Source organism: Actinokineospora sp. PR83 (assembly GCF_021056305.1).
Classification (GTDB): Bacteria; Actinomycetota; Actinomycetes; order Mycobacteriales; family Pseudonocardiaceae; genus Actinokineospora; species Actinokineospora spheciospongiae.
On record NZ_JAJCXD010000017.1, the window covers coordinates 1 to 82,201 of the forward strand.

Consider the following 82,201-nt stretch of genomic DNA (forward strand, 5'->3'; position numbering starts at 1 on the left):
GGACCTGCCGCGTCGCCCGACCCGGCCGCGCCGCGGCCACCTGCCGGGCCGACGCCGGTGCCCGCCACGCCGGGGAGCGGGCCCGGGCCCACCTGGCTGACCGGCGCCGGTGGGCGAGGTGGCAGCGGTTGCTGGTCGAGCCCGGGGCCGGTGTGCACCGGGCTCGGTGCGGTCGTGGCCGGGGTCGTGGTGCCCGCGGAGACCGGGGCGGGCGCGGGATCGGCTGTCACCGCGGGCGCCGCGCCCGGCGGCGGGGCCACGTGGGTCGAGGTTCGCGTGGTCGGGTGCGCGGGCGGGGCGCCCGCGTGGCCGGTCGAGCCGGGGGCGGCCGGGTCGCTGACGACGATGCCGGTGTTCTGGACCGTCGGCTCGCGCAGTGACAGCGGGGTGCCGTCGCCGCTGAGTTGGCCGAGCGCGGCCGGGATGGTGGCGCTGGTGTGCGCGGTGTTCGCCTCGTAGTTGCGCATGACCTGCACGTTGGTGTTGTTCGCCACCACGTGGTCGACGACCTTCTGGAAGTAGGGCTTCCCGTCCGCGGGCCAGATGTGGTCCAGTGGGTTGAGGGAGAACGCGGGGAGCGGGGGAACCTCGACCACCGCCCGCTTGGCCGCCTCGAACGCGCCCGCCTGCTGGGTGGCGACCCCGCGCAGCCCCTCCACGACGGGCACCCCGGCCTCGTGCCGCACCGACAGCGGCCCGGCCGCCCGGTGCGCTGCCCCGGCCGCCTCGCCGGTCCAGCAGCCCTCCATCTGAGCCACCAGGGCGATCAGGTGGTCGACGTTCACGTCGTACTGCCCGGCCACCTCCCGCAACCCGTCCGCCGAGCGGTGCAGCGAACCGGAGCCCGGTGCCTCGTGGAAGTTTCGGTAGATGTCGTCCCCGGTCATCCCCGCCACGGCTCAGCTCCCATCCCGCAGGCCGCTCGCGGCCGAGTCGTCGGTGTTCCGGTACCGGGGGGACATGGCGCGGAGGGCTTCCAGGTACCGGTTGGCGTACTCCCGCATCTCCATGTTGCCCACCAGCGCCGTGGTGATGGCTCCGTTCAGTCGGATCGCCACGTCACCGCTCACCGCGTCGGCCGCCATCGGGTGCTGGGCGTTCCGGGCGGCCTCGGCCAGCGCCGCGTCGTTGCGCTCGATGCCGGCCTGGAGCACTTCCCAGCCCTTGATCAGCGCCTCCAGCTCGGCCGGGTTGACGACGAACGCGCCGCCCTGGGCGTCGGAAGCGCCACCGGTCTCGCCGCGGGTGAACCGGTCGGCCTCGATGCGCACGTCCGCGCGGACCGCGTCCACGGCCTCCGGGGGGCTGGGCTGCTCGACGGACATGGCTGCTCCCGCTCGGTGCGGCGTACGGTCGGGAGAGTCTAACCACGCCCCGCGCTCGGGTGACCACTGTTCGTGCGAAGCCGGCCGGTTTGTGTCAGCCCTCGCCGCGAAGCGGGGTCGGACCGGAACGGGTCTCTTCCCCTGGAAGAGCTCCAAGGGAAGAGACCCGTTTCAGTGCGTGCCGGTTCAGGCCGAGAGCAGTTGCGCGCAGCGGATCAGGCCCAGGTGGGAGTACGCCTGCGGGTGGTTGCCCAGCGAGCGCTCCGCGACCGGGTCGTACTCCTCCGGCAGCAGGCCCGTGGGGCCCGCCGCGTCCACGATCTGGGCGAACAGGTCCTCGGCCTCGGTGCGGCGGCCGGTGAGCAGGTAGGCCTCGATCATCCACGCCGCGCACAGGTGGAAGCCGCCCTCGTCGCCGGGGAGGCCGTCGTCGCGGTGGTAGCGGTAGACGGTGGAGCCGGAGCGGAGTTCGGCCTCGGTGGCGGTGACCGTGGCGACGAAGCGCTCGTCGGTGGGGTCGATGAGGCCGACCATGCCGATGAGCAGGGTGGCCGCGTCCAGGTCGGTGCCGTCGTAGGCGGTGGTGAACGACTTGATCTCGTCGTTCCAGCCGTTGGTCAGGACGTCGTCGGCGATCTGGGCGCGCAGCGGCTCCCAGGTGGGGTCGACCTCGCGGCCGTGGGCCTGGGCCAGCTTGATGGCGCGGTCGATCGTCAGCCAGCACATGACCTTGGAGTACACGTGGTGGCGCGGGCGGTGCCGCTCCTCCCAGATGCCGTGGTCGGGCTCGTGCCAGCGGCGGGTGACGGCCTCGGCCATGGCGCAGACCATGGTCCAGTCGCCGTCGGTGAGTTCGCCGCGGGCCTCGGCCAGGTCGGCCACCAGGTCCACGACCGGGCCGAAGACGTCGAGCTGGACCTGCTGGTTGGCCAGGTTGCCGACCCGGACCGGGCGCGAACCCGCGTAGCCGGGCAGCGTGTCGATCACGGCCTCCGGGCCGAGCGTGGTGCCCGCGATCGTGTACAGCGGGTGCAGCCGCTCCGGCCCGGCCACGGTCTCCAGGACCCCGTGCACCCAGCCGAGGAACGCCTCCGCCTCCGCGGTCGACCCCAGCGACACCAGGGCCTTGGCGGTCATCGACGCGTCGCGCAGCCAGCAGTAGCGGTAGTCCCAGTTGCGGACGCCGCCGATCTCCTCCGGCAGCGACGTGGTGGCCGCGGCCATGATCGCGCCGGTCTCGCTGTGGCACAGGCCGCGCAGCACCAGCGCGGAGCGGGCCACGAGTTCCTTCTCCACCGGGGGCAGCACCAGCGTGTCCAGCCACGTCGACCAGTACTCGCCCGCGACGGCCTTGCGCTCGGGCTCGGTCTGCGCCTTGGGCGACAGGTCGTCGGTGCCGCAGCGCAGCTCGAACACCACCGGGGCGTCGGCGGTGGGCTGCACGACCGCGCGCGCGGCGTCCCACATGCCGTCGGAGGTGATCTCCCAGGTGACGCCGGGGGAGCGCAGGGCGATCGGGTCGGAGGTGCCGAGCACCCGCAGGCCGTCCTCGGTGGCCTCCAGGCGCACCTGCACCTGCCCGAACTCCGGTCGCGGGGCGAACTCCACCACGGCCGCGGAGGTGCCGGACAGGACCCGGGTCAGGTCGGTGCGGTACTCCTCGGCGCCGTGGTCGAGGTAGTCGGTGACCAGCAGGCCCGACCAGCGGGTCTCCACGGTCATGGTGCCGGGCAGGTAGCGCTGGCCCAGCGGCAGCCCGCCGCGCTCCGGGGAGACGGAGAAGTGGCCAGCGGTCGGCCCGCCGAGCAGGTCGGCGAAGATCGCCGCCGAGTCCGGCTCCGGGTGGCACAGCCAGGTCAGCCGGGCGTCCGGGGTCACCAGGGCGACCGAGCGCTCGTTGGCCAGCATCGACAGCCGCTCGATCGGCGGGGCCTGCTCGCCGTAGAGCCAGTTGCGCCGCTCCTCCAGCAGGAACGCCAGCATCTTGGCCACCGCCACCGGGTCGGCGATGCGGTAGCCCGCGAGGCTCTCGCCCTCGCCGACCTTGACGCCCAGGTCGGGGCCCGAGAGCCGGGCGAAGGCCTTCTCGTCGGTCACGTCGTCGCCGACGAAGATCGCCGCGGTGGCGCCGACCTGGTGGCGCAGCACGTCGAGGGCGTGGCCCTTGTCGGTCTGCACGACGGCCAGCTCGACCACCGCCTTGCCCTCGGTGACCTGCACACCGGCCCAGGTGCACGGCCCGGAGCGGACCAGCCCGAGCACCCGCTCGGCGGTCTCCGGGTCGGTGCGGCGCACGTGCACGGCGATGCTGGCGGGCTTGACCTCGAGCTGCACGCCGACCGCGCCGTCGACCAGCTTGTCCAGCTCGGCCTCCACGCGCTGGTGCAGCTCGCGGGCGGCGGCGTCGAGCGCGTGCACGAAGCCCACGTCGAACTCGGAGCCGTGGCTGCCGACCAGGTGCACCTCCGACGGCAGCCGCGACAGCGTCGCCAGGTCGCGCAGCGCGCGCCCGGAGATCACCGCGGTGGTGGTCTCGTGCAACCCGGCCAGCGAGCGCAGCGCACCGACCGACTCGGTGTGCGGGCGCGCTTTCTCCGGGTCCTCGACGATGGGCGCGAGAGTGCCGTCGTAGTCGCAGGCGACCAGCAGGCGCGGGGTGCGGGCCAGCTGCACGATCGCACGCCGGAGTTCGGCGGGGAGGGCCTCGGCGGTCAACGCCTTCTCCTTGGGGACATCGGTGTCAGGGGAACGACAGGGCGCTAGTGGCCGTGCTCTGGATCCAGTGCGTCGAGGAATGAGCGCGCCCACCGGTCGACGTCGTGGGTCAGCACTTGTCGCCGCAGCGCGCGCATCCTACGGCGGCCTTCTGCTGGATCGATCGTGAGGGCCGCGAGCATGGCGTTCTTGACACCGTCGAGGTCGTGCGGGTTCACCAGGAAACTGCTCGTCAGCTCCGCCGCGGCCCCGGCGAACTCCGACAGCACCAGCGCCCCGCCCAGGTCGTGGCGGCAGGCCACGTACTCCTTGCAGACGAGGTTCATGCCGTCGCGCACCGGGGTCACCAGCATGACGTCGGCGGCGGCGAAGAACGCGGCCAGCTCCGCCCGCCCCACCGACTGGTGCAGGTAGTGCACGACCGGGCGCCCGACCCGGCCGAACTCGCCGTTGATCCGGCTGACGATCTGCTCGATCTCCCCGCGCATCCGCTGGTAGTGCTCGACCCGCTCGCGGCTGGGGGTGGCGAGCTGGACCATGGCGACCTCGTCCGGGTCGACCTTGCCCTCCTGCAGCAGCTCGTGCAGGGCGTAGAGGCGGCGGTCGATGCCCTTGGTGTAGTCGAGCCGGTCCACCCCGAGGATGATCTTCTTCGGGTTCCCCAGGTCGGCCCGCACCTGCTGGGTGCGGGCGACGGTCTCCTTCTTGCGGGCCAGCGCGTCCAGCCCGGCCGAGTCGATGGAGATGGGGAACGCGCCCACCCGCACCGCCCGGTTGCCCAGCTGGATGACACCCGGCCGGGTGCGCACGCCGACCGCGCCGCGGGTCGGCTCCAGGCCGAGCAGCCGCCGGGCGAGCCAGAGGAAGTTCTGCGCGCCGCCGGGCCGGTGGAAGCCGACCAGGTCGGCGCCGAGCAGCCCGCGCACGATCTCCGCGCGCCAGGGGAGCTGCATGAACAGCTCGGTCGGCGGGAACGGGATGTGCAGGAAGAACCCGATCCGCAGGTCGGGCCGCAGGTCGCGGAGCATCGAGGGCACCAGTTGCAACTGGTAGTCCTGGATCCACACGGTCGCACCCGGGGCGGCCACCTTCGCGCACGCCTCGGCGAAGCGGTGGTTCACCTTGACGTAGGTGTCCCACCAGCCCCGGTCGAACACGGGGGTGGCGACGACGTCGTGGTAGAGCGGCCACAGGGTGCCGTTGGAGAAGCCCTCGTAGTAGTCGCGCACCTCGGTGGAGGTCAGCGACACCGGGTGCAGCCGCAGCCCGTCCTCGGTCAGCTCGTCGAGCTCCACGTCCGGCACGCCGGGCCAGCCCACCCAGGCGCCGCTGTGGCTGCGCAGGAACGGGGCCAGCGCGCTGACCAGGCCGCCGGGGCTGGACTTCCAGCGCTGGGTGCCGTCGGGCAACCGTTCCAGGTCGACCGGCAACCGGTTCGCCGCGACGATGAAGTCCGCGCCGTCGGACCCGGGAGCGTTTTCGCTGCTCACGCTGGAAGTGCCTCCTGTCGAACCGGGGAGCTCGCCTGGCCTGTTGAGGCTAGCCAACGCGGGCCGACCCCGCGTCCTGCGAGCGGGGCGCGAATTGGGTGCAATCTGTCACTCGACCGGTCACTCCAACCGGCGCCGGGTCGGCCGCAGCGGCCCGGACATGCGCGGCCCGGCCAACCGCCGCTCCAACCGCCCCAACCCCGACCGCACCGGCTGCGCCAGGTACTCGCCCAGGACAACCCCCGCCGCCAGCGCCAACGCGATCGCGGCAGCCAACATCAACGTCGGCAGCCCGCTGACGGTCCGCTCCACCGCGAGCTGGTAGAGCGCCCGGTAGGTGGTGATGCCCGGCAGCAACGGCACCATCCCCGACACGGCCACCACCAACGGCGGCATCCCCAACCGCCGCGAAACCACCCCACCCCCGAACCCGATGACCACGGCGGCCCCCGCGGAAGCGGCGATCGGCCCCGCCCCGGTCAGGGAGAGCGCCCCGAACCCCGCCGCCCCGATCCCCCCGGCCGCGGCCGAGACCAGGAGCGCCTTCGGCGTCGCGTAGCTGGCCAACCCGAAGCACCCCGAGGCCGCGGCCCCGGCCAGGGCCAGCACCGGCAGCCGCAGCGCACTGGGCGGCAGCGGATCGGCCAGGGGCGTGTACTGCATCCCGAGCGCGGTGGCGACGTTGAAGGCGAGCACGACACCCGCGATCAGCCCCGCGGTCATCAGCGAGACCTCCATGGTCCGCCCCGCCGCGGTCACGTTGTACCCGCTGATGGCGTCCTGCACGGTGGAGACCACGGACAGCCCGGACAGCAGAACGGTGATGGCAGCCGCCACCAACAGCGTCGGCCGAGCCGCGGGCACCCACCCGCTGACGAACAGCGCGAGCGCCCCACCGGTTGCCAACGCACCCCCGACAGCCTGCTGGAAGAAGAAGGGAAGCGCCCTCCTGTTCAGAACCCGCCCCACCCGATCCACCACCGCGGTGATCCCACCGGCGAACAACGCACTGAGCAGATCCCCACCGATCAGCACGGTGACCGCCACAGCCATCCCCGCCCACGCGGCAGTGGCCACCCACCGCGGATAGGGGTGCTCAGCGGCGGTGACCCGCTCCAACTCGACATGGGCGTCCTCCGCCGACACCTGCTGCCGGGTGATCCGCCGAACCAGGTTCTCCACCGCGGCCAACCGCGTGTAGTCCAGGGACCGCGACCGCACCACCCGCAACGAGGTGATCGGCGGCTCCTCCGTCCCCCGCCAGCACGCCACGGTGATCGACGTGAAGATCACGTCCACCTCGCAGTGCGGCAACCCGTAGGCAGCGGCCACGGCGATGATCGTCGCCGTCACGTCGGAGGCCCCGGCCCCCGACGTCATCTGCACCTCCCCGATCCGCAACGCCAGGTCCAGCACGAAGTGCACCTGCCGCTCCCCGAGCTGGGCAGGCCCCTCCACCGCCTCACCCGCCACCGGCGCCACCCCACCGCCCGCCGGTTCAGCGGCCCGGTTGCGCTGCCACCACAGCCCCGCCCGCCGACCACCGCGCCCGAAGCGCCCCACAACCGCCTCCCCACACCAGCGTCACTCTCCCGGGTGACCCCGGCCGTCCAGGCGACAGTCTCCGATCCCGGCCCACCCCGCAACCGCGCGGGCTCCGGCCTTAGGATGGCGTCGGCGCCCGAGGGCGCCGACGCCGGTATAGCTCAATTGGCAGAGCACTCGCCTTGTAAGCGAAAGGTTCCGGGTTCGAGTCCCGGTACCGGCTCCACCGCATGTCAGAGCCGGTATCGCTCAGGCCGACGGGTGCCGTTGACAGGCCGGAAGCAGGCGGTGTCATCAGCGGTGACGATCCGCTGCCGGCTACCGAGCGAAGATCGTTCGATCCCCTCGTGGTACGGCCCCCCAGCCAGATCCGGCTCCGGCGACGCGCCTACCTCCACGCGCCTACCTCCATATCGGGTCGCGGTTCGCTCTCCTGCGGCTCTGACTGCCGGTCACCGCGTCGAGCGCGGCCTGCACGGCGTCGGCGCGCTCGGGCAGATCGATGGCCCGCCACAGCTCGACCGCCGAGCCCAGGTGGCGCTGGGCCGCGGCAGCGTCACCGAGCTCGCTTTCGAGTTCGCCGAGCTGCTGCCAGCACGCGGCCTCGTTGCTGCGGTCACCGTTGAGGCGGAAGACGAGTGCCGCGCGCTGGAGGGCCGACTCCGCGCGGGAACGGTCACCGAGCTCCGCGTAGATCGTGCCGAGCCGTTGGTCGGTGTAGGCACCGCACCGCTCGTCGCTGATCTCATTGAAGATCGTCAACGCTTCGGTGAGGTCGCGCAGCGCGGCCGGGGTGTCGCCGATGCCCAGGTGGTACCGGCTGAGCGTGCGGAGGATCACCGCCTGCCGGTGGCGGTCGCCGAGGTGCCGGGCGATCCGCAGGCCGTCCTCGATCCACAGACCTGCGTCGTCGGAGCCCCGGTCGAAGCCGATGATGCCGATGGCGGTCCGGATCTGTGCTTCCGCCTGCCGGTGCCCGGCGGCGACCAAGTGGGCCAGCGCTTCCTTGTCGATGGCCAGCGCCGCATCGAGTTCGCCGCGGACGCGGTGCACGGTGCCCAGGCTCGCCAACGCGAGTCCTTCGCCGCGTCGATCGCCGGTGGCCCGGTACAGCTCCACGCACCGGCGCAGGTCCTGGCGGGCTTCGTCCACCTCGTCGAGGTAGATGTGCACCTGGCCCAGTCCTTGCAGCAAAGCCGCTTCGCCGTGGGTGTCACCTGCCGCTGTGGCCGCTGCCAACGCGAGCCGGTGGCTGTGGTTCCAGTCCTGGTAGAGGCTGCGGTGGTCGTAGTACGGCACCGCGGCGACCGCCAACTCCCACGCGAGCTCGGCGAAACCCCACTCGGTCGCGAGTTCGATCGCGCGCAGCAGCGTCCCGCGCTCGGCGTCGAACCAGGCGAGGGGATCGACGACCCGGTGATCCGGGCTCCAGCGCGGTGAACGGCCCGGCGTCGGCCGGAAGAGGCTGGGGTAGAGCAACTCCCGGGCCTGCTCTGCGAGGGCGAGCCAGGCCGAGATGACTCGCTCCACCGCCGCCCGGCGTTCCGCGACCGGGTAGTTGCCCGATGCGCCTTCTGTCGCGTAGGCGCGCAGCAGGTCGTGCAATCGATACCGCGGCTGGCCCGCGGAGTCGGTGGTCACCAGGCGTACGAGGTAGGCATCGACCAGGGCGTCCAGCACGTCGTGCCCCACCTGTCCACCGAGCAGCGGGCCGATCACCCAGGCGGGCAGTGTTTCCGCGCCCAGCAACCCCAGCAGCCGGAACGCCCGGACAGTTTCCTCGGGGAGCTGGCGGAGGCTGAGGTCGAAATTGGCTCGCACGTCGAGGTCGCCGACCCGCAACTCGCGCAGGCGCCGGGATTCGTCCGCCAAGCGGTCGCGCAGCACCCGCAGGGTCCACCCGCGCCTGCCCGCGAGCTTCGCGCCTGCGATCCGGATGGCCAGCGGGAGGTACCCGCACAGCTCGACGATCGCATCGGCCGCCCCCGGTTCCCGCTCGACGCGCTCCGCGCCTGCGATGCGGGCCAGCAGGTCACGGGCGTCCCGCGGGGACAACACGTCCAGCTCGACGTGCTCGGCACCGGCCAGGTCCGCCAGCCGGTGCCGGCTCGTGATCACCACCGCGCAACCGCCGGATGGCGGCAGCAGCGGCCGGACCTGCTGAGCGCAGGCCGCGTCGTCGAGCAACACCAGCAGGCGGCGGTCGGCCAGCCGCGACCGGTAGAGGGCGGCTCGTTCGTGCAGACCGGCGGGCATGACCGCGTCCGTGACGCCGAGGGCGCGCAGCAACTCGGCCAGCATCTGCGCCGGGTCCCGGGGCACCTCGGACGTGCCTGCGAGGTCGAGGTGGAGCTGGCCGTCCGGGTAGTCGTCCCGTACCTGGTGGAGCGCGCGCACCGCGAGCGTCGACTTCCCGGTCCCCGGCGCGCCGACGATCACCACCACCTGGCGCTCGACCAGCAGCTCCAGCAGCTCGCCCAGCGGCTCGACGTGCCCGGTGAAGTCCGGGATGTCCGCGGGCAACTGGGCGATCGGCCGCTGCTGCCCGGCCGTGGCGACCCAGTCCAGTGCGGGGTCCGCGCGCAAGATCTGCGCGTGCACACGCCGCAGCCCGGGCCCGGGGTCGGCGCCGAGCTCGTCGGCCAGCAGTCGCTGGACGTCGTGGAACACCGCGAGCGCATCGCCTTGGCGCCCACTGCGGTAGAGCGCGATCATGAGCAGCTCTCGCGCGCGTTCGCGGTACGGGTGCTCCTCGGCGAGCCGGGTCAGCTCGGGGACGGCCAGCGCGTGCTCGCCGCGCAGCAGGTCGAGCTCGGAGAGGTCCTCGAGCGCACCACACCGGTACTCGGCGAGCCGGGCGCGTTCGGTGGTGGCCGCGGGCGTGTCGATGCCGCTGAAGGCAGGCCCGCGCCACAACTTCACGGCCTCGGCGAGGTGTTGCCGGGCCGCGGTGAGATCACCGCCGCTCTTCGTTTCGCGCGCCCGGACGAGGCGGGAGGCGAACTGGTCGCTGTCCAGTTGGTCGGGGGCCACCCGCAACAGGTAGCCGGTGCCGATCGTCTGCAGTGAACCGCGATCGAGTTGCAGCGATCTGCGCACGTCACCGACGTACTTCTGGACGAGGTTCACCGCGCTCCTCGGCGGGTTCCCGTCCCAGGCGCCCTCGATGATCCGCTGGCGGTCCACTCGCTGATTGGCGTGCAGCAACAGCACCCCGAGCACGCGCAGGCACTTGTCGGAGCCGATCTCGACCGTGTCCACCCCACGCCAGACCACGACCGGGCCGAGCACGCCAAACCGAAGATCAGGCATGCGAACACCCCCCTCCCCGGCTCGATCGTACCTCTGACCAGTTACTTTCCGTAGGACTGCAGTGCGATTGCAGTGAACACTGCGAGCCTTTCGCCGTCAGCCGACACGTGGTGGCGAAAGGGGAGATCCATGATGGGAATCGGCGCGAAGGTACGCCGCTCAGGTGGCTGGAGGACAGGCGAGCCAGTCCGCCGGGCGAAGGCGTACGCCACCGTGACCGCGGTCGTGGCGGCGACCGTTCTGGCCGGGGCACCGGTCGCGACCGCGACACCCGCCACGACCACCGCGGACCCGTCCAGCTCGATCGATCCGATCCTCCGCTACGGCGCGACCTACGCCCTCGGCAAGCTGCGCTGGCACCAGCGGTCGGTCGACATCGACTACTCGTTCAAGGCGAGCAACTGCCGTCGGCTCTACGCCTGGGCTTACGACGTCAACGGCACCGAATGGCCGCCGAGGAGCACCAGTCTGCACTGCAACGACGTGTCCACCGCCACCATGAACGTGCCCGTCGACATCGCAGGCGGCCCGCGCTACGTCATCCTCTGCTTCAAGGACGAGAACGACACCTACGAACTCGCCTGCGAGGGCTACGCGCGTCCCTGACCGATCCCTGATGTGACCGGTGGCGGGTTCGCGCGGGCTGCGGTTCCCGCGCGCCCCGCCCACCGCTCCCGGCGCTTGATCCCGCAGATCACCGCGTGTGTCGAGGGCACCCCCAGTCCACGGGGGACGCACTCTTTCGATCACAGTGCGGTGCACCGCCCGCGGATTGGGGTACCCCAGGTAGTGGCGGTGTGCAACATTCTTGCGGGTGCGGGCGGTGTCGTCCGCGGGAGCGGGTGGAGGTCGGTGTGAGCGTTCCGGTCATTCGGGTGGGGGCCGCGACTGATGTGGGGTTGGTGCGCGCCGCCAACGAGGACAGCTTCTTGGCGGAGGGGCGGGTGTTCGCCGTCGCCGATGGGATGGGTGGGCACGCGGCGGGGGACGTGGCCAGCAGGATGGCGGTGGACGGGCTGCGCGAGTTGGACGTGGAGCGGGTGGTGCGGGGGGAGGACGTGCGGGCGCGGCTCGTGCGGGTGAACGCGGACATCGTGGCCGCCGCGGAGCGGCACCCGGAGCAGGCGGGGATGGGGACGACCGTCACCGGGGTGTGCCTCGCCGACGTGGACGGGGAGGCGCGGTGGGTGGTGTTCAACATCGGGGACTCGCGGGTCTACCGGTACGCCGACGGTGAGCTGGAGCAGTTGACCAGGGACCACTCCGAGGTCGCCGAGATGGTGGCTGCCGGGCGGTTGAGCCCGGAGGAGGCCGCGGTGCACTCGCGGCGCAACGTCGTCACCCGGGCGCTGGGGTCGGACGCGCCCCCGGAGCCCGACCTCTGGCCGCGCGTGCCCGTGCCCGGGGAGCGGTTCCTGATCTGTTCCGACGGGCTGACCGGGGAGGTCGCCGACCAGGACATCGCCGCCGTCCTCGGTGAGGTCGTCGACCCGCAGGAGGCCGCCGACACATTGGTGGACGCCGCTCTGGCCGCGGGTGGGCGGGACAACGTGACCGTGGTGCTGGTGGACCACGTGCGGTCGGAGTCCGATGAGGCGGCGGACGACTAGGAAGTGGCCCGCCCACCGGAACGGCGATGCCGCGGCTGCCGTTCCGGCGGGGGTGGGGGTCAGCGCAGGGAGATGACGACCTTGCCCTTGGCGTGGCCCACCTCGACCGCGGCCACCGCCTTCTCCGCCTCCTCGAACGGCACGACGTCCTCGACCTGGGGGTCCAGCTTCCCCTCGGCGACGTGGCCCGCGACGATCTCCAGCACCCGCGCGGTCCGGTCGCGCTCGACCATCGTGCCGCCGAACTCGGCCGCGGTGGCCGGGTCGCCCGCGGTGACGATCGGGCCGCCGTCGAGCAGGGGGGCAACCGCCCGCAGGCCGTCGCCGCCCGCCAGGTCGAAGATGGCGTCGACCTCCGGCAGCAGGTCGTGCACGCGCTCGACGACGCCGGGGCCGTACTCGACGAAGATCGCGCCCAGTGACTCGATCAGCTCCCGCTTGTCCGGGCCTGCCACGCCGACGACCGTGATCCCCTGGTCCCGGGCGAGCTGCGCGGTCGCGACCCCGACGCCGCCGCTGGCGCCGTTGACGAGCAGGGTCTGGCCCTCCCGCAGGTCCAGTTGGGCCAGTGCGTCGTACGCCGTGGCGGCGGCGACCGGGAGGGTGGCGGCGTCGGTGAAGGAGACGTGCGGGGGTTTGTGCGCGGTGGCGGTCGCCGTGGTCAGCGCGAACTCGGCGTAGGCGCCGGAGTTCGGGGCGGTGCTGCCGAAGACCTCGTCGCCCACCGCGAAGCCCTCGACGTCCTTGCCGACCGCGCGGACCACGCCCGAGACCTCGGTGCCGAGGACGGCGGGCAGTTCCAGGGGGCGCAGGTCCTTCATGTACCCGGCGCGGATCTTCCAGTCGATCGGGTTCACCCCGGCCGCGGCGACCTCGACCAGCAGCTCACCGGCCATCGGTTCCACCATGTCCAGGTCGAGGTACTCCTGGACCTCGGGGCCCCCGTACTCGCGGAATCCGTATGCCCTCATGACACTCCTCTGGGGTAGGCGACGCCCTGTGGCCTACCCGCCCGGGCCGCGCCTACACACCGCCCACCCGGGCGCGGAAACTTTTTCCGGCCGGGTGTCGATTCCGGGGGTGGCTCGTTCGACGCGTCAGTGTTCGAGCCGGACGATCGAGGAGAGCGACATGCCGCGTTTCATGATGATGCACAAGATGACCCCCGACATGGAGGCCGGTGTCCCGCCGACCCCCGAGCTGATGGAGCGGATGGGGGCCTTCATCCAGGAGGCCGTCGACGCCGGGGTGCTGCTGGCAGGCGAGGGCCTGCGGGAGACCAAGGAGGCCACCCGGATCGTGGTGAAGGACGGGGACGCCACGGTCACCGACGGGCCGTTCGCCGAGACCAAGGAGCTGATCGCCGGGTTCGCCATCGTGCAGGTGCCGGACCGGGCCGAGGCCGTGCAGTGGGCGCTGCGGTTCGCCGACGTGCTCGGGCACGACATCGAGATGGACGTGCGGCTGGTGGTCGAGGCCCCGTAGTCGGGCCGTAGCCTGGGCCGCGTGGCGAACGCGGTCGAGGCGGTGTGGCGGATGGAGTCCGCACGGCTCATCGCCGGGCTCGTGCGGCTCGTCCGCGACGTCGGGATGGCCGAGGAGTTGGCGCAGGACGCCCTGGTCGCGGCGCTGGAGCAGTGGCCGGAGACCGGGACCCCGCGCAACCCCGGCGCCTGGCTGATGGCCGTGGCCAAGCGCCGCGCCGTCGACCAGTTCCGCCGCCGGGAGACCCTCGACCGCAAGTACCTGGAGATCGCCCGCGACCTGGAGACCGAGGTCCCTGAGCCGACCGCGGGGGAGATCCGGGACGACCTGCTGCGGTTGATCTTCACCGCCTGCCACCCGGTGCTGTCCGCCGAGGCCAGGGTGGCGCTGACGCTGAAGCTGCTCGGCGGGCTCAAGACCGAGGAGATCGCCCGCGCCTTCCTCGTCGGCGAGTCCACTGTGGCGCAGCGGGTGGTGCGGGCGAAGAAGGCGCTGGCCAAGGCCGACGTCCGGTACGAGGTGCCGTCCGGCCCGGAGCTGGCCGGGCGGCTGGCCTCGGTCCTGGAGGTCATCTACCTGATCTTCAACGAGGGCTACTCGGCCACCGCGGGCGACGACCTCATGCGCCCGGAGCTGTGCGCGGACGCCCAGCGCCTCGGCCGCGTCCTCGCCCGGTTGATGCCGCGCGAACCGGAGGTGCACGGCCTGGTCGCGCTGATGGAGATCCAGGCTTCGCGGGCGGGCGCCCGGGTCGACGCGAACGGCGAGCCGGTGCTGCTGCTGGAGCAGGACCGCACCCGGTGGAACCGGCTGCTCATCGGTCGCGGCCTCGACGCCCTGGAGAAAGCGGAGCGGCTGGGGCCGCGCGGCCCGTACACCGCGCAGGCCGCGATCGCCGCCTGCCACGCCCGCGCCGCCCGCCCGGAGGACACCGACTGGGCGCGCATCGCCGACCTGTACGCCGACCTGGCCTCGGTGAACCCGTCGCCGGTCGTCGAGCTGAACCGGGCGGTGGCGCTGTCGATGGCGCACGGCCCGCAGGCCGGTCTGGACCTGGTGGACGCGCTGGTCGACGAGCCCGCGCTCAGCCGTTACCACCTGCTGCCGACCGTGCGCGGCGACCTGCTGGTGAAGCTGGGTCGCCCCGCCGAGGCCCGCGCCGAGTTCGAGCGCGCCGCCGGGCTGACTCGCAACACCCGCGAGCGCGCCCTGCTCCTGGACCGCGCCGCCGCCTGCGGCTGACGCCCGGGTTTTCCCCAGCCTGGGGATGGACCTGTGCACAACGATGACCCGGTGGGCGGCTTGACAGTACGTGTCAACGGGGGCAACGGGTTCACTGTCGCGCCGATCTTCAATTCATCTCACACTGCTCCCTTCTCCGGGCGTTCACCTGGGGTAGATTAGGCAAGCCTGACCTAAGAACGGTCGATGACGCCTTGGGAGAGCCGCGTGCACCGATACCACGAACTGAGGATTCCCGGCCGGTTCGAGCCCTTGGCGCTGGCCGGGCGCCTGGCCTCGTCCGGGGTGTTCGAGTCGCACGTCGTCTACGAGCGCGCGGGGGAGTTCTGGTTCGCCGGTGACCGCCTGGTCGAGGTCGTCCTCAACCGCGACTCGGTCCGCACCACGGTCGACGGCCGCACCACCGCCCAGCCGTGGACCGGGAACTCGCTGGCCCAGGTCAAGCAGGCCCTGGCGGACGCGGGGGTGTCCCGCTGGCGGGCCTTCGGCTGGGCGGGCTTCGAACTCGCCTACGCCGTCGCGGGCAGACCGGACCTGGTCGCCGACCAGCCCCTGCTGCACCTGGCGATCCCGCGCACCGAGATCCGCCTGGGCGCCGACGAGGTCGTGGTCCGCACCGTCGACGTGCCCCGCCTCGCCGAGATCGGCGACCTGCTCCGCGCCCCCGCCGACCCGGTCGAGGTCGAGGCCACCCCGGTCGGGATCACCGCCGACGACGGCCGGATCGCCTACCAGCACGCCGTGGCCGCCGCGGTCGCCGACATCCGCGCGGGCCAGCTCAACAAGGTCATCCTCTCCCGCGCGGTCGACGTCCCCTTCGAGGTGGACCTGGTGTCGACGTACGTGCTGGGCCGCACCCGCAACACCCCCGCCCGCTCGTTCCTGCTCGACCTCGGCGGCTGGCGGGCCGCCGGGTTCAGCCCGGAGACGGTCACCGAGGTCGCCGCCGACGGTGAGGTCAGCACCCAGCCGCTGGCGGGCACCCGCGCCCTGGGCGGCGACGAGACGACGAACCTCGACCGCAGGCTGGACCTGCTCTCGGACCCCAAGGAGGTCTACGAGCACGCGGCGTCGGTCAAGCTGGCCTGCGAGGAACTCGACGACCTGTGCGAGCCGGGTTCGGTGACGGTCAAGGAGTTCATGGCCGTCAAGGAGCGCGGCAGCGTGCAGCACCTGGGTTCCCGGGTCAACGGCAGGCTCGCCGCGGGCCAGGACGCCTTCTCCGCGCTGGCCGCCCTGTTCCCGGCGGTCACCGCCTCGGGCATCCCCAAGCTCCCCGCCTACGACCGCATCGCCCGGCTGGAGGACCGCCCCCGCGACCTCTACGCCGGTGCCGTCCTGATGACCGACTGCGACGGTGCCCTGGACGCGGCGCTGGTGCTGCGCGCCATCTACCAGAAGGACGGCCGCACCTGGCTGCGCGCGGGCGCGGGCATCGTCGCCGACTCCACCCCCGAGCGCGAGTACGAGGAGACCTGCGAGAAGTTGGGCAGCGTCGCCCCGCACGTGGTCCCCGCGGTCCGCGAACTGGTCGAGATTTCCGCCTGACGGCACCGAAAAGCCCCGACCCGGAGAACCGGGTCGGGGCTTTTCGGCACCTCACAGCCGGGCGGCCAGCTCCTTCTTGCTGACCTTGCCCACCGCCGTGTACGGGAACTCCGGCAGCACCTCCAGCCGGTCGGGCAGCTTGTAGTCCGCCACCCCGCGCTCGCGCAGGAACGCCGCGACCCCGGCCAGCGTCGGCGCTTCGCCGCGGGCCAGCACGAACGCGCAGGTGCGCTCGCCGAGCATTTCGTCCGGCACCCCGACCAGGGCCGCGTCGTGGACCAGCGGGTGGGCCAGCAGGTGGTTCTCCACCTCCTCGGCGGACACCTTCTCCCCACCGCGGTTGATCACGTCCTTGACCCGGCCGTCGACGACCAGGTGACCGCTGGGCAGCTCCCGCACCAGGTCGCCGGTCAGGTAGAAGCCGTCCGCGGTGAACGCGCGGGCGTTGTGCTCCTCGGCCCGGTAGTAGCCGCGCAGGGTGTACGGGCCGCGGGTCAGGAGCTGCCCCAGCTCACCGGGGGCGACCGCGTCACCGTCCTCGTCGACGACGCGGATCTCGTCGTCGACCGACAGCGGCCTGCCCTGGGAGGTGACCACCAGCTCCAGCGGGTCGTCGAGGCGGGTGAAGCAGAGCAGCCCCTCCGCCATGCCGAACACCTGCTGCAACGCGCACCCCAGCGCCGGGGTGACCCGCCGGGCCGCCTCCTCCTTGAGCTTGGCCCCGCCGACCTGCACCAGTGCCAGGCTCGACAGGTCGCGCCCGGCGAACTTCGCGGCCTCCATCCACAGCAGCGCCAGCGAGGGCACCAGCGCCGTCACCGTCACACGCTCCCGCTCGATCAGCGGGAACGCGTCCGGCGGCGACGGCGACGGCGCCAGCACGACCGTCCCGCCGACCGACAGCACCCCGAGCACCCCGGGGCAGGCCAGCGCGAAGTTGTGCGCCACCGGCAGCGCCGCCAGGTACACCGTCGAAGAGTCCAGCCCGGCGACCTCGGCGCTGGCCCGCAGGTTGTAGGCGTAGTCGTCGTGCGTGCGCGGGATCAGCTTCGGCAGCCCGGTCGTCCCGCCCGAGAGCAGGAACAGCGCCACCGAGGACGGCTCCGGCAGCGGCAGCTCGACCGGCTCCGAGTCCACAGAGGACAGGGCGGTGTAGTTCCCGGGGTCGCCGGAAACCAGCACCCGGGGCACCGCGGGCATGGACGCGGCCAGTTCCCGGTAGTCGAACCCCGCGTGCCGGTCCGGGATCACGTAGGCGACCGCCGAACTGTGCGCCAGCAGGTACTCGACCTCGCTGCGCCGGTGCGCGGGCAGCGCGTACACCGGCCGCGCGCCCAACCGGAACAGCGCGAACGACAGCACCACGAAGTCCACGCCGTTCGGCAGGTGCACGACCACGTTGTCCCCGGCCGAGATCCCCAGCGCGGCCAACCCGGCGGCGAGCCGCGACGCGCGCGCGTCCAGCTCGCCGTAGGTCACCCGCTCGGAGCCCGACACCAGGGCGACGTCGGAGGGCGCACCGCCGAGCAGCGTGCCCAGGCGGGCGCCCGTCCAGTGGCCGCGGTCCCGGTAGCGGGCCGCGAACGCGTCAGGAAACGACATCCGCGCGGGCCTTCTCGATGACCCCGGCCAGCTCGCGGACCACCGGCGCCAGCTTCTGGTACGACATCGGCGTCTCCGCGTGCCACAGGCCGAGCTGCTTGGCCTGCACCGCCGGGAGCTGCGCCCAGGTCGGGATCTTCGCCAGCTCGTCCTGCGACAGGGTGAACTGGCGGGCGTCGGTGAGGATCAGGTCGGCCGGGTAGGTGGAGGCGCGCTCCCAGCTCAGCTCGTCCCAGGTGGGCTGCGCGCCCGCGGTGGGGGCGACGATGTCCACACCCTGCTCGGTGAAGTACTTGAGGTCGCTGAAGAAGCTCGGCTTGCCCACCAGCAGCGCGTCCTGGGTGCCCTGCACGACCTCCACCTTGAGGCCCGGCTTCGCCGCGGCGGCGGCCTTGAGCGCGGCCCCCGCGTCCTCGAAGTCCTTCTTCGCCTTGGCCAGCTCGGCGGAGTTCAGGTCGGCCCCGAGGGACTCGGCGAGCTTGGCGAACTTGGCGATGCCCTCGGCCGCGGACACCCCGCCGAGCTGGATGGCGACCATCGGCGCCTTCTCCTCGATGGCGGCCTGCGACTCCTCCGGGATGTACCAGAGCGACTCGCCGTACATGATCGTCACCAGCAGCTCGGGGCGCTGCTCGGTGTACTTCTCCAGGTTGAACTCGCCGAACTCGGTGCCGACGCTGACCACGTTCGGGTCCACGTCCCCGGCCTGCGGGTCGGCCTTGCCGTCCTTGAGCTTCTGCGGGCCGAAGACCGCGGTCGGCTTGATGCCGAAGTCCACCAGGGTCGCGGCGGCGTTGACCTGCATGACGATCCTGGTCGGCCGCTGCGGCAGCGACACCGTCTTGCCCCGGTCGTCGGTGAAGGTCCACGGGCCCGAGGCGGCGGCGGTGCTGCTGCTGCCCGCCGAGGCGCCCGGACCGGAGTCGCCGCAGGCAGCGAGCAGGCCGAGGGCGAGCGCGCCCGCGGTCAGGCCGAGGAACCGGCGGCGGGTCGGCACGCGGGAGCGGCCGGAGGTGAAGGTCGTCATTGTTCTGCTCTCTCGGGGTTTTTCGGGGAGTGGTGGCTCTCGGGATCAGTGCGGGAGGTCTGCGGGGGTGGTGCGGTCCGCCGGGACGGCGCAGCGGTGCCTGCCGAAGGGGACGATGAGCGGGGTGCCCGACAGCGGGTCGGGGATGACCTCGCAGCGCAGGCCGAACACGTCCTCGACCAGCTCGGCGGTGACGACTCGGAGCGGGTCGCCCTCGGCCACCACCCGGCCGGACTTCATCGCCACCACGTGGTCGGCGTACCGGCAGGCCTGGTTGAGGTCGTGCAGGACCATGACCACGGTCCGGTCGCCCGCGTGGTTGAGGTCGGCGATCAGGTCGAGCACGTCGATCTGGTGCGCCAGGTCGAGGTAGGTGGTCGGTTCGTCGAGCAGCAGGTACGGGGTGTCCTGGGCCAGGGCCATGGCGATCCAGGCGCGCTGCCGCTGCCCGCCGGACAGCTCGTCCACCGGCCGCTCCGCCAGGTCGGCGAGGTCGGTGGCGGCCAGGGCCAGGTTCACCGCGTCGCCGTCCTCCGGGGACCACTGCCGCCACCAGGTCTGGTGCGGGCTGCGGCCCCTGGTGACCAGCTCGCGCACGGTCATGCCCTCCGGCGCGGTCGGCGACTGCGGGAGGATGCCCAGCTTGCGGGCCAGGTCGCGGGTGCGCATCCGGTGGATGGACTCCCCGTCGAGGTGCACCGCGCCGCCGTCGGGGGTCAGCAGCCGCGACATCCCGCGCAGCAGCGTCGACTTGCCGCACGCGTTCGCGCCGACGACCACGGTCACCTTGCCCGGCGGGATCACCAGGTCGACCCCGTCGATCACGGTCCGCTTCTCGTAGGCCAGCCGCAGCCCCTCGGCGCGCAGACCGGCCTTGACCGGCGCCCCGTTGTCCAGCGCTCCGTTGTCCAGCGCTGTGTCGCCCAGTCCGGTGTTGTCCGTCATGCCCCACTCCCCAGTCGCTTCGCCCGGCTCAGCAGCCAGAGCAGGTACGGCGCCCCGATCGCCCCGGTGACCACACCCACCGGCAGCCCGAACGGCCGCCCCAGCAGGTCGCCCGCCAGCACCACCAGCGCCCCGGTCAGCGCCGACACCACCAGCGGCGGCGTCGGCCTGCGCGTCAGCCGCAGCCCGATCTGCGGCGACACCAGCGACACGAACGCCACCGGCCCGGCCGCCGCCGTGGCGAACGCGACCAGCCCGACCCCGGCGAGCATCAGCGCCAGCCGCGCCTTCTGCACCGGCACCCCCAGCCCGCGCGCCGTGTCGTCGCCCAGCATCAGCCCCGACAGCCACCGCGACATCAGCAGCACGACCGGCACCAGCACCAGCACGGCCACCGCCAGCGGCCCGACGTGCTTCCACTCCCGCAGGTTCAGCGACCCGGTCAGCCACAGCACCGCGCGCTGCGCCTGGAACACGTCCGCCCGTTGCAGCAGGTACGAGGTGAGGCTGGTGAACAGCGCCGACACCCCGATGCCCACCAGCACGATCCGGTAGCCGGTCGTCCCGCGCCGCCAGGCCAGCAGGTAGATCGCCGTGGCACTGGCCAGCGCCCCGAGCAGCGCGGTGGTCGAGGTCCCCAGCGACGCCCCGAACCCGAACACGATCCCGGCGACGGCGGCGGTGTTGGCCCCCGCCGCCACCCCGATCACGTCCGGGCTCGCCAGCGCGTTGCGCGCCAGCGTCTGGAACACCGCCCCGGACAACCCGAACGCCAACCCCACCAGCAGCCCGACGAGCACCCGGGGCAGCCGCAGGTCGTAGACGATGTCCACCGCGGTCGGGTCGCCGTACCAGAACAGCGCCCGCATCGCGTCGAACACGGTCAGCGGGTAGTCGCCGAAGGTCAACCCGAGGCAGAAGCACAGGAAGACCAGCACCGCCAGCACCACCGCGACCCAGAACGGCCGGGCCCGCAGCACCCCGGAGGGTCCCCGGTCGCCGACCCGGAAGGTGGTCTGCCCGTCCACGCGCGCAAGGGTGATCATCACAGCTCCGGCAACTTGCGCCTGCGGACCAGGGCGATGAAGAACGGCGCCCCGAGGAACGCCACCACGATCCCGACGTGGATCTCGCGCTGCTCGGCGACAATCCGGCCGAGGATGTCCGCCCCCAGCAGCAGGACCGGCGCCAGCACGGCGGAGTAGGCGAGCACCCACCGCTGGTCCGGTCCGGTGATCGCCCGCGCGATGTGCGGCACCACCAACCCGATGAACGCGATCGGCCCGCACACCGCCGTCGCCCCACCGGCCAGCAGCGTGATCGCCACCGCCCCCCGGATGCGCACCCCGGTCACGTTCTGCCCGAGCGACTTCGCCACGTCGTCCCCCAGCGCCAGCATGTTCAACCCCGGCGCCGTCAGCAGCGCCAGCACCAACCCGAGCACCAGGAACGGCAGGACCTGCAGCAGCACGGAGGAGTCGGGCACGTTCAGCGACCCGACCGCCCAGAACCGGTACTGGTCCAGCGTGGAGGAGTCCAGCAGCAGCAACGAGCTGATGATCGACTGCAACAGCGCCGACACCGCCGCCCCGGCCAGCGCCAACCGCGCCGGGTGCGGCCCGCCCAGCAGGTACACCACGACCGTCGCGGCCAGCGCCCCGGCGAAGGCGAACCAGATGTAGCCGAACAGGGCGGTGACCCCGAACACGCTGGTCGTCAGCACCACGCCCAGCGCCGCCCCCGCGCCGACACCGAGCAGGCCGGGGTCGGCGAGCGGGTTGCGGGTGAGCCCCTGCATGAGCGCACCGGCGATCCCCAGCGACACCCCCACCGCCACCCCGAACAACGTCCGGGACAACCGCATCCCGTTGACGATCGCCGCGTCCTCACTGGTGGTCGGGTCGGCCCCCAGTAGCCGCAGCACCTCCGGCAGCGGGATGTACTTGCTGCCGACCATGATCGACAACACCGCGACCGCGACCAGTCCGGCGGCGGCCACGAGCAGCCAGCGGACCCGGTGGGCCGCGCGGCGGGGCGCCTGGACAGGCGGGCTTGGGGCGAGCACGGAGTGAGGATAGCCTAACGAAGGGCAGGCTTACTTCAATGTGGACAACGGTGGAGGAGGACCCATGCGGGTCGTCATGTTCGGCTTCCAAACTTGGGGACACCGCACCTTGCAAGCGCTCATCGAATCCGAGCACGAAGTGGTCACGGTTGTCACCCACCCACAGGGCGGCGGGGTCTACGAGCAGGTGTGGAGCGACTCCGTGGAAGAGCTGGCGAAGGACAACGGCATCCCCGTCATCCTCCGCGAACGCCCTGACGACCAGGAACTCCTCGACGAGCTGCGCGCACTCGACGCGGACGTGTTCGTCGCCGCCAACTGGCGCACCTGGATCTCCCCGGAGGTCTTCGAGCTGCCCAGGCTCGGCACCCTCAACATCCACGACTCCCTGCTCCCGGCGTACGCGGGCTTCTCGGCGATGATCTGGGCCCTGATCAACGACGAGAAGGAAGTCGGCGTCACCGCCCACCTGATGGACGCCACCCTGGACGCAGGCGACATCGTCCTGCAACGTGCCTTCCCCGTCGGCCCCCGCGACACCGCCGGTGACCTGGTCGCCAAGTCGATGGACATCTTCGGCCCCATCACCGTCGACGGCCTCGCCCTGATCGCCTCCGGCCGCAGGGACTTCCAGAAGCAGGACCGCACCAAGGCCAGCTTCTTCCACAAGCGCGCCGACGAAGACCTCCGCATCGACTGGACCTGGAGCGCGGAGGAGCTGGACCGGTTGGTGCGCGCCCAGTCGACCCCGTACCCCAGCGCCTTCTGCTACCACCGGGGCAAGCGCCTGGAAATCGTGACGGCCGAGGTCTCCCGCGAGGTCTACGGCGGAACCCCCGGCCGCATCTTCTACCGCGAGGGCGACGGGGTGGCGATTGTCGCGGGCGCGGAGGCACGGCGCGGCAAGAGCAAGGGCCTGCTGGTGAAGACGGTGCGCACGGCCGATGGTGAAGTGCAGAGCGCGGAGAAGTACTTCACGCACATGGGCGGATACCTCACGTCCCGCCCGTAGCAGCCTGCCCATCTCAATCCCCCCCGGAATCACTGTGAATCGGCCCGCCGGAATGCGGCGGGGAACTGGGCCCGGCACGCTCCCCGCGTGCCGGGCTCAGTCGTCGTCTTCGGGTTGTCGCCGCTCGGCCTCCTGGTAAGCGGCGGTGGCGGTGGCCACCAGCCTGCGGAGACCGGTGGTGGACATGGACAGTTCGATGGTGGCGCGGCTGCCGAAGCAGAGCTCCACCATGTCCGGGCGGACGACGTAGGTGATCGGGCAGTCGTCCGCCACCGTGGCCCAAGAACCGCCCTGTACTTCCATTTGCATGCGCTTCCTCCTCTGCTGTATCCAGATTCCCTGACGTTTCACTGCGGGACAACGTTGTGACGCGGTCGCAACAGGTGAAACGGATCGGAATGTCGGTCACGCAAAGGTGTTGCGGGCCGACAACAAGAGGAGGAAGCGATGGCCAAGGCGCCGAAGGCGGTGGTGCTGGGGCGAATCCTGCGCCGGGAGCGGGAAGAGCGGGGAATCGGGCTCCGGGAATTCGCGGGCCGGGTCGACCGCGACCCGGCCGCGCTCTCCCGGTGGGAAACGGGCGAGCGCATCCCCAAACCGGAGGACGTGGCGCGGATACTCACCGTGCTCGGCATCGGCGGGCAGCGCTACACCGAGGTGATGACACTGGTCCACGGTGCCGGGGAATCGCACTGGCTCGCGTTGTCGTCGACGGAACACCGGCAGCAGGTGGCAGCCTTCGGCGAATACGAGCGCAGCGCCAAGGTGATCCATACGGTTTCCCCGCTGCTGATCCCCGGCATCCTCCAGGTGACCGACTACATCTCCGCGATCATGTCCGAGGGCGGGCTCCCGCCTGAGCAGGCGGCGGCCAACGTCGCCCGCCGGGTGGCGCGGCGGGCGGTGCTCGGCGGGCCGGAACCGGCGCGGCTGGTCGCGCTGATCGGCCAGGCCGCACTGCACCAGGAGGTGGGCGGCCGGGCCACCATGGTCGCCCAGTTGCGCCACCTCGTCGACGTGGCCCGCCTGCCGAACGTGGAACTGCGGGTCGTGCCGTTCGGGCGGGGGTGGCACCCCGCCCTCGAAGGACCCTTCTGCCTGATGGAGTCGGATTCGCTGCCGCCGGGGGTGTTCCTGGAACTGCGCCGGACCGCCGTCTGGCTGCACAGCGCCGAGGACGTGGCCGTCTACCGCGCGGCCGTCGACGGCGTCACGCGTGCGGCGTTGAGCGAGCAGGGCTCGCTCCGGCTCATCGCCGACCTGCTCCGCCGAGCGGAAGCGGATCTGCCGGTGCCCGCCTGAGATCAGGCGTCGGCAGGTTCGGTGACCACGCTGGCCCGCCGCAGTTCCGGGTAGAGCGCCGCGACCAGCAGCACCACGAACACGCACGCCCCGCCACCGATCGCAATGGCCAGCCCTGGACCCAGCAACCCGGCCGCGAAGCCCGTCAGCACCCCGCCCAGCGACGGGCCGGTGATCGCCTGGGCCAGCCACACGCTGCCCACCCGGCCCTGCAACCGGTCCGGGGTGTTGCCCTGGAGCAACGCCCGCCGCAGGATTTCCGAGAACACGTCCGCCAGGCCGCCCACGCCCAGCAGGAACAGCACCAGCGACAGTTCCGTGCTCACCCCGACCCCCGTCGCCGCGACGCCCCAGAGGGCGGCGACGCCGATGAGGATCAGGCCGGAGCGGCGGGCGGTTGCCGTCCAGCCGGAGACGATCGAGCCGATGAAGGCGCCCGCCGCCGGGGCGGTGTAGAGCAGGCCGACCAGTTCGGGGCCGCCGCCCAGGCGCTCTGCGGCCAGTTGCGGGTACAGGGCCGACGGCATGGCGAACAGCATCGCGCCGAGGTCGACCAGCAGCACCGACGAGATCAGGCGGTTGCCCTTGATGAACCGGAACGCCTCGCGCAGCGAACCCTCCGAGCCGTCGGGGCCGTCCGGGTCCTCCGACTTCTCCGGGACCGGCAGCGGGCGGACCAGCAGCAACAGCCCTGTCGTGCCGAAGGCCATGACCGCCGCCGCGCCGTAGCAGGTCGCCAGGCCGGGGCCGCCGATCAGGAGACCCGACAGGGCGGGGCCCGCGATGCCGCCCAGTTGGGTCGTGACCGCGAGCAGCGCGCCCGCCGAGGTGAGCTGGTTCTCGCCGACCATGGACGGGACGACCGCCGTCAGCGCCGACTCGCCGATGCCGTCGATCAGGCCGTGGACGGCGGCGAAGACGAAGACCACCCACAGTTGCGGGGTGGGCACCAGGGCGTTCACGGCCAGGCCGACAAAACCGAGGGATGCTCCGAAACTGGCCAGCACCACCAGTTTCCTGCGGTCCACCCGGTCGGCCAGGACGCCGCCGACCAGGAAGCCGATCAGCAGGGTGGTGCCGAGCGTGAGGCTGACCAGGGCCACCGGGGCGCTGGAACCGGTGATGTCGAACACCTGGACGGCGACCGCGACCGAGGTCAGGCCGATGCCGAGCAGCCAGAGGGTTCTGCTGGTCAGCACCAACCGGAAGTCGCGGTTCCCGCGGACCGGGGTGGGGTCGAGTACGAGCTGTCCCAGACGCACGGGTCCTCCGACTCGCTACGGGTGAGCCCTGCCCCTTGATAGGTAAGGCTTTCCTAAATTAACATCCGGAGCCGGGCGCTGGACCACTGGTGTTCCGCCTGCCGAACGAGGAGGGGCTACCCCGGTGACCGACGACGCCCGCGCTCGCAAGCGCGCCCTGCTGCGGCAGCGGCTCGCCAAGTCCGGACTCACCGCCGCGCAGGTCGCACCGATCACCCGCCGCGCGCCCGGGGCGCAGGCACCGCTCTCCGACGCGCAGCGGCGGATGTGGCTGCTCCAGCGGCTCGACCCCGGGTCGACCGGGTATGTCCTGTGCGCGGCCATCCGGCTGTCGGGGGTGCTGGACACCGACGCGCTGCTCGCCGCGATCGCCGCGGCCTGCCGTCGGCACGAGGTGCTGAGCACCGTGTACCCGGACGCCGGGGAGCAGGTCGTGCGGCCGGGGTTGAGCCCGGTGCCGCTGCTGGTCGAGGGGGACGAGCGCACCGCCAGGGAGGTCGTCGCGGAGCTGGGGCGGACGCCGTTCGACCTCGCCGAGGAGTCGCCGCTGCGGGTGCGGGTGGTCAAGTCGGCACCTGACCAGCACGTCCTGGTGCTCGTCGCGCACCACATCGCCTGGGACGACAGTTGCTGGGAGATCCTGCTCGGCGACATCTCCGCCGCCTACCGCGGTCAGGACCTGGTGGCGCCCGCGGTGGACTACGCCGACTACGCGGCCTGGGAGCAGGAACAGGACCGCTCGGCGCAGGTGGAGTACTGGCGGGCCGCGCTGACCCCGCTGCCGGAACCGCTGGCGCTGCCGCTGGACCGACCGCGACCGCAGAAGGTGGGCGAGGACGGCGGGCGGCGGCACCGGACCGTGCGCGTCGCCCGGCAGGTCAGGGAGTTCGCGCGGGCCGAGGGCGTCACCCCGTTCATGGTGCTGTCGGCGGTCGTGTCCGCGGTCCTGCACCGCTACACCGGCAGTTCCGACGTCACGCTCGGCACGCCGACGGTCGACCGCTCGCGCGACGAGGTCGCGGGCGTGATCGGGAACTTCGGCAACACCGTGGTACTGCGCTCCACAGTGGACGGCCACGGCAGCTTCCGGGAGCTGCTCGCGCACGTCCGCGAGGTGTGCGCCGGGGCCTACGCGAACGCGGCCCTGCCGTTCGACCGGCTCGTCGCCGACCTCGCGCCGGAGCGCGGGTCGACCTCGGTGCTGTTCGACGTGCTGTTCTCCCTGCGCACCGAGGTCCTGCGCGGACTCGACATCCCGGGGGTGAGCGCCGCCGACATCCCGGTGCACAACGGCACCGCGCAGTTCGACCTGGCCTTCGCCGCCGTCCTCACCGACGACTCCCTCGACCTCGAAGCCACCTACCGCAGCGAACTCTTCGACGACGAGACGGCCGACGCGCTGCTGCGGCACACCGACCGGCTGCTGTGCGCCGTCCTGGCCGACCCGGACGTGCGCGTCGCCGACGTCGACCTGCTCGGCGCCGAGCGCGAGCGCGTCCTGCACGACTGGAACGCCACGGCCGCCGAGGTGCCCGCGACGACGCTGCCGGAACTGCTGGCGGCCCAGGTCGCCGCGACCCCCTCGGCCCCGGCGCTGGTGTTCGAGAGGCGGCGGCTGACCTACGCCGAGTTCGACGCCGAGACCGCCAGGGTGGCCGCCGCGCTGCCCGGGGTGGGGCCGGAGAGCGTGGTGGCACTGCTGCTCCCGCGCTCGGTCGAGCTGGTGGTGGGCATCTGGGGCGTGCTGCGCGCGGGTGGGGCGTACCTGCCGGTGGACCCGGACTACCCGGCCGACCGCATCGCGTACATGCTCGGCGACGCGCGGCCGGTCACCGTCCTGACCACGCGGGCGATGCTCGACCGGTTGCCCCCGGGAACCCCGCACATCCTGCTGGACGAGCCGCTGCCGGCCGGCGTTCCGTCCACTGTGGAACTGCGACCGGAGCACCCGGCCTACGTGATCTACACCTCCGGGTCGACCGGGCGCCCCAAGGGGGTGGTGGTCCCGCACGCGGGGATCGTCAACCGGCTGCTGTGGATGCAGCACGAGTACCGGCTGGCACCGGGGGAGCCGGTGCTGCAGAAGACGCCGTCGAGCTTCGACGTGTCGGTGTGGGAGTTCTGCTGGCCGCTCATCGTCGGCGCCACGCTGGTGGTGGCCCGGCCGGAGGGGCACCGCGACCCGTCGTACCTGGCCGAGCTGATCCAGGCCGAGGGGGTGACGACTGTCCACTTCGTCCCGGCGATGCTGCGGGTGTTCCTCGACGACCCGTCGGCGGCGCGGTGCACGGGGCTGCGGCGGGTGCTGTGCAGCGGTGAGGCGCTGCCCGCCGACCTGGCGGCGGCGTTCGCGTCCGTGCTCCCCACGGTGGAGCTGCACAACCTGTACGGGCCCACGGAGGCGTCGGTCGACGTCAGTTCGCAGCCGAGCGCGGCCGGGCTGACCACGGCGACGGTCCCGATCGGTCGACCGGTGTGGAACACGTCGCTGTACGTGCTCGACCGGGACCTGCGACCGGTGCCCGCCGGGGTGGCCGGGGAGCTCTACATCGCGGGCGTGCAGCTCGCCAGGGCGTACCTGGGGCGACCGGACCTGACGGCGTCGCGGTTCGTGGCCGACCCGCACGGGGCGCCGGGATCGCGGATGTACCGGACCGGCGACGTGGCCCGGTTCTCCCGCGACGGGGTGCTGGAGTACCTCGGGCGGGCCGACGACCAGGTGAAGCTGCGCGGCCTGCGGATCGAGCTGGGCGAGATCGAGGCGGTGCTGGCCGGTCAGCCCGGGGTCCGGGGTGCGGCGGTCGCGGTGCGGTCCGGTCAACTGGTGGCGTTCCTGGTCGGCGACGCCGACTGGAGGTCGGTCCGGGCCGAGGCCGCGGCGGTGCTGCCCGAGTACATGGTGCCCGTGGTGTGCGTGCCCGTGCCGTCGCTGCCGCTGAGCCCGAGCGGCAAGCTCGACCGCAAGCGCCTGGCCACGGCCGAGGAGTACGCCCCCCGCGCGACGGCGGTGGCCAGGGAACCGCGGACCGAGCGCGAACGGGTGCTGTGCGGACTCGTGGCGGAAGTCCTGAACCGGCCGACCGTTGCCCCGGACGACCGCTTCTTCACCATCGGCGGCGACAGCATCCAGGCCATCTCCCTGGTCGCCCGCGCCCGCGCGGCGGGCCTGGAGTTCACCCCGCGCGACGTGTTCGACCAGCAGACCCCGGCGGGCCTCGCCGCGGTCGCCGTCGAGTCCGACACCGACGTGCACGCCACCGACGGCACCGGCACGGTCCCCGCCACCCCCATCATGGAGTGGCTGCGCGGGCGCGGCGACGCCATCGCCCGGTTCAGCCAGACCGTCCAGCTCCAGGTCCCCGCGGGCACCGACCCCGCCGCGCTCACCGCCGCCCTGCAAGCCGTCCTCGACCACCACGACGCCCTCCGCGCCCGCCTGCTCCGCTGGGCCGACTCCCCGTGGCAGCTCGACATCCCCGCCCCCGGTGTCCTCGACGCCGCGGCGGTCCTGCGCCGCGTCGACACCGCGGGCCTGCCCCCGCACGCCGTCGACGCGCTGGTGGACGCCGAGACCACCGCCCACCGCGCCCGCCTCGACCCCGACGCGGGCGCCATGACCTGGCTGACCTGGTTCGACGCGGGCGCCGACGAGCCGGGCCGCCTGCTCTGGACCGCGCACCACCTGGTGGTGGACGGCGTCTCGTGGCGGGTCCTGATGTCCGACCTCGCCGACGCCCACGCGGCCACCTCGGCGGGCGCCGCACCGGTGCTGCCCGCCGTGCGCACCTCCCTGCGCGCGTGGTCCCGCAGCCTCCCCAGCCACGTCCCCGCCGCGACCCGGCGACCGTGGCCCGCCTCCGACCAGGAGCACCTGCCCATGTCCCGCCCGCTGGACCCCACCAGGGACACCGCCGCCACCGCGGCGGTCCTGCGCCGCACCCTCGACGCCACCGCCACGGTCCCCCTCCTCGACGACGTCCCCACCGCGTTCCACGCCACCACCCACGACGTCCTCCTCGCCGCCCTGGTCATCGCCACCACCGACTGGCGCCGCCGCCACGGCGGCCACGGCACCGCCCTGACGGTCGACCTGGAGGGCCACGGCCGCGACCTCGGCGGCGACCTGTCCCGCACCGTCGGCTGGTTCACCAGCCTGTACCCGGTCCGCCTCGACCCCGGCCCGGTCGACCCGGACGACGCCATGGCGGGCGGCTCCGCCGCGGGCGAGGCCCTGCGCCGCGCCAAGGAACAGCTCGCGGCCACCCGGGACGCGTCCTCCCTGTACGGCATCGCCCGCCACCTCGGCGGGGCCGTCGAACCCGGGCCCGCCCCGGTGATCGGCTTCAACTACCTCGGCCGCTTCGACGCGTCCGGCGCCGACTGGGGGCTGACCGGTGGCGACCGGGCCATGCGGGCCGGGGTGGACCCCGAACTCGCCGTGGCCCACGCCATCGAGGTGACCGCCGACGTGCGCGAGCACCCGGACGGCCCCCGGCTCTCGGTCACCTGGGAGTGGGCCACCGGTGTGCTGTCCGAGAACGCCGTCAACGACCTGGCCCACGCCTGGTTCCGGGCGCTCGCGGGCCTCGCCGCCCACGCGAAGACCACCCGGACCACCCTGACCCCCGCCGACGTCGCCCTGACCGGCCTGGGCCTGCCCGCTGTCACCGCCCTGACCGCGGGCATCGACGCGGTCGACGTCCTCCCGCTCACACCGCTGGCGGAGGGGCTGCTCTACCACGCCCTGGGCGGCGGCGACCGCCCGCAGCCGGACCACCGCGCGCCGGGCGCGGGGGTCGGCAGCGGTGCGGAGCTGGGCGGCGGTGCTGCGGGGGCGGACCCCTACACCGTGCAGCTCAGCGTCGAGCTGCGCGGGGACGTCGACCCCACTGTGCTCCGGCGTGCCGCGGACTCGGTGCTGCGGCGGCACCCCGTGCTGCGGTCGCGGTTCCGGACCGCACCCGACGGGCGGGCGTTCGCCGTGGTCGCCAAGAACGCCGCGGCCGAGTTCACCGTGGCCGACGCGGTCGACGAGCGGGCCGAGCGGGAGAAGCCGTTCGACGTCGTCAACGGGCCGCTCATCCGGTTCTCGTACGCGCGCGGCAGCCGACTGCTGGTGCTGACCTGCCACCACCTCCTGCTGGACGGGTGGTCGCTGGCGGTTGTGCTGCGGGAGTTGTTCGAGCTGTACGGCACGGGGGGCGACCACGCGCCGCTCAAGGCCGCACCCCCCTACCGGGACTACCTCGCCTGGCTCGCGGTGCGGGACACCGACGCCGCCGTGCACGCGTGGCGGCGCGCGCTGGCCGGTGTCGACACCCCACCCCCGGCACCGGCCACGGGAGCGCCCCGGCAGTTGAGCCGGGACATCGCCGCCGCGGGGATCACCGAGCGGGCGCGGCGGTCGGGTGTCACGGTCAACACCGTTGTGCAGGGGATGTGGGCGTTGCTGCTCAGCGCGAGCACGGGGCGCACCGACGTGGTGTTCGGGACCGTCGTGTCGGGTCGGCCCGGGGAACTGGCGGACGTGGAGCGGATGGTGGGGCTGTTCATCAACACCGTGCCGGTCCGGGTCACCCTCGACCCGCGGGAGACCGTGGGTGAGCTGCTGGGCAGGGTGCAGCGCGAGCAGGCGGCGCTGCTCGACCACCAGCACCTGGGGCTGGCCGACATCCAGCGGGCCGCCGGGCGCGACCGGCTGTTCGACAGCCTGGTGGTGTTCGAGAACTACCCGCTCAGCCCGGCCGACCTGCCGGACCCCGGGCCCGGGGTGGAGGTCGTCGAGGTGCGCGGGTACGACGCCACGCACTACCCGCTCGGGCTGACGGTGATCCCGGCGGGCGACCGGCTCACGCTCGCCGTCAACCACCGGGCACCCGCCGTCACCGAGGCGGCGGCCCAGCGGGTGCTGGACCACCTCCTTTCCCTGCTGGAAATGGACTTCGACGTCCGCGTGGGGGCAGTGGACCTCACCGCGGGCACAACCGCGCCGATCCGTCCACAGGAGACGCGGACCCTGCCGGAGTTCTTCCGGGAGCAGGCCAGGCGCACACCGGACGCCCCCGCGCTGACCGGGGCAGCACTGGACCGGACCTTCGCCGAACTCGACGCCCACACCGACCGGGTGGCGCGGGTGCTCGCCGCGCACGGGGTCGGACCGGAGGTGGCCGTCGGGCTCGCCCTGCCGCGCGGGGAGATGGTGGTCGGGTTGCTGGCCGCGCTGAAGGCGGGCGGGGTGGCCGTGCCGATAGACCCGGCCGACCTGGTCCGGCACGTGCTCGACGACGCCGCGCCCAAGGTCGTCCTGTCCACACAGGACGTGGACCACCCGTGCGTCGTCCGGCTCGACGACCTCCCCGCGGCCGAGGCCGAGCCGACGGCGGCGACCGCCGCGAACGCGGCCTGCGTCATCCACACCTCGGGCTCGACCGGGCAGCCCAAGGGCGTCGTGGTCGACCACGGCAACCTCGCCACCCTGTTCACCGGCCACCGCGACACCCTGTTCCGCCACGCGGGCGGGCGCGCGCTGCGGGTCGCGCACACCGCCTCCTTCTCCTCCGGCTCCGCGTGGGACCCGGTGCTGTGGATGGTCGGTGGCCACCTCCTCGACGTCGTCGACGACACCACCCTGTGCGACGCGGAGGCGCTGGCCGCCTACGTCGCCGACCGGCGGATCGACTGCCTCGGCCTGACCCCCGCGCACCTCGCGGCCGTCGTGGAGCACGGGTTGCTCGACGACGGCGGGCACTGCCCGGAGCTGCTCATCACCAGCGGCGACGCGGTGTCCGCGAGCCTGTGGGAGCGGCTGCTCGACGTGCCGGGCAGCAGCCCGCACAACCTCTACGGCACCACCGAGACCACGGTCGACGCCTACCGGTGGGACCGCACCGGCGGTGCCGCCGTCGCGGGCGCCCGGCTCTGCGTGCTGGACGCCTTCCTGCGGCCGGTGCTGCCGGGCGCGGTGGGGGAGCTGTACGTCGGCGGGCCGGGCGTCGCCCGCGGCTACCTCAACCGACCGGGGGCGACGGCGGAGCGGTTCGTCGCGGGCCCGGACGGGTCGCGGTTGTACCGGACCGGTGACCTGGTGCGGTTCGACGAGGACGGGGTGCTCGTCCACGTCGGCCGGGCCGAGGACCAGGTGAAGATCCGCGGGGCGCGCGTGCAGCCACGCGAGGTGGAGGCCGCGTTGCTGCGGCACCCGTCGGTGTCGGCGGCGGCCGTGGTGGTGCGCGACGAGCGGCTGATCGCCTACGTCGTGGGCGGGGCGGCCGACGAACTGCGGGCGCACCTGTCCGACGCGCTGCCCGCGCACCTGGTGCCCGACGCGTTCGTGGCGCTGACCGAGCTTCCGCTGACGCCCAACGGGAAACTGGACCGGGCCGCGCTGCCCGCGCCCGCCGTGGAGGCGGCCTACCGGGCGCCGCGCGACCCGCGCGAGCAGATCGTGTGCGAGCTGTTCGCCGACGTGCTCGGTGTCGCGGAGGTCGGTGTCGACGACGACTTCTTCCGACTCGGCGGGCACTCCCTGCTGGCCAGTCGGCTGGTGAGCCGCATCCGGTCGGTGCTGTCGGTCGAACTGCCGGTGCGGACGCTGTTCGACTCGCCGACCCCGGCCGAGGTGGCGCTGGCGGTGCGCAACGGCGGCGCGGCGCGCCCGCCGCTGGTCGCCGGGGAGCGGCCGGAGGTCGCGCCGCTGTCGTTCGCGCAGCAGCGGCTGTGGTTCCTGCACCAACTGGAGGGGCCGAGCCCGACCTACAACATCGCGTCGGCGCTGCGGCTGCGCGGCGCGCTGGACGTGGCGGCGCTGTCGGCGGCGGTGGACGACGTGCTGGCGCGGCACGAGGCGCTGCGGACGGTGTTCCCCGTGGTCGACGGGGTCGCCCGGCAGGTGGTGCGGGACCGGGCGGACACCGGGCTCGTGGTCGTCGACGGCGTGGACCTCACCGCCGCGGCCCGGTACGAGTTCGCCCTCGCGGTGCAGACGCCGCTGCGGGTGACCCTGTTCCGGGCCGGGCCGGACGAGCACGTGCTGCTGTTCACGCTGCACCACATCGCCGGTGACGGCTGGTCGTTCATCCCGCTGACCAGGGACCTCAGCACCGCCTACCGGGCGCGGATCGCGGGCGAAAGTCCTGAGTGGACCCCGTTGCCGGTGCAGTACTCGGACTTCTCCGCGTGGCAGCGGGAACTGCTGGACGGTGCCGAGGCCGAGCGGCAGGCGCAGTACTGGCGCGAGGCGCTGGCGGGCATCCCCGACGAACTGGCCCTGCCGACGGACCGGCCCCGGCCCGCCGAGTCGTCCTACCGCGGCGGGCTGGTGGAGTTCGCGATCCCCGACGAGCTGACGCGGGGCGTGCGCGCGGTCGCGGCGGCGGTCGGGGTCAGCCCGTTCATGGTGTTCCAGGCGGCGCTGGCGGTGGTGCTGGAGCGGCTCGGCGCGGGGACGGACATCCCGCTGGGCACCCCGGTCGCCGGGCGGCTGGACTCGGCGCTGGACGACGTCGTCGGCTCGTTCGTGAACACGCTGGTGCTGCGGACGGACCTGTCCGGCGCCCCGACCGTGCGGGAGCTGCTGGGGCGGGTGCGGCAGGTCGCCCTGGGCGCCTTCGAGCACCAGGACCTGCCGTTCGAGCGGCTGGTGGAGATCCTGAACCCGGTGCGGTCGGCGGCCAGGCACCCGCTGTTCCAGGTGATGCTCGCCTACCAGAACAACGCGCCGGTGCGGCTGGCGCTGCCGGGGCTGGAGGTGTCCGACGAGGTCGTCGACACCGGGGTCTCGTCGTTCGACCTGACCTTCACCGTGGTCGACCGGCCGGGCGCGGCCATGGCCGGGTTCGTGGAGTACAGCGCCGACCTGTTCGACGCGGCGACCGCCGCGGGCATCGCGGAGCGGCTGGTGCGGGTGCTCTCCGGGTTCGTGTCCGACGTGGACGCCCCGGTGTCGGCCGTGTCGGTGCTGTCGGCCGACGAGCGGCGGTCGCTGCGCTCCGGCGGGACCGTCGCGGGGGAGGCGCCCGAGTCGGTCGTCCCGCTGCTGGCGGCGCAGGCCGGGGCCACGCCGGACGCGGTCGCGCTGGTCGCGGGGGAGCGGCGGGTGACCTTCGGCGAGTTGGCGGCGCGGGTGTCGCGGGTCGCGGCCGGGCTGCGGGCGCGGGGGGTGGCGGCCGAGGTGCCGGTGGCGGTGTCGCTGCCGCGCTCGGCGGACGCGGTGGTGGCGCTGTTCGGCGTGCTGGCGGCGGGCGGGGTGTACGTCCCGGTCGACCCGGACCACCCGGCGGAGCGGGTCGAGCAGATCCTCGCGGAGGTCCGGCCGGTGCTGAGGTTGTCCACAGGGGCGGACCTCGCCGACCTCGAACTGTCGGTGCCCCCCGGTAGCGTTGAAATCGGGGGTCCCCCTGGGAAGTTGATCTTGGATGTCGCTCGCGGCGGTGCCGCGGAAGGTGTTCGCGGGGCCCGGGGCAGTGCGGGCAGCGCTGGGGGAAGTGCTCACGGGGCAGGCGGTGCCGGGGGAGGCGTTCGCGGTGTCGAGGACAGCGGCCGGGGCGCCGGGATCCGGGGTGGGGACGCGGCGTACGTCGTGTACACCTCCGGGTCCACGGGGCGGCCCAAGGGTGTCGTCGTCGAGCACCGGGCGCTGGGGAACCTGCTCGCCGAGCACCGGGCGAACCTGTTCGGGCCGGAGGAGGAGCGCCTCGGGCGGAAGGCCCGGGTGGCGCTGACCGCGTCGTTCTCCTTCGACGCGGTGTGGGACGCGTTGCTGTGGCTGGTCTCCGGGCACGAGGTGCACGTGCTCGACGACGCCACCCGGGCCGATCCGCGGGCGGTCGAGGACTACGTGCGGCTGCACCGGGTCGACGTGCTGGACGTGACCCCGTCGTTCGCCGGGCGGATGAGCGGGTGGCCGGATGTCCTCGTCCTGGGCGGGGAGGCGGTGGACCCGGCGCTGTGGGAGGCCGTGGCCCGCGGCGGGACGCGCGGGTACAACCTGTACGGGCCGACCGAGTGCACCGTGGACGCCCTGCGGGCGACCGTCGACGGCACGCCGAACGTGGGTGTGCCGGTGGTCAACACCGGGGCGTACGTGCTCGACGCGGCGCTGCGGTTGGTGCCCGCCGGGGTGGTCGGGGAGCTGTACCTCGACGGCGCGCAGGTGGCGCGGGGGTACGCGCGGCAGCCGGGGAGGACCGCCGAGCGGTTCGTGGCCAACCCGTTCGGCCCGGCGGGCAGCAGGCTCTACCGGACCGGTGACCTGGTGCGGCGCCGCCGGGACGGGGTGCTGGAGTTCGTCGGCCGGGCGGACGAGCAGGTGAAGATCCGGGGTCACCGGATCGAGCCGGGCGAGGTCGCGGCCGTGCTGCTGGAGCTGCCCGGGGTGACCGGGGCCGTGGTGGTGGCGCGCGACGGCGCGCTCGTCGCCTACGTCGTCGGGTCGGTGGAGGGGCTGCGGGCGCGGTTGGCCGAGCGGCTGCCGGACTACCTGGTGCCCGCGCACTTCGTGCCGCTCGACGGCATCCCGTTGACGGCCAACGGCAAGGTCGACAAGGCCGCCCTCCCCGCACCGGAGCGCAGGCAGCGCGAGGACCGGCCGCGGACGGCGACCGAGGACATCCTCTGCGCCGTGTTCGCCGACGTCCTCGGCCTCGACCGGGTCGACCCCGAGGAGGGGTTCTTCGAGCTGGGCGGCGACAGCATCGTGTCGATCCAGCTCGTCAGCCGGGCCAGGGCGGCCGGGTTGCTGATGACCGCCAAGGACGTGTTCCGCCACCACACCCCGGCCGCGCTCGCCGCCGTCGCGGTGCCCGCGGGGACCGAGGAGGGCGTCAGCGAACCGGAGGGCGCCGCCCTCGGGCTGGTGCCGGAGACACCGATCGTGGCGTGGCTGCGCGAGGTGGGCGGGCCGATCGGGCGGTTCAGCCAGTCGATGGTGCTGCGCGTCCCGCCGGGCAGCGCGCAGCGGTACGCGCAGGCGCTGCAGGTGGTCCTCGACCGGCACGACGCGCTGCGCGCCCGGCTGCACCGCGGCGACACCTGGTCGCTGGAGGTCGGGCCGGTCGGGTCGGTGTCGGCGGTGACCTGCCTGCGGCGGGTTCCGCTGGAGGGCGCCGAGGTGGCCGCCGAGGCCGGGCAGGCGCAGGCCGGGCTCGACCCCGACGCCGGTCGGATGGTGCGGGCGGTGTGGTTCGACGCGGGCGCCGACCCGGGGCTGCTGCTGCTCGTCGTGCACCACCTGGTGGTCGACGGGGTGTCCTGGCGGGTGATCATCGACGACCTGCGGGCGGCGTGGGAGACCGGGGCCGCGACCACGGTCCCCGGCACGTCGCTGCGCGGGTGGGCGCGGCTGCTGGGCGAGCAGGCGACCCGGCCCGCCGCGCTGGCCGAGCTGGCGGTGTGGCGGGAGGTCGGGTCGCACCGGCCCGGACTGCCGCTGCGCCGCGCCCTCGACCCGGCCACCGACACCACCGCCACCCTGCGCTCGCTCACCCGCACGCTGCCCGCCGAGCACACCGAGCCGCTGCTGAGCACGGTCCCGGCCCGCTTCCACGGCGGGGTCGACGACGTGCTCCTGGCCGGGCTGGCGCTCGCGGCGCAGGACGGGCTGCTGGTGGAGCTGGAGGGCCACGGCCGCGAGACCGAGGTCGCGGAGGCGGCCGGGCTGCGGGCCGACCTGTCGACGACGGTCGGCTGGTTCACCTCCGCCTACCCCGTGCACCTCGCCCCCGCCACCGACGCGGAGAAGGCGGTCAAGACGGTGAAGGAGCAGTTGCGCGCCCTGCCGCGCGACGGCATCGGCTTTGGCCTGCTGCGCCACCTCAACCCGTCGACCCGGGCGGAGCTGGCGCACATCAAGCCGCCGGTGAGCTTCAACTACCTGGGCCGGTTCAGCAGCAGCGACGCGCTGTGGTCGGTGGCCGACGAGTCCACCGCCGTGCCGCTGGGCGCCGACCCGGACATGCCGGTCCCGCACGCCCTGGACATCACCGCCGCGACCCGCGACCTGCCGACCGGACCCGAGCTGACCGTCACCTGGTCCTGGCCGGACGGGGTGCTGGACGAGGCGTGGGTGAGCGCGCTGGCCGACGGGTGGTTCGCCGGGCTGATCGCCATCGTCCGCGCCGATGTCGGCGGTCACACCCCCTCCGACCTGGACCTGGTCGACCTGAGCCAGGACGAGATCGACGAGTTCGAAGCCGAATGGAGCACCAGTGAGTAGGCCCAAGGGGCTCGACGACATCCTGCCGCTCTCGCCGCTGGCCGAGGGCCTGCTGTTCCAGTCCGAACTGGACAGCGCGGGCCCGGACGTCTACACGGTGCAGCTCGTGCTCGGGGTCGACGGCCCGCTCGACGCCGAGCGGCTGCGCCGGGCCGCCGAGGCGCTGCTGGTGCGGCACCCGAACCTGCGGGCGGGTTTCCGCCGCCGCAAGAACGGCACGGCCGTGGCGCTCATCCCGAGCCGCGTCGAGCTGCCCTGGCAGTACCTGGACCGGCCGGAGCACGACGTGGCGCTGGCCGAGCGGGAGCGGCGGTTCGTGCCCGCCAAGCCGCCGCTGATCCGGTTCGCACTCGTCCGCGAGCACGACACCCGGCACCTGCTGGTGATCACCAACCACCACGTGCTGCTCGACGGCTGGTCGACGCCGCTGCTCGTCGCCGACCTGTTCGCCCTCTACGACGACCCGGCGGCGCTCAAGCCCGCGCCGCCGTACAAGGACTACCTGTCCTGGTTGGCCAGGCAGGACCGCCCGGCCGCCGAGTCGGCGTGGACGCGGGCGCTGGCCGGGTTCGCCGAGCCGAGCATGGTCGCCCCGAGCGAGGGCACCCGCGCGCCGCTGGCCCCGGAGCGGGTGCGGCGCGTCCTCGACCCGGCGCTCACCCGCGACCTGGACGCGCTGGCCCGGTCGCGCGGGGTCACCGCGGCGACGATCGTGCAGTTGGTCTGGGGCACGCTGCTCGCCCGCGTCCTGGGCAGGCACGACATCGCCTTCGGCACCGTCGTGTCCGGGCGCCCGGCGGAGCTGCCCGGGGTCGAGGACATGGTGGGGTTGTTCATCAACACCGTGCCGGTCCGGTTCACCCTGCGTCCACAGGAGACGGTCTCGGGGGCGCTGGCCCGCGTCCGCGACGAGCAGGCCGCGCTGCTGGCCCACCAGCACCTGGGCCTGTCGGACATCCAGCGGCTCGTCGGCGGCGGCGACCTGTTCGACACCATGGCCGTCTTCGAGAACTACCCGTTCGACCAGGAGGAGGCGCGCAAGCCCGTCGCCGGGCTGACCCTCTCGCTGGTCTCCGACAGCGACGCCGCGCACTACCCGCTCACGCTGACCGCGCTGCCCGGCCGGGAACTGGCGCTGCACCTGGCCTTCCGCCCGGACGTGTTCGACCGCGCGCACGTCGAACGCCTCGCCGACGCCGTGGTGCACCTGTTCGAGCGGGTCGTGGCGGACCCCGACCGGCCGGTGGGCACCCTCGGCCTCACCGCCGGGGTGCCCGAGGAGTGGAACGCCACCGGTACCTACCCGCGCACGACCCTGCCCGCGGAGTTCGCCAAGAACGTCCGGGCGAAGCCGAACGCCGAAGCGCTGGTGTGCGAAGGCGAGAGCCTGACGTACGCGGAGCTGGACGAGCGCACCGATGCCCTCGCCGCCGTGCTCCAGGGGCACGGCGTCGGACCCGAGCAGGTCGTGGCCGTCGCCGTGCCGCGCGGGGTGGACCTGGTCGTCTCGCTGCTGGCCGTGCTCAAGGCGGGCGGCGCCTACCTGGCGCTGGACCCGGACTACCCGGACGACCGCCTCGCCCTCATGGTCGACGACGCCCGCCCCACCGCCGCCATCGCCACCCCCGACCTCGCGGGCCGCCTCCCCGGCATCCCGGTCGTCGACCCCACCGCGACCGCTCCCGGGTTCACCGCCCCCGACCTGCTGCCCGAGCACCCCGCCTACGTCATCTACACCTCCGGTTCCACCGGCAGGCCCAAGGGCGTCGTGGTCCCGCACGCGGGCATCGGCAAGCTCATCGGCACGCACACCGAGAAGCTGCTGGTCACCCCGGACAGCCGGGTCGCCCAGTTCGCCTCGCCCGGGTTCGACGTGGCCTGGTGGGACCTGGTGCAGGTCATGTGCACCGGCGGCACCCTGGTGGTCGTCCCCGCCGAGCGCCGCGTCGCCGGGCCCGCGCTCACCGACTACCTGCGCGAGCAGCGCGTCACGCACGCCATCCTGCCGCCCGCGCTGCTGGCCGCGCTCCCGGAGGAGGCCGCGCTGCCCGAGGGCATCACCCTGCTCGCGGGCACCGAGGAGGTGACGCCGAAGCTGGTGGACCGGTACTCGCCGAACCGGTTGATGTTCAACGCCTACGGGCCGACCGAGGTCAGCGTGAACTCCACCCTGGGCCGGTGCCGCCCCGGCATGTCCGCACCCGTCCCGATCGGCCCGCCCGACCCCGGCACGCGCGCCCACGTGCTCGACTCCGGGCTCTCGCCCGTGCCGGTCGGCGTGGTGGGGGAGCTGTACCTGGCGGGCGACGGCCTCGCCCGCGGCTACCTCAACCGGTTCGACCTGACCGCCGAGCGGTTCGTGGCCGACCCGTTCGGCGAGCCCGGCACCCGGATGTACCGCACCGGCGACCTGGTGCGGTGGAACGCCGAGGGGGCGCTGGAGTTCGTCGGCCGGGCCGACGACCAGGTGAAGATCCGCGGGTTCCGGGTGGAGCCGGGGGAGATCGCGGCGGCGCTGCTGCGGCGGCCGGAGGTGTCGGCCGCGGTGGTCGTGGTCCGGCAGGAGGGACCCGGTCAGCGCTCGCTCGTCGCCTACCTCGTGCCCACCGCCGGGAGCACCGCGGACCCCGCTGAGCTGCGCAAAGCCCTCGCCGCGGAGCTGCCGTCGGCGTTCGTGCCGTCGGCGTTCGTGGTGCTGGACCGGCTGCCGGTGCTGCCCAGCGGCAAGCTCGACCGCGCGGCGCTGCCCGCCCCGGACGCCGCCGCGCAGCCCGCCGGGCGGCGCCCGCGCGACCCGCGCGAGGAACTGCTGTGCGCGGCGTTCGCCGAGGTGCTGGGCGTGCCGGTCGGGATCGACGACGACTTCTTCGGCCTCGGCGGGCACTCGCTGCTGGTGCCCAGGCTGACCGGGCGCATCCGGGCGACCCTGGGCGCCGACCTGCCGCTGCGGGCGGTGTTCGAGGCGCCCACGGTGGCCGCGCTCGCCGCCCGGCTTGACGGGGCGCGCAGGCAGGTTCCGCTGGTCAGGGTCGCCCGCGGGGCCACGCTGCCGCTGTCGTTCGCCCAGCAGCGGATGTGGTTCCTGTACCGGCTCGACGGCCCGACGCCGACCTACAACATCCCGTTCGCCGTCAAGCTGACCGGCCCGCTCGACCGCCGCGCGCTCGCCGCCGCACTGTCCGATGTGGTCGAACGGCACGAGAGCCTGCGCACGGTGTACCCCGAGGTCGACGGCGTCCCGCACCAGCACGTCCTGGACGTCACCCCGACCCTGGACGTGGTGCCCGCCGCCGACGGCTCGCTCACGTCGAAGCTGGCGGACGCCGCCGCGCACGCGTTCCGGATCGACGAGGAGATCCCGCTGCGGGCCACCGCGTTCGCGGTGTCGGACACCGAGCACGTGCTGCTCCTGCTGGTGCACCACATCGCCGCGGACGGCGCCTCCGCGCTCCCGCTGCTCGACGACCTCAACACCGCCTACACCGCCCGCGCCCACGGCCGGGCGCCCGCCTGGCGCGAGCTGCCGGTGCAGTACGCCGACTACGCGGTCTGGCAGCGCGAACTGCTCGCCGACGACGGCGACGTGCTGCCGCAGCAGGTCGAGTTCTGGTCGCAAGCGCTTGCCGGGCTGCCCGAGGAGCTGCCGCTGCCCACCGACCGGCCCCGCCCTGCGGTGGCGGGCCGGGTCGCCGGTGACGTGGAGTTCGAGCTGCCCGCCGCGACCCACCGGGCGCTGCGCGAGCTGGCGAAGGCCACCGACACCAGCCTGTTCATGGTGTTGCAGGCGGGCCTCGCCGCCCTGCTGACCCGGCTCGGCGCGGGCACCGACATCCCCATCGGCGCCCCGGTCGCGGGCCGCACCGACGACGCGCTCGACGACCTGGTGGGCTTCTTCGTCAACACCCTGGTCCTGCGCACCGACACCTCCGGTGACCCGGCGTTCACCGAGCTGCTGGGCCGGGTCCGGGAGTTCGACCTGGCCGCCTACGCCCACCAGGACATCCCGTTCGAGCGGCTGGTGGAGGTGCTCAACCCGGCCCGGTCGCTGGCCAGGCACGCGCTGTTCCAGGTGATGCTGGCCTTCCAGACCATGCCCGCCGACGCGCTGACCTTCGGCGACCTGGCGGTGGAACCCGCGTCCACCGGGCCGGGCGGGGCGAAGTTCGACCTGTCGTTCGACCTGCTGGAGGTCGAGGGCACCGACGGGCTCCGCGGTGTGCTGGAGTACCGGGTCGACCTGTTCGACGCGGCCACCGCCGCCAACGTGGCCGAAAGGTTCGTCCGCTTCCTCGACGCGGTGGCCACCGACCCGAAGCGACCCATCGGCCAAGTCGACATGTTGACCCCGGCGGAGCGCGACCGCGTCCTGCACGACTGGAACGACACCGCCCTGCCCTACGACGGTCCGGGCACGCTGCCGGAGCTGTTCGCCCACCAGGCCGCCGCCACCCCGGACGCCACCGCGCTGGTCTGCGAGGACACCCACTACACCTTCGCCGAGCTGGACGCCGCCGCGAACCGGCTGGCGCACGGGCTGATCGCACGCGGGGCCGGGCCGGAGAAGGTCGTCGCGCTGCTGCTGCCGCGCACGGCCGAGACGGTCGTGGCGATCCTGGCGGTGCTCAAGTCCGGTGCGGCGTACCTGCCGGTCGACCCGGCGTACCCGGCCGACCGGCTGCAATTCCTGCTCTCCGACGCCGAACCCGTGCTGGTGCTGCGGCCCAAGGACATCGACACCGCCCTGAACTCCTCCGACGGCACAGCTCTCAGCGCGTTCCCGGCCACCGCGCCGCAGACCGGTCTGCGGCCCGAGCACCCGGCGTACGTGATCTACACGTCCGGGTCGACCGGGGTGCCCAAGGGCGTGGTGGTCGAGCACCGCAGCGTGGTCAACCTGTTCGCCTCGCACCGCGAGACGCTCTACCGGCCCGCCGTGGACCGCGCGGGCGGGCGGCGGCTGAGGGTTGCGCATAGCTGGTCGTTCGCCTTCGACGCGTCCTGGCAGCCGCAGCTCTGGATGTTCGACGGGCACGCGCTGCACGTGGTGACCGAGGACGTCCAGCGCGACCCGGACCTGCTGGTCGGGCTGATCGAGCGGGACCGGATCGACTTCATCGAGGTCACCCCGTCGCACGCGGTGCAGCTCGCCGCCGCGGGCCTGTTCCGCGACGGCCGCTGCCCGCTGCTGGTGCTCGGGGTCGGCGGCGAGGCGGTGCCGTCCACGCTGTGGCGCGACATCCGCGAGCTGGAGGGCACCGAGGGGTACAACCTGTACGGCCCCACCGAGTCCACTGTGGACGCGCTGGCGGCGCGGATCGGCGCGAACCCGCGCCCGGTCGTCGGCCGCCCGACCGCGAACACCCGGGCCTACGTGCTCGACCGCGCGCTGCGGCCGGTGCCGCCCGGCGTGCTCGGCGAGCTGTACGTCGCGGGCGCCGGGCTCGCCCGCGGCTACCTCGACCGGGCCGGGCTGACCGCGGAGCGGTTCGTCGCCGACCCGTACGGGCCCGCCGGGGCGCGGATGTACCGCACCGGCGACCTGGTGCGGTACCTGCCGGACGGGTCGCTGGACTACGTCGGCCGGGCCGACGACCAGGTCAAGGTGCGCGGCTTCCGGATCGAACCGGGCGAGGTCGCCGCGGCGCTGTCGCGGCACGACTCGGTGGCCCAGGCCGTGGTCGACGTCCGCGAGGACACCCCGGGGGACAAGCGGATCGTCGGGTACGTGGTGCCCCGCACCACCCTCGACCTGCCCGCCCTGCGCGCGCACCTGTCCGCCGCCCTGCCGGACTACATGGTCCCCTCGGCTTTCGTGGAACTGGCGGCCCTGCCGCTGACCGCGCACGGCAAGCTCGACCGGCGTGCCCTGCCCGCCCCCGACCCGGCCCCGCCGACCGGCACCCGCGAACCGGCCACCCCGCTGGAGGAAGTCCTCTGCGCGGTGTTCGCCGAGGCGCTGGGCAAACCCCGCGTCGGCGCCGACGCCGACTTCTTCGCCGGTGGCGGGCACTCGCTGCTGCTGGTCCGGCTGCGCGACCGGATCGAGGCCGCCACCGGCCACCGGGTCGCCGTCGCCGACCTGTTCACCTCCCCGACCCCGGCCGCGCTCGCCGAGCGCATCACGGCCGCGTCCACGCACGACACCCCGGCCATGAGGAGCTGACATGACGAACCCGTTCGAGGACAACGACGGCACGTACCTGGTGCTGGTCAACGCGGAGAACCAGCACTCGCTGTGGCCCGCGTTCGCTGAGGTGCCCGCGGGGTGGGCCGTCGCGCACGACAGCGACACCCGCGCCGGGTGCCTGGCCTACGTGGAGGAGCACTGGACCGACCTGCGCCCGGCGAGCCTGGTGCGCCAGACCACAGAGCGGTGATCGCGGGGGGCTCCCCCTGGGCAATTGTTTAGGTTAGCCTCGCCTATGTTGGGCAGCGTCGGCCAGAAGGGAACGGTTGTGAGCAGCGAGGTGTACGACCTGGTGGGAATCGGGTTCGGGCCGTCGAACCTGGCCCTGGCGATCGCTGTCGACGAGCACAACCGGCGCAACCCCGGGGAGGCGCTGCGCACGGTGTTCCTGGAGAAGCAGGCAGACTTCGGCTGGCACCGGGGGATGTTGATCGGCGACGCCACCATGCAGGTGTCGTTCCTCAAGGACCTGGTCACCATGCGCGACCCGGCCAGCGACTTCAGCTTCCTGTGCTACCTGCGCGACCGCGGGCGGCTGGTGGACTTCATCAACCACAAGACGATGTTCCCGCTGCGCACCGAGTTCCACGACTACTTCGAGTGGTGCGCCGCCCGCGTCGCCGACCAGGTGGCCTACGGCCGCGAGGTTGTCTCGGTCCGCCCGGTCGAGGTCGACGGCGAGGTCGCGTACTTCGACGTGGTGGCCCGCGACGGCGACAACGCCGTCACCTACCGGGCGCGCGACATCGTGGTGGCCACCGGGCTGCGCCCGCGGCTGCCCGCCGACGCCATCCCGTCGGAGCGGGTGTGGCACAACATCGAGCTGATGCACCGGGCCACCGCGCTCGCCGAGTCCGCGCCCAAGCGGGTCCTGGTCGTCGGCGCGGGCCAGAGCGCGGCGGAAACGGTGGCGGAACTGCACTCCACGCTGCCGGACACCGTCGTCACGGCCGTCTTCGCCCGCTACGGCTACGCCCCCGCCGACGACAGCCCCTTCGCCAACCGCATCTTCGACCCGGAGGCGGTCGACCACTTCTACACCGCCTCCGACGACGTCAAGCGGATGCTGCTCGACTACTCGCGCAACACCAACTACTCCGTCGTCGACATGGACCTCATCGAGGAGCTGTACCGGCGGGAGTACCGCGAGCGGGTCAGCGGCAAGAAGCGCCTCGACATCCGCAACGCCTCCCGCGTCACCTACGCCCGCGAGACCGACGACGCCGTCTACGCCACGGTGGAGTTCCTCCCCACCGGCGAGACCGAGGTGCTGGAGTGCGACGCCGTCGTCTACGCCACCGGCTTCCTCCCCGGTGACGTGTTCGACCTGCTCGGCCGCGCCTCGTCGGTGTGCACCCGCACCCCGGAGGGCAAGGCCGTCCTGGGCCGCGACTACCGGTTGGAGACCGCGCCCGGTGTCACCGCCGGGATCTACGTGCAGGGCGGTTCCGAGCACGCGCACGGCATCACGGTGACCCTGCTGTCGAACACGGCGGTCCGCGCGGGCGAGATCCTGGCGTCGCTGCTGCGCCCGGCCGAGGCGCGGGTCACCGAGCCCCTCCTGGTGGAGGTCGCGCTGTGACCGCTGTCCTGCGCCCGCCGCTGGCGATCACCTCCGCGGAGGTCGTGTCCGTCGTCGACCTGACCCCGCGGATGCGCCGCATCACCCTGGGCGGCCCTGGCCTCGACGGCTTCGCGGGCGACCGCCCGGCGGACGCGATCAAGCTCCTGCTGCCGCCCGGCGGCGTCGGCGCCCCGCCGGTCGCCTCCTGGGGCGCCGACGGGCTCACCCTGGCCGACCCGGCGGCGGAGTTCGAGCTGCGCACCTACACCGTGCGCCGGTTCACCTCCGGCCTGCTCGACGTGGACGCCGTGCTGCACGGCCACGGCCCCGGCACGAGCTGGGCGCGCTCGGCGGCGGTCGGCGACCCGGTCACCTTCCTGGGCCCCCGCCGCGACTTCCCCGACGACCTGGCCGAGTCCGCCCCGGACCTGCTGCTGGTGGTGGGCGACGAGACCGCGATCCCGGCCGCCGCGGGCATCGCCGAGGCGCTCCCCGAGGGCGGGCGCGCGGTGTTCCTGCTGGAGGTCGACGACGCCGCCGACGAACTGCCGCTGACCTCCCGGGGTTCGCTGTCGGTCACCTGGCTGCACCGCGGCGGCGGCCGGTCGCTGGCCGACGCGGTCCGCGCCGTGGCGCTGCCGCCGGGCCGCACCCGCGCCTGGGTCGCGGCGGAGAGCGGTGTCGCGGTGGGGCTGCGCCGGGTCCTCCGCCGCGAACTGGGCCTCGGCCGGGGCGACGTCACCGCCTTCGGCTACTGGCAGCGCGACCGAGTCGCCGACGACATCGACGACGTGCCCGAGGAGCCGAGTTGATCCCGCCCCACCCGGCCGCCACCCCCGACCCGGCCAACCGCCACACCCCGTTCCCGCTCAACGACCAGCAGCAGGCGTACCTGCTCGGCCGCACCGGCGTGTTCGAACTGGGCAACGTCTCCACGCACGCGTACTACGAGTACGAGGGCCACCTCGACCCGGCGCGGTTCACCGCCGCCTGGCGCCGCGCCATCGCCCGCCACGACGTCCTGCGCACGGTCGTGCTCCCGGACACCAACCAGCAGCAGGTCCTCGCGGACCCGGGCGAGTTCACCCCGGTCCTGCGCGACCTGCGCGGCACCGACCCGGAGCCCACCCTCACCGAGATCCGCGACCGCCTCTCCCACGAGGTCCGCCCCGCCGACCAGTGGCCCCTCTACGCGGTGGAGATCTCCCTCCTCGACGACCCCGCCGCCCCAGCGGGGGAACGCGCGCGCGAGGAGTTCTGCCGCGTGCACGTCAGCTTCGACGCCCTGGTGCTGGACTACCTGAGCTGGCAGCTTCTCATCGCCGACCTCACCCGCTTCTACGCCGACCCCGACCTCGACGTGCCGCCGCCTGCCATCGGGTTCCGCGAGTACGTGCTGGCCGAGGCGGAACTGGTCGGCACCGACCGGTACCGGCGGGCGGCGGACTACTGGCGGGCGCGCATCCCCGAGCTGCCGCCCGCGCCCCGCCTGCCCACCGCCGTCGACCCCGCGTCGGTGCGGCACCCGCGCTGGTCCAGCCGCCTGGACACCATGCCCGCCGACGACTGGGCGGCGGTGAAGCTCACCGCGGCGAAGGCCGGGCTGACCCCGACCGTGCTGTGCCTGGCCGTGTTCGCCGAGGTGTTGACCGCGTGGAGCGAGTCGGCGCGGTTCTCGGTCAACGTGCCGAGGATGAACCGGTTCCCGCTGCACCCCGACGTCAACGTGCTGCTGGGCGAGTTCGCCTCGTTCTCGCTGCTGGCGGTGGACAACCGCGAGCCCGCGCCGTTCGTCGAGCGGGCCAAGGCGTTGCAGAAGTCGTTCTGGGCGGACCTGTCGCACCAGGAGTTCTCCGGGGTGCGGGTGCTGCGCGAGCTGGTCAAGGCCGGTGGCGGGACTCGCGGCGCGGTGATGCCGGTGGTGCTGACCTCGACGATCGGGTTCACCGCGGGGGAGAACCCGCTGCTCGGCGAGCGGCTGCCGCGGGTGTTCGCCATCTCGCAGACCCCGCAGGTGTACCTGGACGTGCAGATCGAGGAGACGCCCGCCGGGCTGGTCTACAACTTCGACTCCGTCGACGGGGTGTTCCCGGACGGTCTCGTCGGTGAGCTGTTCGCCGCCTTCGGCGCGGTGCTCGCCCGGCTGGTCGACCCCGCCGCCTGGTCCACTGTGGACTTCGCATTGGCCGGGCCGAGCCGGGTCGACGGGCCGGTGCGCGACATCCCGGAGGAGCTGGTGCAGGACGCGTTCCTGCGCCGGGTCGCCGAGCACCCGGACAAGGTCGCCGTCGTCTGCGGCGAGACCGCGCTGACCTACGCCGAGCTGCACGAGAAGGCGCGGCGGATCGCGTCCTGGCTGCGGGTGCGCGACGTCGACGGGCCGGTGGCGATCGTGCTCGACAAGGGCTGGGAGCAGGTCGCCGCCGCGTACGGGGTGCTGCTCGCCGGATCGCCCTACCTGCCGATCGACGCCGCCGCGCCGCAGGCCCGCAGCGCTGCCATCACCGCCCGGGCAGGCGTGTCCGTGGTGCTCGACCGGGCCGCCGTGGCCGTCGCGTTCGCCGAGGACGTCGTGGACTTCCCCGCCTCCCGGCAGACCCCGGACGACCTCGCCTACGTGCTGTTCACCTCCGGCTCCACCGGCACGCCCAAGGGCGCCATGATCGGCCACCGCGGCATGGTGAACGCGCTGACCGCCACCGTCGAGGAATTCGGCGTCGGCCCGGACGACGTGGCCCTGGCCGTGACCGCGCTGCACCACGACATGTCCACGTTCGACCTGTTCGGCGTGCTCGGCGCGGGCGGCACCCTGGTGGTCCCGACCGCCGACCGCGACGCGGAGCACTGGGCGGGCCTGGTGCGCGAGCACGGGGTGACCGTGTGGAACTCCGTCCCGGCCATGGCGGAGATGCTGCTGGAGGTGAGCACCCCGCGGCTGCGGCTGGTGTTCCTCGGCGGCGACTGGGTCCCCCCGCGCGTGGCCGCCCGGCTGGGCGGGGCCACCGTGGTCTCCGTCGGCGGCCCCACCGAGACCACGCTGTGGAACATCTGGCACCGGGTGACCGCCGCCGACCTCGCCGGTCCGACCATCCCGTACGGGCGGCCGATCGCGAACACGGCGTACCGGGTGCTCGACGAGCGCGGGTTCGACCGGCCGGTGGGTGTCGCGGGCGAGCTGCACTGCGCCGGGCCCGGGGTGGCTCAGGGGTACTGGGGCGACCCGGAGCGGACCGCCCGGTCTTTCATCGACGTGGACGGCGAGCGGTGGTACCGCACCGGCGACCTGGGCAGGCTGCGCGCCGACGGGGTGCTGGAGTTCGTGGGCCGGGCCGACGCGCAGCTCAAGGTGCGCGGGATGCGGATCGAACCCGGCGAGGTCGAGTCCGTGCTCGCCGCCGCGCCCGGGGTGCGCTCCGCGGTCGTCGTGGGCGTGCCGAACGAGTCCGGCCCCGGCTACCGCGCCCTCGCCGGGTACGTCACCGGCGCCGTCGACCCCGAGGCGGTGCGGGCCGCGGCGCGGTCGGCGCTGCCCGAGCACATGGTGCCCGCCACCGTCACCGTGCTGCCCGAGCTGCCGCTGACCGGCAACGGCAAGGTCGACCGCGCGGCGCTCACCGCCGCCGTCCCGGCCGCCGCCGAGCACGTCGAACCCGAGGGCGCCCTGGCCACCACGATCGCCGAGACCTGGGCCGACGTCCTCGGCGTCGACCGGGTCAGCGCCACCGCCGACTTCTTCGCCCTCGGCGGCGACTCGCTGCTGGCCACCCGGGTCCTCGCCGAGCTGCGCGAGGTCCTCGACACCCCGGACCTGCCGCTGATGGCGCTGTTCGGCACCGGCACCGTCGCGGGCATGGCCGAGGCGCTGCTGGCCGCCGAGGCGGAACCGGGCAGGCTCCGCCGCGTCGCCGAGCTGTACCAGGAGGTCATGTCCCTCAGCGACGACGAGGTGGCCGCGGAGCTGACCCCGTGACCCCGGCTACCGTTGGCGTTCCGCCGACGAGGGGAATGGACGTGGCCGACCGGATTCCGACGCCGTGGGTGCGCTGCTTCGCGCAGCGACCGGGGGCGGCGCGCACCCTGCTGTGCTTCCCGCACGCGGGCGGGGCGGCCAGCTCCTACCGCGGCTGGACCGCGCACCTGCCCGAGGACGTCGAGCAGTGGGTGGTGCAGTACCCGGGCCGCGAGGACCGGATCGCGCACCCCATGGTCGACGAGATGGACGCCCTGGTGGACGCGGTCGTGGCGGCCGTGGAACCCGCCCTGGACCGGCCGGTGGTCGTGTTCGGGCACAGCATGGGCGCCTCCGTGGCGCACGAGGTGGTGCTGCGGCTGGCCGAGCGGCGCCCCGGCCTGGTGCGGCGGCTCGTGGTGTCCGGTCGGCCGGGGCCCGCGGATCAGAAGCCGCGCGAGGAGTTCGTGCACCTGCGCGACGACGCGGGCGTCACCGCGGAGCTGACCACCCTCGGCGGCACCGCGGCCGAGGCGTTCGCCGACCCGCAGCTCGCCGAGATGCTGCTGCCGGTGATCCGCAACGACTTCGCGCTGATCGAGCGGTACCGGCCGGGCGGCGCGGTGCTGGACCTGGAGGTCGTGGCGATCACCGGGGACGCCGACCCGTCGATGGCGGCGGAGACGGTGGACTCGTGGGCCGCGGCCACCACCGGGCCGTTCACCCGACACGTCCACCCTGGCGGCCACTTCTACCTGTACGACCACCTGCCCGCCGTCGTCGAGGCGGCGCTGGCACCGGAGAGGGGAGCGGGCGTGTCGTCGGACGCGTTCTCGGTGGAGGGCCTGCGGGCCTCGGTGGCCGAGGTGCTGGGGGTGCCGGTCGAGGAGGTCGGCGCGGACACCGGGCTGTTCGAGCTGGGGCTGGACTCGATGCGGATGATGATGCTGTCGGTCCGCTGGCAGGCGCTGGGGGTCGAGGCACCGTTCGCCGACCTCGCGGAGAACCCGACCGTGCGCGCCTGGTCGCGGCTGCTGTCAGCCTGACGCCCGCTGTTCTCCCTTTCGTCGGGGGCTGCCGCTAACGTTCGGCGCATGGCGACTCTGGTGACGTTCCACGCGCATCCCGACGACGAGTGCATCTCCTGCGGCGGGGTGATGCGCAAGGCCGCGGACGAGGGGCACCGGGTGGTGCTGGTCGTGGCCACCCGCGGCGAGGTCGGCGAGGTCCCCGAGGGGTTCCTGGACTCCGGTGAGGAGCTGTGGGAGCGCCGGGTCCGGGAGACCCACGCCGCGGCCGAGGTGCTGGGGGCCGCGCGGGTGGAGTTCCTGGGCTACGTGGACTCCGGGATGATGGGGGAGCCGACCAACGACGCCCCCGGCACGTTCTGGACCGCGTCGGTGGAGGAGGCGGCCGAGCGGCTGGCGGTGATCCTGCGCGAGGAGGACGCCGACGTCCTCACCATCTACGACGACAACGGCGGCTACGGGCACCCGGACCACATCCAGGTGCACCGGGTGGGGCAGCGCGCCGCCGAGCTGGCCGGGACCGCCCGGGTGTTCCAGGCCACCATGAACGCCGACCACATGCGGGCCGGGATGGCCGCGGCCAAGGCCGCCGGGGACCTGACCTTCGACCTCCCCGACGAGGAGTTCGACATGGGCAAGCCCGCGTCGGTGATCACCGCCGCGGTGGACGTCTCCGCCTACCTCGACGTCAAGCGCAAGGCCATGCGCGCGCACGCCAGCCAGATCGCGGAGGACTCGTTCTTCCTGGCGATGCCGGAGGAGGGGTTCGCCCACGCCTTCGGGACCGAGTGGTTCATCCGCGAGGGCCAGGGCCCCGGCATCACCGAGACCGACCTGATGGCCGGGTTGTAGCCGCTGCCCGTGCGGTCCGCGCTGAGGCCGGGACCTCGTCACCGTGTGACAATCGGCCCAGCCGGACCGCACCGGGGAACGGGCGCCGCGCGTTCCACCAGCAGAGGAGAACCATGCCGTACCTGGCCGAGGACAGCCGCTACGACCGGATGCCCTACCGCCGCACCGGGCGCAGCGGGCTGAAGCTGCCCGCCATCAGCCTGGGGCTGTGGCACAACTTCGGCGACGACCGGCCCTACGAGACCGGCCGGGCGATCCTGCGCCGGGCCTTCGACCTCGGCGTCACCCACTTCGACCTGGCCAACAACTACGGCCCGCCCTACGGCACCGCGGAGTCCAACTTCGGCCGGGCGCTGCGCGACGACCTGCGCCCGTACCGCGACGAGCTGGTCATCTCCACCAAGGCGGGCTACGACATGTGGCCCGGACCGTACGGGGACCACGGGTCGCGCAAGTACCTTCTGTCCTCTTTGGACCAGTCGCTGTCCCGCATGGGACTCGACTACGTGGACATCTTCTACTCGCACCGGTTCGACCCGGAAACCCCGCTGGAGGAGACCGTCGGGGCGCTGGTGTCGGCCGTGCAGCAGGGCAAGGCGCTCTACGTCGGCATCTCCTCGTACTCGCCGAGCACCACCCGGCAGGCCGCGGAGATCCTGCGCGGCGCCGGGGTGCCGCTGCTGATCCACCAGCCGTCGTACTCGCTGCTCAACCGGTGGATCGAGGCCGAACTGCTCGACACCCTGGCCGAGCTGGGCGCCGGGTGCATCGCGTTCTCGCCGCTGGGCCAGGGGATGCTGACCGACAAGTACCTCGACGGCGTGCCGGAGGGGTCGCGGGCGAGCCGGGACTCGTCGCTGAGCACGGACCTGCTGTCGGAGGAGAACCTGGCTCGGGTGCGCGGGCTCAACGGGATCGCGCAGGCCCGTGGGCAGAGCCTGGCGCAGCTCGCCATCTCGTGGGTGCTGCGCGACGAGCGGGTCACCTCCGCGCTCATCGGCGCGAGTTCGGTGGCGCAACTGGAGGACAGCCTGGCCGCGCTGGACGCGCCGCCGTTCACCGACGCCGAGCTGGCCGCCGTCGACGAGTACGCGGTGGATTCCGGGATCGACCTGTGGGCGTCGTCCCGCAACGCGGGGTAGGCCGGGACGGCGTTCACCCGATGAGCCGCGGTACGGCCCCGGGCGAGGGGGACAACCGCACCGCCGCTCTCCGGGGATTCGGTGTTCCGGGTCACATCGCCTCCTCCGCGCCCGCGGGCGCGGAGGAGGTCGACTGGTTCACCGAACCGGCCGGGTCCGCACCGCTGCTGGACTCGGATCTCCGAACACTCCGCGGTATTCGGCGGTGTGAAGAACGCCGGGGTGGAACCGGCCCCACCCCGTCGCCCCGGTCGGAATTCATCGAGATGCGACAAAACACCCAGAAAGCACTGCGCTGACCAGGTGACCCGTCTGTTTCCCGACGAGTGCGAACTGTTATCTTGATAACGCGGGCGCCACGCGTGCCCGCCTGCTCCACCGGCACTGGACCGGAACGCCCCGCGGTGTTCCCGCTCGGGGTGGGACCTGCTCGTGTCCCGGTCGACCGCGTGGAGTCCGGCCCCGCGGCCGCCGATATCGGGATCGGCGGCCACGGGGCCGTACCCGTTCCGGGTTAGGCCGTCCGGTTGACTCGCGCCACTTCCGCTGACCGAATGCGAGGCAGGCTCTAGGTTTGGCGCAGGTGCGAGTCGAACGCGGGGGTGGCGGATGGCGCACGAGTGGTTCACGCGCGAAGAGGCGCAGGGACCGAGGTTCTGCGTCCTGGGACCGGTCGGCGCGGTGGTGGGGGACCGCGCCGCGGTACCGGGCGGGCCCGGCATCGGCGGTCTGCTGGCGATGCTGCTGCTCGAACCCAACCAGGTGGTGCCGGTCGAGCGCATCGTCGACGTCCTCTGGGACCACGAACCGCCCGCCACCGCGCGCACCATCGTGCAGGGCTACATCTCCCGGCTGCGCAAGTGGCTGTCCACGGTGGACCCGGGGGGCACCACCAGGATCCAGACCAGCGGCGCGGGCTACCGGCTCGCGGTCGAGGAGGCGCGGATCGACGTCGCGCTCGCCAGGCGGCTGCTGGCCGAGTCCCGGGGCAAGCCCGCCGACGTCCGGGCCGAGCTGCTCTCCCGCGCGCAGTCGCTGTGGCGCGGACCGGAGCTGTCCGACATCGCGGGCCGGGTGCGCGCGCCGGAGCTGGCCGAGCTGCGGCTGACGGTCATCGAGGCCCGGATCGACGCCGACCTGGAGCTGGGCAGGCACGACGAGGTCATCGGCGAGCTGGTCGCCCTGGTCGACACGCACCCGTTCCGCGAGCACCTCGTCGGGCAGCTCGTCCTGGCCCTCTACCGCAGCGGCAGGCGCGCGGCGGCGCTGGAGTTCTACCAGCGCTTCGCCCACCGGGCCGCGGGCGAGCTCGGCCTCGACCCCGGCCCCGGCCTGCGCGAGCTGCACAGCCGGGTCCTGCGCGACGACACCACGCTGCTGGAGCCGCGCCCCACCCGGGTGATCACCCCCAGGCTCGGCGTCCTCGTCCCGGCCGAGCTGCCCCCCACCCCGTCCGGCTTCACCGGCCGCGACGCCGACCTGGCCTGGCTCGACCGGCTGCGCGCCGAGGGCGACCCCGCCGCGACCGCCGTCGGCGTGCTGGCCGGACCGGCCGGGATCGGCAAGTCCGCGCTCGCCGTGGTCTGGGGCGCGGGCGCCGCCGCGGCCTTCCCCGACGGCACCCTGTTCGCCCCCCTGTCCGGCTTCGACCCGGCGCACCCGCCCGCCGACCCGGCGGCCGTGCTGGGCCGCTTCCTGATCTCCCTCGGCGTCACCCAGGACGACGTGCCCACCGAGCAGGCCGACCGGGTCGCGCTCTACCGCACCCTGCTCGCCGAGCGCCGGGTGCTGGTCGTGCTGGACGACGCCCGCGACTCCGACCAGGTCCTGCCGCTGCTGCCCGGGGGCAGCTCCTCGGTCGCCCTGGTCACCAGCAGGCGCAGGCTCGACGGCCTGGTCGCCCTGGGCGCCCGGCTGCGGGTCGTGCAACCCCTCGCCCCGGGCGCCGCCGCCGCGGTCATCGCGCACGCGGCGGGCACCACCGCCGCCGCCCCGGACCTGGACCGGCTGGCCCGGCTGTGCGGGTGCCTGCCGCTGGCCCTGCGGATCATCGGCGCCCGGCTCGCCTCCAGTCCACAGTGGTCGGTGCAGGAGCTGGTCGAGCGCCTCACCGACGAGCGCACCCGGCTGGGGGCGCTGCGGGTCGAGGACACCGAGACCGGGGTCCGCGCCGCCCTGGACGTCACCGTCGGCGCCCTGACCCCGGACCGCGTCGAGGCGCTGCGCCTGGTCGGCACCGTCCCCGGCGCCACCACCGGCCCGCACCTGCTCGCCGCCCTCGCCGGGGTCGACGTCGAGACCGCCCGCGACCGCCTGCGCGCCCTCGCCGCCCTGTTCCTGGTCACCGAGACCGACCGCGACGTGTTCGACGCGCACGCCCTGGTCCGCGCCTACGCCCGCGACCTGGCCGCCGACCGCGCGACCCGCCTCCCGGAGGTCCTGCGCTACTACCTGGCGGTCGCCGACCACAGCCGCCGCCACCTGCGCGCCGCCGCCGACGACCTCGACGAGTCCGCCGACCTGCCGCTGCCGCCCATCCCGGACCGCGACGCCGCCCTGGGCTGGTTCGAGACCGAGTGGCCCAACCTCCTCGCCGCCGCCGCCGAGGGCGCCGCCGCGGGCCTGCACGACCAGGTGTGGCGCCTGGCCAGGCTGGCCGGGGAGTTCCGCCGCACCCGCCCCCGCCGCGACGACTGGGCCTGGATCCTCGACCTGGGCCTGGAATCCGCCCGCGCCGCCGGGGACCGCCGCGGCGAGGTGCTGATCCGGCTGAGCCGCTGCGTGCTGCTCACCCGCTTCGGCGAGGAGTCGGAGATCCTGGCCGACGGCGAACGGGCGGTCGCCGTCGCCACCGAACTGCGCGACCCCAGGCTGATGGTCATGGGCCTCAACGCGCTCGCCAGCGCCCTCTACGGCCAGAAACGCCACCAGGACGCCCTCGCCCACTACCACCGCGCCCTCGACCTGGCGGTCCGGGCGGGCTACCGCCTCGGCGAAGCCAACATCCACAACAACATCGCCCAGGTCCACCGCGACCTCGGCGACCTCGCGGAGGCGGTCGCCCCGCAGGCCCGGGCGGTGGACATGTTCCGCGAGGTCGGCGACCTCGGCTTCGTCGGCCTCGCCCTGGCCAACCTCGCCGAGCTGGAGCACGGACTCGGCCACCTCGCCCCGGCCAGGGCCCACGCCACCGAGGCCATCACCCTGGCCGCCACCAACGGCCTGGAACTCACCGAGGCGTTCGGCCGCGAGGTCCTCGCCCGCGTCCTGCGCGAGGAGGGCGACCTGCTCCGGACCAGAGTGGAGCTGGAGAAGGCGGTCGACCTCTACCGGGTCGCCCAGTCCCCGCTCGTCGCCACCGTCCAAGAAAGACTCGACACGCTCCCCGCCGTTTAGCGAGCGGTTAGCCGTGACGCGATGATCACTGGCAGAGTTGCTGCCGGGCGCCGACCTCGCTGTCGACGGCGCCCCCGGGCGGCGAGCATTGGGGGAACGCCGCCCGCAGACCGGCCGGCGACTCCGGGGGGATGTCCGCCGGCCGGTCCGCATGTCCGGGGGAATCGCTTAAGGAAGCTGGGGCCGCCCAAGAGGACAGTCAGTTCCGGACGGTTGAACCGTGCGGAGTGCGCATGTGGGGCACAAGCCAGAAACCGGTCATATCGGTGTTCGGGGTGGGTACCTGGGTTTGACTGTCGATGCGATCGCGGCGCGGCGGGTTTCTCGTCACGGTTCGACAAGTCGCGGCTCGGGTGGGCGGTTGCTCTCGATCGAGGCGGGGTCTTGCCCTAGGCCGTGTCTTGGTTAAAGCCCGGTCGATTGTTGGTGGTGCCCGGGTGGGTGGATCTGCTCGGGCGGGGCCCCTACAGCGATCATGCGCCCAGTGTGACCGAGTGGGGCGAAAAGATGCCCCACAGCCCAAGCAGGCTTGCACATGATCGCTTCCCCCACCCAAGCAGATCCACCCACCCGGGCATTCGGTCGCCGGGCTGGCGGTTTTCGGGGTGGTCGGCGGCTGCGCGCGGTGGGTTTGCGGGTGGCTGGCCCCAGCCTAGGGCAGGTGGTTCGCGGGTGTTGACCGGCTGTGAGGACAGTCCTTCCGAGGTGCCCCGGGGAGACTCCTCCCGGGGCTCGGATCACAGTGCGGCGCGGTCCACGGCGTAGGGCTGGAGGTCCGGGCGCTTGGGGGTCAGACCGTCGCCGAGGGACTCGCCCCGGATCTGTCGGGCCACCCAGGGCAGCAGGTGGGTGGTGGTCCAGGTCAGGTCGTCCTGCCGCAACCGCAGCCACGGCTTCGGCACCTCGGCGGGCAGGGGTTCCCGCCAGTCCTCGTCCACCCGGACCCCGAGCACCTCGGCGGCCCGCAGCGCGATTCGCCGGTGCCCGTCGCTGGAGAAGTGCAGTCGGTCCTCGCACCAGGCCCGCCGGTCGTGCAGCGCGTCCATCGACCACAGGTCCACGACCCTGGCCCCGCGCCGCTCCGCGATGGCGTGCAGGTGCCCGTTGTAGATGCCGACCTTCCCGCGGATGCGGCGCAGCAGCGGCTGCACCTTCGGGTCCGGCCCGGTGAACAGCAGCACCTCCGACCCGGCGTCGCGCAACCGCGCCACGGCGCTGTCGAACAGCGCGGCCACGTCGTCCACGTCGGTGCCCGGGGTGATCAGGTCGTTGCCGCCGCCGCAGATGGTGACCAGGTCCGGGGCGTTCCCCGCGGCCAGCGGCACCTGCTCGTCGACGATCTCCTGGAGCATCTTGCCGCGCACGGCGAGGTTGGCGTACTGGAAACCGGGTCGTTGCAGGGCCATCGCCTCGGCCAGCCGGTCCGCCCAGCCGACGTACGAGCCGTCGGCGCCCACATCCCCCATACCCTCGGTGAAACTGTCCCCGATGGCGATCCAACTCGTCCACCCGTGCACGGTTGACCTCCTTGGCCGCTCAACCCGTTGCCCACCCCAACCAACCGGCCAGTGTGCCCGAGCATTCCCGACCTACGCCACCGTCGGCAAACCCAGCTTAGGGATCCGGCCGCCCGCCGACCACCCATTTCGGGGTGGCGGGACTTCCTGACCCCGCACCGGTGCGGCAGTCTGGAGTCGTGACAGCAGCCAGCGACTCCCTCGTCGATCTGCTCGGCGGCAAGCGAGGAGCGCTCGACGCCACCGCCCCACCGGTGGTCTTCGCCGCCGGGTGGCTGGTTTCCGGGCAGTCCATCGCCTGGGGTGCGGCCGCCGCGGTCGTGGTGAGCGCACTCATCGCTTTGTGGCGCATGTCACGCGGCGAGAAGGTGACCGCGGTGCTCGGTGGCCTGGCCGCCGTTGTCGTGGCGGCCCTCGTGGCGCTCTACACCGGACGCGCCGAGGACTTCTTCCTCATCCAGTTGTTGTCCAACACCGCCAGCAGCCTCGCCTGGGCGCTGAGCATCCTCATCCGCTGGCCGCTGCTCGGCGTCGTCGTCGGCCTGCTGCTGGGGCAGAAGGGCCGCTGGCGCCGCGACCCCGACCTGGTCCGCGCCTACGGCCGCGCCAGTTGGGTGTGGACGGCGCAGTACGTGCTGCGCACCGTCGTCTACGGGCTGCTGTGGTGGTCCGGGCAGGTGGTCGCGCTGACCGCGGCCAGGGTGGTGATGTCGTGGCCGCTGCTGGCGCTGGTGGTGGCCGTGAGCGCGGTCGTGCTGCGGCGCGCGCTCCCGGCGGACCACCCGGGGTTCCGCCACCCGCGGCTCCCCGATCAGTGACGGTGTTTCGGGTGCGGCTGCTCCCCGAACGCGGTCAGGCTCGCCAACCACGCGGCACCGGCGGCGTTGTCGGTGGCCGTCTCCACGGTGTGCGCTGCCAGCAGTTCCCGCAGCCGCACCCCGATCGGGTTGTCGTGCGCGGCCACTGACCCGGCCAGCACGACCGGCCCCTCGACCCACGCCGCCTCCGCCTCCGCGCACAGTGCCAGCGCGGCCCGCTCCACGATGTCCGCGGCCACCGGGTCGTCGACGTGCGCGGTCACCAGCGGCGCGTAGGCCGCCAACCGGATCGGCGGGGCGGCGTTGCACGCGGTGATGAGCGAGCCGAAGTCGCCGACCCCGGCGGCGGCCAGCACCGCCTCGGCCAGCGGCCCGAGCGCCACCCCGGCCTGCAACGCCCGCAGCGTCGTGCGCACCGCCTCCCGCCCCAGCCAGAACGCCGACCCCTCGTCGCCCAGCAGCCAGCCGAACCCGCCCGCGGTCGCCGCCCGCCGCCGACCCTCGATCCGCATGGCGATCGAGCCCGTCCCGGAGATCACCACGGTCCCCGCCTCGGCGTCGGTCCCGGCCACGAAGGCCACCTCGGCGTCGGTCACCACCACCGGCGGCTCGGTCAGCCCGGCCCCGGCGAAGGCGGCGCGGAACAACCCCGCCACCGCCGGGTCGTTCGCCAGCTTCGAGGTCCCCGCCATCCCCAGCACGCAGGCGCCCACCGGCCGCCCCCCGGCGGCGGCGGCGATCGCCGCCCCGACGTTCGCCGCGGCCACCTCGGGCGGGTGCGAGTTCGGGTTGGCCCCGCCCGAGGTGCCGCGCCCCACCACCGCCCCGGAGGCGTCCACGGCCACCGCCCGCGTCGCCGTCCCCCCGCCGTCCACCCCGACCGCCACACCGCGCACGCGGACCTCCCACAATCGACTGCTCCGTTTGGAGTAACATGGGCGGCGCCCGCTCCGTTAAACCCCCTCGACGGAGCGGGCACCTCTTTCCCGGAACGCCGCCGCCCGCTCCGGGTCCATCCCCGGCCCCGGTTCCACGGTCACCTCGTCCGCGGCCAGCCGCTCGTCGCACTCCGAGCACCGCACCGCCGCGTGCGCCTCCTGCCCGCAGCCGCGGTGCCGCAACACCATCGGGGCGCCTGCCCCGCCGTCGAGCCACCGGTCGCCCCACCGCATGATCGCCGCCATGGCGGGGAAGAAGTCGCGTCCCATCTCGGTCAGCGCGTACTCGTAGCGGGTGGGCCGCTCCTGGTAGCGCACCCGTTCGAGCACCCCCGCCCGGGTCAGGCGCTCCAACCGCTCGGTGAGGGTGTTCCTGGCGATCCCCAGTTCCCCCTGGAACCGGTCGAACCGCCGGGTGCCCAGGTAGGCCTGCCGCAGCACCAGGAGCGTCCACTGGTCGCCGAGCAGGTCCATGGCCCTGGCCACCGAACAGGGCCACCGCGCGAACGACGTCCTCCGCATCCGGCCAGTCTAGGCAGCGGTGGGTGTCGCGCGGGGGAACTCACCGCGCTGACCCCCGGTGGGGCGCGACCCGCGCCCGCTACCTCGTGCGGGTGACCTTCCGCAGGCCCCTCGGCTGGTCCGGGTTCCCGCCGCGGGCCAGCGACAGCCCCAGCGCCAGCTGCTGCACCGGCAGCACCTCCAGGATCGGGGCCACCTCCTCGGCGCACTCCGGGACCGCGATCCGCACCGCCGCCCCGGTCTCCCCGGCGGCGGACCCCACCGCCACGACCTCCGCCCCGCTGTCGCGGACGGCGCTGAGCACCGGTCGCAGCGCCGCGCCGCCCGCCCCCCGGCTGGTGATCGCCAGGACCGCCGTGTCCGCGTCCACCGCGGCGACCGGGCCGTGCAGCAGGTCCGCCCCGCTGTAGGACCGCGCCGACAGGTAGCTCGTCTCGGCCAGCTTCAGCGCGGCCTCGGCGGCGGTGGCCGAGGAGTACCCGCGCCCGGTCGTGACCATCCGGTCCACGAACCGCAACCGGCCGACGGCCTCGGCCACCGACCCGGCCGAGTCCGCCAGGGTCTTCTCGGCCAGCGCGCCCAGGTCGGCGACCGCCTCCCCGTTCCCGCCGCGCACCGCGTCGATCAAGTGGTAGAGGGCGAGGAGCGTGGCGCTGTAGGTCTTCGTGGCCGCCACGGCCAGTTCGGCGCCCGCCCCGATGTCCACCGACAGCTCGGCCGCCTCCGCCAGCGGCGACCCCGGCGTGTTGGTCACGGCCACGGTCAGCGCGCCCTGCTCGCGCGCCGCCCGGGTGGCCTCGATCAGGTCGGGCGACCCGCCGCTCTGGCTCACCGTGACGTACAGGACCCCGGACAGGTCCGGGCGGGCGCCGTAGAGGGTGGTGGTGGAGGGGGAGACCAGCCCCGACGGGAGTCGCAGCAGGACCTCCGCCAGGTACTTGGCGTAGAGGGCGGCGTGGTCGCTGGACCCCCGGGCGGCGAACAGCGCGAACCGGGGCGCGGCGGCGGCCACCCGGGCGGCGACCCCGGCCACCCCGTCGCGCGCGGCGACGGCCGCGGCGAGCACCGCGGGCTGTTCGGCGATCTCGGCGCGCATCAGCCGACCGGGCTCGTCCACCATCAGACCGCTCCTCATGCCTCGATAAGGTCTAGACCAATAGTACCAGCTCGACCGCCCCGGACGCGCGGATTTCACGGGGTGTGATCGCGGGGGGCGCACCCGGCAGGGCATTCTGTATCCGGGACGAGAGGTCAGGAGGGGACGCCATGCTCGAGATGTCGACGGCCGATGGGTCGGACGCGGTGGCGCGGGTGCAGCGGGAACCGAAGTACTGGGGGCTCAAGCGGCACCTGCTCGACCTGCTCGGCTCCCTGCCACCCGGTTCGCCGATCCCCACCGAGCGGTCGCTGGCCACCGAGTTCGACGTCTCCCGCACCACCGTCCGCCAGGCCCTGGCCGAGCTGACCGTCGAGGGCCGCCTGCTGCGCGTGCAGGGCAAGGGCACCTTCGCCGCCGAGCCGAAGGTGGCGCAGCGGCTCCAGCTGTCCTCCTACACCGAGGACATGCGCGCGCAGGGCCGCGAACCGTCGTCGAAGCTGCTGGAGGTCTCGGAGATCCCGGCGGAGGCCGACCTGGCCCGGCTGCTCAACATCCGCGCCGGGGCCAAGGTGCTGCGGCTGCACCGGCTGCGGCTGGCCGACGACGAGCCGATGGCCGTGGAGACCACCCACCTGCCGCTGGGCCGCTTCCGTGGCCTGCGCCGCCACGTCAGCGGCGGCGGCTCGCTCTACCAGGTGCTGCGCGAGCGCTTCGACGTCGAGATGGGCCACGCCGAGGAGACGATCGAGACCGCACTCGCCGGGCCGCACGAGGCCGACCTGCTCGGGGCCGACGTGGGGATGCCGATGCTGCTGCTGTCGCGGCACTCCTTCGACACCGAGGAGCGGCCGGTCGAGTGGGTGCGGTCGGTCTACCGCGGCGACCGGTACAAGTTCGTCGCCACGCTGAACCGACCCTGAGCGTGGACACCGACGTCCGGTGGGGCACCGGCGCGGCGCGCGGGGTGCTGGCCACCACGATCCTCGGCTCCGGCATGGCCATGCTCGACGGCAGCGTGGTCAACGTGGCGCTGCCGCGCATCGGTGCCGAACTGGGCGCCTCGGTCGCGGGGTTGCAGTGGATCCTCGACGGGTACCTGCTCGCCCTCGCCTCGCTGATCCTCGTCGCGGGCTCCCTGGGCGACCGCTACGGCAGGCGCCGGGTGTTCCTCGTCGGCGTCGTCTGGTTCGGCGTCGCCTCGGTGCTGTGCGGGCTCGCCCAGAGCACCGAGATGCTGGTCGCCGCGCGGGTGCTGCAAGGCGTCGGCGGGGCGCTGCTGACCCCGGGGTCGCTGGCGATCCTGCAATCGGTGTTCCACCGGGAGGACCGGGCCAGGGCCATCGGCGCCTGGTCCGGGCTCGGCGGGATCGCCGCGGCGGCCGGACCGCTGGTGGGCGGGCTGCTGGTGCAGGTGTGGTCGTGGCGGCTGGCGTTCCTGATCAACATCCCGGTCGCCGCCGTGTGCGTGTGGTCGGCGCTGCGGTTCGTCCCGGAGACCCGCGACGCCGAGGTCACCGGGCACCCCGACGTCGCCGGGTCGGTGCTGGGGGCGCTGGGCCTGGCCGGGATCACCGCCGCCCTGGTCGAGGCGCCCGCCCGCGGGGTCGACTGGCTGGTGGTGTCCGCGGGTGCGGCCGGGGTGCTCGCACTGGTGTCGTTCGTGGTCCTGCAGCGCCGCGGCCGCGACCCGCTGGTGCCACCGGGGCTGTTCGCCGACCGCACCTTCGTGATCGCCAACGCGCTGACGCTGGTGGTCTACGCGGCGCTGGGCGGGGTGCTGATGCTGATGGTGTTGCAGTTGCAGACCTCGCTCGGGTACGCCCCCACCGCCGCGGGCGTCGCCGGGCTGCCGATCACGATCATCATGCTGCTGCTCTCGGCCCGCAGCGGGCGGCTGGCCTCCCGGTTCGGGCCGCGGTGGTTCCTCGTCGTCGGACCGCTGCTGGTCGCCGCCGGGATGCTGCTGATGCTGCGCATCGTGCCCGGGGCCTCCTACGTCGGCGCGGTCCTGCCCGCCGTGGTGGTGTTCGGCCTGGGGCTGGCGGTCGTCGTCGCCCCGGTCACCGCCACCGTGCTCGCGGCGGCACCCGACCGGTACGCCGGGGTGGCCTCCGGGGTCAACAACGCCATCGCCCGCACGGGCAACCTGCTGGCCGTGGCGGTGCTGCCCGCCGCGGCCGGGCTCACCGGCGCGGCGTACCGGGACCCCACCGCGCTGACCTCCGGGTGGCGCACGGCGCTGGTGATCTGCGCGGTCCTCGCCGCGGGCGGCGGCCTGCTGGCGCTGGGCGTGCGGGGCAACGTGCTCGCCGACCCCGAACCACCCGCCCCGGCGGGCGCCCCGCACCCCGGGGACTGCCTGCACTGCTCGGTCGACTCACCGCCGACCCACGTCGTCCCGTCCCGACCCGGCGGCTGACCCCCGCTACAGGGCCTCCGGGTGCCCGCTCATGGACAAGGGGCGGCACAAAGTGGGCAAGCCCCAGGGGGCGGGGCCAGGCCGCATCTATGCACGTCTAGTTGAAAAGGGCCCACCGCTGCAACGGTGGGCCCCAACCGGTGCTCGCCTGGACTGTCAGGATCAAGCCACGGGAGGGTCGAAACCCTCTGGACCAGTGTCGCACTCCTCGCTCACTCAGGAGGCGTCTGCGACCCGACAGAAGCATGACAAAAGTTCGACACAAGCTTGCGTGATCGACCTGCGTGGACAGATGTAGGGGGTCGGCAACCCCATCCTCGCTGGCGCCAAAACATATATCGAAATCTACTTGAAAGCCATTTTTTTCAGAAAAAAATTGCTTAAAATAATGCGCATTAGCGGTTTTTCGACTTGCTCCCTGATGCTCGGGTTGAGACGCGACACGCGGGCTCCGCGTGGCGAGGATGGTCGCGGGTGTGCAACACTGGCAGGACTCGGGCAATGCAAAGCTGGCTGCAACCAGCGCCGAGTGAATCGCCTGGACTGGTTGAAAGGATCCACCTGTGAAGAGTTGTCAAATCCATGCGCCATGCATGGTCGAACCAATCCTGCCGCGTTCTCGCAGGCAGGTGGCGCACGCGGACGTCGTGGTGATCCTGATCTTCGTCGTGGGGGTCGCCGCATCACTGGTAGCTGCAGGTCGCAGCATCCAGGACGCGCTGGTTCTGGTTGGTGCGGCTGGACTGCTCGCCGCAGAGATCGCCAGGCGCCTGATCATGGTCAAGCGTCAAGGTGTAGCGGCGGGAACGCCCTGTCAGCGCTTCCTCGGCAACGGAGATCGCGAGTAGAAACCCGATCTTTTTCGGATTCTGCTTGTTCTGCCGAGATGGAAGGTGTACTTGGTGCACACACATTTCTGTAACCGGCTGTCGGGCCTCTACGTTCGTGTGTCATGAATTAGTTTCAATGTAAGCCCATGCTGTGATCTTGCGCAGTGCAAGGCGCTGTGGAGTTCGCACGACGTGCGAACTCCACAGCGCCTTGGGGGCCTGCAAACGCGTATGCGTCAGGCCTCCGGGGTCCCGACCAGCAGGGCCTCCAGGACCGGGATGGACTTGATCAGCAGTTCGCGGTCGGCGGGCGGGAGGCCGTCGAGGCGGCGGCTCAGCTCCTGCATCCGGGTGCTGCGCACGCTGGAGACGACCCGCTCGCCCTCCTCGGTGGCGGTGACCAGCCAGGCCCGGCGGTCGGCCGGGTCCGGTTCGCGGTTGACGAAGCCGGAGTCGACCAGGCCCGCGACGATGCGGGACATGGTCGGGGCGGCCACGCCCTCCTTCGCCGCCAGGTCGCCGAGGCGGAGGGTGCCCGCCCCGGACAGCGTGGACAGCGCCGAGATCGAGCCGTGGCCCATGCCGGTGCTGCCCGAGCGGCGCAGTGAGCGCGACAACCGGCCGATGGCCAGGTACAGGCGGGCGGGGACGTCACCGTCAGCCGAAGTCGTCATACCTCATTGTGCCCAGGGCGGGCGCGGGTCAACGCGGAGGGCTGGAGGCCTGGGCCCAGAACCGCCGCGGGATGCGGCCCGCCGACCTGGCCAGCCTGCCCGCGGTGACCGCCGCGCGCATCGCGGTGGCCATCTTCTCCGGGTCGCCCGCGCGGGTGACGGCCGTGGCCAGCAGTACCGCGGCGCAGCCCAGTTCCATGGCCATGGCCGCGTCGGAGGCGGTGCCGACACCCGCGTCCAGGATCACCGGGACGCCGGCGCGGGTGGTGATCAGCTCGATGTTGTGCGGGTTGTTGATCCCCAGGCCGGTGCCGATCGGCGAGCCCAGCGGCATGACCGCGGCGCACCCCGCCTGCTCCAGGCGCAGGGCCAGCACCGGGTCGTCGTTGGTGTAGGGGAGCACCACGAAACCGTCGTCGACGAGCTGGGCGGCGGCGTCGAGCAGCTCCACCGGGTCGGGCAGCAGGGTGCGGTCGTCGGCGACCACCTCCAGCTTCACCCAGTTCGTGCCCAGGGCCTCGCGGGCCAGTCGGGCGGTGAGGACGGCCTCGGCGGCGGTGCGGCAGCCCGCGGTGTTCGGCAGCGGGTCGATGCCCAGCCTGCGCAGCAGCTCCAGCACGCCGGAGCCGCCCGCGGTGTCCACCCGGCGCAGCGACACCGTGGTCAGCTCGGTGCCGGAGGCCACCAGCGCCCGCTCCAGGACCGCCAGGTTCGCGGCGCCGCCGGTGCCGGTGATCAGCCGCGACGAGTACTCGCGGTCGGCGATGACCAGTGGGTCGTCCACGGCTCAGCCCCCCTGCACGGCGGTGAGGACTTCCAGCTGGGCCCACGCGGGCACGGCCGTGGTGGCGTGGGCGTTGCGGGGGACCACCTGCCCGTTGAGCGCCACCGCGGTCCCCGAGGTGGGCAGCGCGAGGGCGGCCAGGACGTCGGCCACGGTCGCGCCGTCGGGGACCTCTCGTTCGGTTCCGTTGACCTCGATCGTCATGTCGCTCCAGGGAATCGGGACGGGGCCGCGGCCAGCACGTGGTCGGGCGGGGTGTCGCCGCGCAGCAGGGCCACCACGGCGTCGGCGGTGACCGGCGCCATCAGCACGCCGTTGCGGTGGTGCCCGGTGGCGACCAGCACCCCGGGGCCCAGGCGGCCGAGCAGCGGCAGGTTGTCCGGGCTGCCCGCGCGCAGCCCCGCCGCCGCCTCCACCACGGCGTACTCGCGCACGCCCGGCAGCACCCGCTCGGCGTCGGTCAGCAGGTCGCGCACCCCCGCCGCGGTGACCTCGGTGTCGTAGCCGACCTCGTGCTGGGTGGCGCCGACGACGAGTTCGCCGCCGTCGCGGGGGACGAGGTAGACCGGGCGGGACTCGACGTGCGCGCGCAGCGTCCTGGTGGGCGGCGGGAGCGCGCTCGGTCGGGACCGCAGCCGCAGGACCTCGCCCTTGACCGGGCGGACCAGGGTCTCCAGGGCGGGGTGCAGGGCGCGGCTCCAGGCGCCCGCGGCGATCACCGCCTCGTCGCACTCCACTGTGGAGCCGTCGGCGAGTTCGACACCGCCGTCGCGCACCGAGACCGCTTGGCCGGTGTGGAATTCCACACCCGTGGCGGTGGCCTGGGCTGCCAGCGAACGCAGCAAACGCCTGCTGTCAACGGACAGGTCACCGGGGACCAGGAGTCCACTTCGGACCGGTGAGGTGCCCGGCTCCAGCTCGCGGACCTGCCGCGCGGTGAGCCGCCGCACCTCCCGGCCCAGCGAGGAGAGGAAGTCGGCCAACCGGTGCTGGTCCTCGGCGTCGGCGGCGTCCAGCGCCAGGGCGAGGGTGCCCTCGCGGCGCAGGCCGGGCGGGTCGGTCAGGTCGGCGGCGAAACCGGGCCAGCGGGCCAGCGACTCGGCGCCGAAGGCGAGCACGTGCTCCTCGCCCAGCCACGCCTCGGTGACCGGGGCCAACATGCCCGCCGCCACCCAGGACCCCCCACCGCGCAGGGGAGTGGGGTCGATCACGGTGACCAGCCTGCCGGTGGCGGCCACCCGCCAGGCGGTGGCCAGGCCGATGACACCGCCACCCACGACGGCGATCCGCTGCACGTTCCTCATCACGCTCCCTGCGCCGGCATGACCCGGATCAGGTTCGACGGTCGGAGCGCGCTGTGCTCCCTCTCAGCCCGTTGTCCGGACTCCCGTGCGACCAGCCCCCACCGTAGCGCAGACCCGCCCGGGCGGCCGGAGGGGATAGCGTCGGCGCCATGCCGGGACTTGACGGGGACCAGATCAGGCGCAGGCTCGCCGACGCGCGGCTCTACCTGTGCACGGACGCGCGGACCGAACGCGGCGACCTCGCCGACTTCGTGGACGCGGCGCTGGCGGGCGGTGTCGACATCGTCCAGCTACGGGAGAAGGGGATGGAAGCCGGGCCTGAGCTGCGGGCCCTCGCCGTGATCGCGGAGCTGTGCGCCGCGCACGGGGCGCTGCTGGCGGTGAACGACCGGGCGGACGTGGCGCTGGCGGCCGGGGCCGACGTGCTGCACCTGGGGCAGGACGACCTGCCGGTGCCCGCGGCCCGGCGGGTGGTGGGGGAGGAGGTGGTGATCGGGCGGTCCACGCACGACTTCGGGCAGGCCGTGGCCGCCTCGCACGAGGCCGGGGTGGACTACTTCTGCACGGGGCCGTGCTGGCCCACGCCGACGAAACCCGGTCGGACCGCGCCGGGGTTGGAGCTGGTCCGGGCCACCGCGGAGGCTGGTCCGGCGCGGCCCTGGTTCGCGATCGGGGGGATCGACCTGGAGCGGTTGCCCCGGGTTGTGGACGCCGGGGCCTCTCGGGTTGTGGTGGTGCGGGCGATCACGGAGTCCTCCGACCCGAAGGGAGCCGCCGAGTTGCTCTCGGGTGCTCTGCGCGGTTCGCCCCCCGCCCCGGGGCACTAGACCGTGGCGGACTCGGTGCGGCGGGCGCGGAGGACGTTCGCCAGGGCGAGGAGGCCGCCCAGGGCCAGGAGGACGGCGCCGCGCAGCCAGACCGCCGCCCCGATCTGGGTGAACAGCAGCAGGCAGGAGGCCAGGCCGAGCCAGGGGACGGGGGTCCAGACGCGGAAGTGGGGCTTGTCGTCGGGGCGGCGGCGGAGGGCGAGGACGGCGGCGTTGGTGGCGGTGAAGACGACCAGCAGCAGGAGCACGAGGGTCTCGGCGAGGGCGGACACGCCGCCGGTGACGGCCAGCAGCAGCGACAGCGCCGAGGTGGCGAGCACGGCCACCCAGGGGGTGCGGCGGCCGGGGAGCACGTGCGACAGGACGGGCGGGAGCAGGCCGTCGCGGGACATGCCGTAGGCCAGGCGCGAGGACATGATGCCCGTGAGGAGGGCGCCGTTGGCGACGGCGACCAGCGCGATCGCGGCGAACAGCCACAGCGGCACCGCGCCCGCCGCCCGCACGACCTCCAGCAGCGGCCCGTCGGAGCCCGCCAGCACGTCGGTCGGGACGGCGGCGCCCGCGGCCAGGCCGACGAGCAGGTACACCGCCCCGGCGGTCAGCAGGGCGCCGAACAGGGCGCGGGGGTAGGAGCGCAGGGGGTCGCGGACCTCCTCGGCCAGGTTGACCGAGGTCTCGAACCCGACGAACGAGTAGAACGCCAGGACCGCGCCGGCCAGCGTCGCGCCCACGACGCCGTTCTCCGGCGTGCCGACCTCGACCAGTTGCCCGGGGTCGCCGTCGCCGCGCAGGACGACCCAGAGACCGAGGCCGACGACCAGCAGCAGCCCGCCCACCTCGACCGCGGTCGCCACCGCGTTCGCGCCGAGGGACTCCTTGACGCCGCGGATGTTGAGCGCCGCCAGGGCCGCCAGGAAGACCACCACCACCGGCAGGACCGGCGCTGACACCAGCTCGCGCAGGTAGTCGCCCGCGAACGCCCTGGCCAGCGCGGCGACGGACACCACACCGGCGGCCAGCATGCAGAAGCCGACCACCGACCCGGCGACCCGCCCGAACGCCTCGGTGGCGTAGCGGGCCGACCCTCCCGCCTGCGGGTACCTGGTCGCCAGCTCCGCGTAGGACGCCGCCGTGAGCGCCGCCAGGCCCAGCGCGACGGCCAGCGGCAGCCACACCGCGCCCCCGGACTCGGCCGCGACCTCGCCGACCAGGACGTACACGCCCGCGCCGAGGATGTCGCCCAGGATGAAGAAGTACAGCAGGGGTGTGCCCACAGCCCGCCGCAACGAGGTCGCCATACCCGTCCCAGTACCCGCTGCGGCCCGCTCCCACCCGCTGATCCACGCGGGACCGCGTTGGCGGGTGGAGGTTCGGGTGGGCGAAAGCCCCAGCTCGCAGGGTGCGAGCTGGGGCTTTCGCCCGCCGTGCCTGCCCTACGGCGTCGGGGTGGCCGAGGGGGCCTGGGTGGTCGTCGTGGTGGGGACCGACCGGGTGGTCGTGGTGGTCGCGGTGGTCGTGGTCTGTTCCGGGGCCGATCCCGTGGTGGTCGGGGTTTCGCTGCCCGACGTCGTGTTCGTGGTGGTGGGCTCGTCGGTGCCGGTGTTCGTGGGCGCCGTCGTGGCCGTCGGTGGGGTGGTGATCACCACCGTGGTCGTCGTGGTCTTGTCGGTGTTGCCGGTCTTGCCGGAGACCAGGCTGCCCACGGTCGTGCTCCCGCCGCCGGACAGCGGCTCTCCCCGCACCCACTCCAGGCCGGTGACCACCGCCATGCCCATGGCGAACACCAGCAGGCCGCCCGCGACCAGCACCAGGGGCTTGCGCCAGGTGCGGGGGGTCGACGGGGGGCGGGTCTCGACCGCGACCTCTTCGGTGTCGTCGACCTCGTCGCCGGTGGCCTGGGCTTCGGCCGGGGTTTCCGCCGAGTCCTGCTCCGGTGGGGTGCTCACGGTGATGACGCTGCCCCGGCCGGTGACGCGGGCGGTGACCGTGCGGACGCTCTCCCGCGTGCGCTCCAGCGACTTGAGGTAGACGGCACCGCCGACGGTGCTGATGATGCTGGCCACGGCCGCTCCGAGGACCGTGCCCGCCACGCCCAGTGTCGAGCCGAGCACGGCGGCGGTGGCCGCCGCCAGCGCTGCGGCGAGTACCTGGGCGGGCTTGATGCCCTGCTTGTCCTCCTGCTTGCTCATGCCTTCCGTTCCAACGTTGATTTCAGCTTGCCGTGGGGTGGACGTGCGGCGGCCGGGAAAGGTTGACGGAAAGTGAGCATCGCTACACTGTTGTGTCCACTGTGGACTTGCGTGGGTAGGGCAGACTGTGCGGGTGGAACTGGTCTCCGTCGACGCCATCGAAGCCGCCGCCGACCGCATCGCGGGTGTGGCCGTGCGCACTCCCCTGCTGCCGTGCCCGTGGGCCGACCCGGACCGTCCACTGTGGCTCAAACCGGAGAACCTCCAGCCCGTCGGGGCGTTCAAGATCCGGGGGGCGTTCAACGCCATCGCCGCCTTGGACGACGAGCAGCGCAGTCGTGGGGTTGTGGCCTACTCCAGCGGCAACCACGCCCAGGCCGTCGCCTACGCCGCCAAGGTGTTCGAGATCGAGGCGTGGATCGTCGTCCCCGTCGACACGCCCTCGGTCAAGGTCGAGGCGACCCGGGCGCACGGGGCCGAGGTCGTCCTGTCGGCGGTCGGGGAGCGGGAGGTGGTGGCGGCGGAGGTCGTGCAGCGGACCGGGGCCACGTTGATCCCGCCGTTCGACCACGTCGACGTGATCGCGGGGCAGGGGACGATCGGGTTGGAGATCATCGCCGACCTGGCCGCCGACCTGGTGCTCGTGCCGGTCAGCGGGGGTGGGCTGATCTCCGGGATCGCCGTCGCGGTGAAGGCGAAGTCGCCGTCGACGCAGGTGTGGGCGGTGGAGCCGGAGCTGGCCGCCGACACCGCCGCCAGCCTGGCCGCGGGGGAGCTGACCCCGTGGTCGGTGGCCGACCGGAACCGGACCATCGCCGACGGGCTGCGCAGCCAGCCGTCGGCGCTGACCTTCGCGCACCAGCGCTCGCTGGTGGACGGGATCGTCACCGTCAGCGAGGACGAGATCCGGCGGGCCGTGACGACCATCGCCCGCGGCGCCCGGCTGATCGCCGAGCCCAGCGGGGCGGTGGCCACGGCCGCCTACCTGTTCCGGGGCGACGAACTGCCGCGCGGCAAGACCGTCGCCGTCGTCTCCGGGGGGAACATGGACCCCGAACTGGCCAGGGAGCTGCTGGTCTGAGGGTCAGCGGACCAGGGACTCCAAGACCTCGACCGCCGTCGCCACCCCGTCCTCGCCCGCCAGCTCCGCCGCCAGCTCCCGCGCCCGGGGCGCGCGGGTCAGGGCGGTGCGCAGGGCTTCGGCCAGCTCGGGGGCGGTGACGCGGTCCCGGGAGGCGGTGACCGCGCCCACCGACAGCTTCGCCACCTGGCGGCCCCAGAAGAACTGGTCGGCGAAGAACGGCACCACCACCGACGGGATGCCCGCGCGCAGCGCCGCCGCCGTGGTGCCCGCCCCGCCGTGGTGCACGGCCGCCCGGACCCGGGGGAACAGCCACCAGTGCGGCACGTCGTCGATGGTCAGCGTGTCCTCGGCGGTGGCGGTGAGCCCGGCCCAACCGGTGTTGAGGACGGCGCGCAGGCCGTTGGCCCTGGCGGCGGAGAGCAGCAGCTCCGCGGTCTCCTCGGGGCTGCCGCCGGACGCGCTGCCGAAGCCCAGGTAGACCGGCGGGGGCCCGGCCGCCAGGAAGTCCGCCAGTTCCCGGGGCGGGGTGTAGGCGCCGTGCTCGGTGAACCAGTAGCCGGTGACGTGGTCGTCCGCGCGCCAGTCGGCGGGCGGTGGGACGACCGCGGGGCTGAAGCCGTAGAGGCGGGCGGGGGCGCCGGTGGGCCAGCGCGACAGCGGGCGGCGCGACAGCGGGGGCATGCCCAGGGTGGCGCGGCGGGTGTCCAGCAGGGGCCGGAAGGCCCGCCAGGGCAGGGACTCCGCGATGCGCCAGGTCAGGCGGTTCAGCGCGGCGGGGACGGCGCTGGGCATGGCGACCATGGGGAACTCGCGGGTGGGGCTGTTGGGGAACAGGTGCGCCGCCACCGAGGGCACACCGAGGCGCTCGGCGATGGTGATGCCGAACACGGCCATGGTGTGGTGGACCACCAGGTCGGCTCCCGCGCACGCCTCCTCGGCCGCGGGGTGCGCCTCCAGCAGCGCGGGGCCGATCACCGCGCGCATCCGCTTGATCAGCCGGAACGGGTTGCGCTCGGCCATCAGGGCCTGGCCCTCGGGACCGGCCAGCACCGCCCTGGAGTTCCCGGGCAGCGGGGCGAACGGGACGCCCGCGCCGGTGATCATCGGCTCGAACTCGGCCAGGGTGGCGATCACCGGCTCGTGCCCGGCCGCCAGCAGACCCAGGGACAGGGCCACGAACGGTTCGACGTCACCGCGCGAACCGGCGGTCAGGATGGTCACCCTCATGCGCGGGACGCTACCGGTGATCACCCGGAAAAAGTGGCCCTGTCCTGGGCGTTGTCAGCCGGTGATGGACCCGGGGGTCAGGAACTGCGCCGCGTCCGGCACCCGCCACAGCGGCGACACCGGGCCCACGCCCGCGCCGACCGGGTACGCGCCGCGCACCGACTCGACGATGAACGCCTTGCCCGCGCGCACCGCCGACACCACGTCCGCGCCCTTGGCCAGCGCCGAGGTGATCGACGACGCGAGCGTGTCGCCGCTGCCGTGGGTGTGCTTGGTGTCGAACCGGGGACCCACGAACTCGGTGAACTCCGAACCGTCGTAGAGCAGGTCCAGGCACTCCGGGTCGCCCCAGAGGTGCCCGCCCTTGACCAGGACCCACTGCGGGCCGTACTCGAACAGCGCCTTCGCCGCGTCGCGCTGCTGGGCGCGGCTCGTCACGTCCAGGCCGGTGAGCAGGCGGACCTCGTCGAGGTTCGGGGTGATCAGGGTCGCGCGGGGGAACAGCTCCGTGCGGTAGGAGTCGAGCGCGGCGTCGTGCAGCAGCGGGTCGCCGTGCATGGAGGCCGCGACCGGGTCGACCACGAACGGGATGTCGCCCGCCCGGCCGATGCCGACCCGGTCGCAGGCGCCCGCCACCGCGGCGATGATCTCCGCGGTGGCGAGCATCCCGGTCTTGGCCGCCTGGACGCCGATGTCGGTGACCACGCTCTCGATCTGCGCGGCCACCACCTCCGGCGGGATCGTGTGCACGCCGGTCACGCCCAGCGAGTTCTGCACGGTGACCGCGGTGACCGCGGTCGTGCCGTGCACCCCGCAGGCGAAGAAGGTCCGCAGGTCGGCCTGCAACCCGGCGCACCCGCCGGAGTCCGAGCCCGCGATCGTCAGCGTCCGTGGCGGTGTCTGCATCATCGCTACCCGTTGCTCGCAGGGCTGGTCACGACCGGAAGGTACACCTGCTTGCCGTGGTCGACGAACTCGCCGGACTTCTCCGCCATGCCCGCCTCCAACGCCTCCACAGAGGACATCCCGTGCTCCTCGGCGTACCTGCGCACGTCCTGGGTGATCCGCATCGAGCAGAACTTCGGCCCGCACATCGAGCAGAAGTGCGCCGTCTTCGCGGGCTCGGCGGGCAGCGTCTCGTCGTGGAACGACTTGGCGGTGTCCGGGTCCAGGGACAGGTTGAACTGGTCGGTCCAGCGGAACTCGAACCGGGCCCGCGACAGCGCGTCGTCGCGCTCCTGGGCCTTGGGGTGGCCCTTGGCCAGGTCGGCGGCGTGCGCGGCGATCTTGTAGGTGATCACCCCGGTCTTCACGTCGTCGCGGTTGGGCAGGCCGAGGTGCTCCTTCGGGGTGACGTAGCAGAGCATGGCCGTGCCAAGCCACCCGATCTGCGCCGCCCCGATGGCCGAGGTGATGTGGTCGTAGCCCGGGGCGATGTCCGTCGCGAGTGGACCGAGGGTGTAGAACGGTGCCTCACCGCACAGCTCCTCCTCCAGCCGCACGTTCTCGGCGATCTTGTGCATCGGCACGTGGCCGGGGCCCTCGATCATCACCTGCACGTCCTTGGCCCGCGCGATGTGCGTCAGCTCACCCAGGGTGCGCAGCTCGGCGAACTGCGCCTCGTCGTTGGCGTCGGCGATCGACCCGGGCCGCAGCCCGTCGCCGAGGGAGAACGTCACGTCGTAGGCGCGCAGGATGTCGCACAGCTCCTCGAAGTGCGTGTAGAGGAAGCTCTCCCGGTGGTGCGCCAGGCACCACGCGGCCATGATCGACCCACCGCGCGAGACGATGCCGGTGACCCGCTTCGCGGTGAGCGGCACGTACCGCAGCAGCACGCCCGCGTGCACGGTCATGTAGTCCACGCCCTGCTCGCACTGCTCCAGCACGGTGTCGCGGTAGACCTCCCAGGACAGCTTGGTCGGGTCGCCGTCGACCTTCTCCAGCGCCTGGTAGATCGGCACGGTGCCGACCGGGACGGGGGAGTTGCGCAGCAGCCACTCCCTGGTCTCGTGGATGCGCTTGCCGGTGGACAGGTCCATGATCGTGTCCGCGCCCCACCGGGTCGCCCACACCATCTTGTCCACCTCGTCCTCGATGGAGGAGGACACGGCGGAGTTGCCGATGTTGGCGTTGATCTTCACCAGGAACTTCTTCCCGATGATCGCGGGCTCGGACTCCGGGTGGCACCGGTTGACCGGGATCACCGCCCGCCCGATCGCCACCTCGTCCCGCACGAACTCCGGGGTGACCCCCTCGCGGGCCGCGCAGAACCGCATCTCCTTGGTGATGATGCCCGCCTTGGCGTACGCCAACTGGGTGACGGCGCCGCCCACGGGGTCGAGACCCCAGTCCTGGCGGAGCCTGGCGAGTCCTGTGTGGACGTCGATGGTGGCGTGCTCGTCGGTGTACGGGCCGGAGGTGTCGTACAGGTCCAGGTGCTCGCCGTTGCTGAGCGCCACCCGCCGCTCCGGGACCTGCAGGCCCTCCCCCGCGTCGCGGTAGACCTTGCCGGAGCCCGAGATGGGGCCGGTGGTCACCGATGGGCGCACGGAACGGTCGTCAAGCGTGGTCACGAGAATCCTCCCTACGCCGGCATTACCCGGTCAGGTTCATCGGTCGGCGGCACCGGGTCCGTGGAATGGACACCAGCCGCCCTCTCAGCCCGCCATGGCGCGAGCTCCCGCGGTTTCGGTATTCGGTTGTCGCCCCGACCCTAGCCGGCGCCCGGTTCCGTGCCAACCCGCCCGACGGGTTGTTCACGTCGCGGCCGGGTGACCCCCTCCCGCCGCGGCGGCCCTCGTCGTGCGCCTGTTCGGCCGGGGACCGCCACGAAAAAGGTGCTGCTCCCCGGTCGAGGCGACCGGGGAGCAGCACCTCGGGTGCGGACTCGGGTTCAGCTCAGAGCGAGAGGACGAACAGGTCCCACTCGGTGTGCCCCTTGTCCCAGGTGCAGTACGCGGCGAGGTCGGCCCCGCTGCGGATCTCGTCCGCGGCGCGCTCGCAGTCGGCCTGCCGCTGGTAGCTGCGGATGTACTCCGGGTTCCCCGCGGAAGCGGTGCCCGCCGCGAACCCGAGGAGTGAACCGGCGATGACGGTGATGGCGCCCAGACGCCCCAGTGCCTTCTTCATGCCGTGAGCTTTTCACAGCACCGGGGTGCCGTGGGCGAGAATCGAACAGAACGGTGGTCGGTGCCCGCAGGGCGAGGTCGACTCCGGTTCGGGAGCGGGTTCGCGGGGAGGCGGTGAGCCTCCCGACTGGTTCGCAAAGATCATCGTCCGGAGGGCCTCCCGCGCACTAGGGTTTGGCCATGGCCCAGCCGTACCCGCCCGGCGCCCGACTCCTGGGGCGCCCCGCCCTGGCCAAGCCCTGCTCGGCGTGCGGCGACCTCGTCGGCCGCGGGTACCCGGACTGCCCCAACTGCGCCGAGCGGGTCGACGCCTACTGGCTGGCGGACTGGGGCGCCCTCCTGTCCGGCAACGGCGTAGCCGAGGGCACCCCGGAGGAACGGGAACTGGCCGCCCTGGTCCTCGCCGACGAACCCGGCTCCCACCCCTGGACCTGCGACGACTGGGCGATGCGGCGCACCCCGTGCCCGGAGTGCCGGGCCGAACTGGGCTCCGGCGCCCTCGACTGCCTGGTCTGCGCCAGCGCCGACCAGGCCCGCTGGGCCTGGGACCACACCGCCCCACCGGCCGCCATGCGCCCCGACGAGCACAGCCTCCGCCTCGCGGTCGCCTGCCTCCGCAGCGCCGAACGCCGCCGCCCCGGCATCGTCGGCTTCTGGCGCCTGGCCCTGCCCTTCCTCCTGGTCGGCGAGAACCCGACCCGCGCCCAGGCCCGCCGCATCCGCACCTACCTGATGGCAGGCCGAGAAGACGAACTCTCCGCCGCCGACGGCATCGCCGCCATGGCCTCCTTGCCCCCGCTCCCCTGGCGTACCTGACACCCCCGAGCCGACCACCCGCACACCGCAGGCCCGCCCACCGGGCCACCCCGAACACCACGGCCTCCCGCCCCGAAGGCCACCGGCCCGGCCATCAGCCACCCGAACCCCGCAGGCCCAGCGGCCCCCCGCAACCGCCGGCCGCCAGCGGGCCACGCCAAACCCCACCGACCACTCCCGACCATCGGCCTGCCACACCAAACCCCACCGAACGCAGCCGCCGACCACCCCGCCACCCTCCAGCCTGGCGGCCCGCCACCCGCAACCCCACAGGGCGCAGCGAAAACCAGCCACCCCCGCAGCCGCCAGCCCGGCTACGGAAATGCCCGGGTGGGTGGATTTGCTTGGGTGGGGGAGCCGATCATGTGCAAGCCTGCTTGGGCTGTGGGGCATCTCTTCAGCCCCACTCGGTCACACTGGGCGCATGATCGGCGTAGGGGCCCCGCCCAAGCGGATCCACCCACCCGGGTGCCAGCGAGAAAATCCCGGGCTTTGAACCCGGCTACAGCCGAGCAGAATCCACCCGGGCACACCCCCAAAAAATTCCGGGCTCTTGAAAGAACCCCGCGGCCCAGCTCTAGTCCTCGTCCTCAGCAAAAGGATCGCCAGTGGTAGCGGGGTCCCAAGTGTTCCCCGGGAAATTCCACCGGTTCGCCTTCAGCATCCGCTTGGCGTCCCGCGCGTTGCGCCCCACCAACCTGCTCAGGTACAGCAACCCGTCCAGGTGATCCGTCTCGTGCTGCAGGCACCGAGCGAAGAACCCGGTCCCCTCCACCTCGATCGCCGCACCCTCCAGATCGGTGCCGGTCACCTTCGCCCAGGCAGCCCGCCCGGTCGGGAACGACTCGCCGGGCACCGACAGGCACCCCTCGAAGTCGTCCTCCGGGTCCGGCATCCCCTCCGGGACGGCCGAGGTCTCCAGCACCGGGTTGGCGACCACGCCGCGGTACCGGTTGCCCTCGTCGTCGGGGCAGTCGTAGACGAACACCCGCAGGTCGACGCCGATCTGGTTGGCGGCCAGGCCCACGCCGTTGGCCGCGGCCATGGTGTCGAACATGTCCTCGACCAGGGCTTTCAGGGAATCGTCGTACTCCGTCACCGGCGTGGTCGGGGTGGTCAACACCGGGTCGCCGACGATGACGATGGGGCGCACTGTCATGGCGGCAGATTAGCCAGGATCGGGCCCGGACGCGCCGACGCGGTGTCGATCACAGCGGGTGGTGACGTGGTGTAATGGGCGCGCAGGACCGCACCCGGGATGCGAGGAGCCAGATGGACGCCGCCGAGTTGCCCGCCGAGCCGGGCGGGCACGCCGCGCCGGGCGCGTCGGGGGACCTCAGTGAGCGGGAAGTCGCCATGCTCGCCTTCGAGCGGCGGTGGTGGAAGTCGCCCGGCGCGAAGGAACAGGCGGTGCGCGAGGAGTTCGGCCTGTCCGGCACCCGCTACTACCAGGTGCTCAACGAATTGATCGACAAGAACGCGGCCGTGGAGGCCGAACCGGCGTTGGTCACCAGGCTGCGCCGGTTGCGAGCGAGCAGGAAGCGCGCCGGTTCGGCGCGCAGGCTGGGGATGGACCCTCGATGACCACCGACCCTTCCGGACCCGCGCGACCCGGTCGCCTGATCGGCCTCGCCCTCATGGGGGTGGCCGCGGTGACCGCCGTCATCGGCGTGGTCACCATCGTGAACGGGACCGGCGACACCTCCGCCGCGCCGCCCGCCTCGTCGTCGGTCACCGCACCGGCCCCGCCGAGCGGTGACCTGACGAGTTCGCCCGCGACCACCGGTTCGATGTCGACGTCGATGCCGTCGGCACCGAGCGAGCCGAGCGCGCCCGCCACCACGACGGTGCCACCGGCCGCGACCACGACGACGACCGCGGTCCCGCCCGCGCCGCCCGCCGCCTCGGGGGCCCCGGTCCCCGGCGCCGGGCCGAGCACCAGGTCCGAGCCGGTGCGCGTCTACAACAACAGCTTCATCAAGGGTCTCGCCGAGGAGGCGGGCCGCGACCTGGCCGCTCGCGGGTGGACGGTGGCCGAGACCGGCAACTACTCCGGCGGCAAGATCCCGGTCACCACCGTCTACTTCCAGCCCGGTTCCGGGCAGGAGGCGGCGGCCCAGGAGTTGGCCGCGGACTTCGGCATCCGCTCCGAGGCCCGCTTCGACGGCATCAAGGACGCCTCGCCCGGTCTGATCCTCATCGTCACCCAGGACTACCAGAACCCCAAGGACAAGTAATCCCGCGAGCGGTCCCGGCGGTGACCGAGATTACGGACTGATCGGTCCGCTTTTTGTTGACCCCCGTTCTCCGTGCGGCGCATAGTGGACCAGTCGGTCCCGGACCATTCGGTCCGATCACGGAGGAGGACACCATGCGGGACGCGGTCATCGTCGAAGCTGTTCGCACCCCCCTCGGCAAGGGCAAGCCCGGCGGCGCCTACGCCGACGTGCACCCGGTCGACCTGCACGCCCACGCCCTCCGGTCGCTCGTCGACCGGGTCGACGGCCTGGACCCCGCCGAGGTCGACGACGTGATCGGCGGCGCGGTCGGGCAGGTCGGCGAGCAGAGCGGCAACACCACCCGGTACGCCGCCCTGGCCGCCGGGTTCCCCGAATCGGTGCCCGGGGTGACCGTCGACCGCCAGTGCGGCAGCAGCCAGCAGGCCCTGAGCTTCGCCGCCCAGGGCATCGTCGCGGGCGCCTACGACGTCGTCATCGCCTCCGGGGTGGAGTCGATGAGCCGGGTGCCGATCGGCAGCTCCGGCAAGGTCGACGGCGTCGGTGTCGACGTGCACGGCCCGTCGATCGCCCGCCGCTACGGCGGCCTGGTGCCGCAGGGCGTCAGCGCCGAGCTGATCGCCCGCAGGTGGGGCCTGTCCCGGGCCCGGCTCGACGAGTTCGCCCTGGCCAGCCACCACAACGCCGCCACCGCCTGGCGCGAGGGCCGGTTCGCCGCCGAGGTCGCCCCGCTCAAGGTGACGCACGCCGACGGCACCGTCACCCAGCTCGACACCGACGAGACCATCCGCCCCGGCACCTCGCTGGAGGCCCTGTCCGGCCTGCGCACCGCCTTCGCCGCCCCGCACTGGACCGAGCGCTTCGGCGAGATCGACTGGAAGGTCACCGCGGGCAACTCCAGCCCCTACAACGACGGCGCCGCCGCGCTCCTGCTCACCACCGCCGAGATCGCCGCCGCCCGCGGCTGGCGCCCGCGCGCCCGCGTCCACACCGCCACCGTGGCCGCTGACGACCCGATCTTCATGCTGACCGGCATCATCCCGGCCACCGCCAAGGTCCTCGCCAAGGCGGGCCTGACCATCGCCGACATCGACGCCTTCGAGGTCAACGAGGCGTTCTCCTCGGTCGTCCTGGCGTGGCTCGCCGAGACCGGCGCCGACCCGGCGAAGGTGAACGCCAACGGCGGCGCCATCGCCATCGGCCACCCCCTCGGCGCCAGCGGCGCCCGCCTGGCCACCACCCTGCTGGGCGTCCTCGACCAGCGCGGTGGCCGCTACGGCCTGCAGACCATGTGCGAGGCGGGCGGCACGGCCAACGCCACCATCATCGAACGCCTGTAGCCCTGACCGTCCGGGTGCGCACCGGCGCACCCGGACAGCCTGCCCCGATCCACAGTGGACCCGCTCAGGACCGCTGGGCGGCGTAGGCCTCCAACGCGGCCAGTTGCGCCGGGTCCAACGACGGCCGGACCGCCGCGCTCGCCGCGCGCAGGTGCTCCGCGGTGACCACTGTGGCCTCCAGGGACTCCCGCATCGCCGTCAGCGCCGCCTCCCGGATCAGCGCCGCGCAGTCCGCCGCCGAGTACCCCTCCAGACCCGCCGCGTACGCGTCGAGGTCCACGTCCTCGGCGAGCGGGGTGTTGCGGGCGGTGGCCTTGAGGATCGCGGCGCGGGCTTCGGCGTCCGGCGGCGGCACGTAGATCAGGCGCTCCAGCCTGCCCGGGCGCAGCAGGGCGGGGTCGACGAGTTCCGGGCGGTTGGTGGCGCCGATGACGACCACGTCGCGCAGGGGTTCCACGCCGTCCAGCTCGGTCAGCAGGGCGGCGACGATGCGGTCGGAGACACCCGAGTCGGAGGACTGGCCGCGGCGGGGGGCCAGGGCGTCGATCTCGTCCAGGAAGATCACCGCGGGGGCGGCCTCGGCGGCCCGGCGGAACAGGTCGCGGACGGCGCGCTCGGACTCGCCGACCCACTTGTCCATCAGCTCCGCGCCCTTGACCGACAGCACGTTGAGCTGACCCGTGCCCGCCAGCGCCCGCACCAGGAACGTCTTGCCACCACCGGGCGGGCCGTAGAGCAGGACACCGCGCGGCGGGGCGACCCCGAGGCGGGCGAAGGAGTCCGGGTAGCGCAGCGGCCACAGCACCGTCTCGGTCAGCGCCTGCTTGGTCTCCACCATGTCCCCGACGTCGTCCAGGCTGAGGTCCCCGGTGCGCAGCGACGACGACAGCGACGACGGGCGGACGGTGTCCAGGGCGCCCACGATGTCGTCGGCGGTGATGCTGGGCGTGTCCTGGTCCCGCAGGGCGGCCCGGATGGCGGCCTCCCGGCGCAGCGCCACCAGGTCGGCGGCGACGAAACCGGGGGTGCGCTCGGCCAGCACCCCGAAGTCCACACCGGACTCCACCGGCAGGTCGCGCAGCAGCACCCGCAGCAGCTCCACCCTGGTCTTCGCGTCCGGCAGCGGAATTGCCAGCTCGCGGTCGATCAGGTGCACCCCGCGCGCCCTGGCGTCGACCGCCTCCGGGTGCGCCGAGGTGGCCACCAGGGCGGTCTTGGGCAGGTCGACCGCCGCGCGCAGGATGTCCAGGACGACGGTGGCCAGCGGCGGGGGAGTGGTCGCCGGGAGCAGCACGTCCAGGTCGTCGACCAGCAGCACCGCCGCGCGCCCCGCGTCGGAGTGCGCGCGCAGCGCCTCGACGGCCGCGGTCACCCGCGCCGCCGCCGCGTTCGCCTCCAGCACCGCCGCGGTCGGCCCGACCAGCTCGACCACCGCCGCGTCCGCCGCGTGCGCGACCGCCCGCACCAGGCTCGCCTTGCCCACGCCCTCCGGCCCGGTGACCAGCACCCCCAGCCGCACGTCGGCGCCCAGGCGTTCGAGCAGGTCGGGACGGGTGAAGGCCAGCTCGAACCACTCGGCGAGGGTGCGCGCCGCCGCGCGCGAACCGACCAGGTCGGCCAGCGGCAACGGCTCCGGGGCCTGCTGCTCGGCCGGGGTGAACGCCACCGCGGGCGCGGGCGCGGCCACCGCCACCGGCGCCCCGCCGACCGGCACGGCCGCCCGCTCCCCGGTCCGCGCGCCGTCGCGCCAACCGACGACGGTGGAGGGGTGCACGGTGACCACGCCCGCGGGCTCGACCGCGGTGATGGTCAGCAGCTCGTTGGTCCAGGTGGCGCCGATCGCGCGGGACAGCCTGCCGCGCACCTCGCCCGCGTCGGTGCCCGGCGCCAGGTCCTGCGGCAGCAGCGACACCGCGTCGCCGACGGTGAAGACCTTGCCGACCAAGGCCAGCCGCAGCGTCTCCGGGGTGAGCGAGGTGCTCGCCAGCCGGGAGCCGGACACGGTGACCGACGTCGCCCGCGCCACCTCCACCGGGGCCACGACCACCTCGGACCCCTCGGTGACGCCCAGGTTCGACATGGTCACGTCGTCGAGCAGCACCACCCCGGTCGGCCCGGTGCCGTCCCCGGCGGCGGCCAGCGCGGCGCTGACCCGCGCCCCGGTCAGCCGCACCGCGTCCCACTGGCGCAGGCCGAGCGCGTCGAGCACCTCCGGGTGCAACCGCACCACCCCGCGCCGGGTGTCGAGCGCCGAGGGGGAGAGCCGGACGGTCAGCGTGATCTGCGAGCCCACGCCCGCGAGTCTTCCACGCCCCCGGCTCCGGGACGCGGCGACTCAGCCCCCAGTGCCCCGGAACCCGGTGGTTCCCCAACTCAGTACTTCAGCAGTTCAGTACTTCAGGAACTCAGTGGTTGTGTGGTCCGGCGTTCACCGGCTCGGACCCGGCGGGCCGGGTCCGGCGGCTCAGCGGTCCTGGGGTTCCCCGGCGCCCGGCCGCGACTGGCGCCGCAGCCCGGTGCGCCGCCAGGTGCGCCCGCGCAGCCCGGGTCGGGGCTCCGGCGGCAGCATCATCGGCAGCGGTTCGCCCTCGCCCGCGCGCAGCGGCCTGCGCACCGCGCGCCGCGCCGCCCC

The 82,201-nt window shown here is 73.4% G+C and carries 56 protein-coding genes, 1 tRNA gene, 1 pseudogene and 2 riboswitches; of the genes and pseudogenes, 28 read left to right on the plus strand and 30 right to left on the minus strand.

From position 1 onward, the window contains the following. From L6E12_RS05755 to L6E12_RS05775, 5 genes and pseudogenes are all read right to left on the minus strand, one after another. Nucleotides 1–896, minus strand: a pseudogene (locus L6E12_RS05755) (hypothetical protein); the annotation flags it as partial. A gap of 3 nt (nucleotides 897–899) precedes the next feature. After that, entirely contained in the window at nucleotides 900–1,325 is a 426-nt protein-coding gene (locus L6E12_RS05760) for a hypothetical protein (RefSeq protein ID WP_236226838.1), read from the minus strand. Nucleotides 1,326–1,511: 186 nt separating this feature from the next. Next, nucleotides 1,512–4,040, minus strand: coding sequence for a trehalose-phosphatase (gene otsB / locus L6E12_RS05765; RefSeq protein WP_236226839.1), 2,529 nt, complete (start codon nucleotides 4,038–4,040; stop codon nucleotides 1,512–1,514). A 44-nt stretch (nucleotides 4,041–4,084) separates the two neighbouring features. After that, on the minus strand, nucleotides 4,085–5,530 hold the full coding sequence (locus tag L6E12_RS05770; RefSeq protein ID WP_236226840.1) for a trehalose-6-phosphate synthase: 1,446 nt from the start codon (nucleotides 5,528–5,530) through the stop codon (nucleotides 4,085–4,087). Between the two features lie 120 nt (nucleotides 5,531–5,650). Next, entirely contained in the window at nucleotides 5,651–7,012 is a 1,362-nt protein-coding gene (locus L6E12_RS05775) for a threonine/serine exporter ThrE family protein (RefSeq protein WP_236226888.1), read from the minus strand. Between the two features lie 213 nt (nucleotides 7,013–7,225). Here L6E12_RS05775 and L6E12_RS05780 point away from each other — a divergent pair. Then, nucleotides 7,226–7,301, plus strand: a tRNA-Thr gene (locus L6E12_RS05780). Nucleotides 7,302–7,477: 176 nt separating this feature from the next. Here L6E12_RS05780 and L6E12_RS05785 read toward each other — a convergent pair. Continuing rightward, nucleotides 7,478–10,387: a BTAD domain-containing putative transcriptional regulator gene (locus tag L6E12_RS05785; RefSeq protein ID WP_236226841.1), complete on the minus strand. Its 2,910-nt coding sequence runs from the start codon at nucleotides 10,385–10,387 to the stop codon at nucleotides 7,478–7,480. Nucleotides 10,388–10,600: 213 nt separating this feature from the next. Between L6E12_RS05785 and L6E12_RS05790 the strand changes: the two genes are divergently transcribed. Then, nucleotides 10,601–10,993, plus strand: coding sequence for a hypothetical protein (locus L6E12_RS05790; RefSeq protein ID WP_236226842.1), 393 nt, complete (start codon nucleotides 10,601–10,603; stop codon nucleotides 10,991–10,993). A gap of 248 nt (nucleotides 10,994–11,241) precedes the next feature. Further along, complete coding sequence (locus L6E12_RS05795) at nucleotides 11,242–11,997, plus strand: PP2C family serine/threonine-protein phosphatase (RefSeq protein WP_236226843.1); 756 nt, start codon at nucleotides 11,242–11,244, stop codon at nucleotides 11,995–11,997. A gap of 59 nt (nucleotides 11,998–12,056) precedes the next feature. On the opposite strand, the gene L6E12_RS05800 is transcribed toward L6E12_RS05795, so the two are convergent. Next, entirely contained in the window at nucleotides 12,057–12,968 is a 912-nt protein-coding gene (locus tag L6E12_RS05800; RefSeq protein WP_236226844.1) for an NADP-dependent oxidoreductase, read from the minus strand. A 160-nt stretch (nucleotides 12,969–13,128) separates the two neighbouring features. On the opposite strand from L6E12_RS05800, the gene L6E12_RS05805 reads away from it, so the two are divergent. The 3 genes from L6E12_RS05805 (at nucleotide 13,129) to L6E12_RS05815 (ending at nucleotide 16,272) form a co-directional block, all read left to right on the plus strand. Further along, on the plus strand, nucleotides 13,129–13,482 hold the full coding sequence (locus tag L6E12_RS05805) for a YciI family protein (RefSeq protein WP_236226845.1): 354 nt from the start codon (nucleotides 13,129–13,131) through the stop codon (nucleotides 13,480–13,482). Between the two features lie 51 nt (nucleotides 13,483–13,533). Continuing rightward, entirely contained in the window at nucleotides 13,534–14,724 is a 1,191-nt protein-coding gene (locus L6E12_RS05810; RefSeq protein ID WP_236226889.1) for an RNA polymerase sigma factor, read from the plus strand. 207 nt (nucleotides 14,725–14,931) lie between these two features. Continuing rightward, on the plus strand, nucleotides 14,932–16,272 hold the full coding sequence (locus L6E12_RS05815) for a salicylate synthase (RefSeq protein ID WP_236226846.1): 1,341 nt from the start codon (nucleotides 14,932–14,934) through the stop codon (nucleotides 16,270–16,272). 51 nt (nucleotides 16,273–16,323) lie between these two features. Here the strand turns inward: L6E12_RS05815 and L6E12_RS05820 are convergent, their stop codons facing one another. The 5 genes from L6E12_RS05820 to L6E12_RS05840 are packed head-to-tail and all read right to left on the minus strand — an operon-like array spanning nucleotide 16,324 to nucleotide 21,911. Then, on the minus strand, nucleotides 16,324–17,874 hold the full coding sequence (locus L6E12_RS05820; protein ID WP_236226847.1) for a (2,3-dihydroxybenzoyl)adenylate synthase: 1,551 nt from the start codon (nucleotides 17,872–17,874) through the stop codon (nucleotides 16,324–16,326). Beyond that, on the minus strand, nucleotides 17,861–18,901 hold the full coding sequence (locus L6E12_RS05825) for an ABC transporter substrate-binding protein (RefSeq protein WP_236226848.1): 1,041 nt from the start codon (nucleotides 18,899–18,901) through the stop codon (nucleotides 17,861–17,863). Before L6E12_RS05825 ends, L6E12_RS05820 begins: the two co-directional genes overlap by 14 nt. 45 nt (nucleotides 18,902–18,946) lie before the next feature. Continuing rightward, the gene (locus tag L6E12_RS05830; protein WP_236226849.1) at nucleotides 18,947–19,846 is read right to left on the minus strand and encodes an ABC transporter ATP-binding protein; all 900 of its coding nucleotides are present in this window, start codon (nucleotides 19,844–19,846) and stop codon (nucleotides 18,947–18,949) included. Then, nucleotides 19,843–20,874: an iron chelate uptake ABC transporter family permease subunit gene (locus L6E12_RS05835; protein ID WP_236226850.1), complete on the minus strand. Its 1,032-nt coding sequence runs from the start codon at nucleotides 20,872–20,874 to the stop codon at nucleotides 19,843–19,845. Before L6E12_RS05835 ends, L6E12_RS05830 begins: the two co-directional genes overlap by 4 nt. Nucleotides 20,875–20,891: 17 nt before the next feature. Beyond that, a complete protein-coding gene (locus L6E12_RS05840) occupies nucleotides 20,892–21,911 on the minus strand; it encodes an iron ABC transporter permease (RefSeq protein ID WP_236226851.1) in 1,020 nt (339 codons plus the stop codon). A 64-nt stretch (nucleotides 21,912–21,975) separates the two neighbouring features. On the opposite strand from L6E12_RS05840, the gene L6E12_RS05845 reads away from it, so the two are divergent. Further along, nucleotides 21,976–22,923 (plus strand): methionyl-tRNA formyltransferase, encoded by a 948-nt coding sequence (locus L6E12_RS05845; RefSeq protein WP_236226852.1) that lies wholly within the window; start codon nucleotides 21,976–21,978, stop codon nucleotides 22,921–22,923. 96 nt (nucleotides 22,924–23,019) lie between these two features. On the opposite strand, the gene L6E12_RS05850 is transcribed toward L6E12_RS05845, so the two are convergent. Continuing rightward, nucleotides 23,020–23,232, minus strand: coding sequence for a hypothetical protein (locus L6E12_RS05850; RefSeq protein WP_236226853.1), 213 nt, complete (start codon nucleotides 23,230–23,232; stop codon nucleotides 23,020–23,022). Nucleotides 23,233–23,370: 138 nt separating this feature from the next. Here L6E12_RS05850 and L6E12_RS05855 point away from each other — a divergent pair, with 138 nt between their 5' ends. Further along, on the plus strand, nucleotides 23,371–24,225 hold the full coding sequence (locus L6E12_RS05855) for a helix-turn-helix transcriptional regulator (protein WP_236226854.1): 855 nt from the start codon (nucleotides 23,371–23,373) through the stop codon (nucleotides 24,223–24,225). A gap of 2 nt (nucleotides 24,226–24,227) precedes the next feature. Here L6E12_RS05855 and entS read toward each other — a convergent pair whose 3' ends face one another. Next, nucleotides 24,228–25,487 (minus strand): enterobactin transporter EntS, encoded by a 1,260-nt coding sequence (entS, locus tag L6E12_RS05860; RefSeq protein WP_236226855.1) that lies wholly within the window; start codon nucleotides 25,485–25,487, stop codon nucleotides 24,228–24,230. Nucleotides 25,488–25,611: 124 nt separating this feature from the next. On the opposite strand from entS, the gene L6E12_RS35025 reads away from it, so the two are divergent. The 10 genes from L6E12_RS35025 to L6E12_RS35030 all read left to right on the plus strand — a co-directional run bounded on the left by L6E12_RS35025 (nucleotide 25,612) and on the right by L6E12_RS35030 (nucleotide 55,816). Continuing rightward, nucleotides 25,612–37,698 carry a non-ribosomal peptide synthetase gene (locus L6E12_RS35025; protein WP_308074233.1) on the plus strand — a complete coding sequence of 4,029 codons (12,087 nt, stop codon included), beginning with the start codon at nucleotides 25,612–25,614 and terminating at the stop codon, nucleotides 37,696–37,698. Continuing rightward, a complete protein-coding gene (locus L6E12_RS05885; protein ID WP_236226856.1) occupies nucleotides 37,691–43,861 on the plus strand; it encodes a non-ribosomal peptide synthetase in 6,171 nt (2,056 codons plus the stop codon). The genes L6E12_RS35025 and L6E12_RS05885 overlap by 8 nt, the downstream gene beginning before the upstream one ends. 1 nt (nucleotide 43,862) lies before the next feature. Next, nucleotides 43,863–44,075, plus strand: coding sequence for an MbtH family protein (locus tag L6E12_RS05890; RefSeq protein WP_236226857.1), 213 nt, complete (start codon nucleotides 43,863–43,865; stop codon nucleotides 44,073–44,075). A gap of 78 nt (nucleotides 44,076–44,153) precedes the next feature. Beyond that, entirely contained in the window at nucleotides 44,154–45,467 is a 1,314-nt protein-coding gene (locus L6E12_RS05895) for a lysine N(6)-hydroxylase/L-ornithine N(5)-oxygenase family protein (protein ID WP_236226858.1), read from the plus strand. Continuing rightward, entirely contained in the window at nucleotides 45,464–46,261 is a 798-nt protein-coding gene (locus tag L6E12_RS05900; RefSeq protein WP_236226859.1) for a siderophore-interacting protein, read from the plus strand. The genes L6E12_RS05895 and L6E12_RS05900 overlap by 4 nt, the downstream gene beginning before the upstream one ends. Beyond that, the gene (locus L6E12_RS05905; RefSeq protein WP_236226860.1) at nucleotides 46,258–49,419 is read left to right on the plus strand and encodes an amino acid adenylation domain-containing protein; all 3,162 of its coding nucleotides are present in this window, start codon (nucleotides 46,258–46,260) and stop codon (nucleotides 49,417–49,419) included. Before L6E12_RS05900 ends, L6E12_RS05905 begins: the two co-directional genes overlap by 4 nt. Before the next feature lie 41 nt (nucleotides 49,420–49,460). Then, nucleotides 49,461–50,444, plus strand: coding sequence for an alpha/beta fold hydrolase (locus tag L6E12_RS05910; RefSeq protein ID WP_236226861.1), 984 nt, complete (start codon nucleotides 49,461–49,463; stop codon nucleotides 50,442–50,444). A 48-nt stretch (nucleotides 50,445–50,492) separates the two neighbouring features. Next, the gene (locus tag L6E12_RS05915; protein WP_236226862.1) at nucleotides 50,493–51,278 is read left to right on the plus strand and encodes a PIG-L family deacetylase; all 786 of its coding nucleotides are present in this window, start codon (nucleotides 50,493–50,495) and stop codon (nucleotides 51,276–51,278) included. A gap of 113 nt (nucleotides 51,279–51,391) precedes the next feature. After that, nucleotides 51,392–52,420 carry an L-glyceraldehyde 3-phosphate reductase gene (gene mgrA, locus L6E12_RS05920; protein WP_236226863.1) on the plus strand — a complete coding sequence of 343 codons (1,029 nt, stop codon included), beginning with the start codon at nucleotides 51,392–51,394 and terminating at the stop codon, nucleotides 52,418–52,420. A gap of 609 nt (nucleotides 52,421–53,029) precedes the next feature. Beyond that, nucleotides 53,030–55,816: a BTAD domain-containing putative transcriptional regulator gene (locus L6E12_RS35030; protein ID WP_304523858.1), complete on the plus strand. Its 2,787-nt coding sequence runs from the start codon at nucleotides 53,030–53,032 to the stop codon at nucleotides 55,814–55,816. Nucleotides 55,817–56,553: 737 nt separating this feature from the next. On the opposite strand, the gene L6E12_RS05935 is transcribed toward L6E12_RS35030, so the two are convergent. Next, nucleotides 56,554–57,333, minus strand: coding sequence for an SGNH/GDSL hydrolase family protein (locus tag L6E12_RS05935; RefSeq protein ID WP_236226864.1), 780 nt, complete (start codon nucleotides 57,331–57,333; stop codon nucleotides 56,554–56,556). Between the two features lie 179 nt (nucleotides 57,334–57,512). Between L6E12_RS05935 and L6E12_RS05940 the strand changes: the two genes are divergently transcribed. Then, nucleotides 57,513–58,151: a DUF3159 domain-containing protein gene (locus L6E12_RS05940; protein WP_236226865.1), complete on the plus strand. Its 639-nt coding sequence runs from the start codon at nucleotides 57,513–57,515 to the stop codon at nucleotides 58,149–58,151. Here the strand turns inward: L6E12_RS05940 and L6E12_RS05945 are convergent. From L6E12_RS05945 to L6E12_RS05955, 3 genes are all read right to left on the minus strand, one after another. Next, nucleotides 58,145–59,047: a BadF/BadG/BcrA/BcrD ATPase family protein gene (locus tag L6E12_RS05945; RefSeq protein ID WP_236226866.1), complete on the minus strand. Its 903-nt coding sequence runs from the start codon at nucleotides 59,045–59,047 to the stop codon at nucleotides 58,145–58,147. The two genes, L6E12_RS05940 and L6E12_RS05945, sit on opposite strands and share 7 nt — an antisense overlap. Before the next feature lie 57 nt (nucleotides 59,048–59,104). Then, a complete protein-coding gene (locus tag L6E12_RS05950; RefSeq protein WP_236226867.1) occupies nucleotides 59,105–59,611 on the minus strand; it encodes a helix-turn-helix domain-containing protein in 507 nt (168 codons plus the stop codon). A 79-nt stretch (nucleotides 59,612–59,690) separates the two neighbouring features. After that, nucleotides 59,691–60,731 (minus strand): SIS domain-containing protein, encoded by a 1,041-nt coding sequence (locus L6E12_RS05955; RefSeq protein ID WP_236226868.1) that lies wholly within the window; start codon nucleotides 60,729–60,731, stop codon nucleotides 59,691–59,693. Between the two features lie 146 nt (nucleotides 60,732–60,877). Between L6E12_RS05955 and L6E12_RS05960 the strand changes: the two genes are divergently transcribed. From L6E12_RS05960 to L6E12_RS05970, 3 genes are all read left to right on the plus strand, one after another. Then, entirely contained in the window at nucleotides 60,878–61,630 is a 753-nt protein-coding gene (locus L6E12_RS05960) for a GntR family transcriptional regulator (RefSeq protein ID WP_035284910.1), read from the plus strand. Nucleotides 61,631–61,632: 2 nt separating this feature from the next. Next, a complete protein-coding gene (locus L6E12_RS05965) occupies nucleotides 61,633–63,129 on the plus strand; it encodes an MFS transporter (protein WP_308074245.1) in 1,497 nt (498 codons plus the stop codon). A gap of 593 nt (nucleotides 63,130–63,722) precedes the next feature. Beyond that, nucleotides 63,723–63,977, plus strand: a complete 255-nt coding sequence (locus tag L6E12_RS05970; protein ID WP_236226869.1) for a hypothetical protein — start codon at nucleotides 63,723–63,725, stop codon at nucleotides 63,975–63,977. Between the two features lie 218 nt (nucleotides 63,978–64,195). Here the strand turns inward: L6E12_RS05970 and L6E12_RS05975 are convergent, their stop codons facing one another. The 4 genes from L6E12_RS05975 to thiO form a co-directional block, all read right to left on the minus strand. Next, nucleotides 64,196–64,633: a MarR family winged helix-turn-helix transcriptional regulator gene (locus tag L6E12_RS05975; RefSeq protein ID WP_236226870.1), complete on the minus strand. Its 438-nt coding sequence runs from the start codon at nucleotides 64,631–64,633 to the stop codon at nucleotides 64,196–64,198. 28 nt (nucleotides 64,634–64,661) lie between these two features. Beyond that, on the minus strand, nucleotides 64,662–65,417 hold the full coding sequence (locus L6E12_RS05980; protein ID WP_236226871.1) for a thiazole synthase: 756 nt from the start codon (nucleotides 65,415–65,417) through the stop codon (nucleotides 64,662–64,664). Between the two features lie 3 nt (nucleotides 65,418–65,420). Next, nucleotides 65,421–65,621, minus strand: a complete 201-nt coding sequence (thiS, locus tag L6E12_RS05985) for a sulfur carrier protein ThiS (RefSeq protein WP_236226872.1) — start codon at nucleotides 65,619–65,621, stop codon at nucleotides 65,421–65,423. Beyond that, on the minus strand, nucleotides 65,618–66,721 hold the full coding sequence (thiO, locus tag L6E12_RS05990; RefSeq protein WP_236226873.1) for a glycine oxidase ThiO: 1,104 nt from the start codon (nucleotides 66,719–66,721) through the stop codon (nucleotides 65,618–65,620). Before thiO ends, thiS begins: the two co-directional genes overlap by 4 nt. Further along, a riboswitch (TPP riboswitch) is annotated at nucleotides 66,710–66,818 on the minus strand. It overlaps the preceding gene by 12 nt. Before the next feature lie 52 nt (nucleotides 66,819–66,870). Between thiO and thiE the strand changes: the two genes are divergently transcribed. Next, complete coding sequence (gene thiE / locus L6E12_RS05995) at nucleotides 66,871–67,548, plus strand: thiamine phosphate synthase (RefSeq protein WP_236226874.1); 678 nt, start codon at nucleotides 66,871–66,873, stop codon at nucleotides 67,546–67,548. Here the strand turns inward: thiE and L6E12_RS06000 are convergent. Both L6E12_RS06000 and L6E12_RS06005 read right to left on the minus strand, forming a co-directional pair. Continuing rightward, nucleotides 67,545–68,846 carry an APC family permease gene (locus L6E12_RS06000; protein WP_236226875.1) on the minus strand — a complete coding sequence of 434 codons (1,302 nt, stop codon included), beginning with the start codon at nucleotides 68,844–68,846 and terminating at the stop codon, nucleotides 67,545–67,547. The genes thiE and L6E12_RS06000 overlap by 4 nt on opposite strands. 135 nt (nucleotides 68,847–68,981) lie before the next feature. After that, entirely contained in the window at nucleotides 68,982–69,737 is a 756-nt protein-coding gene (locus L6E12_RS06005) for a hypothetical protein (protein ID WP_236226876.1), read from the minus strand. A 133-nt stretch (nucleotides 69,738–69,870) separates the two neighbouring features. Between L6E12_RS06005 and L6E12_RS06010 the strand changes: the two genes are divergently transcribed. Beyond that, entirely contained in the window at nucleotides 69,871–70,818 is a 948-nt protein-coding gene (locus L6E12_RS06010) for a threonine/serine dehydratase (RefSeq protein WP_236226877.1), read from the plus strand. Between the two features lie 3 nt (nucleotides 70,819–70,821). Here L6E12_RS06010 and L6E12_RS06015 read toward each other — a convergent pair whose 3' ends face one another. The 4 genes from L6E12_RS06015 to L6E12_RS06030 all read right to left on the minus strand — a co-directional run bounded on the left by L6E12_RS06015 (nucleotide 70,822) and on the right by L6E12_RS06030 (nucleotide 75,177). Continuing rightward, nucleotides 70,822–72,048 carry a glycosyltransferase gene (locus L6E12_RS06015; protein WP_236226878.1) on the minus strand — a complete coding sequence of 409 codons (1,227 nt, stop codon included), beginning with the start codon at nucleotides 72,046–72,048 and terminating at the stop codon, nucleotides 70,822–70,824. A gap of 54 nt (nucleotides 72,049–72,102) precedes the next feature. After that, a complete protein-coding gene (gene thiD, locus L6E12_RS06020; protein WP_236226879.1) occupies nucleotides 72,103–72,957 on the minus strand; it encodes a bifunctional hydroxymethylpyrimidine kinase/phosphomethylpyrimidine kinase in 855 nt (284 codons plus the stop codon). A gap of 2 nt (nucleotides 72,958–72,959) precedes the next feature. After that, a complete protein-coding gene (thiC, locus tag L6E12_RS06025; RefSeq protein WP_236226880.1) occupies nucleotides 72,960–74,621 on the minus strand; it encodes a phosphomethylpyrimidine synthase ThiC in 1,662 nt (553 codons plus the stop codon). Next, nucleotides 74,613–74,742: riboswitch (TPP riboswitch) on the minus strand. Its footprint overlaps the gene before it by 9 nt. Nucleotides 74,743–74,946: 204 nt before the next feature. After that, nucleotides 74,947–75,177: a hypothetical protein gene (locus L6E12_RS06030; RefSeq protein ID WP_236226881.1), complete on the minus strand. Its 231-nt coding sequence runs from the start codon at nucleotides 75,175–75,177 to the stop codon at nucleotides 74,947–74,949. Nucleotides 75,178–75,356: 179 nt separating this feature from the next. On the opposite strand from L6E12_RS06030, the gene L6E12_RS06035 reads away from it, so the two are divergent. After that, nucleotides 75,357–75,992 carry a hypothetical protein gene (locus L6E12_RS06035; protein ID WP_236226882.1) on the plus strand — a complete coding sequence of 212 codons (636 nt, stop codon included), beginning with the start codon at nucleotides 75,357–75,359 and terminating at the stop codon, nucleotides 75,990–75,992. Nucleotides 75,993–76,569: 577 nt separating this feature from the next. Here L6E12_RS06035 and L6E12_RS06040 read toward each other — a convergent pair. Continuing rightward, complete coding sequence (locus L6E12_RS06040; RefSeq protein ID WP_236226883.1) at nucleotides 76,570–77,151, minus strand: peptide deformylase; 582 nt, start codon at nucleotides 77,149–77,151, stop codon at nucleotides 76,570–76,572. Nucleotides 77,152–77,264: 113 nt separating this feature from the next. Here L6E12_RS06040 and L6E12_RS06045 point away from each other — a divergent pair, with 113 nt between their 5' ends. The 3 genes from L6E12_RS06045 to L6E12_RS06055 all read left to right on the plus strand — a co-directional run bounded on the left by L6E12_RS06045 (nucleotide 77,265) and on the right by L6E12_RS06055 (nucleotide 79,569). Further along, nucleotides 77,265–77,576, plus strand: coding sequence for a DUF3263 domain-containing protein (locus L6E12_RS06045; RefSeq protein WP_236226884.1), 312 nt, complete (start codon nucleotides 77,265–77,267; stop codon nucleotides 77,574–77,576). Continuing rightward, on the plus strand, nucleotides 77,573–78,229 hold the full coding sequence (locus L6E12_RS06050) for a LytR C-terminal domain-containing protein (RefSeq protein WP_236226885.1): 657 nt from the start codon (nucleotides 77,573–77,575) through the stop codon (nucleotides 78,227–78,229). The genes L6E12_RS06045 and L6E12_RS06050 overlap by 4 nt, the downstream gene beginning before the upstream one ends. A 134-nt stretch (nucleotides 78,230–78,363) precedes the next feature. Continuing rightward, nucleotides 78,364–79,569, plus strand: coding sequence for a thiolase family protein (locus L6E12_RS06055; protein ID WP_236226886.1), 1,206 nt, complete (start codon nucleotides 78,364–78,366; stop codon nucleotides 79,567–79,569). Nucleotides 79,570–79,633: 64 nt separating this feature from the next. On the opposite strand, the gene L6E12_RS06060 is transcribed toward L6E12_RS06055, so the two are convergent. Then, nucleotides 79,634–81,862 carry an AAA family ATPase gene (locus tag L6E12_RS06060; RefSeq protein ID WP_236226887.1) on the minus strand — a complete coding sequence of 743 codons (2,229 nt, stop codon included), beginning with the start codon at nucleotides 81,860–81,862 and terminating at the stop codon, nucleotides 79,634–79,636. Nucleotides 81,863–82,201 lie beyond the last annotated feature (339 nt).

Excerpts from the sequence above, each read along its gene's own strand:
- L6E12_RS05760 (WP_236226838.1), bottom strand. The coding sequence starts at position 1,325 with ATGTCCGTCGAGCAGCCCAGCCCCCCGGAGGCCGTGGACGCGGTCCGC.
- L6E12_RS05785 (WP_236226841.1), bottom strand. The coding sequence starts at position 10,387 with ATGCCTGATCTTCGGTTTGGCGTGCTCGGCCCGGTCGTGGTCTGGCGT.
- L6E12_RS05800 (WP_236226844.1), bottom strand. The coding sequence starts at position 12,968 with ATGAGGGCATACGGATTCCGCGAGTACGGGGGCCCCGAGGTCCAGGAG.
- L6E12_RS05805 (WP_236226845.1), top strand. The coding sequence starts at position 13,129 with ATGCCGCGTTTCATGATGATGCACAAGATGACCCCCGACATGGAGGCC.
- L6E12_RS05810 (WP_236226889.1), top strand. The coding sequence starts at position 13,534 with ATGGAGTCCGCACGGCTCATCGCCGGGCTCGTGCGGCTCGTCCGCGAC.
- L6E12_RS05820 (WP_236226847.1), bottom strand. The coding sequence starts at position 17,874 with ATGTCGTTTCCTGACGCGTTCGCGGCCCGCTACCGGGACCGCGGCCAC.
- L6E12_RS05825 (WP_236226848.1), bottom strand. The coding sequence starts at position 18,901 with ATGACGACCTTCACCTCCGGCCGCTCCCGCGTGCCGACCCGCCGCCGG.
- L6E12_RS05830 (WP_236226849.1), bottom strand. The coding sequence starts at position 19,846 with ATGACGGACAACACCGGACTGGGCGACACAGCGCTGGACAACGGAGCG.
- L6E12_RS05845 (WP_236226852.1), top strand. The coding sequence starts at position 21,976 with ATGCGGGTCGTCATGTTCGGCTTCCAAACTTGGGGACACCGCACCTTG.
- L6E12_RS05850 (WP_236226853.1), bottom strand. The coding sequence starts at position 23,232 with ATGCAAATGGAAGTACAGGGCGGTTCTTGGGCCACGGTGGCGGACGAC.
- L6E12_RS05855 (WP_236226854.1), top strand. The coding sequence starts at position 23,371 with ATGGCCAAGGCGCCGAAGGCGGTGGTGCTGGGGCGAATCCTGCGCCGG.
- L6E12_RS05890 (WP_236226857.1), top strand. The coding sequence starts at position 43,863 with ATGACGAACCCGTTCGAGGACAACGACGGCACGTACCTGGTGCTGGTC.
- L6E12_RS05915 (WP_236226862.1), top strand. The coding sequence starts at position 50,493 with ATGGCGACTCTGGTGACGTTCCACGCGCATCCCGACGACGAGTGCATC.
- mgrA (WP_236226863.1), top strand. The coding sequence starts at position 51,392 with ATGCCGTACCTGGCCGAGGACAGCCGCTACGACCGGATGCCCTACCGC.
- L6E12_RS35030 (WP_304523858.1), top strand. The coding sequence starts at position 53,030 with ATGGCGCACGAGTGGTTCACGCGCGAAGAGGCGCAGGGACCGAGGTTC.
- L6E12_RS05950 (WP_236226867.1), bottom strand. The coding sequence starts at position 59,611 with ATGCGGAGGACGTCGTTCGCGCGGTGGCCCTGTTCGGTGGCCAGGGCC.
- L6E12_RS05955 (WP_236226868.1), bottom strand. The coding sequence starts at position 60,731 with ATGGTGGACGAGCCCGGTCGGCTGATGCGCGCCGAGATCGCCGAACAG.
- L6E12_RS05960 (WP_035284910.1), top strand. The coding sequence starts at position 60,878 with ATGCTCGAGATGTCGACGGCCGATGGGTCGGACGCGGTGGCGCGGGTG.
- L6E12_RS05970 (WP_236226869.1), top strand. The coding sequence starts at position 63,723 with ATGGTCGAACCAATCCTGCCGCGTTCTCGCAGGCAGGTGGCGCACGCG.
- L6E12_RS05975 (WP_236226870.1), bottom strand. The coding sequence starts at position 64,633 with ATGACGACTTCGGCTGACGGTGACGTCCCCGCCCGCCTGTACCTGGCC.
- thiS (WP_236226872.1), bottom strand. The coding sequence starts at position 65,621 with ATGACGATCGAGGTCAACGGAACCGAACGAGAGGTCCCCGACGGCGCG.
- thiO (WP_236226873.1), bottom strand. The coding sequence starts at position 66,721 with ATGAGGAACGTGCAGCGGATCGCCGTCGTGGGTGGCGGTGTCATCGGC.
- thiE (WP_236226874.1), top strand. The coding sequence starts at position 66,871 with ATGCCGGGACTTGACGGGGACCAGATCAGGCGCAGGCTCGCCGACGCG.
- L6E12_RS06000 (WP_236226875.1), bottom strand. The coding sequence starts at position 68,846 with ATGGCGACCTCGTTGCGGCGGGCTGTGGGCACACCCCTGCTGTACTTC.
- L6E12_RS06005 (WP_236226876.1), bottom strand. The coding sequence starts at position 69,737 with ATGAGCAAGCAGGAGGACAAGCAGGGCATCAAGCCCGCCCAGGTACTC.
- L6E12_RS06015 (WP_236226878.1), bottom strand. The coding sequence starts at position 72,048 with ATGAGGGTGACCATCCTGACCGCCGGTTCGCGCGGTGACGTCGAACCG.
- thiD (WP_236226879.1), bottom strand. The coding sequence starts at position 72,957 with ATGATGCAGACACCGCCACGGACGCTGACGATCGCGGGCTCGGACTCC.
- L6E12_RS06030 (WP_236226881.1), bottom strand. The coding sequence starts at position 75,177 with ATGAAGAAGGCACTGGGGCGTCTGGGCGCCATCACCGTCATCGCCGGT.
- L6E12_RS06035 (WP_236226882.1), top strand. The coding sequence starts at position 75,357 with ATGGCCCAGCCGTACCCGCCCGGCGCCCGACTCCTGGGGCGCCCCGCC.
- L6E12_RS06040 (WP_236226883.1), bottom strand. The coding sequence starts at position 77,151 with ATGACAGTGCGCCCCATCGTCATCGTCGGCGACCCGGTGTTGACCACC.
- L6E12_RS06045 (WP_236226884.1), top strand. The coding sequence starts at position 77,265 with ATGGACGCCGCCGAGTTGCCCGCCGAGCCGGGCGGGCACGCCGCGCCG.
- L6E12_RS06050 (WP_236226885.1), top strand. The coding sequence starts at position 77,573 with ATGACCACCGACCCTTCCGGACCCGCGCGACCCGGTCGCCTGATCGGC.
- L6E12_RS06055 (WP_236226886.1), top strand. The coding sequence starts at position 78,364 with ATGCGGGACGCGGTCATCGTCGAAGCTGTTCGCACCCCCCTCGGCAAG.